This is a genomic window from Raoultella sp. T31 (assembly GCF_002806725.1).
Lineage (GTDB): Bacteria > Pseudomonadota > Gammaproteobacteria > Enterobacterales > Enterobacteriaceae > Klebsiella > Klebsiella electrica.
Genome location: NZ_PIBO01000008.1, coordinates 1 through 112,777 on the forward strand (window position 1 = coordinate 1; position 112,777 = coordinate 112,777).

Annotated in this window: 105 protein-coding genes, 1 other RNA gene, 5 pseudogenes, 1 CRISPR repeat array and 1 other annotated feature (1 of these 113 cut by a window edge); of the genes and pseudogenes, 70 read left to right on the forward strand and 41 right to left on the reverse strand. The window is 57.0% G+C overall.

Features of this window, described 5'->3' with window-relative positions; translation table 11 throughout:
• Nucleotides 1-53: 53 nt before the first annotated feature.
• The gene (locus CWM52_RS07655; protein ID WP_227521269.1) at nt 54-620 is read right to left on the reverse strand and encodes a recombinase family protein; all 567 of its coding nucleotides are present in this window, start codon (nt 618-620) and stop codon (nt 54-56) included.
• Between the two features lie 89 nt (nt 621-709).
• Here CWM52_RS07655 and tonB point away from each other — a divergent pair, with 89 nt between their 5' ends.
• On the forward strand, nt 710-1,444 hold the full coding sequence (tonB, locus tag CWM52_RS07660) for a TonB system transport protein TonB (RefSeq protein ID WP_100683552.1): 735 nt from the start codon (nt 710-712) through the stop codon (nt 1,442-1,444).
• A 21-nt stretch (nt 1,445-1,465) separates the two neighbouring features.
• Here tonB and CWM52_RS07665 read toward each other — a convergent pair whose 3' ends face one another.
• From CWM52_RS07665 to pfkB, 3 genes are all read right to left on the reverse strand, one after another.
• Nucleotides 1,466-2,338: a fructosamine kinase family protein gene (locus tag CWM52_RS07665; RefSeq protein ID WP_100683553.1), complete on the reverse strand. Its 873-nt coding sequence runs from the start codon at nt 2,336-2,338 to the stop codon at nt 1,466-1,468.
• Between the two features lie 105 nt (nt 2,339-2,443).
• Complete coding sequence (gene ghoS, locus CWM52_RS07670; RefSeq protein WP_100683554.1) at nt 2,444-2,728, reverse strand: type V toxin-antitoxin system endoribonuclease antitoxin GhoS; 285 nt, start codon at nt 2,726-2,728, stop codon at nt 2,444-2,446.
• 90 nt (nt 2,729-2,818) lie between these two features.
• Nucleotides 2,819-3,751: a 6-phosphofructokinase II gene (pfkB, locus tag CWM52_RS07675; protein ID WP_100683555.1), complete on the reverse strand. Its 933-nt coding sequence runs from the start codon at nt 3,749-3,751 to the stop codon at nt 2,819-2,821.
• 414 nt (nt 3,752-4,165) lie between these two features.
• Here pfkB and CWM52_RS07680 point away from each other — a divergent pair, with 414 nt between their 5' ends.
• The 11 genes from CWM52_RS07680 to btuC all read left to right on the forward strand — a co-directional run bounded on the left by CWM52_RS07680 (nt 4,166) and on the right by btuC (nt 14,394).
• Nucleotides 4,166-4,924: a DUF481 domain-containing protein gene (locus CWM52_RS07680; RefSeq protein WP_100683556.1), complete on the forward strand. Its 759-nt coding sequence runs from the start codon at nt 4,166-4,168 to the stop codon at nt 4,922-4,924.
• A gap of 270 nt (nt 4,925-5,194) precedes the next feature.
• Entirely contained in the window at nt 5,195-5,428 is a 234-nt protein-coding gene (locus tag CWM52_RS07685; protein ID WP_100683557.1) for a hypothetical protein, read from the forward strand.
• 454 nt (nt 5,429-5,882) lie between these two features.
• Complete coding sequence (gene thrS, locus CWM52_RS07690; protein ID WP_100683558.1) at nt 5,883-7,811, forward strand: threonine--tRNA ligase; 1,929 nt, start codon at nt 5,883-5,885, stop codon at nt 7,809-7,811.
• Nucleotides 7,812-7,814: 3 nt separating this feature from the next.
• Nucleotides 7,815-8,357 carry a translation initiation factor IF-3 gene (gene infC / locus CWM52_RS07695; protein WP_049267827.1) on the forward strand — a complete coding sequence of 181 codons (543 nt, stop codon included), beginning with the start codon at nt 7,815-7,817 and terminating at the stop codon, nt 8,355-8,357.
• Nucleotides 8,358-8,453: 96 nt separating this feature from the next.
• Nucleotides 8,454-8,651 carry a 50S ribosomal protein L35 gene (gene rpmI, locus CWM52_RS07700; protein ID WP_001124225.1) on the forward strand — a complete coding sequence of 66 codons (198 nt, stop codon included), beginning with the start codon at nt 8,454-8,456 and terminating at the stop codon, nt 8,649-8,651.
• 51 nt (nt 8,652-8,702) lie between these two features.
• Complete coding sequence (gene rplT / locus CWM52_RS07705) at nt 8,703-9,059, forward strand: 50S ribosomal protein L20 (RefSeq protein WP_004102963.1); 357 nt, start codon at nt 8,703-8,705, stop codon at nt 9,057-9,059.
• 118 nt (nt 9,060-9,177) lie between these two features.
• Nucleotides 9,178-9,303: a sequence feature (Phe leader region), on the forward strand.
• Complete coding sequence (pheM, locus tag CWM52_RS26270) at nt 9,183-9,227, forward strand: pheST operon leader peptide PheM (RefSeq protein WP_001386830.1); 45 nt, start codon at nt 9,183-9,185, stop codon at nt 9,225-9,227. It overlaps the preceding feature by 45 nt.
• A 174-nt stretch (nt 9,304-9,477) precedes the next feature.
• Entirely contained in the window at nt 9,478-10,461 is a 984-nt protein-coding gene (gene pheS, locus CWM52_RS07710; protein ID WP_004863355.1) for a phenylalanine--tRNA ligase subunit alpha, read from the forward strand.
• 15 nt (nt 10,462-10,476) lie between these two features.
• Complete coding sequence (gene pheT / locus CWM52_RS07715; protein ID WP_100683559.1) at nt 10,477-12,864, forward strand: phenylalanine--tRNA ligase subunit beta; 2,388 nt, start codon at nt 10,477-10,479, stop codon at nt 12,862-12,864.
• Between the two features lie 4 nt (nt 12,865-12,868).
• Nucleotides 12,869-13,168 (forward strand): integration host factor subunit alpha, encoded by a 300-nt coding sequence (gene ihfA / locus CWM52_RS07720; RefSeq protein WP_004102960.1) that lies wholly within the window; start codon nt 12,869-12,871, stop codon nt 13,166-13,168.
• 239 nt (nt 13,169-13,407) lie between these two features.
• Nucleotides 13,408-14,394: a vitamin B12 ABC transporter permease BtuC gene (btuC, locus tag CWM52_RS07725; protein WP_100683560.1), complete on the forward strand. Its 987-nt coding sequence runs from the start codon at nt 13,408-13,410 to the stop codon at nt 14,392-14,394.
• Nucleotides 14,395-14,442: 48 nt separating this feature from the next.
• Here the strand turns inward: btuC and CWM52_RS07730 are convergent, their stop codons facing one another.
• Nucleotides 14,443-15,243 (reverse strand): MetQ/NlpA family ABC transporter substrate-binding protein, encoded by an 801-nt coding sequence (locus CWM52_RS07730; protein ID WP_100683561.1) that lies wholly within the window; start codon nt 15,241-15,243, stop codon nt 14,443-14,445.
• Nucleotides 15,244-15,467: 224 nt separating this feature from the next.
• Here CWM52_RS07730 and CWM52_RS07735 point away from each other — a divergent pair, with 224 nt between their 5' ends.
• The 4 genes from CWM52_RS07735 (at nt 15,468) to selO (ending at nt 18,872) form a co-directional block, all read left to right on the forward strand.
• Nucleotides 15,468-16,019, forward strand: a complete 552-nt coding sequence (locus CWM52_RS07735; protein WP_100683562.1) for a glutathione peroxidase — start codon at nt 15,468-15,470, stop codon at nt 16,017-16,019.
• On the forward strand, nt 16,019-16,768 hold the full coding sequence (gene btuD / locus CWM52_RS07740) for a vitamin B12 ABC transporter ATP-binding protein BtuD (RefSeq protein ID WP_100683563.1): 750 nt from the start codon (nt 16,019-16,021) through the stop codon (nt 16,766-16,768). The genes CWM52_RS07735 and btuD overlap by 1 nt, the downstream gene beginning before the upstream one ends.
• An 81-nt stretch (nt 16,769-16,849) precedes the next feature.
• Nucleotides 16,850-17,314, forward strand: a complete 465-nt coding sequence (locus CWM52_RS07745) for an NlpC/P60 family protein (protein ID WP_100683564.1) — start codon at nt 16,850-16,852, stop codon at nt 17,312-17,314.
• A gap of 115 nt (nt 17,315-17,429) precedes the next feature.
• Complete coding sequence (gene selO / locus CWM52_RS07750; RefSeq protein WP_100683565.1) at nt 17,430-18,872, forward strand: protein adenylyltransferase SelO; 1,443 nt, start codon at nt 17,430-17,432, stop codon at nt 18,870-18,872.
• Nucleotides 18,873-18,915: 43 nt separating this feature from the next.
• Here selO and hemP read toward each other — a convergent pair whose 3' ends face one another.
• From hemP to CWM52_RS26275, 4 genes and pseudogenes are all read right to left on the reverse strand, one after another.
• Nucleotides 18,916-19,095 (reverse strand): hemin uptake protein HemP, encoded by a 180-nt coding sequence (gene hemP, locus CWM52_RS07755; protein ID WP_165785359.1) that lies wholly within the window; start codon nt 19,093-19,095, stop codon nt 18,916-18,918.
• 163 nt (nt 19,096-19,258) lie between these two features.
• The gene (aroH, locus tag CWM52_RS07760) at nt 19,259-20,305 is read right to left on the reverse strand and encodes a 3-deoxy-7-phosphoheptulonate synthase AroH (RefSeq protein ID WP_100683567.1); all 1,047 of its coding nucleotides are present in this window, start codon (nt 20,303-20,305) and stop codon (nt 19,259-19,261) included.
• 155 nt (nt 20,306-20,460) lie between these two features.
• Nucleotides 20,461-21,294 (reverse strand): pyruvate, water dikinase regulatory protein, encoded by an 834-nt coding sequence (locus tag CWM52_RS07765; protein WP_100683568.1) that lies wholly within the window; start codon nt 21,292-21,294, stop codon nt 20,461-20,463.
• A gap of 148 nt (nt 21,295-21,442) precedes the next feature.
• A pseudogene (locus CWM52_RS26275) lies at nt 21,443-21,559 on the reverse strand (hypothetical protein); the annotation flags it as partial.
• 76 nt (nt 21,560-21,635) lie between these two features.
• On the opposite strand from CWM52_RS26275, the gene ppsA reads away from it, so the two are divergent.
• Entirely contained in the window at nt 21,636-24,014 is a 2,379-nt protein-coding gene (gene ppsA / locus CWM52_RS07775; protein ID WP_100683570.1) for a phosphoenolpyruvate synthase, read from the forward strand.
• Nucleotides 24,015-24,144: 130 nt separating this feature from the next.
• Here the strand turns inward: ppsA and rprA are convergent.
• Together rprA and ydiK are read right to left on the reverse strand one after the other, a co-directional pair.
• An RNA gene (gene rprA, locus CWM52_RS07780) (antisense sRNA RprA) lies at nt 24,145-24,252 on the reverse strand.
• Between the two features lie 178 nt (nt 24,253-24,430).
• Nucleotides 24,431-25,555, reverse strand: coding sequence for an AI-2E family transporter YdiK (gene ydiK, locus CWM52_RS07785; protein WP_100683571.1), 1,125 nt, complete (start codon nt 25,553-25,555; stop codon nt 24,431-24,433).
• Between the two features lie 370 nt (nt 25,556-25,925).
• Here ydiK and CWM52_RS07790 point away from each other — a divergent pair, with 370 nt between their 5' ends.
• Entirely contained in the window at nt 25,926-28,982 is a 3,057-nt protein-coding gene (locus CWM52_RS07790; RefSeq protein WP_100683572.1) for an FAD-binding and (Fe-S)-binding domain-containing protein, read from the forward strand.
• Entirely contained in the window at nt 28,979-29,389 is a 411-nt protein-coding gene (gene menI / locus CWM52_RS07795; protein WP_100683573.1) for a 1,4-dihydroxy-2-naphthoyl-CoA hydrolase, read from the forward strand. The genes CWM52_RS07790 and menI overlap by 4 nt, the downstream gene beginning before the upstream one ends.
• Before the next feature lie 74 nt (nt 29,390-29,463).
• On the opposite strand, the gene CWM52_RS07800 is transcribed toward menI, so the two are convergent.
• Entirely contained in the window at nt 29,464-29,652 is a 189-nt protein-coding gene (locus CWM52_RS07800; RefSeq protein ID WP_004863298.1) for a YegP family protein, read from the reverse strand.
• 166 nt (nt 29,653-29,818) lie between these two features.
• Here CWM52_RS07800 and CWM52_RS07805 point away from each other — a divergent pair, with 166 nt between their 5' ends.
• Entirely contained in the window at nt 29,819-30,067 is a 249-nt protein-coding gene (locus CWM52_RS07805; protein WP_100683574.1) for a GlsB/YeaQ/YmgE family stress response membrane protein, read from the forward strand.
• 160 nt (nt 30,068-30,227) lie between these two features.
• Here the strand turns inward: CWM52_RS07805 and CWM52_RS07810 are convergent, their stop codons facing one another.
• Nucleotides 30,228-30,545: a hypothetical protein gene (locus CWM52_RS07810; RefSeq protein ID WP_100683575.1), complete on the reverse strand. Its 318-nt coding sequence runs from the start codon at nt 30,543-30,545 to the stop codon at nt 30,228-30,230.
• 769 nt (nt 30,546-31,314) lie between these two features.
• Between CWM52_RS07810 and sufA the strand changes: the two genes are divergently transcribed.
• From sufA to ldtE, 7 genes are all read left to right on the forward strand, one after another.
• Nucleotides 31,315-31,692, forward strand: coding sequence for a Fe-S cluster assembly scaffold SufA (gene sufA, locus CWM52_RS07815; RefSeq protein WP_100683576.1), 378 nt, complete (start codon nt 31,315-31,317; stop codon nt 31,690-31,692).
• Nucleotides 31,693-31,694: 2 nt separating this feature from the next.
• Nucleotides 31,695-33,182, forward strand: coding sequence for a Fe-S cluster assembly protein SufB (gene sufB, locus CWM52_RS07820; protein ID WP_015584111.1), 1,488 nt, complete (start codon nt 31,695-31,697; stop codon nt 33,180-33,182).
• A 31-nt stretch (nt 33,183-33,213) separates the two neighbouring features.
• On the forward strand, nt 33,214-33,960 hold the full coding sequence (sufC, locus tag CWM52_RS07825) for a Fe-S cluster assembly ATPase SufC (RefSeq protein WP_100683577.1): 747 nt from the start codon (nt 33,214-33,216) through the stop codon (nt 33,958-33,960).
• Nucleotides 33,935-35,209, forward strand: a complete 1,275-nt coding sequence (gene sufD / locus CWM52_RS07830; protein WP_100683578.1) for a Fe-S cluster assembly protein SufD — start codon at nt 33,935-33,937, stop codon at nt 35,207-35,209. The genes sufC and sufD overlap by 26 nt, the downstream gene beginning before the upstream one ends.
• Nucleotides 35,206-36,426, forward strand: a complete 1,221-nt coding sequence (sufS, locus tag CWM52_RS07835) for a cysteine desulfurase SufS (protein WP_100683579.1) — start codon at nt 35,206-35,208, stop codon at nt 36,424-36,426. Before sufD ends, sufS begins: the two co-directional genes overlap by 4 nt.
• An 11-nt stretch (nt 36,427-36,437) precedes the next feature.
• Nucleotides 36,438-36,854, forward strand: a complete 417-nt coding sequence (sufE, locus tag CWM52_RS07840; protein ID WP_100683580.1) for a cysteine desulfuration protein SufE — start codon at nt 36,438-36,440, stop codon at nt 36,852-36,854.
• 98 nt (nt 36,855-36,952) lie between these two features.
• Nucleotides 36,953-37,951 carry a L,D-transpeptidase LdtE gene (gene ldtE, locus CWM52_RS07845; protein WP_100683581.1) on the forward strand — a complete coding sequence of 333 codons (999 nt, stop codon included), beginning with the start codon at nt 36,953-36,955 and terminating at the stop codon, nt 37,949-37,951.
• Between the two features lie 72 nt (nt 37,952-38,023).
• On the opposite strand, the gene lpp is transcribed toward ldtE, so the two are convergent.
• Nucleotides 38,024-38,260, reverse strand: a complete 237-nt coding sequence (lpp, locus tag CWM52_RS07850) for a murein lipoprotein Lpp (RefSeq protein ID WP_010430241.1) — start codon at nt 38,258-38,260, stop codon at nt 38,024-38,026.
• 307 nt (nt 38,261-38,567) lie between these two features.
• Entirely contained in the window at nt 38,568-39,980 is a 1,413-nt protein-coding gene (gene pykF / locus CWM52_RS07855) for a pyruvate kinase PykF (RefSeq protein ID WP_100683582.1), read from the reverse strand.
• Between the two features lie 505 nt (nt 39,981-40,485).
• Here pykF and fumD point away from each other — a divergent pair.
• Nucleotides 40,486-40,701 carry a fumarate hydratase FumD gene (gene fumD, locus CWM52_RS07860; RefSeq protein WP_100683583.1) on the forward strand — a complete coding sequence of 72 codons (216 nt, stop codon included), beginning with the start codon at nt 40,486-40,488 and terminating at the stop codon, nt 40,699-40,701.
• 26 nt (nt 40,702-40,727) lie between these two features.
• Here fumD and CWM52_RS07865 read toward each other — a convergent pair whose 3' ends face one another.
• On the reverse strand, nt 40,728-41,366 hold the full coding sequence (locus CWM52_RS07865) for a TetR/AcrR family transcriptional regulator (RefSeq protein ID WP_100683584.1): 639 nt from the start codon (nt 41,364-41,366) through the stop codon (nt 40,728-40,730).
• A 125-nt stretch (nt 41,367-41,491) separates the two neighbouring features.
• On the opposite strand from CWM52_RS07865, the gene CWM52_RS07870 reads away from it, so the two are divergent.
• From CWM52_RS07870 to CWM52_RS07885, 4 genes are all read left to right on the forward strand, one after another.
• Nucleotides 41,492-43,345 (forward strand): bifunctional sugar phosphate isomerase/epimerase/4-hydroxyphenylpyruvate dioxygenase family protein, encoded by a 1,854-nt coding sequence (locus CWM52_RS07870; protein ID WP_100683693.1) that lies wholly within the window; start codon nt 41,492-41,494, stop codon nt 43,343-43,345.
• Nucleotides 43,346-43,427: 82 nt separating this feature from the next.
• A complete protein-coding gene (locus CWM52_RS07875) occupies nt 43,428-44,750 on the forward strand; it encodes an MFS transporter (RefSeq protein ID WP_100683585.1) in 1,323 nt (440 codons plus the stop codon).
• 11 nt (nt 44,751-44,761) lie between these two features.
• Nucleotides 44,762-45,598, forward strand: a complete 837-nt coding sequence (locus CWM52_RS07880; RefSeq protein ID WP_100683586.1) for a shikimate dehydrogenase family protein — start codon at nt 44,762-44,764, stop codon at nt 45,596-45,598.
• A gap of 59 nt (nt 45,599-45,657) precedes the next feature.
• Nucleotides 45,658-46,398: a substrate-binding domain-containing protein gene (locus CWM52_RS07885; RefSeq protein ID WP_100683587.1), complete on the forward strand. Its 741-nt coding sequence runs from the start codon at nt 45,658-45,660 to the stop codon at nt 46,396-46,398.
• Here the strand turns inward: CWM52_RS07885 and CWM52_RS07890 are convergent.
• From CWM52_RS07890 to CWM52_RS07905, 4 genes are all read right to left on the reverse strand, one after another.
• On the reverse strand, nt 46,382-47,131 hold the full coding sequence (locus tag CWM52_RS07890) for an ABC transporter ATP-binding protein (protein ID WP_100683588.1): 750 nt from the start codon (nt 47,129-47,131) through the stop codon (nt 46,382-46,384). The two genes, CWM52_RS07885 and CWM52_RS07890, sit on opposite strands and share 17 nt — an antisense overlap.
• Nucleotides 47,131-48,135, reverse strand: coding sequence for a FecCD family ABC transporter permease (locus tag CWM52_RS07895; RefSeq protein WP_100683589.1), 1,005 nt, complete (start codon nt 48,133-48,135; stop codon nt 47,131-47,133). Before CWM52_RS07895 ends, CWM52_RS07890 begins: the two co-directional genes overlap by 1 nt.
• Nucleotides 48,125-49,186, reverse strand: coding sequence for an ABC transporter substrate-binding protein (locus CWM52_RS07900; RefSeq protein WP_100683590.1), 1,062 nt, complete (start codon nt 49,184-49,186; stop codon nt 48,125-48,127). Before CWM52_RS07900 ends, CWM52_RS07895 begins: the two co-directional genes overlap by 11 nt.
• Nucleotides 49,187-49,284: 98 nt before the next feature.
• On the reverse strand, nt 49,285-50,091 hold the full coding sequence (locus CWM52_RS07905) for a DNA-binding transcriptional regulator (protein ID WP_100683591.1): 807 nt from the start codon (nt 50,089-50,091) through the stop codon (nt 49,285-49,287).
• Between the two features lie 188 nt (nt 50,092-50,279).
• Here CWM52_RS07905 and CWM52_RS07910 point away from each other — a divergent pair, with 188 nt between their 5' ends.
• The 8 genes from CWM52_RS07910 to CWM52_RS07945 all read left to right on the forward strand — a co-directional run bounded on the left by CWM52_RS07910 (nt 50,280) and on the right by CWM52_RS07945 (nt 58,747).
• Entirely contained in the window at nt 50,280-51,944 is a 1,665-nt protein-coding gene (locus CWM52_RS07910) for a bifunctional 3-(3-hydroxy-phenyl)propionate/3-hydroxycinnamic acid hydroxylase (RefSeq protein ID WP_100683592.1), read from the forward strand.
• 1 nt (nt 51,945) lies between these two features.
• Entirely contained in the window at nt 51,946-52,890 is a 945-nt protein-coding gene (gene mhpB / locus CWM52_RS07915) for a 2,3-dihydroxyphenylpropionate/2,3-dihydroxicinnamic acid 1,2-dioxygenase (RefSeq protein ID WP_100683593.1), read from the forward strand.
• A 17-nt stretch (nt 52,891-52,907) separates the two neighbouring features.
• A complete protein-coding gene (gene mhpC / locus CWM52_RS07920) occupies nt 52,908-53,774 on the forward strand; it encodes a 2-hydroxy-6-oxonona-2,4-dienedioate hydrolase (protein WP_100683594.1) in 867 nt (288 codons plus the stop codon).
• Nucleotides 53,775-53,783: 9 nt separating this feature from the next.
• Nucleotides 53,784-54,590, forward strand: a complete 807-nt coding sequence (gene mhpD / locus CWM52_RS07925) for a 2-keto-4-pentenoate hydratase (protein ID WP_100683595.1) — start codon at nt 53,784-53,786, stop codon at nt 54,588-54,590.
• Complete coding sequence (gene mhpF, locus CWM52_RS07930) at nt 54,583-55,533, forward strand: acetaldehyde dehydrogenase (protein ID WP_100683596.1); 951 nt, start codon at nt 54,583-54,585, stop codon at nt 55,531-55,533. Before mhpD ends, mhpF begins: the two co-directional genes overlap by 8 nt.
• Nucleotides 55,530-56,546: a 4-hydroxy-2-oxovalerate aldolase gene (gene mhpE / locus CWM52_RS07935; protein WP_100683597.1), complete on the forward strand. Its 1,017-nt coding sequence runs from the start codon at nt 55,530-55,532 to the stop codon at nt 56,544-56,546. Before mhpF ends, mhpE begins: the two co-directional genes overlap by 4 nt.
• A 78-nt stretch (nt 56,547-56,624) precedes the next feature.
• On the forward strand, nt 56,625-57,821 hold the full coding sequence (gene mhpT / locus CWM52_RS07940) for a 3-(3-hydroxy-phenyl)propionate transporter MhpT (RefSeq protein ID WP_100683598.1): 1,197 nt from the start codon (nt 56,625-56,627) through the stop codon (nt 57,819-57,821).
• Nucleotides 57,822-58,021: 200 nt separating this feature from the next.
• On the forward strand, nt 58,022-58,747 hold the full coding sequence (locus CWM52_RS07945) for a polyphenol oxidase family protein (RefSeq protein WP_100683599.1): 726 nt from the start codon (nt 58,022-58,024) through the stop codon (nt 58,745-58,747).
• Nucleotides 58,748-58,793: 46 nt separating this feature from the next.
• Here the strand turns inward: CWM52_RS07945 and CWM52_RS07950 are convergent, their stop codons facing one another.
• Entirely contained in the window at nt 58,794-60,815 is a 2,022-nt protein-coding gene (locus CWM52_RS07950) for a TonB-dependent siderophore receptor (protein WP_165785360.1), read from the reverse strand.
• Between the two features lie 567 nt (nt 60,816-61,382).
• Between CWM52_RS07950 and CWM52_RS07955 the strand changes: the two genes are divergently transcribed.
• The 8 genes and pseudogenes from CWM52_RS07955 to CWM52_RS07990 all read left to right on the forward strand — a co-directional run bounded on the left by CWM52_RS07955 (nt 61,383) and on the right by CWM52_RS07990 (nt 68,536).
• Complete coding sequence (locus CWM52_RS07955) at nt 61,383-62,204, forward strand: ABC transporter ATP-binding protein (protein WP_100683600.1); 822 nt, start codon at nt 61,383-61,385, stop codon at nt 62,202-62,204.
• Nucleotides 62,201-63,220 (forward strand): FecCD family ABC transporter permease, encoded by a 1,020-nt coding sequence (locus CWM52_RS07960; protein ID WP_100683601.1) that lies wholly within the window; start codon nt 62,201-62,203, stop codon nt 63,218-63,220. Before CWM52_RS07955 ends, CWM52_RS07960 begins: the two co-directional genes overlap by 4 nt.
• Entirely contained in the window at nt 63,217-64,275 is a 1,059-nt protein-coding gene (locus CWM52_RS07965; RefSeq protein WP_100683602.1) for a FecCD family ABC transporter permease, read from the forward strand. Before CWM52_RS07960 ends, CWM52_RS07965 begins: the two co-directional genes overlap by 4 nt.
• 9 nt (nt 64,276-64,284) lie before the next feature.
• The gene (locus CWM52_RS07970) at nt 64,285-65,238 is read left to right on the forward strand and encodes an iron-siderophore ABC transporter substrate-binding protein (protein ID WP_100683603.1); all 954 of its coding nucleotides are present in this window, start codon (nt 64,285-64,287) and stop codon (nt 65,236-65,238) included.
• Nucleotides 65,204-66,134: pseudogene (locus CWM52_RS07975) on the forward strand (MurR/RpiR family transcriptional regulator). Before CWM52_RS07970 ends, CWM52_RS07975 begins: the two are co-directional and overlap by 35 nt.
• A gap of 95 nt (nt 66,135-66,229) precedes the next feature.
• Nucleotides 66,230-66,997 carry a basic amino acid ABC transporter substrate-binding protein gene (locus CWM52_RS07980; protein ID WP_100683605.1) on the forward strand — a complete coding sequence of 256 codons (768 nt, stop codon included), beginning with the start codon at nt 66,230-66,232 and terminating at the stop codon, nt 66,995-66,997.
• Between the two features lie 65 nt (nt 66,998-67,062).
• The gene (locus tag CWM52_RS07985; RefSeq protein WP_100683606.1) at nt 67,063-67,827 is read left to right on the forward strand and encodes an amino acid ABC transporter permease; all 765 of its coding nucleotides are present in this window, start codon (nt 67,063-67,065) and stop codon (nt 67,825-67,827) included.
• The gene (locus CWM52_RS07990) at nt 67,814-68,536 is read left to right on the forward strand and encodes an amino acid ABC transporter ATP-binding protein (protein ID WP_100683695.1); all 723 of its coding nucleotides are present in this window, start codon (nt 67,814-67,816) and stop codon (nt 68,534-68,536) included. Before CWM52_RS07985 ends, CWM52_RS07990 begins: the two co-directional genes overlap by 14 nt.
• 74 nt (nt 68,537-68,610) lie before the next feature.
• On the opposite strand, the gene CWM52_RS07995 is transcribed toward CWM52_RS07990, so the two are convergent.
• A complete protein-coding gene (locus tag CWM52_RS07995) occupies nt 68,611-69,810 on the reverse strand; it encodes an MFS transporter (RefSeq protein ID WP_100683607.1) in 1,200 nt (399 codons plus the stop codon).
• A 287-nt stretch (nt 69,811-70,097) separates the two neighbouring features.
• Here CWM52_RS07995 and CWM52_RS08000 point away from each other — a divergent pair, with 287 nt between their 5' ends.
• The gene (locus tag CWM52_RS08000) at nt 70,098-71,255 is read left to right on the forward strand and encodes a M20 aminoacylase family protein (RefSeq protein WP_100683608.1); all 1,158 of its coding nucleotides are present in this window, start codon (nt 70,098-70,100) and stop codon (nt 71,253-71,255) included.
• Nucleotides 71,256-71,313: 58 nt separating this feature from the next.
• Here the strand turns inward: CWM52_RS08000 and fdhF are convergent, their stop codons facing one another.
• Nucleotides 71,314-73,464: a formate dehydrogenase subunit alpha gene (fdhF, locus tag CWM52_RS08005; protein ID WP_100683609.1), complete on the reverse strand. Its 2,151-nt coding sequence runs from the start codon at nt 73,462-73,464 to the stop codon at nt 71,314-71,316.
• A gap of 240 nt (nt 73,465-73,704) precedes the next feature.
• Nucleotides 73,705-74,787, reverse strand: a complete 1,083-nt coding sequence (locus CWM52_RS08010; protein ID WP_100683610.1) for a malate/lactate/ureidoglycolate dehydrogenase — start codon at nt 74,785-74,787, stop codon at nt 73,705-73,707.
• 214 nt (nt 74,788-75,001) lie between these two features.
• Between CWM52_RS08010 and CWM52_RS26280 the strand changes: the two genes are divergently transcribed.
• Nucleotides 75,002-75,127, forward strand: a complete 126-nt coding sequence (locus CWM52_RS26280) for a small membrane protein (protein WP_165785356.1) — start codon at nt 75,002-75,004, stop codon at nt 75,125-75,127.
• Between the two features lie 27 nt (nt 75,128-75,154).
• On the opposite strand, the gene CWM52_RS08020 is transcribed toward CWM52_RS26280, so the two are convergent.
• Nucleotides 75,155-76,114, reverse strand: a complete 960-nt coding sequence (locus CWM52_RS08020) for a helix-turn-helix domain-containing protein (protein WP_100683696.1) — start codon at nt 76,112-76,114, stop codon at nt 75,155-75,157.
• 558 nt (nt 76,115-76,672) lie between these two features.
• Between CWM52_RS08020 and CWM52_RS26090 the strand changes: the two genes are divergently transcribed.
• Complete coding sequence (locus tag CWM52_RS26090; RefSeq protein WP_133121732.1) at nt 76,673-76,864, forward strand: hypothetical protein; 192 nt, start codon at nt 76,673-76,675, stop codon at nt 76,862-76,864.
• 39 nt (nt 76,865-76,903) lie between these two features.
• Here CWM52_RS26090 and CWM52_RS08030 read toward each other — a convergent pair whose 3' ends face one another.
• Genes CWM52_RS08030 through CWM52_RS08045 form a run of 4 tightly spaced genes read right to left on the reverse strand, consistent with a single transcriptional unit; the run spans nt 76,904 to nt 80,898 of the window.
• Nucleotides 76,904-77,635, reverse strand: coding sequence for a class II aldolase and adducin N-terminal domain-containing protein (locus tag CWM52_RS08030; protein WP_100683612.1), 732 nt, complete (start codon nt 77,633-77,635; stop codon nt 76,904-76,906).
• Between the two features lie 4 nt (nt 77,636-77,639).
• Nucleotides 77,640-78,458, reverse strand: a complete 819-nt coding sequence (locus CWM52_RS08035) for an ABC transporter substrate-binding protein (RefSeq protein ID WP_100683613.1) — start codon at nt 78,456-78,458, stop codon at nt 77,640-77,642.
• 21 nt (nt 78,459-78,479) lie between these two features.
• Nucleotides 78,480-79,352, reverse strand: coding sequence for a phytanoyl-CoA dioxygenase family protein (locus tag CWM52_RS08040; protein WP_100683614.1), 873 nt, complete (start codon nt 79,350-79,352; stop codon nt 78,480-78,482).
• Nucleotides 79,353-79,377: 25 nt separating this feature from the next.
• Nucleotides 79,378-80,898 carry an amino acid ABC transporter permease/ATP-binding protein gene (locus CWM52_RS08045; protein ID WP_100683615.1) on the reverse strand — a complete coding sequence of 507 codons (1,521 nt, stop codon included), beginning with the start codon at nt 80,896-80,898 and terminating at the stop codon, nt 79,378-79,380.
• Nucleotides 80,899-81,398: 500 nt separating this feature from the next.
• On the opposite strand from CWM52_RS08045, the gene CWM52_RS08050 reads away from it, so the two are divergent.
• From CWM52_RS08050 to CWM52_RS08070, 5 genes are all read left to right on the forward strand, one after another.
• Complete coding sequence (locus CWM52_RS08050; RefSeq protein WP_100683616.1) at nt 81,399-82,313, forward strand: LysR family transcriptional regulator; 915 nt, start codon at nt 81,399-81,401, stop codon at nt 82,311-82,313.
• Between the two features lie 205 nt (nt 82,314-82,518).
• The gene (locus CWM52_RS08055; RefSeq protein WP_100683617.1) at nt 82,519-83,337 is read left to right on the forward strand and encodes a phytanoyl-CoA dioxygenase family protein; all 819 of its coding nucleotides are present in this window, start codon (nt 82,519-82,521) and stop codon (nt 83,335-83,337) included.
• A 399-nt stretch (nt 83,338-83,736) separates the two neighbouring features.
• Complete coding sequence (locus CWM52_RS08060; protein ID WP_100683618.1) at nt 83,737-84,825, forward strand: ABC transporter substrate-binding protein; 1,089 nt, start codon at nt 83,737-83,739, stop codon at nt 84,823-84,825.
• Nucleotides 84,826-84,932: 107 nt separating this feature from the next.
• The gene (locus CWM52_RS08065; protein WP_100683619.1) at nt 84,933-86,702 is read left to right on the forward strand and encodes an ABC transporter permease; all 1,770 of its coding nucleotides are present in this window, start codon (nt 84,933-84,935) and stop codon (nt 86,700-86,702) included.
• Nucleotides 86,695-87,765 (forward strand): ABC transporter ATP-binding protein, encoded by a 1,071-nt coding sequence (locus CWM52_RS08070; protein WP_100683620.1) that lies wholly within the window; start codon nt 86,695-86,697, stop codon nt 87,763-87,765. The genes CWM52_RS08065 and CWM52_RS08070 overlap by 8 nt, the downstream gene beginning before the upstream one ends.
• Nucleotides 87,766-87,895: 130 nt before the next feature.
• On the opposite strand, the gene CWM52_RS08075 is transcribed toward CWM52_RS08070, so the two are convergent.
• Genes CWM52_RS08075 through budA form a run of 3 tightly spaced genes read right to left on the reverse strand, consistent with a single transcriptional unit; the run spans nt 87,896 to nt 91,161 of the window.
• Entirely contained in the window at nt 87,896-88,666 is a 771-nt protein-coding gene (locus CWM52_RS08075; RefSeq protein ID WP_100683621.1) for a (S)-acetoin forming diacetyl reductase, read from the reverse strand.
• A 25-nt stretch (nt 88,667-88,691) separates the two neighbouring features.
• Nucleotides 88,692-90,371: an acetolactate synthase AlsS gene (gene alsS, locus CWM52_RS08080; protein ID WP_100683622.1), complete on the reverse strand. Its 1,680-nt coding sequence runs from the start codon at nt 90,369-90,371 to the stop codon at nt 88,692-88,694.
• A gap of 10 nt (nt 90,372-90,381) precedes the next feature.
• The gene (budA, locus tag CWM52_RS08085) at nt 90,382-91,161 is read right to left on the reverse strand and encodes an acetolactate decarboxylase (protein WP_100683623.1); all 780 of its coding nucleotides are present in this window, start codon (nt 91,159-91,161) and stop codon (nt 90,382-90,384) included.
• Between the two features lie 106 nt (nt 91,162-91,267).
• Here budA and CWM52_RS08090 point away from each other — a divergent pair, with 106 nt between their 5' ends.
• Complete coding sequence (locus CWM52_RS08090; protein WP_100683624.1) at nt 91,268-92,140, forward strand: LysR family transcriptional regulator; 873 nt, start codon at nt 91,268-91,270, stop codon at nt 92,138-92,140.
• Nucleotides 92,141-92,185: 45 nt separating this feature from the next.
• Here the strand turns inward: CWM52_RS08090 and cspF are convergent, their stop codons facing one another.
• A complete protein-coding gene (cspF, locus tag CWM52_RS08095) occupies nt 92,186-92,398 on the reverse strand; it encodes a cold shock-like protein CspF (protein ID WP_100683625.1) in 213 nt (70 codons plus the stop codon).
• 401 nt (nt 92,399-92,799) lie between these two features.
• On the opposite strand from cspF, the gene cspA reads away from it, so the two are divergent.
• The gene (gene cspA / locus CWM52_RS08100) at nt 92,800-93,015 is read left to right on the forward strand and encodes an RNA chaperone/antiterminator CspA (RefSeq protein ID WP_100683626.1); all 216 of its coding nucleotides are present in this window, start codon (nt 92,800-92,802) and stop codon (nt 93,013-93,015) included.
• A gap of 192 nt (nt 93,016-93,207) precedes the next feature.
• Here cspA and CWM52_RS26700 read toward each other — a convergent pair whose 3' ends face one another.
• Complete coding sequence (locus CWM52_RS26700) at nt 93,208-93,420, reverse strand: YnfU family zinc-binding protein (RefSeq protein ID WP_407081256.1); 213 nt, start codon at nt 93,418-93,420, stop codon at nt 93,208-93,210.
• Between the two features lie 2 nt (nt 93,421-93,422).
• Nucleotides 93,423-93,569 (reverse strand): hypothetical protein, encoded by a 147-nt coding sequence (locus tag CWM52_RS26285; protein WP_165785357.1) that lies wholly within the window; start codon nt 93,567-93,569, stop codon nt 93,423-93,425.
• Here CWM52_RS26285 and CWM52_RS08105 point away from each other — a divergent pair.
• Nucleotides 93,510-93,641: pseudogene (locus CWM52_RS08105) on the forward strand (LysR family transcriptional regulator); the annotation flags it as partial. The gene CWM52_RS26285 and the pseudogene CWM52_RS08105 overlap by 60 nt on opposite strands.
• A 47-nt stretch (nt 93,642-93,688) precedes the next feature.
• Here the strand turns inward: CWM52_RS08105 and CWM52_RS08110 are convergent.
• The 3 genes and pseudogenes from CWM52_RS08110 to CWM52_RS08120 form a co-directional block, all read right to left on the reverse strand.
• Nucleotides 93,689-93,829: a hypothetical protein gene (locus CWM52_RS08110; RefSeq protein ID WP_004862935.1), complete on the reverse strand. Its 141-nt coding sequence runs from the start codon at nt 93,827-93,829 to the stop codon at nt 93,689-93,691.
• Between the two features lie 189 nt (nt 93,830-94,018).
• Nucleotides 94,019-94,720 (reverse strand): annotated as a pseudogene (locus tag CWM52_RS08115) (oligopeptide/dipeptide ABC transporter ATP-binding protein); the annotation flags it as partial.
• Nucleotides 94,710-95,842 (reverse strand): annotated as a pseudogene (locus tag CWM52_RS08120) (SfnB family sulfur acquisition oxidoreductase); the annotation flags it as partial. The pseudogenes CWM52_RS08115 and CWM52_RS08120, both read right to left, overlap by 11 nt.
• Nucleotides 95,843-96,341: 499 nt before the next feature.
• On the opposite strand from CWM52_RS08120, the gene CWM52_RS08125 reads away from it, so the two are divergent.
• The 5 genes from CWM52_RS08125 (at nt 96,342) to CWM52_RS08145 (ending at nt 100,186) form a co-directional block, all read left to right on the forward strand.
• Complete coding sequence (locus tag CWM52_RS08125) at nt 96,342-96,662, forward strand: metalloregulator ArsR/SmtB family transcription factor (protein WP_100683628.1); 321 nt, start codon at nt 96,342-96,344, stop codon at nt 96,660-96,662.
• A 45-nt stretch (nt 96,663-96,707) separates the two neighbouring features.
• On the forward strand, nt 96,708-98,000 hold the full coding sequence (locus CWM52_RS08130; protein ID WP_100683629.1) for an arsenic transporter: 1,293 nt from the start codon (nt 96,708-96,710) through the stop codon (nt 97,998-98,000).
• A gap of 9 nt (nt 98,001-98,009) precedes the next feature.
• Complete coding sequence (gene arsC / locus CWM52_RS08135; protein WP_100683630.1) at nt 98,010-98,435, forward strand: glutaredoxin-dependent arsenate reductase; 426 nt, start codon at nt 98,010-98,012, stop codon at nt 98,433-98,435.
• 147 nt (nt 98,436-98,582) lie between these two features.
• On the forward strand, nt 98,583-99,353 hold the full coding sequence (locus tag CWM52_RS08140) for a DeoR/GlpR family DNA-binding transcription regulator (RefSeq protein ID WP_100683631.1): 771 nt from the start codon (nt 98,583-98,585) through the stop codon (nt 99,351-99,353).
• Nucleotides 99,354-99,550: 197 nt separating this feature from the next.
• Nucleotides 99,551-100,186: a carbonic anhydrase gene (locus tag CWM52_RS08145; protein WP_100683632.1), complete on the forward strand. Its 636-nt coding sequence runs from the start codon at nt 99,551-99,553 to the stop codon at nt 100,184-100,186.
• Nucleotides 100,187-100,268: 82 nt separating this feature from the next.
• Here CWM52_RS08145 and CWM52_RS08150 read toward each other — a convergent pair whose 3' ends face one another.
• Nucleotides 100,269-101,879 carry an FAD-NAD(P)-binding protein gene (locus tag CWM52_RS08150; RefSeq protein ID WP_100683633.1) on the reverse strand — a complete coding sequence of 537 codons (1,611 nt, stop codon included), beginning with the start codon at nt 101,877-101,879 and terminating at the stop codon, nt 100,269-100,271.
• A gap of 232 nt (nt 101,880-102,111) precedes the next feature.
• Nucleotides 102,112-102,717, reverse strand: a complete 606-nt coding sequence (locus tag CWM52_RS08155) for a glutathione S-transferase (protein WP_100683634.1) — start codon at nt 102,715-102,717, stop codon at nt 102,112-102,114.
• A gap of 243 nt (nt 102,718-102,960) precedes the next feature.
• On the opposite strand from CWM52_RS08155, the gene CWM52_RS08160 reads away from it, so the two are divergent.
• Complete coding sequence (locus tag CWM52_RS08160) at nt 102,961-103,866, forward strand: LysR substrate-binding domain-containing protein (protein ID WP_100683635.1); 906 nt, start codon at nt 102,961-102,963, stop codon at nt 103,864-103,866.
• A 480-nt stretch (nt 103,867-104,346) separates the two neighbouring features.
• Nucleotides 104,347-104,854: direct repeats of the CRISPR family, unit length 28 nt; unit sequence GTTCACTGCCGTACAGGCAGCTTAGAAA.
• A gap of 148 nt (nt 104,855-105,002) precedes the next feature.
• Here CWM52_RS08160 and CWM52_RS08170 read toward each other — a convergent pair.
• On the reverse strand, nt 105,003-105,569 hold the full coding sequence (locus CWM52_RS08170) for a DJ-1/PfpI family protein (RefSeq protein ID WP_015584190.1): 567 nt from the start codon (nt 105,567-105,569) through the stop codon (nt 105,003-105,005).
• A 579-nt stretch (nt 105,570-106,148) separates the two neighbouring features.
• Between CWM52_RS08170 and cas1f the strand changes: the two genes are divergently transcribed.
• The 5 genes from cas1f to csy3 form a co-directional block, all read left to right on the forward strand.
• Nucleotides 106,149-107,132 carry a type I-F CRISPR-associated endonuclease Cas1f gene (cas1f, locus tag CWM52_RS08175; RefSeq protein WP_100683637.1) on the forward strand — a complete coding sequence of 328 codons (984 nt, stop codon included), beginning with the start codon at nt 106,149-106,151 and terminating at the stop codon, nt 107,130-107,132.
• Complete coding sequence (cas3f, locus tag CWM52_RS08180; protein WP_100683638.1) at nt 107,129-110,356, forward strand: type I-F CRISPR-associated helicase Cas3f; 3,228 nt, start codon at nt 107,129-107,131, stop codon at nt 110,354-110,356. Before cas1f ends, cas3f begins: the two co-directional genes overlap by 4 nt.
• A 129-nt stretch (nt 110,357-110,485) precedes the next feature.
• Nucleotides 110,486-111,796 (forward strand): type I-F CRISPR-associated protein Csy1, encoded by a 1,311-nt coding sequence (csy1, locus tag CWM52_RS08185; RefSeq protein WP_100683639.1) that lies wholly within the window; start codon nt 110,486-110,488, stop codon nt 111,794-111,796.
• On the forward strand, nt 111,793-112,728 hold the full coding sequence (gene csy2, locus CWM52_RS08190) for a type I-F CRISPR-associated protein Csy2 (RefSeq protein WP_100683640.1): 936 nt from the start codon (nt 111,793-111,795) through the stop codon (nt 112,726-112,728). The genes csy1 and csy2 overlap by 4 nt, the downstream gene beginning before the upstream one ends.
• A gap of 10 nt (nt 112,729-112,738) precedes the next feature.
• Nucleotides 112,739-112,777: the 5' portion of a type I-F CRISPR-associated protein Csy3 gene (gene csy3 / locus CWM52_RS08195; protein WP_100683641.1), read on the forward strand. 960 nt of this gene lie beyond the right edge of the window; 39 of the gene's 999 nt are visible here — the first part of the coding sequence; it begins with the start codon at nt 112,739-112,741; its stop codon lies off the right edge, out of view.

A 112,777-nucleotide genomic window follows, 5' to 3' on the forward strand; every position in this document is an offset into this window, starting at 1 on the left:
GCCTGAGCGACCACCTTTAATCGGATGGCAATTACACAGAATTATTTACAGGGTCATGAGTGCTCGTTAAGTTTACGAGTATCAGGGTCTATCCAGCCAGGGACATTTTTAGTCAGTTGCTGTTTGCCTTCTAATGCAAGCTGTGCTCTATGCTCCCATGCAGCACTTACCTTGATTGATTTCTCTTTTGATTGCTGATGTGCGATGTGTGCGGCTATCTTCAATTGAATAGATGTATCAAGGTCATCAATATTGGTGCTGGTGTAGATTTTGCCTGATTCGAGACAAATCACATCGACACCTTTACCCGTAATGAGGTCTACAAGGTTTTCGGTATTACGTGCTTTCTGTCGGTTAAGACGGGTTTCTGATTCGACAAGTAAGACTGTTTGCCCTGACAGGTACTTACCATCCTGTATCTTTTGAAGCATTCGGCCAAAATCGCCTTTCAGATGGTGACCGTGATATGCCGATGCACCTTCATCAGAGAATTCATCGACAACTTTTGCATCAGGGTTATCTTTCAGCCATCTCTCAAACAGACCTTTCTGGCGGCGTATTGAGTCACCACGTTCTTGTGGCTTACTGCTGAAACGAAGGTATGTAATTACTTGACGCATAGTGATAGACTCGACGTAAATGATTATCAATTAGCAAAGAACCTTGAAAAACTATGGCTTATGCTACCTCGCCGAATAGCTCAAATACAATGACCCTTGATTTACCTCGCCGCTTCCCGTGGCCGACGCTGCTGTCCGTGGCTATCCACGGTGCCGTTGTGGCGGGGTTGCTTTATACCTCGGTACATCAGGTTATTGAACAGCCCTCTCCCTCGCAACCGATCGAAATTACGATGGTTGCACCGGCAGACCTTGAACCGCCACAGGCCGCACAACCGGTAGTGGAGCCCGTTGTTGAACCGGAGCCTGAGCCGGAGGTCGTGCCGGAACCCGAGCCGCCAAAAGAAGCGCCGGTCGTCATTCACAAGCCCGAAGCCAAACCTAAGCCGAAGCCGAAGCCTAAACCGAAGCCAGAGAAGAAGGTCGAACAGCCGAAACGTGATGTGAAACCGGCGGAAACGCGCGCAGCTTCACCGTTTGAAACGACCAATACGGCGCCGGCGCGTACGCAGCCGAACTCCGCGCCAGCCATGGCGAAGCCCACCCAGACCGCGCCGAGCGGCCCGCGAGCGCTGAGCCGCAACCAGCCGTCATACCCGACACGTGCACAGGCACTGCGCATCGAAGGTTCTGTTCGCGTCAAGTTTGATGTCACGCCGGATGGGCGCGTGGATAACATAGAAATTCTCTCCGCGCAGCCAGCTAATATGTTTGAACGGGATGTGAGAAACGCGCTGCGCAAATGGCGCTATGAAGTGGGCAAGCCGGGAACCGGCGTCACCATGACGATCAAATTCCGTCTGAAGGGCGTTGAGATAAGCTAACCGCGTTGTAATCAGGCCCCCTCAGGGGGCCTTTTCCGTTAAGACCGCATCCAGCGCTTTCTGCGCCGTCACCAGATGCTGGCCGCCGAACAAAATCGCCCGGTTTAACAACGTGTAGAGCTGATAAACCGGCTGACGTTCAAGAAAGTCAGCGGGCAGCGGCGATATCGACTGGTAGCCATCGTAGATCTGCGGCGGCTGTTCAGGGTGCAGCGGCAGCATCGCCAGATCGCACTCTCTGTCTCCCCAGTAACAGGCGGGATCGAAAATGTAGGGGCCGTTTGGTCCTAGCGCGCAGTTTCCCGACCACAAATCCCCATGCAGCAGTGACGGTTGAGGCTGGTGATTGCTCAGGCGCTGCTGCACATTATCGACGATGCTGTCGATGTCACCGAAGTTGAGCCCTTTTTCGGCAGCCAGCTCCAGCTGCCAGCCGATACGCTGTTCGGCAAAAAAAGTCGACCAGCGGCGTTGCCAGGCGTTCGGCTGCGGTGTAGTGGAAAGATCGTTATCAAAATCCAGCCCAAACTGCGGCTGATCGCTCCACTGATGCAGGTGCGCAATATGCTGACCGAGTAAGAAGGCGTTGTGCGCGTCCAGCGGGCGAGGGGGCAGATACTCCATGACCAGGAAACTGTAGTCGCGATCGCTGCCAACAGCATAAACCTGCGGAACGCTAACGGTTTTACTCCGCGACAGCAGCTCGAGCTGATCTGCTTCAGCGGTAAAGATAGGCAGCAGTTCTCGCTCATCACATTTAACAAAGTAGTCCCGTCCGCCGAAACGTAAGTGCCAGGCCGCATGAATTTCGCCGCCGGGCAGTTCGTTGCGGAGTTCGATTTCAGCGGTTTCGGTATGCCAGTCGCTTAACAACGTGCTGATAGCTTGCCACATGCTGTCTCTCCCCTTGTTTTCCACCATTTCATAAGGTTAGCCCATAACCCCGGTGTAAAATTCGAACTGACGCACAACTGGCGCGCTCCGCTGCGCGAATCGCACTTATTGAGCTTTCAACCACTCCGCAAATGTGGTGACGGTAACGTCGACGGGGTGGCCCAGCGCTGTTTCCGCCAGTCCGGCGCTAAGCGCTTTGACCTCGTCGGCGCTTTGCCCGGAAATCAGGCCAAAGGTATTCGTCCCCAGTTCATGGACCTTACCGTTTTCGTCATTCAGCACGAGAGTAAATCCTGCGCGGGTGAGATGATTACTTAGCTCGTTAATTTCGGTCAGCGTCTCTTCCTGAAAATTGACCGTGACGACGCGGGTAACAATTTCTGTGCTCATTTTTCACCCTGTTGTAATCCATGGAATTTTCAGCATAGACCATGATGATGATTTGGCGACTCCCTCTGCGTCAGCAGAGGGAAGGGGGAACTAGCGACCGCACAGATAAGTGTAGATTTTTTGTGTGTTTTCCAACGAGCACAGGCGGGTACCCTGATTAATGGTGGCGGCGCTACCGGCGGCGACGCCGAAGCGGACCATATCCTCCAGACTGGCATCTTCCGCCAGACGCAGGGTCATAGCGCCCACCATGCTGTCGCCGGCGCCAACGGTACTTTGGCTTTTCATCGGCGGCGGCACGACCTGTACACTGCCGCTGGCATCAACGCCCAGCGCACCCTGTGGGCCGAGTGAGACCACCACCCGACGGACTTTACCCGAACGAATCAGCTCCTGCGCTGCGTGTCGAACGTCATCCGGCTGGCTCAGATCGCGCCCTACCAGGGCACTCAGCTCTTTCTGATTAGGCTTGACGAGTTCAATATTGCCGACATCAAGAGCGGCGGCCAGCGCCTCGCCCGAACTATCAATGATGCAGCGAAGTCCGTGACGCTGCGCGCTTTTGACTAACTGAGTCAGGTTGTTAACGTCGATGCCTGGGGGCAGGCTGCCGCTCACGACCAGCAATGAGCCGGTTTCGATTGCCAGAACTTTTTCTTCGAGAAGGCGGAACTCTTCTTCCGTTAAGGCGGCGCCAGGCATGACGAAACGGTACTGTTCGCCGCTTGAGCCGACATGTACATGCAGATTTTGCCTCGTCCAGTCGTGCGCCTCGACAGGCACAACCGGAACCTGTTCTGCGGTGAGCAGCGCCGTAAGGTGTTCGCCAGTGGCGCCACCGGCCGGATAAATGGCGGTGGCTTTACCGCCGAGAAAGGTGATTGCCCGCGCGACGTTGATACCGCCACCGCCGGGTTCGAAAATCGGCGCGCTACAGCGGAGTTTGCCTTCAGGATACATTTGTGGCGTCAGCGTTGCGCTGTCGAGCGAGGGAGCCAGCGTTAGCGTATAGATTTTAGTCATCTAATTTCCTCCATGATACGGGTTAAGCTGTTCTGTTTTTAAGCATGGCACTTCTTCCCGGGAAGAGGAAGCGATTGCGGGTCGTGATTTGTAAAGCACTTTTTATTTTTATCTTTATGAAATAAAGATTGTTCCAGGAGCTGTCTTATTCAAAAAATGAAATAGTAATTGATTGCTATGTCAATCGTGCTTTTTTATAATTCTCTGCCTTTCATTGGACCTGCAAGATACAGAAATCATTCAAGAGGCGGCGAGGGAAGCCATCCTACGCAAGCACAGTTCAGGCTGCGTGGGGGGATGTCTTAGTGACTCGAGCAAAGAAGTCGCCTGAAGGATGACGCGCGTATAGCGATCCTTGCGAAAGTTTCCGGGACCAGCTGGGTCTCTCTTTTTGTTGTACGGACTCTAAATTAAATGAAGCTTTTGAAGACAGTACCCGCAGCGGCATTGCTGGCGGGGGGGCTCTTTGCGTCGGCGCACGCATTGGCCGATGATTCCGTTTTTACTGTTATGGATGACCCTTCCACTGCCAAAAAACCTTTCGAAGGTGCTGTTAACGCCGGCTATCTGGCGCAGTCCGGAAATACGAAAAGTTCTTCAGCGACCGCGGATTCCACGTTGACCTGGTACGGCGATACGACGGCATGGTCGCTGTGGGGTAATGCCAGCAACACGTCGTCTAACGATCAGCGCTCCTCCGAAAAATACGCGATTGGCGGTCGTAGTCGTTACAACCTGACCGACAGCAACTACTTGTTTGGCCAGGCCAGTTGGTTGACTGACCGCTATAATGGCTATCAACAACGCGACGTTTTAACCGCAGGTTATGGTCGCCAGATTCTGAACGGCCCGGTCCACAGCCTGCGCTTTGAATTTGGTCCTGGCGTGCGCTATGACGAGTATACCGATGGCGATAATGAAACCCAGCCGCTGGGCTACGCTTCCGGTACCTGGGCCTGGCAGATGACCGATAACGCTAAGTTCACTCAAGGGGTATCGGTGTTCGGTGCTCAGGACACGACGCTGAACTCAGAAAGTGCCCTGAACGTCGCTATCAATGCGCATTTTGCGCTGCGGGTCGCCTACAACCTGACCTGGAACTCCGAACCGCCATCATCGGCGCCGAATCATACCGACAGACGCACGACGCTATCTTTAGGGTATAAGATGTAATTTATTTCAGGCCGGGAAACCGGCCTGATTGTTTTAAAATTAACAACCAGCGACATTATTATTTTTGGTCTTTTGTTTCGTTTTTTATAAAAAGAAAATAACTCCATAATTTCCTCATCATTCATTTTTTCCTGACAACTCTGCAGATAATTTGACACAAATAGCTAAATATTACGTCGAACAAAAGTATGATCGGGATCTATACTGTTGACTAATGACAAAGATGCGCTCTTTGCCCGACAATCTTCAGTAAATAAGAGAATCATCATTATGAAAAATAGCAAAATCGCAACTGCGGCTGTGATGCTGTGCACCCTGTCATTTGGCGCGTTAGCCGCCGATCCGCTCCCGCAGCCAGGCAACACCGACCACACGCAGATCGGTATTGCCAAGGCCACCGACGTGGAAGCCGGGTCGAATATTGCTCCCGGTTCACAATCAACCGGTCACTCTATGGATGATGCATTTAATGTCCATACCCTTGTGGCCGGCGAGTGGTCCTGATTTTCTCGATAATATGGTGACCTTTCAGGGAATATAAAACCGGGTAGCGTTGTACCGGTTTATTTCCTGAATTGCGGGCAAAAGTGATTTCTCTTGTTTGCTCTTTTTACTCTGTGCGTATTGTGGTGCGAGCGGCATTCCTTTTATTGTCCGTCTTTTGTCCGCCGCGTTGTTCCCGTGGCTGAATATTCAGCAGATGATTTCCGTCCTCCCCTTGTTTTACCCATAACCGCCACCATTTATCCGGTTCTGACTTTTAACACGCACTAATGATGTGTAAACTAAGGGCCGGTGTTATCAACAGGCGGCTGCAGGTGGGAATGGTTCGGTAAACGAGCGTCCCCATATTTCGCAGAGTGAAGCGGGAACTGAGCTATAACTTGTTGATAATTATTATTATATTGTTTTGTATGTGCTCTTTCGTGTGGGGCACCACTGCAAATAAGGACATAAAATGCCTGTAATTACGCTTCCTGATGGCAGCCAACGCCATTTTGACCACGCCGTCAGCCCGCTGGATGTTGCTCTGGATATCGGTCCGGGCCTGGCGAAAGCTACGATCGCTGGACGGGTGAATGGTGAGCTGGTTGACGCCTGTGACCCCATCGAAAACGATGCCACCCTCTCTATCATCACTGCAAAAGATGAAGACGGTCTGGAGATCATTCGTCACTCCTGCGCGCATCTGCTTGGTCATGCGATTAAGCAACTGTGGCCAAACACTAAGATGGCTATCGGTCCGGTTATCGATAACGGCTTCTATTATGACGTTGACCTCGATCATACGCTGACCCAGGAAGATATCGACGCGCTCGAAAAACGTATGCACGAGCTCGCCGAGAAGAATTATGACGTCATCAAGAAGAAAGTCAGCTGGCACGAAGCGCGTGAAACCTTCGTGAAGCGCGGCGAGACCTATAAGGTTTCTATTCTTGATGAAAATATCGCCCATGATGACAAGCCAGGCTTGTATCATCATGAAGAGTACGTCGACATGTGCCGTGGACCGCACGTGCCGAACATGCGTTTTTGTCATCACTTTAAACTGATGAAAATCGCGGGCGCGTACTGGCGCGGCGACAGCAACAACAAGATGCTGCAGCGTATTTACGGTACCGCGTGGGCAGATAAAAAAGCGCTTAACGCGCATCTGTTGCGTCTGGAAGAAGCGTCCAAACGCGACCACCGCAAAATTGGCAAGCAGCTCGACCTGTATCATATGCAGGAAGAGGCGCCGGGCATGGTCTTCTGGCATAACGACGGCTGGACAATCTTCCGTGAGCTGGAAGTGTTCGTGCGCTCCAAGCTGAAAGAGTACCAGTACCAGGAAGTGAAAGGCCCGTTCATGATGGACCGCGTGCTGTGGGAAAAAACCGGGCACTGGGACAACTACAAAGATGCGATGTTCACCACCTCTTCTGAGAACCGTGAATACTGCATCAAGCCGATGAACTGTCCGGGTCACGTGCAGATCTTCAACCAGGGTCTGAAATCGTACCGCGATCTGCCGCTGCGTATGGCTGAATTCGGTAGCTGCCATCGTAACGAGCCTTCGGGCGCGCTGCATGGTCTGATGCGCGTACGTGGCTTTACTCAGGATGATGCGCACATCTTCTGTACAGAAGAGCAGGTCCGTGAGGAAGTGAACGCCTGTATTCGTATGGTCTACGATATGTACAGCACCTTTGGCTTCGAGAAAATCGTCGTCAAACTCTCAACGCGTCCGGAAAAACGTATCGGAAGCGACGAGACCTGGGATCGTGCTGAGGCGGATCTGGCGGTCGCGCTGGAAGAGAATAATATCCCGTTTGAATATCAACTGGGTGAAGGCGCGTTCTACGGTCCGAAAATTGAATTTACTCTGTATGACTGCCTCGATCGTGCATGGCAGTGCGGTACGGTACAGCTGGACTTCTCTCTGCCGCAGCGTTTAAGCGCCTCTTATGTGGGCGAAAACAACGAGCGTCAGGTACCGGTAATGATTCACCGCGCAATTCTGGGGTCCATGGAGCGCTTCATTGGCATCCTGACCGAAGAGTTTGCCGGCTTCTTCCCAACCTGGCTTGCGCCGGTGCAGGTCGTGGTGATGAATATTACCGATTCTCAGTCTGAATACGTTAACGAATTGACTCGTAAACTACAAAATGCGGGCATTCGGGTAAAAGCGGACTTGAGAAATGAGAAGATTGGCTTTAAAATCCGCGAGCACACTTTACGTCGTGTCCCGTATATGTTGGTCTGTGGCGACAAAGAAGTCGAAGCTGGCAAAGTGGCCGTGCGTACCCGTCGTGGTAAAGACCTCGGCAGCATGGACGTAAATGAAGTGATCGAAAAGCTGCAACAAGAGATTCGCAGCCGCAGTCTTCAACAACTGGAGGAATAAGGTATTAAAGGCGGAAAACGAGTTCAAACGGCGCGTCCGAATCGTATTAATGGCGAAATTCGCGCGCAAGAAGTTCGCTTAACAGGTCTGGAAGGCGAGCAGCTTGGTATTGTGAGTCTGAGAGAAGCTCTGGAAAAAGCTGAAGAAGCCGGAGTAGACTTAGTCGAAATCAGCCCTAACGCCGAGCCGCCGGTTTGTCGTATTATGGATTACGGCAAATTCCTCTATGAAAAGAGCAAGTCTTCTAAGGAACAGAAGAAAAAGCAAAAAGTTATCCAGGTTAAGGAAATCAAATTCCGTCCTGGCACCGATGATGGCGACTACCAGGTAAAACTCCGCAGCCTGGTTCGCTTTCTGGAAGAGGGTGATAAAGCTAAGATCACGCTGCGTTTCCGCGGTCGTGAGATGGCTCACCAGCAGATCGGTATGGAAGTGCTTAATCGCGTCCGTGACGATCTGAGTGAACTGGCAGTGGTCGAATCCTTCCCATCGAAGATCGAAGGCCGCCAGATGATCATGGTGCTCGCTCCTAAGAAGAAACAGTAAGGCCTTCAAGTAGCAACTCCTGTGGCGCCTTCAGGCTACACAGGCGTTGTTCGCCTATGTTTCGTTTATTAACAATGCGAAGTGGAAGTTATTAAAATGCCAAAAATTAAGACCGTACGCGGTGCTGCTAAGCGCTTCAAAAAAACCGGTAAAGGTGGTTTTAAGCACAAGCACGCTAACCTGCGTCACATTCTGACTAAAAAAGCTACCAAGCGTAAACGTCACCTGCGTCCGAAAGCCATGGTTTCCAAAGGCGATCTGGGCCTGGTAATCGCGTGCCTGCCGTACGCATAAGTCGTTAACCCTTTTAAACTTTTTAATTAGAATAGATACAGGAGAGCACATATGGCTCGCGTAAAACGTGGTGTAGTTGCCCGTGCACGTCACAAGAAAATTTTGAAACAAGCTAAAGGCTACTACGGTGCGCGTTCTCGCGTATACCGCGTTGCCTTCCAGGCTGTTATCAAAGCTGGTCAGTACGCTTATCGTGACCGTCGTCAGAAAAAGCGTCAGTTCCGTCAACTGTGGATTGCGCGTATCAACGCAGCAGCACGTCAGAACGGTATTTCTTACAGCAAATTCATCAACGGCCTGAAAAAAGCCTCTGTTGAAATCGACCGTAAGATCCTGGCTGACATCGCCGTATTCGACAAATTAGCGTTCACCGCGCTGGTCGAAAAAGCGAAAGCAGCTCTGGCATAAGCCAGTTGAAAGAGGGAGCTTGTCTCCCTCTTTTCATTTCAACACCATCAATACATTGACTTTTATTGCCGTAAGCTTTTCAATACAGGTCTTACGTTTCGTACCAGACAAGGTAATGCAAGCATGAATGCTGCTATTTTCCGCTTCTTTTTTTACTTTAGCACCTGAACTCAGGAGGCTAGCGCGTGAAAGAAGAAACGGAAAACAGCGCCAGAAAGCCTCCCACTGTGGAGGCTTTTTTCGTATATGAACGTGTTCATTCTATTTCAAGCTGCAGGTGTGCGGGCTGAGTGCGCATCCGGCGACGGCGATTTCTCTGCGCTAAGTGCCATGCGGCCCGGTGCCGCCTGTAACTCGAAATAGTCAGAATAAAATAATGACCATAACCGGTGTCTGCACCGACATAATGAGGAAAACCATGTCACATCTCGCAGAGCTGGTTGCCAGTGCGAAGGCAGCCATTAATGAGGCATCAGATGTTGCCGCGCTGGACAACGTCCGCGTGGAATACCTGGGGAAGAAAGGGCATCTGACCCTTCAGATGACGACCCTGCGTGAGCTGCCGCCAGAAGAGCGTCCGGCGGCTGGTGCGGTCATCAACGAAGCGAAAGAGCAGGTTCAGCAGGCGCTTAACGCGCGTAAAGCGGATCTGGAAGGCGCAGCGCTGAATGCGCGTCTGGCCGCAGAGACTATCGATGTCTCTCTGCCGGGTCGTCGTATTGAGAACGGCGGGCTGCATCCGGTGACGCGGACCATCGACCGTATCGAGCACTTCTTCGGTGAGCTTGGCTTCACCGTAGCGACCGGTCCGGAAATCGAAGATGACTACCACAACTTTGATGCGCTGAACATTCCGGGCCACCACCCGGCACGTGCCGATCACGATACCTTCTGGTTTGATGCGACGCGTCTGCTGCGTACCCAAACCTCTGGCGTGCAGATTCGTACGATGGAAAACCAGCAGCCGCCGATCCGCATTATTGCGCCGGGCCGCGTTTACCGTAATGACTACGACCAGACCCACACGCCGATGTTCCACCAGATGGAAGGTCTGATTGTTGATACCAATATCAACTTCACCAACCTGAAAGGGACGCTGCACGACTTCCTGAATAACTTCTTCGAAGAAGACCTGCAGATTCGTTTCCGCCCGTCCTACTTCCCGTTTACCGAACCGTCCGCGGAAGTTGACGTCATGGGTAAAAACGGCAAGTGGCTGGAGGTCCTCGGCTGCGGCATGGTGCACCCGAACGTGCTGCGCAATGTGGGCATTGATCCGGAAATCTACTCCGGTTTCGCCTTCGGCATGGGGATGGAGCGTCTGACGATGCTGCGCTACGGCGTGACCGATTTACGTGCGTTCTTCGAAAACGATTTGCGTTTCCTCAAACAGTTTAAATAAGGGCAGGACAGAACAATGAAATTCAGTGAACTGTGGTTACGCGAGTGGGTTAACCCGGCGATCGACAGCGAAGCGCTGTCCGATCAGATTACCATGGCTGGCCTCGAAGTGGACGGCGTTGAGCCGGTTGCCGGTAGCTTCAACGGCGTTGTGGTGGGCGAAGTGGTTGAGTGCGGCCAGCACCCGAATGCCGACAAACTGCGCGTCACCAAAGTCAACGTCGGCGGCGAACGTCTGCTGGACATCGTCTGCGGGGCGCCAAACTGCCGCCAGGGGCTGAAAGTTGCGGTTGCCACCATCGGCGCCGTGCTGCCGGGCGACTTCAAAATTAAAGCCGCGAAACTGCGCGGTGAACCTTCCGAAGGGATGCTGTGCTCGTTTTCTGAGCTGGGCGTTTCCGACGATCATAGCGGCATTATCGAACTGCCGGCAGATGCGCCGATCGGCACGGATATCCGTGAATACCTGCAGCTGGACGATAACACTATCGAAATCAGCGTCACGCCGAACCGTGCGGACTGCTTAGGTATCATCGGCGTCGCCCGCGACGTAGCCGTTCTGAATAAAGAACCGCTGAACGCGCCGGAGATGCCCCCTGTTGCCGCCACCATTACCGATACGCTGCCTATTAGCGTTGAAGCGCCTGAGGCCTGTCCTCGTTACCTGGGCCGCGTGGTGAAGGGTATCAATGTTAAAGCGCCAACCCCGCTGTGGATGAAAGAGAAACTGCGTCGCTGCGGTATTCGCTCTATCGATGCGGTGGTTGACGTCACCAACTATGTGCTGCTCGAACTGGGTCAGCCGTTGCATGCGTTCGATTGCGACCGCATCAACGGCGGCATCGTGGTCCGTATGGCGAAAGAGGGTGAGAAACTGGTTCTGCTGGATGGCACCGAAGCCAAACTGGATACCGATACCCTGGTCATTGCCGATCATCACAAAGCGCTCGCGATGGGCGGTATCTTTGGCGGTGAACACTCTGGCGTCAATGACGAAACGCAGAACGTGCTGCTGGAATGCGCATTCTTCAGCCCGCTGTCCATCACCGGCCGCGCGCGTCGCCACGGTCTGCACACCGACGCCTCTCATCGCTATGAGCGCGGCGTGGATCCCGCGCTGCAGTATAAAGCGATGGAACGTGCAACCCGCCTGCTGATCGATATCTGCGGCGGCGAAGCGGGTCCGGTTATCGATGTGAGCAACGAAGCTGCGCTGCCGAAGGCGGCGACCATTACCCTGCGTCGTAGCAAACTGGATCGTCTGATTGGCCATCATATTGATGATGCGCAGGTCAGCGATATTCTGACTCGTCTGGGCTGTGAGGTGACCGCTGGCGAAGGCGAATGGCAGGCCGTCGCGCCGAGCTGGCGCTTTGATATTGCCATCGAAGAAGACCTGGTCGAAGAGGTGGCTCGCGTTTACGGCTATAACAATATTCCGGACCGGCCGGTGCAGGCGGGGCTGATTATGGGCACCCACCGCGAAGCGAATCTGTCGCTGAAACGTGTAAAAACGCTGCTTAACGACAAAGGCTATCAGGAAGTGATCACCTACAGCTTCGTTGACCCGAAAGTGCAGCAGCTGGTTCATCCGGGTGAAGAAGCCCTGATTCTGCCAAGCCCAATCTCCAGCGAAATGTCGGCGATGCGTCTGTCGCTGCTGACCGGCCTGCTGGGTACGGTCGTGTACAACCAGAACCGTCAGCAAAGCCGCGTGCGTATTTTTGAAAGCGGTTTGCGCTTTGTTCCGGATACTCAGGCTCCACTGGGCATTCGTCAGGACGTGATGCTGGCTGGCGTTATCTGCGGCAACCGCTACGAAGAGCACTGGAATCTGGCAAAAGAGACCGTTGATTTCTATGATCTGAAAGGCGATCTGGAGTCCATTCTCGACCTGACCGGTAAATTAGCGGATATCGAATTCCGCGCGCAAGCGAACAAAGCCCTGCATCCGGGGCAGTCAGCGGCGATTTATCTGAAAGGTGAACGTATTGGTTTCATTGGGGTTGTTCATCCTGAACTGGAACGTAAACTGGATCTGAACGGTCGGACTTTAGCGTTCGAGCTGGAGTGGAACAAGCTTGCAGACCGCGTGGTGCCTCAGGCGCGCGAGATTTCTCGTTTCCCGGCGAACCGTCGTGATATCGCCGTTGTCGTTGCGGAAAACGTACCCGCAGCCGATGTTTTGACAGAGTGTAAGAAAGTTGGCGTAAATCAGATAGTTGGCGTAAACTTATTTGACGTGTACCGTGGTAAAGGGGTGGCGGAAGGCAGTAAGAGCCTTGCGATTAGCCTCATCCTGCAGGATACCAGCCGTACACTCGAAGAAGAGGAGATTGCCGCTACCGTTGCCAGATGTGTAGAGGCATTAAAAGAGCGATTCCAGGCATCATTGAGGGATTGAACCTATGGCGCTTACAAAAGCTGAAATGTCAGAATATCTGTTTGATAAGCTTGGGCTTAGCAAGCGGGATGCCAAAGAACTGGTAGAGTTGTTTTTCGAAGAGGTGCGTCGTGCTCTGGAAAACGGAGAACAGGTAAAACTCTCCGGGTTCGGCAACTTCGATTTGCGGGATAAAAACCAACGCCCGGGTCGTAACCCGAAAACGGGGGAAGATATTCCCATTACAGCCCGGCGTGTGGTGACCTTCAGACCCGGCCAGAAACTTAAAAGCCGTGTCGAAAACGCTTCGCCCAGAGACAAATAATCTGAACTAACTAAAAAGGCCGCTGATGCGGCCTTTTTCTTTTACATTGAAAATTAACTGCTTATGGCCATAACCTTCACTTCGACGAGGATGTCAGGGCACGCCATCCCCGCCTGGACGTCCGCGCGTGCCGGTCATCGGGTCAGTCAGTTATCTGTTACTCTGCGGGAGGTTTTGCTTTTCTCACCTCCGTCGCCACCGTAAAATCACCGCTATCTCTTTCTGGCATGACGGAAATTATGCTGACCTTTGCCCAAACTCAACAGCGCCGCAACCGGCGTTGGCTCATTGCACTCCTGCTGTTGCTTCTCGCCATGATAACCGTCAGTCTCTGCGCCGGAGAGCAGTGGATTGGCCCGCAGGAGTGGGTCAGCGCCAAAGGGCAGCTGTTTATCTGGCAGATTCGTCTGCCGCGTACCTTGGCCGTTCTGCTGGTAGGGGCCGCGCTGGCGCTCTCCGGGGCTATCATGCAGGCCTTATTCGAAAACCCGCTGGCGGAGCCGGGGCTGCTCGGCGTCTCCAACGGCGCTGGCGTGGGGTTAATTGCCGCGGTATTGCTGGGCAAAGGCCATCTGCCGGGCTGGGCGCTGGGGCCGTGCGCGATTCTCGGCGCGCTGGTGATTACCTTTATTCTGCTGCGTTTTGCTCGCCGGCATCTGTCAACCAGTCGTCTGCTGCTGGCGGGCGTCGCGCTCGGCATTATCTGTAGCGCGCTGATGACCTGGGCGGTCTATTTCTCCACCTCGTTCGATCTGCGCCAGCTTATGTACTGGATGATGGGCGGGTTTGGCGGCGTAGACTGGCAGCAGCTGTGGCTGATGCTGGCGCTGTTGCCGGTGCTTATCTGGGCGTGTCTGCAATCACAGCCGCTGAATCTCCTCGCGCTGGGTGAGGTGTCTGCCCGTCAGCTGGGACTGCCTCTCTGGCTATGGCGCAGGCTGCTGGTGGTGGCGACAGGCTGGTTGGTTGGCGTGAGCGTGGCGTTGGCGGGGGCAATCGGATTTATTGGGCTGGTGATACCGCATATTCTGCGCTTATGCGGCTTGAGCGATCATCGGGTACTGCTTCCGGCCTGTCTGCTTGCTGGCGCCAGTGCGCTGCTCGGCGCCGATATCATTGCCCGCCTGGCGCTGTCGGCGGCGGAATTACCGATCGGCGTGGTCACCGCGACGCTGGGCGCGCCGGTTTTCATCTGGCTACTGCTGAAATCTACCCATTCGCAATAAGCGGTAGACTGGCGCAGCCATTATCGCTGCGCCAGGGGAGAGCGGGGCTTACCAGCCTTTGATCGCATCGCCTTTGTACACTTCCATCGCTTTATCCGCGACTTCCTTAGTCTGGAAGGCCTCTTTCAGCTCCTGAATCTTTTTACTGTCTTTATTCTCTTCACGTGAAACGATGGCATTCACATACGGAGAGTCAGGTCCTTCCATAAATAAACCATCGCGAGCGGCGGAGAGACCCGCCTGCGCGGAGAAGTTGGTGTTAATAATCGACAGCGCGACGTTGGGATCGTCGAGGGTCCGGGTCAGCTGCGGCGTATCGACTTCAACAATTTTCAAATGTTTCGGGTTGTCGATAATATCCAGCGAGGTCGGCAAATAGCCCACTCCCTCTTTCAACTTGATTAAGCCCTGCGCCTGCAGCAGGAGCAGGCTGCGGCCTAAGGTCGTGGTTTCGTTAGAGATAGTTATCGTTGCGCCGTCCGGCAGCTCGTTGAGATGTTTAATTTTGCGCGAATAGGCGGCAATCGGGAAGACAAACGTTTTACCAACGATGGCAAACTTGTAGCCGCGTTCTTTCGACTGAGCCTCAAGGTAGGGCAGCGTCTGGAAGGCATTCGCGTCGACGTCTTTATTATTTAACGCTTCATTAGGCAGGACGTAATCATTAAAAGAGATGACCTCGACGTCGAGGTTATATTTATCCTTCGCGATCTGCTCAACCACTTTCCAGATAGCTTCATCCGGGCCGGTGTTAATCGCCACCTTAACTTTGTTGTTATCGTCAGGAGAACAGGCCGATAACAACACTACCGATGTGGCGATTAATACCGAACTTAACAACTTTTTCATCTATAAAACTCTCTCAAATGGGTCCATAACAAAAGGCTATTACATCCGTTTAACACTGTACACTGAATTGTCTGCTGACCATATTGAGAGGAATTCATGTTACCGGCCTTTATGGCGCGGTATTCCTGGCGGCCGATTCGACGTACAATGAACGCTCGTGAATCCGCTACAGTAGATAGGGATCACCTTAATCAGCAACCTGCTTTATGGACGGAGGGAAGGCTATGCAACACGATATTCTGAATACTGAAGTCACCACTATTGATGGTCAAAAAACGACGCTGGCTGATTATGCCGGTCGCGTTTTGCTGATTGTGAATGTGGCGTCAAAATGTGGTCTCACGCCGCAATATGAGCAGCTCGAAACATTGCAAAAAGATCTCGAAAACGACGGGTTTACCGTACTTGGCTTCCCGTGCAACCAGTTTCTGGGTCAGGAACCGGGGAGCGAAGAGGAGATCAAGACGTTTTGCAGTACCACCTATGGCGTGACTTTCCCGCTGTTCAGCAAGGTAGACGTCAACGGGGAACATCGTCATCCGCTGTACCAGAAACTGGTTGCGGTCGCGCCGCAGGCCGTGGCGCCGGAAGGCAGCGGTTTCTACGAGCGTATGGCAAGCAAAGGCCGGGCGCCAGCCAACGTCGGCGACATTTTGTGGAATTTCGAAAAATTCCTGCTGGGCAAAGATGGCCAGGTTATTCAGCGCTTCTCGCCGGATATGACCCCGGACGATCCGCAGCTGGTGGCCGCCATTAAAGGGGCGTTAGCGAAATAATGCCGTTTTTGATGCAACTGCGTAATGTCATAGAGGCGGGGCGTCTGGCGCCGTTTAGCGCGCAGGTCCGTCCCGGTGAAATGGTCCATCTGGTCGGGCCAAACGGCGCAGGCAAAAGCACGCTGCTGATGCGAATGGCAGGCCTGACCGCAGGTCCCGGAGAGGTTGTTTTCAACCAACGTAAACTGGAACAGTGGTCGGCTCAGGAGCTGGCGCGCCACCGGGCCTACCTGAGCCAGCACCAGATGCCGCCTTTCGCCATGCCGGTATGGCACTACCTGTCGTTGCATCTGCAGCAGGGCGGGCAAAGCGAACTGCTCGGCAGCATTGCCGGTAAGCTGGGCCTGAGCGATAAGCTCGGGCGCCAGGTGAATCATATCTCTGGCGGCGAGTGGCAGCGCGTGCGCCTGGCGGCGGTCATTCTGCAGGTTCATCCGCTGGCGAATCCGGCGGGGCAACTGCTGGTGCTGGATGAACCGATGAACAGCCTGGATGTGGCGCAGCAGGCGGCGCTCGATCGGGTGCTCGGCGAACTGTGCGAGTCGGGCGTGGCGGTGGTGATGAGCAGTCACGATCTTAACCATACCCTGCGACACGCACATCAATCCTGGCTTATCTGCCGGGGACAGGCCATTGCCTGCGGTGAGACATCGGCGGTGCTAACCGAAGAAAACTTAACCGCGGCCTACGCGATTCCTTTTCAACGCATCGCGGTCGCCGGTCATTTTATGCTCGTGGCGTCACAGTAGCACGAAGCAACCTTGCCAGTGCATTGATAAACCAGCTAAATTATCCTGACGAAATGATAAGGAACAGAGGAATCGTCTGAGATGCGTTTGTGGTTCATTTTACTGGCGGCGCTATTGCTGGCTGGCTGCAGCCACCACCGGGCGCCGCCGCCGAATCCGCGGCTTGCAGATTCCATTACCGTTATCGCCAACCTGAACGAACAGCTGCGCAACTGGCGGGGCGCGCCGTATCGCTATGGCGGTATGTCTCCGCGTGGGGTCGATTGTTCCGGGTTTGTCGTCATGACCTTCCGCGATAAGTTTGCCCTGCAATTGCCGCGTGAAACTCGCGATCAGGCAGAGATTGGCACTAAAATTGATAAAAGCGAGTTGTTACCGGGGGATCTGGTCTTTTTCAAAACCGGTTCCGGCGACAGCGGTCTGCATGTGGGCATCTACGATACCGACAATCAGTTTATCCATGCCTCGACCAGCCAGGGGGTGACGCGCTCCTCCCTGAATAACGTCTACTGGAACAAGAAATTCTGGCAGGCCCGCAGGATATAGCGACGGACGTCGTAGCGAAGGGGAAGCACTGGCTTCCCTTTTTTATGTCGATAACCCTGCGGTTCTCCCGTGTTAATACCGTGTTGAAGGCACTACACTGGAGAGAGGAGGAACCATGACCCTGTCTTTTACTACCCACTGGCGTGATGAACTGCCGGATTTCTATACCGCTTTAGCGCCCACCCCGCTGAAAAATGCCCGACTTGTCTGGCACAATGCGCCGCTGGCGCAAACCCTGGGTATTCCAGAGGCGCTGTTTCATCCGGCGCAGGGCGCCGGCGTTTGGGGCGGTGAAACGCTGCTGCCCGGCATGTCGCCACTGGCGCAGGTTTACAGCGGCCATCAGTTTGGCGCCTGGGCCGGCCAGCTTGGCGATGGCCGGGGGATTTTGCTGGCTGAACAGCAGCTGCCGGATGGCCGCCGCCTGGACTGGCACCTCAAGGGCGCCGGACTGACGCCCTATTCGCGAATGGGCGACGGGCGAGCGGTGCTGCGTTCGACGATCCGCGAAAGTCTAGCCTCGGAAGCCATGCATGCGCTGGGGATCCCGACGACGCGCGCGCTCGCCATGGTCGCCAGCGAAACCCCCGTGCAACGCGAAACGCTGGAAAGCGGCGCGATGTTGCTGCGCCTGGCCGAAAGCCACGTGCGCTTCGGCCATTTTGAACATTTTTATTATCGCCGTGAGCCGCAAAAGGTACAGCAGCTGGCCGACTACGTGATTCGTCACCACTGGCCAGCGCTGGTGGATGAAGCCGATAAATACGTGCTATGGTTCCGTGACGTTGTCACGCGGACGGCGACGCTGATCGCCAGCTGGCAGACGGTAGGCTTCGCCCATGGGGTGATGAACACCGATAATATGTCGATTCTTGGACTGACGATGGACTACGGCCCCTATGGCTTCCTGGACGACTTCAAACCCGATTTTATCTGCAACCATTCCGATTATCAGGGCCGCTACAGCTTTGAAAACCAGCCGGCGGTTGGCCTGTGGAATCTACAACGTCTCGCGCAGTCGCTGTCGCCGTTTATTGCGGTGGATGCGCTTAATGCCGCGCTGGATGACTACCAGCATGCCCTGCTGACGGTATACGGCCGCCGGATGCGCGATAAGCTGGGGCTGTTCACCCAGCAGAAAGGCGATAACGATCTGCTGGATGGGCTGTTTGCGCTGATGATACGGGAAGGCAGCGATTACACCCGGACGTTCCGCATGCTGAGCGTGAGTGAACAACACAGCGCGGCGTCGCCGCTGCGCGATGAGTTCATCGATCGCGCGGCCTTCGATAGCTGGTTCGCAAACTATCGCGCGCGCCTGCGCGATGAGGCTATCGATGATGCGCAGCGCCAGCAGCAGATGCAGAGCGTCAACCCGGCGCTGGTGTTACGCAACTGGCTGGCACAACGGGCTATCGAGCAGGCAGAACAAGGGGAGATGAGCGAACTGGCGCGCCTGCATGAAGCGTTAAGTCAGCCGTTTACAGACCGGGACGATGATTATGTTAACCGTCCGCCCGACTGGGGAAGGCGTCTGGAAGTCAGCTGTTCCAGCTGACCTTATCTTGCGGACTTTCTCCGTGCCCGCGGGCGGAGACCGTCTATTTAGTCAGAATCAGTTTCCCCGCATGGGTCTGGCGCAGCAAGTAGCGCTGGCCCCCATGTTCAATCACCACCCGGCCTTCAGCGCCGAGTAGGGTATGACTGTTGATCTTACGGTCCGCGGGCATGGGGTAAGGGGCATTGTCTTTTGTTTTTTCTGCTGTGGCAGTGTTATCCATACGCGTCATAGCACCAAAATAAAAATAAAAGAAACAATGATAATCATTATCAGTAATGTTAATTTTCACGGCAAGCGTTATTTGTCAAAACCCTGTTTTTTGGGAGTGTGCGTCAGATTGTGCGGGGAGAATCTCCCCCACCACGGCGTGGCGGGGGCGGGGACTACAGGCGGGTAGCGGTTGCTGCGGCCAGTTCGGCCAGCAAACGTTCGCTATCTTCCCAGCTCAGGCAAGGATCGGTGATGGACTGGCCGCGCGTCAGCGGTTGCCCGGCCACCACTTTCTGCGTGCCTTCCCGCAGGAAGCTTTCGGCCATGATGCCGGCAATCGATGTGGAACCGGCGCGAATCTGCTGGCAGATATCGGCGCACACCTCCAGCTGACGGCGGTGCTGCTTCTGGCAGTTGCCGTGGCTGAAATCAACCACCAGCTGTTCCGGCAGGTCAAATTCACGCAGCGCATCGCAAGCGGCGGCGATATCTTCAGCATGGTAATTCGGCCGTTTGCCGCCGCGCATGATGATATGCCCGTACGGGTTGCCGCTGGTCTGATAGATGGTCATCTGTCCCTGCTTATCCGGCGACAGGAACATATGGCTGGCGCGGGATGCGCGGATGGCGTCGACAGCGATACGGGTGTTGCCATCGGTACCGTTCTTGAAGCCGACCGGACAGGAGAGCGCGGAGGCCATTTCCCGGTGGATCTGGCTTTCGGTGGTGCGCGCGCCGATGGCGCCCCAGCTTATCAGGTCGGCAATAAACTGCCCGGTCACCATATCGAGAAATTCGGTGGCGGTGGGAACCCCCAGCTCGTTGACCTGCAGCAGCAGCCGACGCGCCAGCGCAAGACCGTGATTCACCCGATAGCTGCCGTTAAGGTCAGGATCGGAAATTAACCCTTTCCAGCCGACAACGGTGCGCGGCTTTTCAAAGTAGGTGCGCATGACGATTTCCAGCTGCGGCTGGTAGCGCTCGCGCATCCCCTGCAGGCGGCGCGCGTAGTCCATCGCCGCGTCGGTATCATGGATGGAACACGGTCCGATAATCACCAGTAAACGGCTATCTTCCCCGTTGAGGATCTTTTCAATCCGGCGGCGGGAGGCGGCGACGTGCGCCGCAACGTCGGCAGAGACGGGATGCCGCTGCGCCAGTTCCGCGGGCGTCACCAGGCTTTCAATGCGCGCGGTACGCAATTCATCTGTTCTGTTCATTGGAGTCTCAAAAAATCTGTTTCTTCCGCGGCGAAAATGCCGGGAAGTGATGCGCATCACGATAAACCAATCCCTGTTTATTGCAAGGACAGGTCATGATCCTGTATGGGCCACGGGCGATAGCATAAACAAATTTTCTCCAATGCACTAGTTCATTAGTACATTTTGCGACTCAGTCCCATGATGTCCATGATTTTAGTCGCCATTTCTTCCACTGAATAATTGGTGCTGTTCAGGCACGGAATTTTATTCTTGCGATACAGGGCCTCCACCTCGGTCACCTCCATGCGGCACTGGCGCATCGACGCATAGCGGCTGTTCTCACGACGTTCTTCGCGGATCGCCGCCAGCCGCTCCGGATTAATGGTTAAACCGAACAACTTATGTTGTAAGGGTTTGAGGGAGGCGGGGAGGATCAGGTTGTCCATATCGTCGGCGATAAACGGGTAGTTTGCCGCGCGGATACCGTACTGCATCGCCAGGTAAAGACTGGTCGGGGTTTTGCCGCAGCGCGAGACGCCCAGCAAAATGACCTGCGCCTGATCGAGATTACGTAGCGAGATGCCGTCGTCATGGGCGAGGGTGTAATCAATCGCCGCAATACGGGCATCGTATTTGTTGAGGTTACCTGGCGTCAGGCCATGGGTCCGGTGAGCGATTGGCGTCGGGTCGAGTCGTAGCTCCTGCTGAAGCGGCGCCACCAGCGCCTGTACGATATCCTGACAAAATCCTTCACTTTGCAAAATAATATCGCGAATTTCAGGGATAACGATGGAGTAGAAAACCAGCGGTCGCACGCCGGTCTGCTGATAGATGGCGTCAATTTGTTCCTTTACTGCCCGCGCGCGGCTGATATTTTCGACAAACGGCAGCGTAAGACTGCTGATAGCGACCGGGAATTGCGACATCACCGCATGCCCCAGTACTTCAGCCGTAATGGCGGTACCGTCAGAAATATAAAATACGTGGCGATCTACAGCACTTTCCATTTTGACCATCCGGTATAATGAGTTTAATTATCTGAAAGCAGAAATTAAATTTAAGCATATCCCTTTAGGCTTTGTCTCACTTTAAAAAATGAAATGGTATTTTTATTTTTAATGAAAAGGCCGGTTCAGTTTTCTGTTTTGCCGGAATTTTGTATCTTATTGCAGCAGATTTAAGCAGAATCATTGGGTTAGGTATATCGGGTAAAGTATCCTGAAAAACGAAAAATAATTTGCTTGAACGATTCACCGTTTTTTTAAGTCGCATAAATATGTCAGGATAAATCCCGTAGTTGATCGTGAGTTTTTTATCACTGGTATTAAATCACAAAAGGATTGTCTCGATGTCCAACAATGGCTCGTCACCGCTGGTGCTTTGGTATAACCAACTCGGCATGAATGATGTAGACAGAGTTGGGGGCAAAAATGCCTCCCTTGGTGAAATGATTACGAATCTGTCCGGTATGGGTGTTTCCGTACCGAACGGGTTTGCCACCACCGCTGATGCCTTCAATCAGTTCCTGGACCAAAGCGGTGTTAACCAGCGCATTTATGAACTGCTGGATGAAACCGACATTGACGACGTTTCCGCATTAGCGAAAGCGGGCGCCCAGATCCGTCAGTGGATCATTGATACGCCGTTCCAGAGCGAACTGGAAGACGCGATTCGTGATGCCTATCGACAGCTGTCCGCGGACAATGCCGAGGCCTCTTTTGCCGTGCGTTCGTCCGCGACGGCGGAAGACATGCCGGATGCCTCCTTCGCCGGGCAGCAAGAGACATTCCTCAACGTGCAGGGCTTTGATGCCGTGCTCGTCGCGGTGAAGCACGTGTTTGCTTCGCTGTTTAACGATCGCGCGATCTCCTATCGCGTGCATCAGGGTTATGACCATCGCGGCGTGGCGCTATCCGCCGGGGTACAAAGGATGGTGCGCTCCGACCTCGCCTCATCCGGCGTGATGTTCTCCATTGATACCGAGTCCGGCTTTGACCAGGTGGTATTTATTACCTCCGCCTGGGGCCTCGGCGAAATGGTGGTGCAGGGCGCGGTCAACCCGGATGAGTTCTATGTGCATAAACCGACGCTGGCGGCGGGTCGTCCGGCCATCGTGCGTCGTACCATGGGGTCGAAAAAAATTCGCATGGTTTATGCCTCGACCCAGGAGCACGGCAAGCAGGTGCGTATCGAAGACGTTCCGCAGGCGCAGCGCGATATTTTCTCGTTAACCAACGAGGAAGTGCAGGAGCTGGCGCAGCAGGCGGTGCAGATTGAGAAACACTACGGCCGTCCGATGGATATCGAATGGGCGAAAGATGGCCACACCGGTGAGCTGTTCATCGTCCAGGCGCGTCCGGAGACCGTCCGCTCGCGCGGTCAGGTGATGGAGCGCTACACCCTGCATACGCAAGGGCAGATTGTGGCGGAAGGCCGTGCTATCGGCCATCGCATCGGCGCCGGCCCGGTAAAAGTGATTCACGATATCAGTGAAATGAACCGTATCGAGCCCGGCGATGTGCTGGTGACCGACATGACCGACCCGGACTGGGAACCGATCATGAAGAAAGCCTCGGCAATTGTCACCAACCGCGGCGGCCGTACCTGTCACGCGGCGATTATTGCCCGCGAGCTGGGGATTCCGGCGGTCGTTGGCTGCGGTGACGCGACCGACCGCATCCAGGAAAACCAGAACGTGACCGTCTCCTGTGCCGAAGGCGATACCGGCTACGTCTACGCCGAGCTGCTCGATTTCAGCATTAAGAGTTCAAGCGTGGGGGAAATGCCGGACCTGCCGCTGAAAATCATGATGAACGTCGGTAACCCGGATCGCGCATTCGACTTCGCTTGTCTGCCGAACGAAGGCGTGGGGCTGGCGCGTCTGGAGTTCATCATCAACCGCATGATTGGCGTCCACCCGCGCGCGCTGCTTGAGTTTGACGATCAGGAACCCGCGCTGCAGAACGAAATCCGCGAGTTGATGAAAGGCTACGACTCGCCGAGAGAGTTCTACGTCGGTCGGCTGACCGAAGGGATTGCGACCCTTGGTGCGGCGTTCTATCCGAAGCGCGTGATCGTGCGTCTGTCCGACTTCAAATCTAACGAATACGCCAACCTGGTGGGCGGCGAGCGTTATGAGCCGGAAGAGGAAAACCCGATGCTGGGCTTCCGCGGGGCCGGTCGTTACGTCTCCGATAGCTTCCGCGATTGTTTCGCGCTGGAGTGCGATGCGGTGAAACGCGTGCGCAACGATATGGGGCTGAACAACGTCGAAATCATGGTGCCGTTTGTCCGCACCGTCGCCCAGGCGAAAGCGGTGGTTGAAGAGCTGGCGCGCCAGGGACTCAAGCGCGGCGAAAACGGTTTGAAAATCATTATGATGTGCGAAATCCCGTCGAATGCGCTGCTGGCCGAACAGTTCCTCGAGCACTTTGACGGTTTCTCCATCGGCTCGAACGACATGACCCAACTGGCGCTTGGCCTCGATCGCGACTCCGGCGTGGTCTCTGAGCTGTTTGACGAACGTAACGACGCGGTGAAAGCGCTGCTGTCGATGGCGATTCGCGCGGCGAAGAAGCAGGGTAAATACGTCGGCATTTGCGGCCAGGGCCCTTCTGACCACGAAGATTTTGCCGCATGGCTGATGGATGAGGGGATTGACAGCCTGTCTCTGAACCCGGATACCGTGGTGCAAACCTGGCTTGGTCTGGCTGAAATGAATAAGTAAGCCCTCGTTTTCAATCAGCCGATCCCCGTCAGCAATGGCGGGGATTTTTTATTTTCAGCGCCTGCCGTCCGCCAGTGACGGCCGTACCTGCAAACCGTAAAAATAGCGGTCTGCGGCTCACGGATTCGAAGTAAAAAAAAGCCCATCGTGGGAGATGGGCAAAGACTACACACAGCAATTCGTTGTTTCACTCAGGGGATTTCCATGCTTATAAATCAAGGTGTTGATCTATAACCGTGCCCTAATAGTAGACATAGCCTGTTTTTGCGTCGATCGGATTCATCCCAATAGTTAAACAGGTGTGAAGAATATGCCGATTGCATCTCATGAGAGAGGGGGATAACGGGGGGGGGGAGGAGTGAATTATTTTTATCAGTTTTTCTTATGATTAAGGCGGGTTTCCCCGCCTCGATTTTTTACTTTTGGTTGTTGATATTACTGACATTTAACGCTTCAAGTTCCGCCAGTACCTGATCGGGATCTTTCGGCGGCGGTGGAACCTCCTGCAACCAGGCATCAAACAGGCGCCAGGAGACGGCAAGCAGCACCGGACCGATAAACAAGCCAATCATCCCGAAGGCGATCAGCCCGCCGATAACGCCGGAGAGAATCAGAATCATCGGCAGGTCGGCGCCCATACGAATCAGCATCGGGCGAATAACGTTATCCATGGTGCCCACCACGCAGCTCCACACCAGCAACACCGTGCCCCAGGTGGTATCTCCGCTCCAGTAGAGCCAGATAATCGAAGGGATCAGGACAATCAATGGCCCCAGCTGTACCAGACAGGTGAAGATCATGACCACGGTCAGCAGCGCGGCGTAAGGGACGCCGCTAATCGCCAGACCAATCCCTCCGAGCACCGCCTGAACCAGCGCGGTCACCACCACGCCCAGCGCCACGGCGCGAATGGCCTGACCGGCCAGCAGCACCGCCGCATCGCCGCGTTTTGCCGCCAGACGCGTTGCGAAATAACGGAACCCATAGGCGACTTTCTCACCCTGCCAGTACAGCAGGGCGCTGAACAACAGCATCAGACCACAGTAGACCAGCAGTTTGCCGATATGCGCCGCCTGACCGACGAACCAGGTGGTGGTGGTGCCGATATAGGGACGAATTTTGGCCATGATGGCCGCGCCGCCCATATCCAGCAGACCGTGCCAGGCCGCGTACAGCTTGTCGCCAATCAGCGGAACGCTATTAAGCCACGCCAAATCCGGCAGCGTCACATTCCCGGCGGAGATGAGTTTTATCAGCGGAATGCTGTTATCGACCAGGCTATTTACCAGCAGCGCAATGGGGATGACGAACAGTAAAAACAGTAAGACGGTCATAACCAGCACGGCGAGGGTGCGCTTACCAAACAGCAAACGCTGCAGACGCAGCAGAACGGGCCAGGTGGCGATGACGACGGTGCCTGCCCAGGCGAAGGACAGAATAAAGGGTTGCACCACCCACAGACAGGAGATAATTATCAGGGATAAGAACAGCACCGACAGCAGAATTTGCGGTATATCCCGAGGTTGGCGAGCGTTAATCATAATGAAATTTTACCTTTCCAGTCGCGTCAGAATGCTGGCGCCGCGTAAATCCATATACTGATAATAATATCAATAATTTCACGGGCCTGATTTTGCACATAAATCTCGTGGGCGCATATGAAAAAAATGTGATAAAAAGTTGACTGCGCCACGCAATCGTTTAGTTATCCATACACCAAATCATCCGGACGCAGCGAGGCGGCGGCCGACTCCCGGCTTGCAGGCTATTTTTGCCCGGCGTGGTGAACGTGGTTTGTATTACCCGCCAGGGTCAGCTTCACGCAAGGATTCGGCAGCGAATGCGCCAACACGAGGCAGTCTGAAGGATGACATCTCTACAACACAACATAGTCAGGCAGGGTCAAGCGTTATGATCCCACAAATTTCTCAAGCACCAGGTGTCGTTCAACTGGTATTGAATTTTTTGCAGGTACTGGAGCAACAAGGATTTACCGGCGATACCGCCACCAGCTATGCCGACAGGCTAACAATGGCGACAGATAACAGCGTTTATCAGCTGTTGCCGGATGCGATTTTATTTCCCCGCTCGACGGCGGATGTCGTCCTGCTGGCGCGACTCGCCGCCGAAGAACGCTTCAAATCGCTGGTCTTTACCCCGCGCGGCGGCGGCACCGGGACCAACGGCCAGGCGCTGAATGCGGGGATCATCGTCGATATGTCCCGCCATATGAACCGCATACTCGAAATCAACCCGCAAGAGGGATGGGTTCGTGTCGAAGCCGGCGTGATTAAAGATCAGCTGAACCAGTATCTTAAACCGTACGGTTACTTTTTTGCCCCGGAGCTTTCCACCAGCAACCGCGCCACTCTGGGGGGGATGATCAACACCGATGCCTCCGGTCAGGGGTCATTGGTTTATGGCAAAACCTCAGACCATGTACTGGGCGTTCGTTCGGTGCTGATGGGCGGCGATATTCTCGATACCCAGGCGATGCCCGTTGCCCTGGCGGAGACGCTGAGCCGCGAACAGTCGGCGATTGGGCGGATTTACCGGACGGTCTTTCAGCGCTGCAAAGCGCAACGTCAGCTGATCATCGATAAATTTCCGAAACTTAACCGCTTCCTGACCGGATATGACCTGCGCCACGTCTTTAATGATGACATGAGCGAGTTCGATCTGACCCGAATCCTCACCGGTTCGGAAGGGACGCTGGCCTTTATCACCGAAGCGCGTCTCGATATTACCCGTCTGCCGAAAGTCCGCCGTCTGGTGAACATCAAATACGATTCGTTTGACTCCGCGCTGCGCAATGCGCCGTTTATGGTCGAGGCGAAAGCGCTGTCGGTGGAAACCGTCGATTCAAAAGTCCTTAACCTGGCGCGTGAAGATATCGTCTGGCATTCGGTCAGCGAGTTGATTACCGATGTCCCGCATAAAGAGATGCTGGGACTGAATATTGTCGAATTCGCCGGTGATGACGCCGCGCTTATCGATAACCAGGTGACTACGCTGTGTCAGCGTCTTGATGAGCTGATTGCCGCCAATGAAGCGGGCGTCATCGGCTGGCAGGTTTGTCACGAACTGGACGGCGTTGAGCGCATCTACGCGATGCGTAAAAAAGCGGTGGGGCTGCTGGGGAATGCCAAAGGCGCCGCCAAGCCGATTCCCTTTGCGGAAGATACCTGCGTACCGCCGGAACATCTTGCCGATTACATCGTCGAGTTCCGCGCGCTGCTCGACAGCCACGGTCTGAGCTACGGCATGTTTGGCCATGTGGACGCTGGTGTTCTGCACGTGCGTCCGGCGCTGGATATGTGCGATCCGCGGCAAGAAGTGCTGATGAAGCAGATCTCCGATGAGGTCGTGGCGCTGACCGCGAAATACGGCGGCCTGCTGTGGGGTGAACACGGCAAGGGCTTCCGCGCCGAGTACAGTCCGGCATTCTTTGGCGAAGAGCTTTACGGCGAGCTGCGAAAAGTCAAAGCGGCGTTCGATCCGCACAACCGTCTTAACCCGGGGAAAATCTGTCCGCCGGAAGGCGTAGATGCGCCGATGATGAAGGTGGATGCCGTGAAGCGCGGCACCTGGGATCGCCAGATCCCTATCGCGGTGCGCAGCGCATGGCGCGGCGCGATGGAGTGTAACGGCAACGGTCTGTGCTTTAACTTTGATGTTAAAAGCCCGATGTGTCCGTCGATGAAGGTCAGCAATCACCGTATCCACTCGCCGAAAGGGCGCGCAACGCTGGTGCGCGAATGGCTGCGCCTGCTGGCGGATCGTGGCATCGACCCCAATCAGCTGGAAAAAGATCTGCCGGAAAAACGCGCCAGCCTGCGGACGCTGGTGGCGCGGACCCGTAACAGCTGGCATGCGCGCAAGGGGGAATATGACTTCTCCCATGAGGTCAAAGAGGCGATGTCCGGCTGCCTGGCCTGTAAAGCGTGCTCTACCCAATGTCCGATTAAAATCGATGTCCCGGAATTTCGTTCGCGCTTCCTGCAGCTGTACCACAGTCGCTATTTGCGGCCGGTTCGCGATCATCTGGTGGCGACGGTGGAATCCTATGCGCCGCTGATGGCCCAGGCGCCGAAGACGTTCAACTTCTTTATTAATCAGCCGTGGATGCGCAAGCTGTCCGAGAAGCACATCGGGATGGTGGATCTGCCGCTGCTCTCGACGCCGTCGCTGAAGCAGAGAATGGTGGGACATCGCTCGGCAAACATGACGCTGGAGCAGCTGGAAACCCTCAGCGCTGAGCAGAAAGCCAAAATGGTGCTGGTGGTGCAGGATCCGTTCACCAGCTATTACGACGCGCAGGTGGTGGCCGATTTTGTCCGGCTGGTGGAAAAAGTCGGCTACCAGCCGGTATTACTGCCGTTCTCGCCAAACGGCAAGGCGCAGCATATCAAAGGATTCCTCTCGCGCTTTGCGCGCACGGCGCAGAAAACCGCAGATTTCCTCAACCGCGTGGCGCAACTGGGCATGCCGATGGTCGGGGTCGATCCGGCGCTGGTGCTGTGCTATCGCGATGAGTACAACCAGGTCCTGGGCGACAAACGCGGTGATTTCCGCGTGATGCTGGTGCATGAGTGGCTGCCGCAGGCGCTGCCGGAAGCTCGCGAGCAGGAGCAGGGCGGCGAAGCGTGGTATCTGTTTGGCCACTGTACCGAGGTCACGGCGCTCCCCGCAGCGCCGAAGCAGTGGGCAGAAATTTTTGCACGCTTCGGCGCGAAACTGGAGAACGTCAGCGTGGGCTGCTGTGGGATGGCCGGAACCTACGGCCATGAGGTAAAAAACCATGCCAACTCGCTGGATATCTACGCGCTTTCCTGGCAACAGGCGATCCAGCGTCTACCGCGTAACCGTTGCCTGGTGACCGGCTACTCCTGTCGCAGTCAGGTGAAGCGCATTGAAGGCAGCGGTGTCCGCCATCCGCTGCAGGCGCTGCTGGAGATTATTGGATGATTTGGAAACGTCAGACAACGCTGGAACAGCTTAACCGCATGGGCGAAGGCAATATGGTCGGGCTGCTGGATATTCATTTTGACAGCGTCACCGATGATACCATCGAAGCCACCATGCCGGTGGACGGCCGCACGCATCAGCCGTTTGGTCTGCTACATGGCGGAGCATCGGTGGTGCTGGCGGAAACGCTGGGCTCGGTTGCCGGCTATTTGTGCAGTGAAGGCGAGCAGAAGGTGGTAGGGCTGGAGGTCAATGCCAACCACATTCGCTCGGTGCGCAGTGGCCGGGTCAGGGGGGTCTGTAAAGCGCTGCATATCGGATCGCGCCACCAGGTGTGGCAGATTGAAATCTTCGATGAACAGCGGCGCTTATGCTGCTCCTCGCGCCTGACCACGGCGGTAGTCTGAGAGAGCCGTAGCGGGCTGAGGCGATTCTCGTACAAATATAAGGGGAGTATTATTCCCCTTATATTCAGCGGATTTTATTGTGTTTCATCTTTAATCGTTTCGCTGGGACCATTCTTCTGCACTGAAGCAATTCCTTTTTTCGCCGCCTCCTTCGAGGAATACATTTCACTGGTGGCGATGGTTTCATGATTATCCGCTTTTAGCAGGAAATACCATGGCTGGGAAACGCTTTTCTCAGATTTTTTAATCACGTAATAGCCCATTGTTAACCCCTTTACGCATTAGCACCGACACCATGATATGTAGACCATCGCGGCTTATATAGCAAGTCAGCGGCGCTAAAAATATAATTCATGAATTATTCACGTTACTTATGCTACTATTTTAAGTACGAAATACTTTTGAGTAACGAAGAGGACGGAGTTAACTATGGGTATCATTTCCTGGGTCATTTTTGGTCTTATTGCCGGTATTTTGGCTAAGTGGATTATGCCAGGCAAAGACGGCGGCGGCTTTATTGTCACTATTGTTCTTGGCATCATTGGTGCGGTAGTAGGTGGTTGGATCAGTACGTTTTTTGGCTACGGCAAGGTCGATGGCTTTAATTTCGGCAGCTTTGTCGTGGCGGTCATCGGTGCATTAGTCGTCCTGTTTATCTACAGAAAGATTAAGAGTTAATATCCCGTCATCATACCGCTATCCTCATCGCCATCGGCGGTGAGGATATAGGCATTGAGCGCCAAATCAGACGCAAAATAAAAGCTGCCACGCTCACTGGCAGCTTTTTTTATGTCGCAGATATTAACCGGTCAATGATACCGGGGGGCGCCGGGATAATTCAGGGCATATCGGGTACAGGAACGACTTCCACGCGCACTTCATAATGTTTAGCGCTCCCTGTCGGGATCAGCGCGGTCAGTTTATTAATCGTCTCGGCCGGGTTATCGGTGGCAACCGTTGCAGAGAATAATAGCGGTTTTCGCGGTGGCAATGGCGGTAGAGGCATCGGCATTGGGCCACGCCCTTGCGGCATTTCCATCATCGGCTGTCCGGGCGGATTATCGGGGGGAGCAGGGACGTCATTTTTATCTGCTGCAAATGCGCTGGCTGTGGCAATGGATACGGTGGCTAACAGAGCAATGATTGTTCCTTTCATCTTCGTTACCTCTCGCTGGAATATGGCTGAAATCTTAGAGGCAACGCCGTTGCTGAACAATGCCACTGCGGACGAATCCTCTAAAACTCCTCATTTCATCACGAATGTGAAGCTCCGATGTGGGAAGCAGGGGCTGTGGCTGACCTAGTTTAGCAATACGCTCATAACCAGCAGTACCACCATGCACATCGACATAATACTGATATCTATCATCCTGTACGGACAAACTCCATGTAAGCAGTGCCTCCGACACAGGGCCGAGAACTGTAGGAACTTTAAGCAGGAATTGTACATCAATTTACCAGTAGAGAAAAAAGCTTTATTCCTGGTTTTTGTCCGAATTTAAAATGATAACCGTTCCGATTTGCCGGATAACGAATAGCCATCCAGAAGGATACTTATAGATAATTCTAAAGAGGTAGCGTAAAGAGCGTCACGTCGTCGCACGGTACAAAGAACAAGCTATTGATTTGACAGTAAGTGCTGATCATGTTGAATGGACCGTTTTCGATTTCAAAAATAGGTATTTCCGATACACCTTTCTCATTGCCCGTCATGTCCGGGTAAAACGCTAAATAAGTTATTATTTATCAATATATTAAATTACAAAATAGTCACCTGATAACCTGCAGGCGAGGGTCTATGCTTATAAAAAGCGAAATAAAAGGGTTCGCAAGGGGAATACCCCTTCTCCGGCTGGGTTGAAGTGATAATTGTTATCATTAACATGGTCGTATGCCCTTATGGCGCTAACCAATGAGGTAGAGCGATGGAATTAGATACAGGAACCTTCAATCCCGATGAATTTAGCTGGCGTGGTCTGATGATGACCCCGGCGGCAGCGGCCCATATTCGCAGCCTGGTGAGTCAACAGCCCGACAAGCAGGGGCTACGTCTGGGGGTAAAAACCAGCGGCTGCGCCGGTTTTGGTTACGTGCTCGAGCTGATTGCCGAGCCGGCGGAAGACGACCTGCTGTTTGAGCGCGACGGGGCGAAACTGTGGGCGCCGCTGCAGGCCATGCCGTTTATCGACGGGACGGAGCTGGATTATGTTCGGGAAGGATTAAATGAAATCTTTAAGTTTCATAACCCGAAAGCGCAGCACGAATGCGGCTGCGGCGAAAGCTTTGGGGTTCAGGCGGAGTAACTATGTCTCGTAATACTGAAGCAACTGACGATGTCAAAACCTGGTCCGACGGGCCGCTCAATTATAAAGAAGGCTTTTTTACCCGCTTAAAGACCGATGAGCTGGCGAAAGGCATCAACGAAGAGGTGGTGCGCGCCATTTCCGCTCGCCGCAATGAGCCCGAGTGGATGCTCGAGTTTCGCCTGAAGGCGTATCACGCCTGGCTGGAGATGGAAGAGCCGCACTGGTTGAAAGCACACTATGAAAAGCTCAACTACCAGGATTACAGCTATTACTCGGCGCCGTCCTGCGGCAACTGCGACGACACCTGCGCTTCGGAGCCTGGCGCGGTGCAGCAAACCGGCCCCGGCGCCTATCTGACTCAGGAAGTCGAAGAGGCTTTTAACCTGCTGGGCGTGCCGGTACGCGAAGGGCGCGAAGTCGCGGTTGACGCGATTTTCGACTCCGTTTCGGTGGCGACAACCTACCGGGAAAAACTGGCGGAACAGGGGATTATCTTCTGTTCGTTTGGTGAGGCTATCCACGATCACCCGGAGCTGGTGAAACAATATCTCGGCACCGTGGTGCCGGGCAATGACAACTTTTTTGCCGCGCTGAACGCGGCGGTGGCCTCTGACGGCACCTTTATTTACGTGCCTAAAGGCGTACGTTGCCCGATGGAGCTGTCGACCTATTTCCGCATTAATGCCGAAAAAACCGGCCAGTTCGAACGCACCATTCTGGTGGCCGATGAAGGCAGCTACGTCAGCTACATCGAAGGGTGTTCCGCCCCGGTGCGCGACAGCTACCAGCTGCATGCGGCGGTGGTTGAGGTGATTATTCATAAAGACGCCGAGGTGAAATATTCCACGGTGCAGAACTGGTTCCCCGGGGATAACAACACCGGCGGGATTTTGAACTTTGTCACCAAACGCGCGCTGTGCGAAGGCGAAAACAGCAAGATGTCCTGGACGCAGTCAGAAACGGGGTCCGCCATTACCTGGAAGTATCCGAGCTGCATTCTGCGCGGCGATAACTCCATCGGCGAATTTTTCTCCGTGGCGCTGACCAGCGGACATCAGCAGGCCGACACCGGCACCAAGATGATCCACATCGGCAAAAACACCCGTTCGACGATTATCTCGAAAGGGATCTCCGCCGGCAAAAGCCAGAACAGCTACCGTGGGCTGGTCAAAATTATGCCGACCGCCACCAACGCGCGTAACTTCACCCAATGCGACTCGATGCTGATTGGGCCGGACTGCGGGGCGCATACTTTCCCGTACGTGGAGTGTCGCAACGACAGCGCGCAGCTGGAGCACGAAGCTACCACCTCGCGGATCGGCGAAGATCAGTTGTTCTACTGCCTGCAGCGCGGCATCAGCGAAGACAATGCCATCTCGATGATTGTCAACGGCTTCTGTAAAGATGTCTTCTCGGAGCTGCCGCTGGAGTTTGCCGTTGAAGCGCAAAAACTGCTGGCTATCAGTCTGGAACACAGCGTCGGCTAAGCGCCAGGCTTTACGAATTAAGGGAAATGCGATGTTAAGTATCAAAAATTTGCAGGTCGCCGTTGAAGACAAAGAGATCCTGCGCGGATTAAATCTGGACATTCGCCCTGGCGAAGTGCACGCCATTATGGGGCCGAACGGCTCCGGCAAAAGTACCCTATCGGCGACGCTGGCCGGGCGTGAAGACTATGAGGTCGTCGGCGGCAGCGTGGAGTTTAAAGGCAAAGATTTGCTCAGCCTCGCGCCGGAAGACCGCGCTGGCGAAGGCATTTTTATGGCTTTCCAGTACCCGGTAGAGATTCCCGGCGTCAGCAACCAGTTCTTCCTGCAAACTGCGCTCAACTCGGTGCGCGACTATCGCGGCCAGGAAGCGCTGGACCGTTTCGATTTCCAGGATCTGATGGAAGAGAAAATTAAGCTGCTGAAGATGCCGGAAGATTTACTGACCCGTTCGGTGAACGTGGGCTTCTCCGGCGGTGAAAAGAAGCGCAACGATATCCTGCAAATGGCCGTGCTGGAGCCGGACCTGTGCATTCTTGATGAATCGGATTCGGGGCTGGATATCGACGCCCTGAAGATAGTCTCTGACGGCGTCAACGCGCTGCGCGACGGCAAGCGCGCATTTATTATCGTCACCCACTATCAGCGTATTCTCGACTATATCAAGCCTGATTACGTCCACGTGCTCTATCAGGGGCGAATCGTCAAATCCGGCGATTTTACCCTGGTCAAACAACTGGAGGAGCAGGGCTATGGCTGGCTTACCGAACAGCAGTAACGCGCTGCAGCAGTGGCATCATCTGTTTGAGGCGCTGGGCGAGCGGCGAACGCCTGAAGCCCGCCGACATCTCCAGCAGGTCCTGCGCCTCGGTCTGCCGACGCGCAAACATGAGGACTGGAAATATACGCCGCTGGATACACTGAACAAAGGCACATTTGTCGCGCTGCAGCCGGGTACTTTAACGGCGACAGAGCGGGATCAGCGGGCGCTGTCGATGGACGCCTGGCGGCTGGTGTTCATCGACGGGCAGTTTAGCGAGACCTTGAGCGACAACCTGGCCGACAGCGGTTACGACGTTAGCGTGGCGGACGATCGCCAGGGGCTGCCTGACGCGGTGCAGCCGGAAGTGTTCCTGCATCTCACGGAGAGCCTTGCTCAGACGGTGACGCGAATCCGCGTAAAACGCCATAAGCGGCCCGCGAAGCCGCTGCTGCTGATGCATGTGACCCGTGGGGGCGCGGGCGATGACCTTAACACCGCGCACTATCGCCATCATCTTGAGCTGGAGAGCGGCGCCGAGGCGACGATTATCGAACACTATCTGAGCCTGGATGAACAGCGCCACTTTACCGGCGCGCGTCTGACGATGTCGGTGGCGGATAATGCCCATCTGCAGCATATCAAGCTGGCGTTTGAGAATGCGCAGAGCAACCACTTTGCCCACAACGATCTCTTGCTGGGCCGCGACGCGTCGGCCTTCAGCAGCAGCTTTCTGCTCGGCGGCGCGGTATTGCACCATCGCACCAGTACTCAGCTGCTGGGGGAGAACAGCACCCTGCGGATCAACTCCCTGGCGATGCCGGTCAACAATGAGGTCTGCGACAGCCGAACCTGGCTCGATCATCGCGTTGGCTACTGTAATAGCCGCCAGCTGCATAAGACCATTGTCAGCGATAAAGGGCGGGCGGTGTTTAACGGTCTGATTAATGTCGCCAGGCACGCGCTGAAAACCGACGGTCAGATGACCAACAATAATTTGCTGCTGGGGCGCCTGGCGGAAGTGGATACCCGGCCGCAGCTGGAAATTTATGCCGACGACGTCAAGTGCAGCCACGGCGCCACCATCGGGCGTATCGACAACGAACAGCTGTTCTATCTCCGTTCACGCGGTATTACTCACCAGGCGGCGCAGCATATGATCCTCTATGCTTTCGCCGCCGAGCTGACGGAAGCGATTGGCGATGAGGCGCTGAGGGCGCAGATTCTGGCGCGAATCGGCCAACGTTTACCGGGAGAAAAAGCATGACATTTTCTGTTGAACGGGTCCGCGCGGATTTTCCGTTGCTGAGCCGGGAGGTCAACGGTCAGCCGCTGGTCTATCTCGACAGCGCCGCCAGCGCGCAAAAACCAGAGGCGGTGATTCGCGCCGAGGCGGAGTTTTATCGCCACGGCTATGCCGCCGTCCATCGCGGTATCCATACGCTGAGCGCAGAGGCGACGGCGCGGATGGAACAGGTGCGCCAGCAGGCGGCGAGGTTCCTCAATGCCCGCTCGGCGGAAGAGCTGGTGTTCGTTCGGGGGACCACCGAAGGGATTAATCTGGTGGCCAACAGCTGGGGGAACGCCAACGTCGGCGCCGGCGATAACATCATCATCAGCGCCATGGAGCACCACGCGAATATCGTTCCCTGGCAGATGCTCTGCGCCCGGGTGGGCGCAGAGCTGCGGGTTATCCCGCTGACACCGGACGGCACTCTGCAACTGGATGCCATTCCGGCGCTGTTTGATGCGCGGACCCGCCTGCTGGCCATCACCCAGGTCTCCAATGTGCTGGGGACGGAGAACCCGCTGGCGGCCTTGATCCCGCTGGCCCGCCAGCATGGGGCAAAAGTGCTGGTGGACGGGGCGCAGGCGGTGATGCATCACGCGGTGGATGTGCAGGCGCTGGACTGCGACTTTTATGTTTTCTCCGGCCACAAGCTGTATGGCCCGACCGGGATTGGCATCCTGTATGTCAAAGAGGCGCTGCTGCAGGCGATGCCGCCGTGGGAAGGGGGCGGGTCAATGATTGCCTCCGTCAGCCTGAGCGAAGGGACAACGTGGGCGAAAGCGCCGTGGCGCTTCGAAGCGGGCACTCCCAATACCGGCGGGATTATCGGCCTTGGCGCCGCGCTGGAGTATGTCAGCGCGCTGGGACTGGCGCAGATTGGCGAATATGAGCAGACCCTCATGCGCTATGCCCTGCAGGCGCTGAAAGCGGTGCCGGACTTGACCCTGTATGGCCCTGAAGCGCGTCTGGGGGTGATTGCCTTTAATCTTGGCGCGCATCATGCCTACGATGTGGGCAGCTTCCTGGATAATTATGGCATTGCCATCCGCACCGGCCATCATTGCGCGATGCCGCTGATGGCGTTTTACAACGTACCGGCCATGTGTCGGGCCTCGTTGGCGATGTACAATACCACGGAAGAGGTGGATCGCCTGGTCGCAGGACTGCAGCGCATCCACACGCTACTGGGCTAAAGGACGCAATCATGGCGGCATTACCGGATAAAGACAAACTGCTGCGCAACTTTAGTCGTTGCGCGAACTGGGAAGAGAAGTACCTCTATATTATCGAACTCGGCCAGCGGCTGGCGCCGCTGAGCGCCGAAGAGCATACCGCGCAAAATATCATTCAGGGCTGCCAGAGCCAGGTGTGGATCGTGGTGGAACAAGGGGAAGGCGGGGGGCTATCGCTGCGCGGCGATAGCGATGCGGCGATCGTCAAAGGACTGATTGCCGTGGTCTTTATCCTCTACGACCAGATGACGGCCAAGGATATCATCGCCTTTGACGTGCGGCCGTGGTTTGAAAAAATGGCGCTGGCCCAGCATCTTACCCCTTCACGATCTCAGGGCCTGGAAGCCATGATTCGTGCAATTCGCGCGAAAGCTGAAAATCTTAGCTAGAATAAACAGGTAGATTTCATTCTGTTACGTCAGGCCGGAGGTGATGCCTGCCTGACTGCAGACCCTGGCGTTTTATCAGCGAAAGAAGGAATCTCAGTATGAAACGCGCATCTCTTATCACCGTAGCCCTTCTGACAGCCCTCAGCGTTTCACACGGCGCCTGGGCGGTAGATTACCCACTTCCCCCGGCTAACAGTCGGCTCATTGGCCAGAATCAATGGTGGACGGTACAGGAAGGGGATCGCAATCTGCAGGCGATTGCCCGCCATTTCGACACGGCGGCGATGCTGATTCTCGAAGCGAACGACACGCTTGCGCCGGTGTATCCGAAGCCCGGGACCCAGGTCTTGATTCCCTCGCAGATGCTGCTGCCGGATGTTCCCCGGGAAGGCATCGTCGTGAACCTGGCGGAGCTACGGCTGTACTACTTCCCGCCGGGGCAGAACCAGGTTCAGGTTTATCCGCTGGGGATTGGTCAGCAGGGTCTGGAGACGCCGGAGATGACCACGCGCATCGGGCAGAAGATCCCTAATCCGACCTGGACGCCAACGGCGGGCATCCGCGCACGTTCGCTGGAAAAAGGCATCAAGCTGCCGCCCGTGGTGCCGGCAGGGCCGAATAATCCGTTAGGACGCTATGCGCTGCGCCTGGCGTACGGCAACGGCGAGTATCTTATCCACGGTACCAGCGCGCCGGATAGCGTTGGCCTGCGGGTCAGTTCGGGCTGTATGCGCATGAACGCCGCGGACATCCAGGCACTGTTTAGTCAGGTGAAAACCGGGACGCCGGTGCGCGTTATCAACCAGCCGGTGAAATTTGCGATTGAGCCCGACGGTAAACGCTATGTCGAAGTTCATCGGCCTCTGACGCAGGATGAAGCGGGCGATACCCGTACGCTTGCGTACACGCTGCCAGCGGACTTCCATCAGTTTGCCGGAGATAAAATCGTAGACGATGCCCAACTGAAGAAAGCGCTGTCCCGACGCGCGGGCTATCCGGTGGTGGTCTCTGCGGGCAATGAGACGGCGAGCGGCGGAGCGCTATCGGCGATGTCGGTATCGAACGCGCCGGTGGACGAAGCGAAAAGGGTGCAGTAGCGCGAGACGGGAAGGGAAGAGAGGACAAAAAAAATGGCGCACATTGTGCGCCATTTTTATTAACAGGTACTATTACTTACGGTATTTAGTAGCCTGGTTGTCCAGACGCTGGTTAGCGCGTGCTGCGTCGTCTTTAGCAGCCTGGACGTCAGAACGGATTGCGTTCACGTCGTTGCTCAGCTGGTCAACTTTAGCGTTCAGAGTCTGAACGTCAGAAGACAGCTGATCGATTTTAGCATTGCTGGAGCAACCAGCCAGCAGAGTAGAACCCAGGATTACCGCGCCCAGTACCAGTTTAGTACGATTCATTATTAATACCCTCTAGATTGAGTTAATCTCCATGTAGCGTTACAAGTATTACACAAACTTTTTTGGGATGAGAATATTTTTTTTCGGTAATACGCTTATTTTTGATCGTTCGCTCAAAGAAACATCGAATTTGACGGAGTAGTTTAAAAATCTTTGTGAAAACAGCACGCTTCCATCGGATTCATCTTAGATAATCTCTCATTAAATAGTAAATTCCGATTTGCATTTTTATTAAGCGTCGCCAGGGATGAATAAAAAAAAAGCGCCTGCAAGAGGCGCCTTTAAAAACGAATTAACCTGTAAATTATTACAGCACGTGCACGGATGCGGTATTGGTGGTTCCGCTCGGGACCAGTGCGCCAGAGACCATAACAACCACGTCGCCTTTACGCGCCAGGCCGCTCTGCAGCGCCAGTTCTTTGCCGAGGATGTAGAAATCGTCGGTAGAGGAGAGCTGGTCAACCAGCTGCGGCACTACGCCTTTGGTCAGCACCAGCTGACGGGCGGTGGTTTCGTTGGTGGTCAGCGCCAGGATGGTGGCATCTGGGAAGTATTTACGCACGGCGCGTGCAGATTTACCGCCCTGGGTGGCGACAACAATCAGCGGAGCTTCCAGTTTTTCTGCGGTTTCTACCGCACCACGACACACGGCTTCGGTGATGCGCAGCTTACGGTTGTCGTTGTTGAACTCCAGGCGGCTGGTCATCACGCGATCGGTACGCTCGCAGATGGTCGCCATGATGGTGACGGCTTCCAGCGGGTATTTCCCTTTGGCCGATTCGCCGGACAGCATGACCGCATCGGTGCCGTCGAGGATGGCGTTGGCTACGTCGCCGGCTTCTGCGCGGGTCGGACGCGGGTTTTTGATCATCGAATCCAGCATCTGCGTTGCGGTGATAACCACTTTACGCGCGCGGATACATTTTTCGATGATCATTTTCTGGGCGAAGATAACTTCTTCAACCGGGATTTCCACGCCCATGTCGCCACGTGCAACCATGATGCCGTCAGAGGCTTCGAGGATTTCGTCGAAGTTGTTCAGGCCTTCCTGGTTTTCAATTTTGGAGATGATCTGGATGTTTTCGCCGCCGTGCGCTTTCAGGTGCTCGCGGATTTCGACCACGTCAGAACGCTTACGGATAAAGGAAGCAGCAACAAAATCAACACCTTGTTCGCAACCGAAGATCAGGTCCTGCTTGTCTTTTTCAGCCAGTGCCGGCAGGGCAATAGAAACGCCCGGCAGGTTAACGCCTTTGTTCTCGCCGAGGTCGCCGTTGTTCAGCACTTTACAGATGACGTTCTGACCTTCGATGGCCGTCACTTCCATGCCGATCAGACCATCGTCGACCAGAACGGTGTTGCCGACGGACAGGTCGGTAGTGAAACCTTCATAGGTCACGGCGACGATTTCGTTGTTGCCGACGACGGATTTATCGGTGGTGAAGGTGAATGTCTGACCGGCTTTCAGGGAGACGTCATTGCCGCCTTCCAGCTTAATGGTACGAATTTCCGGGCCTTTGGTATCCAGCAGGATAGCCGCTGTCTTACCGGTTTTGCTCAGCACGTTACGCAGGTTCTTGATGCGTTGACCGTGTTCAGCATAGTCACCGTGAGAGAAGTTCAGACGCATGACGTTCATGCCCGCGTCCAGCATTTTGGACAGCATCTCTTCGGATTCGGTTTTCGGACCGATGGTGCAAACAATTTTGGTCTTTTTCATGAAAGTTTTAGTCTTTAAGTTGTGAAGGATATGGAAATATCGCTCCGTAGGCGCACGGCCGTGGAGTCAAACCTGTATTGCGAAAGTTGTTCTGCCACGCTCTAAGAATAGGTGACAACAAAAGAGCGTGCAGAAGAAAGTGTGCTGGCGGTTCAGCCCATGAAAAGAGGCAGTATTTTATGCGTTTAGTCGTGCAGTCCAATGCGCTGAAACCATTCAAGAAAGAATCGGGGGGCATTATACGACGTCGGAACAAAAAAGGAAAATGAAAACGACGTTTCATTATTCCCCATGAAAATGTAACAAAACTCGAACTATTTCAAATCTTCTTCGCAACACATTTTTTCATCAGCCGACAACAATAAACGCCACTATTATGCGAATTTCATCGCGGTTAACGCCTGGAAACAACGCGCTGGTATAAAAAGAGCACGCTGGTTTGATTTATCACGAAAAAATATTAATAATGATTTGATTGATAATGATAATTTGTGAGCCGAAAAGAATGGGAAATAAAGCCAGAGACGCCGAATTGTACGAGGAAATGTGCCGGGTGGTGGGGAAAGTGGTGCTCGAAATGCGCGATCTCGGCCAGGAGCCAAAACATATCGTGATTGCCGGGGTGGTGCGTACCTCGCTGGCCAACCCGAAAATCGCCCGCTCTGAACTGACCAAAGAAGCCATGGAGAAGGTGATCCACGCCTTATCCGGGCACGACTAGCCTTACTGCGCGCGGCTTACGCAGGCTCAGGAAATCACAAACCGCACGACCGCTTTCACCGCTATATCGCAGTGGTGAGCGATCATCTCCTCATCGTCGATAGCCGGCAGCGGGTCGTCGAGGAAGAGACGAGTGAAGGTGTAAAAGTTCGACACCTGATAAAAGCTAAAGCTGCTGATCAGCCGATGGACATCGCGCGCCTGTAGACCCTCCTGAAAAATTCCCTGCTGTTGCCCGCGCTGCAGAATGTCCTCCAGAATCGACAGGGCGGTTCGATTCAGCGGTTTCAACTGTCCCGATGACTGCAACCACTTACCGCGCTGCATATTCTCCATACAAATAACCCGCATAAAATCCGCATGAGTGGCGTGATAACGCACGCTCCAGCGCACCAGCTGCACCAGCGCTTCAACCGGCGGAAGCTGCTCCAGCCCAAGCTGCTGTTCGGTCTCGCGGATACGCGCATAGACATGTTGCAGCACCGCCTGATACAGCAGCTCCTTCGTTTTGAAGTAGTACACCACCATGCGTTTGGTTGTCTGTGCCTCGGTGGCAATCTGTTCCATGCGTGCCCCGGACAGCCCGTGTTCGGCAAAGACGACGATGGCGGCGGTAAAAATCCGTTCCTTCAGGGACTGCGCTTCATCATGAGCCACGACAGACATAACCACTCCTTTTTTCTGAGAGACAAAAAATACACATAATGATCACAAATTAGCAACCTCGCGTGGCGCGAATGAACCAAATGATTCATATTCGGGGCTCACGTCTGCTGATGACCCGAGGACCTATGCTGCGATCCATTGCCACCGTTTCGATTTCCGGCACCTTACCCGAAAAACTCCATGCTATTGCAGCAGCGGGTTATCAAGGCGTCGAAATCTTTGAAAACGATCTGCTTTATTATACCGGCACGCCGGCGGATATTCGCAATCTGGCGGCCGATTTAGGGTTAAAAATCACGCTTTTTCAACCCTTTCGCGATTTTGAAGGCGCCAGCCGCAGCCAGTTTGCGGCGAATATGGCGCGGGCGAAGCGCAAATTCGCGCTGATGCATGAGCTCGGCTGCGACACATTGCTCCTGTGCAGCAATGTGCAGCCGGACTGTTCCGCCGATGTTGCGCAGCAGGTGGCGGATCTCGCCGCGCTGGCGGCACTGGCGGAGCAGGAAAAGATAGTCATTGGCTACGAAGCGCTGGCCTGGGGAACGCACGTCAACCGCTGGTATCAGGCCTGGGAACGGGTGAAAAGCGTCAACAGCCCGGCGTTGGGGATTGTCCTGGATAGCTTTCATATTCTGGCTCGCGGCGACAATTTGCAGCGGTTGCATGAAGTCCCGGTGGACAAAATCACCTTCCTGCAGCTGGCGGATGCGCCGTTGATGAAGATGGACGTCCTTGAATGGAGCCGCCATTTCCGCTGTTTCCCGGGACAGGGGCAGCTGCCGCTGGTGGATTTTGCCTGCGATCTGACCCGCTGCGGCTATCGCGGCCCGTGGTCGCTGGAAATTTTCAATGACGGCTTCCGCGCTTCGCCGAATGGCGCAACGGCGAAAGATGGCTACCGCTCGTTACAATGGCTGGAAGAGCAGACCCGCCAACAGCTGGACGACAGCGATGCGTCGCTGTTTCAGGCCGCGACGCTGCCGGATTATCTCGGACTGGAATTTATCGAATTTGCCGCCAGCCCCTCGCAAGCGCAGGCTCTCGGCCAGCGCCTGTCGCAACTGGGCTTCGGTCAGGAAGGCCGCCACCGCTCAAAACAGGTGACGCTGTGGCGCAACGGCGGCGCGCGAGCGATTGTCAACGCCCAGCCGCACAGCTGGGCCGACCATTTTCACCAGCGCCACGGCGTCTCGCTGTGCGCGATGGCGCTGCGCGTCAGTCGCAGCGCGGCGATTATTGAGCGCGCCCGCGCCTATGGCTACGCCACCTGGCAGGGCGATGCCGGGCCGAATGAAAGCCCCATTCCGGCGATTTGCGCCCCCGACGGCAGCCTGATCTATTTAATTGAAGCCGGTGATGATATCTACACCCGCGATTTTCATCTGCACGACGCGCCGACGTTACGCGATGACTACAGCGGCATCGATCATCTGGCGCTGGGGATGGAGGCGGAGAGCCGTGATAACTGGATTACCTTTTTCCGCACCGTCTTCGGTTTCACCCTCGAACATGAACAGACGCTGCCGGACCCGTATGGTCTGGTGCGCAGTCTGGCGGTTCACAGCCCGCAGAGCAATATTCGCCTGGCGCTGAATATCTCCCAGAGCCGCGCCACGCAGATTGCCCGCTCGGTGGCCTGCTATCAAGGGGCGGGCTTGCAGCACGCGGCGTTTGCCTGCCATCACCTGCCGGCGACCCTCGACGCCCTGCCGCAGGTCTCCCTTCAGGCGCTGCCGATTCCGGCTAATTACTATGATGACCTGCTGGCGCGCTATGGCGAGACGGTGGACGTCGCGACGCTGCAACGTCTGCATATTCTCTATGACCGCGATCCGCGCGGCGGGGAGTTCCTCCACCTCTATACCCGGCCGTTCTCGGCAGGGCGCTTTTTCTTCGAATTGACCGAAAGACGCGATGGCTATGCCCTGTACGGCGCGGCAAATGCCGCCGTTCGCCTGTCGGCAATGCAGTACAGCTAGTGATGTATCAAATGGTTCGTTGGGCACAACATCGTCAATACAATAACAACATTCATCTGCACCCTACGACAGGAAAACGATTATGAACGCGTACAGCCATAACCACACGGCAGCGGCGCAAGCCGCGACCGCCGTGCCGCGCTCCCGGAGGCGGATTGGGATCCTCGCGCTGCTGGCTATCGGCACGATGATTAACTACCTCGACCGGACGGTGCTGGGGATCGCGGCCCCCAGCTTAACTTCCGAACTGGGGATTGATCCGGCGGTGATGGGGATCGTCTTTTCCGCCTTCGCCTGGACCTACGCGCTGGCGCAAATTCCCGGCGGCCTGTTCCTCGACCGTTTCGGCAACAAAGTGACCTACTTCCTGTCGCTGACGCTGTGGTCGCTGTTTACCTTGTTTCACGGTATGGCGATAGGGCTGAAAACTCTGCTGCTGTGCCGCTTTGGGTTGGGGGTCAGCGAGGCGCCCTGTTTCCCGGTAAACAGCCGGGTGGTCAGCGCGTGGTTCCCGCAGCAGGAGAGGGCCAAGGCAACGGCAGTCTATACCGTTGGGGAGTATCTCGGGCTGGCCTGCTTCTCACCGCTGCTGTTCTGGATTATGGGCAGTTTCGGCTGGCGGGCGCTGTTTATCAGCGTCGGCGTTGTCGGCGTGCTGTTTGCGCTGGTGTGGTGGCGCTGCTACCGCGAACCGCACGAAGATAAGCACCTCAGCCAGCAGGAGCGGGAGCATATTGTCAACGGCGGCGGCCTGGCAGCGGCGAGCGACCAGCAGACGGCTTTCAGCTGGCCGCTGGTGCGGCAGCTGCTGGGGAGACGGCAGATTGTGGGCGCCAGCATCGGCCAGTTCGCCGGCAATACGGTACTGGTGTTTTTCCTGACCTGGTTCCCGACCTATCTGGCCACCGAGCGGCATATGCCGTGGCTGAAGATGGGATTCTTCGCCATTCTGCCGTTCCTTGCCGCTGCCGGAGGGGTGATGTTCGGCGGCTGGCTCTCCGACAAGCTGCTGAAGGCCACCGGCTCGGCCAACCTCGCGCGTAAGCTGCCGATCGTCGTCGGTCTGCTGATGGCCAGCGGCATTATTTCCGCCAACTGGCTGAGCAGCGATCTGGCGGTGATTCTGGTGATGTCATTCGCCTTCTTTGGTCAGGGAATGGTCGGCCTGGGCTGGACGTTGATCTCCGATATCGCGCCGAAAGGGCTGGGCGGCCTGACCGGCGGCCTGTTTAACTTCTGCGCTAACTTAGCCGGGATCCTCACGCCGCTGGTGATTGGCTTTATCGTCGCGGCCTTCGGCGACTTCTTCTATGCGCTGATCTATATCGGCGGCGCGGCGCTCCTCGGCGTCGTGGCGTATCTGTTTATTCTGGGCGATGTCAAACGCATCGAGCTATCGCAGTAAAGGAGCAGGGGATGATAATTAGTGGTAATACGCGGCTGATCGCGCATCTGGGCTATCCGACCGGCGGCTTTAAGGCGCCGATGATCTACAACCCGTGGTTCGACCGACAGCAGGTGGATGTCAAAGTGGTGCCTACGGGGGTGAAACCGGAGGCGCTGGCGACGGTGGTTCCGGCGCTGTTTACGCTGACCAATATTATCGGCGCGCTGGTCACGATGCCGCATAAGATTGCCACCTGCGGGCTGGTGCATCGCTTAAGCCCCACGGCAGTCATTGCCGGCGCCTGCAACGCTATCCGCCGCGAGGCCGATGGCACGCTGAGCGGCGATATGTTTGACGGCGACGGTTTTGTGCTCGGTATCCGACGTAAAGGTTTTCGGCCTGAGGGGGCGCGGGCGCTGGTGGTCGGTTGCGGCGGCGTGGGGTCGGCGATCGCCGCTTCGCTGGCAGCGGCGGGGGTACGCGCCCTGACGCTCTACGATAGCCATGCCGATGCGGCGCATGCGCTGGCGAGCCGTCTGCGGCAACACTATCCGCTGCTGGATATCAGCCTGATGCAGCGCGATCCGCAGGGGCACGATCTGGTGGTGAACGCCACGCCGCTGGGGATGAAGGCGGGGGACCCGCTGCCGCTGGACCCTCAACGGTTGACGCCCGGCACCTGGGTGGGGGAAGTGGTAATGACCCAGGCCTTTACGCCGCTGCTGCAGGCCGCCGAGGCGCGCGGTTGTCCGGTTCAGCGCGGCACCGACATGCTGTTTGAGATGATCCCGGCCTATCTGCGTTTCTTCAACCTGCCGGTAGCGACTCCGGAGCAGCTGCGCGAGCTGGCGGAAATTCGCTACTGAATCGCCAACGGTCCGGTTACTATAGCGCTCTGTTTCCGGGCGTTTAGCGAGCAATCACGATGACCAGCGCAGTCGTTCTGCTGGCGGCGGGGAGCCTGAAAGGGGCGTTTATCCCGCTGCTGGCGCGTTTCCATCAGCAAACCGGTATTCTGGTTGAGGCCCATTTCGGCCCCGCCGGTTTGCTGCGCGAACAAATTGAAGGCGGGGCGGCGTGTTCGGTATTCGCCTCTGCCAACCGTCAGCATCCCCAGGCGCTGCGCCAGGCCGGGAGGGCGGGGGAATGCCATCTGTTTGCCCGTAACCAACTGATGCTGACCGCCCGTCGCGCCGCCGCCGGTGATATGGCCGACTGGCTGACGCTCCTCACTAACCCGCAGCTGCGTCTGGCCACATCGACGCCGGGCTGCGACCCGTCCGGCGACTATACCTGGCAGCTGTTTGAGCGCATTGAAGCCCGCTTCCCCGGCGTCGGCAGTGCGATGATGGCCCGCGCTCAGCCGCTGGTCGGAGGACGACAGTCGCTCAGCGTCCCGCCGGGCGAGACGGCGGGAGCCTGGCTTATTCGCGAAGGATTAACCGACCTGTTTATCGGCTATGCCCATTACGCCCGTCAGATGGCGCTGGCCGACGATCTGCGGACGGTCACGATTCCGGCGCAGTGGAATATCCAGGCCGATTACCTGCTGACCACCCTCGACGAGAGCGCCGGGGCGCAGCGGCTGTGTCGCTTTATTCTCGGCGCCGAAGGTCAGCACGCTCTGCAGGCTGCGGGTTTTTTGCCGGCTAGCGCCGAATCGTAAACTGCGGCGCCAGCAGCGGCATGTCTGAACCGGGGTGCGCAATTTTACGCACCGCCAGGCCGTAGGCGCGTTGCAGATGCGCCTCGCTAAGCACTTCCCCGGAGCGTCCCGCCAGCCACTCGCCGTCCGGCAGCAACAGCAGGGTATGGCTGGCGACCTGCAGGGCATGGGTGGGATCGTGGGTGGTGAAGAGTACGGTGCGCGCCTGGCGATGGGCCAGATCGCTGATGAGCTGCAGTACCACCTGCTGGTTGGACAGGTCCAGCGCCGAGCAGGGTTCATCGAGCAGGATATTCTGGCTGGCGCCCACCAGCGCGCGGGCAATCAATACCAGCTGCTGCTGGCCGCCGGAGAGCGAACGAAACGCGCGGTCGGCGAGATCGGCAATGCTCAACTGGCGTAAAGCCTCCTCGACCCGACGCTCATCCTCCACGGTTGGCTGGGCAAACAGATTGACTTGCCGGGCGCGGCCCATCAACACCACCTCCCGCACCTGCCAGTTAAACGCCGGGCGGAACGACTGCGGCACAATCGCTATCCCGCCTTCACTGTGGACACTCCCGCCCAGCGGTGGCAGCACGCCGGTGAGGGTGTCGAGCAGGGTGCTTTTTCCGCGCCCGTTGGCACCGAGCACCGCCCAGATTTCACCGGGCAGGCACTGCAGGCTGAGCGGCAGGAAGAGCGGCTGACGGTGGCCGTAGCACAGTGCCGACAGGCGAAGCGACATCTTCATCAGACCGCTCCCCGACGACGCGTATGGATCAGCAGCCAGCTAAACAGCGGGGCGCCGAGCAACGCGGTAATGATCCCGATGGGGATCTCCGCCTGGGTTAGCGAGCGGGCCAGATCGTCTACCGCGATCATAAACCCGCCGCCGAGCCAGAAGGCGGTGGGCAGCAGACGGCGATGGTCGGCGCCGACCAGCAGTCGCGCCAGATGCGGGATAACCAGCCCCATCCAGGCGATGCTGCCGCTGACCGCCACCTGCGCGGCCACCAGCACCGCGCAGCATAGCAGCACGCCGCGACGTAGCGCGGTCACCGAGACGCCGAGCCCGCGCGCGTCTTTCTCCTCCAGCGCCAGCAGGTTAATCCGCCAGCGCAGCGCGATCAGGACCGCGGCGCTGAGCAGCACCGGCAGCGCCATGAGCGCCACTTTGTGCCAGTTGGCGGTGGCGAAGCTGCCCAGCAGCCAGAAGACGATATTCGGCAGCGTCTCTTCGCTGTCGGCCAGATATTGCATCAGGCTGACGAGAGCGGCGAAAAAACCGCTGAGAATGATCCCGGAAAGAATCAGCACCAGCGTGTTTTCCCGCCCCTGCAGCGCCGCAATCAGGTACACCAGCATTAAGGCCAGCAGGCCGAAACCGAAGGTGGAGGTCATCATCAGCACACTGTCCAGCCCCAGCAGGATGGCCAGCGTGCCGCCAAAGGCGGAGCCGGAGGTGACGCCAATGATATGGGGATCCACCAGCGGGTTCTGGAACACGCCCTGCAACGCGGCGCCGCACAGACCGAGCGCGCCGCCGGCCAGCAGCGCCATGGTAACGCGCGGCAGGCGCACCGACCAGACGATTTGTCCGGCCACGCCGTCAGCAGGCGACAGGTGTGCCAGCTGGCTGAACACCTCGCTCAGGCTCAGGTGATACTGGCCGACGCACAGCGAGGCGACGGCAATCCACAAGGTGGCCAGCGCCAGCGCGCCTTGCAACAGCGCCGGGTGACGATTACTGAGCATCCGGCGTCCACTTCACGCGATAAAATCGCTGGTAATACTCCTGCGCTTTACCATCAACATCCACGCCGTTATAGCGGGAAGGGTACAGCTTTTTGGCCATCCACAGCTCGCCGAGGGCCAACGCTTCCGGCATCGGGTAACCCCAGGCTTTGGCATACTCCGGCATCAGCCAGACGCGGTGGTTTTTTACCGCATCGATTCCTTGCCACTGCGGGTCGGACTCGATCTGTTTGACCACCTGCGGGTAGCGGTCCTGGACAAAGATCACCTGCGGATCCCACTGTAAAACCTGCTCCAGCGATACCTGGCGCGCGCCCTTGACCGAGGCCGCCGCAACGTTCAGCGCACCGGCATGTTTCATCATCAGGCCGGTGTATTTGCCGGAGCCGTAGGTGTTGAGGTCCGGGTTGGCCATATAGACGCGTATCCGCTGGTCATCGGGGATATCGGCAACCGGCGCGTTGGCCTCTTTACGCGCCGCAAACACGGCGCTAATCAGCGTTTCCGCCTGGTTTTTACGATCGACCACCTCGCCAATCAGGCGAATACCCTGCTTTAACCCCTGGTTATAGGCCTGCTCTTCATCGGCCATCGACGGGTTCATCTTGTTTTTTTCACCTGCGGCGTCCTGGCGTAACGAGATAGCCACCACCGGGATCCCGGCGTTCTGAATCTGCTGAATCATCGCCTGCGGCGCATAGTTGGCGACAAACACTACCTGCGGATGCAGCGCCAGCAGGCTTTCGATATTGACCTGGGTTAAATCTCCCGGCGTCGGCAGCTGTTCAATCCCCGGCATAAAGCGGGCGAAAGCCGGGCCGAGCTGCTTTTTCCAGCTGCTCATTACGCCGACAATCTCATCGGCGGCATCAAGCTGCACCAGCAGATTGAGGGTCTGATGCTGGAGCACGACGGCGCGGGTAACGTGGTCAGGAAGCGTCACCTCGCGGCCGAGCTGGTCGGTGACGGTACGGTCGGCAAAGGCATAACCGGCAAACAGGCAGGCGCTGACCAGCGTCAGCCCCGGTAAGCAACGGGGTCGTTTTGACATGAGAAGACTCGGACAGGTGAGAAGAATCGCTGTATATTAAAATATATATCGCTGGCAGAAGCAATGCTTACCGGCCTGTCTACCCATTCAGAACAACTTTACTCGTAAAAAACCTCTTCTTCGGTCATTCGCGACTCGATCTGCGCGGCCACTTTTTGCAACGGCGCCAGATATTTCTGCGCCGCTTGCTCAAGGCTCATCGCTTTCGCGATATAAACCAGGTTCAGGCAGCCAATGACCCGCTGCTGGCTGCGGATCGGCACGGCGATGGAGGCAATTTTCTCCTCCTGCCGCCAGCTGCGAAAGTTTTCGCCGTAGCCCTGGCGCCGCGTGCGCTCAAGAATTGCCGCCAGCTTTTCCGGCTCCCGCGCCAGTTGATACTCCTCTTCCGGACGCGTCGCGAGGAGCTCGATCATCGCCTGGCGCTCATGATCCGGGGCGAAGGCCAGCCAGGTGAGTCCCGAGGCGGTCAGCAGCAGCGGGAGCCGACGGCCGACCATCGCGCGATGAAACGACAGGCGGCTGAAGCGGTGCGTGGTTTCACGTACCACCATGGCGTCAACATCCAGGGTGGAGATATCCGTCGGCCACAGCACTTCGCGCAACAGCTCTCCCAGCAACGGGGTGGCGAGGGCAGAAATCCAATGTTCGTCACGAAATCCTTCACTCAGCTGACGGATTTTGAGGGTTAAACGGAAGCTGTCATCGGATCGACTGCGGTGAACGTAACCCTCCTCCTGCAGCGTCTCCAGCAGTCGTCTGACGGTGGTGCGATGCAGGCCGCTAAACTCAGCCAGCGTGCTTACCGTGGCCCCGCCATCGAATTTATTTAACAAATTAAGTAACAATAACCCCCGGCTCAATCCGCGGACCGTTTTGTAATCCGTTTGGCTGTTTTCGCGCATGCTTCCTCGACAAATATCCAGATAAACAACGATGTGCACCTGGTGCACATCCGGTGATGTTTTGATTGTAGCGCATCCTGCCGACCCTATACTGACCTCAATGTAAAAATATATTCACATCTAGTTAACAAAGCGGCCGGCATCAATTTGCGATGCCCGACACTTTGTCTGAGTCGTGAGGTTCTGCAATGACAACATCGAATCCGGATATTCAACCCGCTGTACAGCACACCGCCCAGGTCGCTATCGTCGGCGCGGGCCCGGTCGGCCTGATGATGGCCAACTACCTTGGTCAGATGGGCGTCAGCGTCGTGGTTGTTGAAAAGCTCGACGCGCTGATTGATTACCCGCGCGCCATCGGCATTGACGATGAATCACTGCGCGCGATGCAGGGTATCGGGCTGGTGGACCACGTTCTCCCGCATACCACGCCGTGGCACGCGATGCGTTTTCTGACGCCGAAAGGGCGCTGCTTCGCTGATATCCAGCCGATGACCGATGAGTTTGGCTGGCCGCGGCGCAACGCGTTTATTCAGCCGCAGGTTGACGGGGTACTGTACGAAGGCCTTAGCCGCTTTCCCCACGTGCGTTGCCTGTTTTCCCGTGAAGTCGAAGCCTTTAGCCAAAATGGGGACAATGTCACGTTGAATCTCAAAGGCAGCGACGGTGAACATGAAACCGTACGCGCTGACTGGCTGGTGGCCTGTGACGGCGGAGCCAGCCTGATTCGCCGCACGCTGAATATTCCCTTCGAAGGTAAAACCGCGCCGAATCAGTGGATTGTTATCGATATCGCTAACGACCCGCTCGCCACCCCGCACGTCTACCTGTGTTGCGACCCGGTGCGCCCGTATGTCTCCGCCGCGCTGCCGCACGGAGTGCGGCGCTTTGAATTTATGGTGATGCCCGGTGAAACCGAGGCCCAGCTTAGCGAACCGCACAATATGCGTCAGCTGTTGAGCAAGGTGTTGCCGGACCCGGATAACGTCGAGCTGATCCGTCAGCGCGTCTACACCCATAACGCGCGCATCGCCGAACGTTTTCGCGCAGAGCGCATCCTGCTGGCGGGCGACGCCGCGCACATTATGCCGGTCTGGCAGGGGCAAGGTTACAACAGTGGCATGCGTGATGCCTTCAACCTGGCGTGGAAACTGGCGCTGGTCGTGAACGGCAAAGCCGGAGAAGCGCTGCTGGATAGCTATCAGCAGGAGCGGCGCGATCATGCCAGGGCGATGATTGACCTGTCGGTGACCGCCGGTAACGTCCTGGCACCGGCGAAGCGCTGGCATGGCGCGGTACGCGACGGTATCTCATGGTTGCTCAACTATCTGCCGCCGGTTAAACGCTACTTCCTTGAAATGCGCTTTAAGCCAATGCCGCAGTATCGCGATGGCGCGCTGCTGGCGGAAGGCGAAGGCAAAACGTCCCCGGTAGGCAAAATGTTTATCCAGCCGAAGGTCACACTTGAGGGGGGGCAGGTCACACTGCTGGATGAGGTGATTGGCGCGAATTTCGCCATTATCGCCTGGGGATGCAACCCGCTGTGGGGGCTCAACGACGAGCAAATGACCCGCTGGAATGCCGTGGGGGTTCGGTTTATCCAGGTGGTGCCGGAGGTACAGATTCATTGCGACCAGGACAACGTGCCCGGCGTCATCCGCATCGGCGATACGCAAAATCGCCTGAAAAGCTGGTTTGCACAACATCAGACCGCCGTGGCGGTGGTGCGTCCGGACCGTTTTGTGGCCACGGTGGCTATTCCGCAAACCCTCGGTGCTAAGCTCGACGCGTTGGCGAGCAAGATGCAGCTGGCCTCCGCGCAGGCCGCAGCGCCGGTTGAACAGGTGGCTTGATATGAACGCTTATCTACATTGTCTCTCCCATACGCCGCTGGTGGGCTACGTCGACCCGCAACCGTCGGTGCTGGACGAAGTCAACGGGGTTATCGCCGAATCCCGGGCGCGGATTGCCGACTTCGATCCGCAGCTGGTGGTGCTGTTTGCCCCTGACCATTACAACGGCTTTTTCTATGACGTGATGCCGCCGTTCTGCTTAGGCATCGGCGCGACCGCGATCGGTGATTTCAACAGCGCCAGCGGCGTTCTGCCGGTGCCGACGGCGCTGGCGGAGGCCTGCGCCCATGCGGTGATGAAGGACGGAATCGATCTGGCGGTCTCGTACTGCATGCAGGTGGATCACGGCTTTGCGCAACCGCTGGAGTTCCTGCTCGGTGGGCTGGACAGGCTGCCGGTTCTGCCGGTGTTTATCAACGGCGTCGCCCCGCCGCTGCCGGGCTTTCAGCGCGCCCGCATGCTCGGCGAAGCCATTGGCCGCTTCCTGACCACCCTCAATAAACGGGTATTAATCCTTGGCTCCGGCGGGCTGTCGCATCAGCCGCCGGTACCGGAGCTGGCGAAGGCCGACGCCCATATGCGCGACCGGCTGCTCGGCAGCGGCAAGCAACTGCCGCCGGACGAGCGGGAACTGCGCCAGCAGCGGGTCATTCGCGCGGCGAAACAGTTTATCGAGGACCAGAACTCGCTCTATCCGCTCAATCCTGTCTGGGACAACCGTTTTATGAGCCTGCTGGCGCAGGGACGGCTGACGGAGCTGGATGCGGTCAGTAACGAAGAGCTGTCGGTAATGGCCGGTAAATCGACGCACGAAACGAAAACCTGGGTGGCGGCCTTTGCCGCGCTATCCGCTTTTGGCAACTGGCGTTGCGAAGGGCGCTACTACCGGCCAATACCGGAGTGGATTGCCGGATTCGGCTCGCTGAGCGCCATCACGCAGAATTGATTCATCAGGAGATAAACATGAGCTATCAACCGCAAACCGAAGCCGCCACCAGCCGTTTCCTCAACGTGGAAGAAGGCGGAGAAACGCTACGCATCCATTTTAATGATTGCGGCCAGGGGGAGGAAACCGTGGTCCTGTTGCACGGATCCGGCCCCGGCGCCACCGGCTGGGCCAACTTTAGCCGCAATATCGACCCGCTGGTCGAGGCGGGCTACCGGGTGATTCTGCTGGACTGCCCTGGCTGGGGGAAAAGCGACGCGATCGTCAATCGCGGCTCCCGTTCCGACCTGAATGCCCGGGTACTGAAAAGCATTATTGATCAGCTGGATATCAGCAAAGTGCATCTTCTGGGCAACTCGATGGGCGGACACAGCGCGGTGGCCTTCACCCTGAGCTGGCCGGAACGGGTGGGCAAACTGGTGCTGATGGGCGGCGGCACCGGCGGCATGAGCCTGTTCACGCCGATGCCAACCGAAGGCATCAAGCTGCTGAACGGCCTGTACCGCGAACCGACCATCGAAAACCTGAAGAAGATGATGAATATCTTTGTCTTCGACACCCGTGACCTGACCGAAGCCCTGTTCGAAGCGCGCCTCAACAATATGCTGTCGCGCCGCGATCATCTGGATAATTTCGTCAAAAGTCTGGAGGCCAACCCGCGACAGTTCCCGGATTTTAGCCCGCGTCTTGGCGAAATTCGCGCCCGGACCCTGATCGTCTGGGGACGCAATGACCGCTTTGTGCCGATGGATGCCGGTCTGCGCCTGCTCGCCGGAATTAACGGCGCTGAACTGCATATCTATCGTGACTGCGGCCACTGGGCGCAGTGGGAACATGCCGACAGTTTCAACCAGCTGGTGCTGGATTTTCTGGCGCGGAAATAAGGAGCCGTGATGACAACGCAATCTCTCGAACAACTGGCGCAACGGCTGCGTGACGCCGAAGCCCAGGGGCGGGCCATTGAACCGCTGCGCGCTCTCCTCGGCGCAGATAACGCGGAGGCGGCCTATGCCATTCAGCGCATTAACGTTCAGCACCATGTCGCCTGCGGACGGCGGGTTGTCGGACGTAAAGTCGGGCTCACGCACCCTAAAGTACAGCAGCAGCTGGGCGTCAACCAGCCGGACTTCGGCACCCTGTTCGCCGACATGTGCTACGGCGATAACGCCGGGGTGCCGTATGCCCGCGTGCTCCAGCCCAAAGTGGAGGCGGAAATCGCCCTGGTGCTGAAACAGGATTTGCCGCACGCCGACACCACCTTTGACGAGCTGTACGCCGCGATTGCGTGGGTGCTGCCGGCGCTGGAAGTGGTCGGCAGCCGCATCCGCGACTGGTCGATAGGCTTTGTCGATACCGTGGCCGATAACGCTTCCTGCGGTGTGTATGTCCTCGGCGGCCCGGCGCGGCGCCCGGAAGGGCTGGATTTGAAAAATTGCACCATGAGCATGACCCGTAATCAGGAAGCGGTATCCAGCGGGCGGGGGAGCGAGTGCCTCGGCCATCCGCTCAATGCGGCGGTGTGGCTGGCGCGCAAAATGGCCAGCCTCGGCGAGCCGCTGCGCGCGGGGGATATTGTGCTGACCGGGGCGCTAGGCCCAATGGTGGCGATTAACCCAGGCGATCGCTTTGAGGCCCATATCGACGGTTTAGGTTCAGTGGCGGCAACTTTTGTCGCCGAAGAGGAAGGCAGTCATGAGTAAACGTAAAGTCGCCATTATCGGATCCGGCAATATCGGCACCGATTTAATGATCAAAATTCTGCGCCACGGCCAGCACCTGGAGATGGCGGTGATGGTCGGTATCGACCCTGAATCCGACGGTCTGGCCCGCGCCCGGCGCATGGGCGTCGCCACCACGCACGAGGGGGTGGGCGGCCTGATGCAGATGGCGGAATTCGCCGATATCGATTTCGTTTTTGACGCCACCAGCGCCGGGGCGCATGTGAAAAACGACGCCGCGCTGCGGGAAGCCAGGCCGGGGATCCGCGTGATCGACCTGACCCCGGCGGCCATCGGCCCGTACTGCGTGCCGGTGGTCAATCTTGAGGCCAGCCTTGCCGAGGGCAACGTCAATATGGTGACCTGCGGCGGCCAGGCGACGATCCCGATGGTGGCGGCGGTGTCCCGGGTGGCAAAAGTGCACTATGCGGAAATCGTCGCCTCGATTGCCAGCAAATCCGCCGGGCCGGGAACGCGCGCTAACATCGATGAGTTCACCGAAACCACCTCGCAGGCGATTGAGAAAGTGGGCGGGGCGGCGAAAGGCAAAGCGATTATCGTGCTGAACCCGGCGGAGCCGCCGCTGATGATGCGCGATACCGTTTATGTCCTCAGCGAAGCGGCTTCGCAGCAGGAGATTGCCGCTTCCATCGCGCAGATGGCGGCCGCGGTGCAGGCCTACGTGCCGGGATATCGCCTGAAACAGCAGGTGCAGTTTGAGGTGATCCCGGAAGATAAGCCGGTGAACCTGCCGGGCGTTGGCCGCTTCTCCGGCCTGAAAACGGCGGTTTACCTCGAGGTTGAGGGGGCGGCGCACTACCTGCCTGCCTACGCGGGCAACCTCGATATTATGACCTCGGCGGCGCTGGCGACGGCGGAAAGAATGGCGCAATCAATGAATGACGCGGCGGGAGAAACAGCATGAACGGTAAAAAACTCTATATCTCGGACGTGACGCTGCGCGACGGTATGCACGCCATCCGTCATCAATATTCGCTGGATAACGTCCGCCAGATCGCGCAGGCGCTGGATAAGGCCGGCGTCGATTCGATTGAAGTGGCCCACGGCGACGGTCTGCAGGGATCAAGTTTTAACTACGGTTTTGGCGCGCACAGCGATATCGAATGGATCGAGGCGGCGGCAGAGTCCGTCACGCAAGCGAAAATAGCCACGCTGCTGTTGCCCGGCATCGGGACGCTGCACGATCTGAAAAACGCCTATCAGGCGGGGGCGCGAGTGGTGCGCGTTGCGACTCATTGCACCGAGGCGGATGTTTCCGCTCAGCATATCGCCTTTGCCCGCGAGCTGGGCATGGACACCGTTGGCTTCCTGATGATGAGCCATATGACCACCCCGGAACAGCTGGCGCAACAGGCGCTGAAGATGGAATCTTACGGCGCGACCTGCATTTACGTGGTCGATTCCGGCGGGGCGATGAATATGAACGATATTCGCGATCGTTTCCGCGCCCTCAAGGCGGTGCTGAAGCCGGAAACCGCCACCGGGATGCACGCGCACCATAATCTGAGCCTCGGCGTCGCCAACTCTATCGCCGCGGTGGAAGAGGGCTGCGATCGCATCGATGCCAGCCTTGCCGGAATGGGCGCCGGGGCGGGGAATGCGCCGCTGGAGGTCTTTATTGCGGCGGCGGACAAGCTGGGCTGGAACCACGGCACGGATCTGTATGCGCTGATGAACGCCGCCGATGAGCTGGTGCGGCCGCTGCAGGATCGCCCGGTGCGCGTCGATCGCGAAACGCTGGCGCTGGGCTATGCCGGGGTGTACTCCAGCTTTCTGCGTCACAGTGAAGTGGCGGCCGCGCGCTACGGTCTGAGCGCGGTCGATATTCTCGTCGAGCTGGGTAAACGACGGATGGTGGGCGGCCAGGAAGATATGATCGTCGACGTTGCGCTGGACCTGCTTAATCGTCATCAATAAATCAAAGAAACGCGCGGCTGGCAATGAATCAGCCGCCATTCATCTGCTCCGTTTGTCCGGATATCGCAGAGGTACCCTATGACCAAGACAACTACTGTAAACAATTCGCGCCTGATGTTAACTGTCGGGCTCTGTTTTATGGTGGCCCTGATGGAAGGGCTGGATCTGCAGGCTGCCGGCATTGCGGCTGTCGGCATGGCGCAGGCGTTCGCGCTGGATAAAATGCAGATGGGCTGGATATTCAGCGCCGGGATCCTTGGCCTGTTGCCCGGGGCGTTGGTGGGCGGCATTCTGGCGGATCGTTATGGGCGCAAACGTATTCTGCTTGGCTCGGTGCTGCTGTTCGGCTTGTTTTCCATCGCCACTGCCCTGGCATGGAATTACCCGACGCTGCTGCTGGCGCGCCTGTTAACCGGCGTCGGGCTGGGTGCGGCGCTGCCGAATCTGATTGCCTTAACCTCCGAGGCCGCGGGTCCCCGCTTTCGCGGGAGGGCGGTAAGCCTGATGTACTGCGGCGTGCCTATCGGCGCGGCGCTGGCAGCGGCGCTGGGATTTTTTGGTCTGGCCAGGGCCTGGCAAACGGTGTTTTGGGTCGGCGGTATCGTTCCGCTGTTGCTTGTACCATTCCTGATGCGCTGGTTGCCGGAATCGCAGGTTTTTCAACGCAGCACGCAAGGCGCGCCGCTGCGAATGCTCCTCGCGCCGGGCAACGCCACCGCCACTCTGCTGCTGTGGTTGTGTTATTTCTTCACGCTGCTGGTGGTTTACATGCTGATTAACTGGCTACCGATGCTGTTAGTCGGTCAGGGATTCAGCCCCAGTGAGGCGGCAGGAGTGATGTTTGTCCTGCAGTTTGGCGCTGCCTGCGGTACGCTGCTGCTGGGATCTCTGATGGATAAACTCAGCCCGCTATGGATGTCGCTGCTGATCTACAGCGGTATGCTGGCCTCGCTGCTGGCACTGGGAACCGCGACGTCGCTTACCACAATGCTCTTCTCCGGCTTTGTCGCCGGGCTGTTTGCTACCGGCGGGCAGAGCGTACTTTATGCGCTGGCCCCGCTATTTTATCGCACCGAAATCCGCGCCACGGGAGTGGGAACCGCCGTGGCGATTGGCCGCATCGGGGCGATGAGCGGCCCGCTGTTGGCTGGAAAAATGCTGGCGCTGGGTACCGGCACTGTTGGGGTGATGGCCGCCTCAGCGCCCGGGATTCTGCTGGCCGGCGTGGCGGTGTTCTGGCTGATGAATCGACAAAAGCGCGCCGCGCTGGCCTGAGGATTTTCGCGTCTTGTCCGGACTATCGGACTTGTAGCCCGGCTAAGCGAAGCGCGAGCCGGGGCAATTATGCACCGTCATTAAATGTTTGCCCCCCTGAGGAGAGTGGGGAGGGGGGAACCGGCGCGCTGTCCTCCGCCTTGCGCATACCTCCGCTTTGGCATACGTTAAATTATCATCCATTCATTCTTCCGGGTATCATGCCTTTTACATCTTGCTTACTGAGCGATATCCCCGGTATCCGCTACGCCTTTCTCGACGCTCATGAAACCGCCGCCTTTCCCTATAGCGAAATGGCGCCGGTTAAACTGGTTCACAGCAATATCGTGCATGAGTATCGGGCACCGCAGGCGGAGCGACCCCACGCCGATGCGATGTTTACCGCCGTCAGCGGGCAGAAGGTGGGGGTGGTGACAGCCGACTGCCTGCCGATGCTCATGGCCTCCCGCGACGAGCGCTTTGTCTGCAGTGTACACGCGGGCTGGCGCGGCGCGGCGAGCGGAATCATTGCTAATAGCCTCGATCTCTTTGCCCGGTATGGCATAGCGCCGGACGAGGTGGTGGTGGTGATCGGGCCGCATATTCAGACCTGCTGCTATGAAGTTTCGGCGGCATTTTATCAGACGCTGCTGACGATGCCCGTGGCCGGGCTGGTCAGACAGTACCGCGATCGGCTGTTTCTGCACCGCCGCGTTCCTGAGCCTGCGGCGGAAAAAGCGCGGGCGACGGGGGACGACACGATGTGGTTCGATCTGCGGGCCTTTGGCCAACTGCTGTTGCGCCGCGCCGGGGTGGTGGAAAGTCATATCGAATGGCTGGGCAGCTGTACCTACTGTACGCCGCAATCGCTTGGTTCTTACCGGCGGCGTACCCACTTCCCGGCAGAGAAGACGTTCCAGTATTCGTGGATTATGCGCGAGGCCTGATATTGCCCGGACAGGCCGCGACGGCTGTCCGGGCGTGGTGAGACAATCAGAAGTCCATTTTCAGCGTAAACTGCACTTCCCGCGGGTCGCCAATCTGGTTGCCCAGATTGTTGGTGGCGATGGATGAGGTGTAGTAGGTCTTATCAAACAGGTTCTTCAGGTTAACCTGCAGCGTCACCGGATATTGCAGCTTTATCTTATAGGCGGCGAAGAGATCGGCGACCGCGTAGCCCTGCAGATAATAGTCCGCGCCGTTGGTGCCGGAGCGTTTGCTCAACGCGCGTCCGCCGCCGCCGATGGTCAGCGTATTGCTGTCGTAGACGTTATGGATGTCGTAGCTCAGGAACAGTGAACCGGTGTGTTTCGGGACGTTGGGCAGCGGCTTACCGGCATAGTCAGGATCGTCGAGCACTTTCGCGTCGGTGTAGCCATAGCTGGCAATCACGCTCAGGTTATCGGTAATCGAACCGGCCAGATCCACCTCGACGCCGCGTGAACGCACTTTGCCGGCGGTTTTAGCGACGGTCTCATCGCCGATGATTTCGTTGTACAGCACGTTGCGTTTATCAATATCAAACAGCGCGATGTTGGCGGTGATGCCGCTTAACAGATCAAACTTAGCGCCCACTTCATAGGCGGTGGACTCTTCCGGCGGCAGATTGCCGATATAGCTGGCGATCGATGACTGCGGCATAAACGACTGCGCAACGTTACCGAACAGCGATACGGTTGGCGTCAGCTTATACACCAGACCAAATTTCGGTGTCCATTTCTGGTCGCTGCTGTCGGTGTTGACGTTGAAGGGCCGCCCTTTGCCAGCGTACTGGGTGTAGTACTGATAGCGTATCCCGGCGACGGCAATCCACTTGTCGGTCAGATAGAGCGCATCCTGAACGTAGGCGGCGTAGCTCTCCTGCTGAATACGCTGATCGCTATCGGAGGCCGACACGGCGTTGCAGGGGCCGATAGTGCCGTAGACCGGGTTGTAAATATTGAACCCTTTCACGTTCTTGCAGCGAATCATATCGGTGCGCAGCAGATCGTAATTCTCATAGGCGATGCCGGTGAGCACTTCGTTATAAAATCCGCCGACAACCACGTCGCCTTGCAGGTCTGCGCGGGTGGCGTGCATCTTCTGCGTCGAGCCGCGGGTGGCGTCAACGCGGCGGGTCAGATTGCCGGTGGCTGAATCGTAGGCTGTCACGCGGGCCTGGTTATCGTTGTAGTGATCCTGGCTGTAGCTGTAGTCAAAGCGGGCGGTCCAGGCATCGTTCAGACGATATTCGCTATTGAGCTGCGCCAGATCGGAATAGCCGTCGGTCGTGTTAAACGGCTCGTCAAAACGCGTTTTCCGATCGACGTCGACTGCGTGACCGGTGTTGAGATCGAAGATCGTGCCGCGATCGAACGGGGTACTGTAGTTGCGATGGGAGTACGATACGTTCACCGTCGCTCTGTCGCCTGACCAGGTCAGGGAAGGGGCGATAAAGCTGCTTTTCTCTTTACCAAAGTTGCGCCAGTAATCCTCGCGTTGGTATTCGCCGATGAGCCGGTAGGACAACCGCGTGCCTTCGATGGGGCCGGTGACGTCAAACTGGCCGCTGCCGCCGCCAAAACTGCTGGAGGTGGCGGAAACCGAGCCGCCGAAGGCGCTCTCCGGGCGTTTGCTGACCACGTTAACCAATCCGCCGGGGTCGAGAATGCCGTACAGCGTGGAGGCCGGGCCTTTCAGCACCTCCACGCGGTCGGTGGCGGCATTAAAGCTGCGCGGCAGGACGGTGCGCAGACCGTTGGTCATGATCGAGCCGTCGCGGTTGGCGCCAAAACCGCGGCGGGTAAAGGCATCCTGGGTGCCGCCGAGAGTGTTGGTCTGGACGACGTTGGCAACGTTATACAGCGCCTCGTCAAGTGAGGTGGCATGCTGATCTTCCAGCACTCTGTCGCTGACGGTGTTCACCACCTGCGGAATATCCAGTAGCGGCATTGATGTTAAGGTCGCCGTTGAGCTGGCAACCGGCTGATAGCCGTTGGTGTCATTTTGCCGATCGCGCCCGGCGACCACCGTCATGGTTTCGTCGCCAGCCTTTTTCTCTCTGCTGACGCTGTTTTCTGCGGCAATTAATCCCGGTGAGGTAAAAGAACCCAAAAATATCAGTGAAAAAAGAGCTCGCCCTTTCAGCGTGGTGAAAGGGATCGTTGATCGCGTCATTTATCTGTTTCTCGTGAACGAATCTGTCCTTTGCAGACAGAAAAAGCCAATTAAATCATTGCCCTTAAAAATATTATCTGCCTGTTATGCGCGATGATTTGCGTTCAGGCATGTAATTGAGAATCATTCAATCACGAGAGGATGTAGTAGTAAATGTTCTGTAAGATAAAAAATCAGCCGTTGCCAGATAGGCGTTTTTGGCGCTTTTTATTGCCGGTGTTTATTATATAATATTTTGTTTTATATATGAAAAATATATCTGTCTCTACACAGTTACCCTGGTAGTAAAGACATTTTATGTCCGCTAAAACAGGGTATTGACTACTACATGCATCCGCAGCATGATCAAAAGAGAATGAGATTTATTTTTGTTTGACTGCAGAGCGTGCTGGCTGATGCCACGCCGTTGCGGCGCAGGAGCGAGTTATGCCACAGCGGGTGATACCTGCAGAGCGGGGAATCGTGCTGGATTCCCTGTCGGCCGGATACGGCCAGACCCTGATTGTCGATGACATTCATCTGACGATCCCTCACGGTAAAATGACGGTACTGGCCGGGGCCAACGGCTCCGGTAAATCCACGCTGCTGTCGACGATTGCCCGCATGCTGAAACCGCTTGGCGGCAGCGTGCGCCTGGATGGGCAGATGATCCACGCCATGCCGACCCGGGCGGTTTCGCGTCAGCTGGGGATCCTGCCGCAGTCTCCGCTCACTCCCGAAGGATTAACCGTTTTTGAACTGGTTTCCCGCGGGCGCTATCCCTGGCAGGGGCTGATGCGCCAGTGGTCTGATGCCGACGAACGGGCGGTGGAAGAGGCCATGGCGTTAACCGGCACCGCCGAGTTTGCCCATCTGCCGGTAGACAGCCTCTCCGGCGGCCAGCGTCAGCGCTGCTGGATTGCGATGGCGCTGGCGCAGGAAACGCCGACGATCCTGCTGGACGAACCGACCACCTGGCTCGATTTATGCTATCAGGTCGATATCCTCGAACTGCTGCAAACCCTGACCCGCGAACATGGACGCACGGTGGTCACCGTGCTGCACGACCTGAACTTCGCGGTGAACTATGCCGACATCCTGGTGTTCCTCAAGAAAGGGCGTATTGCCGGGGTGGTGGACGAAAACGCCAGCTGTACCCCGGAGCTTATCAAAACCGTGTTTGATGTTGAGGTACAGATGTCGCTCAACCCGCAGACCGGTAAACCCTTCTTTATGCCCTTTCGCGCGCCCCAGGGGGAAGCCCAATGAGCGCCTGCGCGTTGCCGTTGCGCCGCCGTCGGGCGCGACCAAAACGGGCGATCGTGCTGCTGGCGCTGCTGCTGATTGTTGGTTCGGTGGTGCATCTGGGACTGGGCGCGCGCTGGATTGCGCCGGAGACGGTGCTCCAGGCGCTGTTGCACTATGACCCGCGTAATTTTGACCAGCGGATTATTGTCGAACTGCGTCTGGTTCGCCTCGCGGCGGCGCTGTTGACCGGCGCGACGCTGGGCGTCGCCGGTCTGCTGCTGCAGACGGTGATTCGTAACCCGTTGGGGGAGCCGCATATTCTGGGGCTGAATGCCGGTGCCTCGCTGGCGGTAGTCGCAACATCGGCGCTGGGTCTGAGCGCAATGACGCCGGGTCGCCCGCTGATTGCCGCCGGCGGCGCGGCGCTGCTGTTTGGCGGCGTCATGCTGCTGGCGACCGCCGGGCGCGGTGGGGCGACGCCGCTACGCATCACGCTCTGCGGCGTGGCGCTCTCGGCCTTTGCCTCGGCGGTGACCGCCGCGATCCTGATTCTGGATGAACAAACGCTGCTGGCGATGCGCACGTGGCTGGCGGGCGATCTGGCCGGGCTTAACTGGTCAGTTTTACGCGCGGCGGCGCTTCCGGCGCTGGCCGGGGGCCTGCTCGCGCTGCTTATCGCGCCTCGTCTCAACGTTCTGGCGCTGGGCGACAAGGTGGCGCTCGGGCTGGGGGTGAACCTTGTGCAGACCCGCCTGCTGGGGCTGGGCGCCATTGCGCTGCTGTGCGGCGCGGCAGTGGCGGTCGCCGGGCCGATAGGTTTTGTCGGGCTGGTGGTACCGCACGTCATCCGTCGTCTGGTCAGCGAAGATATTCGTCTGGCGCTGCCGCTGGCGGCGCCGGTCGGGGCGCTGGTGCTGCTGTTCGCGGATATCGCCGCCCGTACCCTGGTGGCGCCGCAGGAGCTGGCGACCGGGGCGATGACCGCGCTGGTTGGCGCGCCGGTATTTATCTTTATCGCCGCGAGGTTTTTTAAATGAAAAACGCGGTGCGCCGTGCCGGTTTCCGGCCCCTTCGCGCGGGGCGTTGCCATCTGCTCCTGCGCCCGGCGGCGCTGAACATCGCCGCGGCGCTGATTATCGCCATTCTGCTTCTGGCAAGCTTTGGCCTGACGCGCGGCAGCTTTCCGCTGCCTGCCGGTACCCTTGCGCGTGCGCTCTTCGCCCCGGAAAACGTTGGCGAACAGTCGCGCTTTATCCTGTTTGATATTCGCCTCCCACGGCTGCTGATGGCGCTGCTGTGCGGCGCCATGCTCGGCCTGGCGGGGGCGGCGATGCAGAGCATCACCCGTAACGGGCTGGCGGATCCGGGGTTGATTGGCGTTAAAGAGGGGGCCAGCGTCGTGGTGCTGGCGTTGATTCTGTTCTTTCCCGCCGTCGGCCTGGTCTGGCGGCCGCTGGCGGGGATTCTCGGCGGGGCGCTGGTGGCACTGCTGGTGCTGGTGCTGGCCCGCGATTGCTCGCGGCCGCGCTTCATTCTGATCGGTATTGGCGTCTCATGGACGCTGGCGGCGGCGGTGGGCATTTTTATGACTACCGCCGATGTGCGCGATGTGCAAACGGCGATGATCTGGCTTGCCGGCAGTCTGCATGCGGCAACCTGGACGCTGTTGACGGTGGCCTTTTTGTGGGCGTTGCCGGGAACATTGATTCTGTTTCTGACCGCCAGGGCGGCGGATGTGGCGCAGCTTGGCGACCGTACCGCGGTAGGGCTCGGTGTGCGCCTGCAGCAGTTGACCCTGCTGCGCTTTTTCGCGCCGGTGCTGCTGACCTCTGCCAGCGTCTCCTGCGTCGGCAGCCTTGGCTTTGTGGGGCTGATGGCGCCCCATATGGCGCGCTTTTTGCTGCGCGGCGGCCAGATGTCGCTACTGTGCGGCAGCGCGTTGATTGGCGCGCTGCTGGTGTTGTTTACCGATACCCTCGGCCGTGTGGCCTTCGCGCCGCTGCAAATTCCGGCCGGAATTGTTATTGCGCTGGTGGGGTGTCCGTTTTTTATCTTGCTGCTGTGGCGTCGTCGTGACGCCCTGTCATGTTGAAGGGTTGCTATGCGTTGGCTTATTTCTTTGCTGTTGTTAGCGGCGGGCGTGACCAGCGCCGCCGAGGGTCAAACACACACGTTTACCGATGATTTAGGGCGGGTGGTGACGGTGCCGCTGCATCCGCAGCGTATCGTCTCGATGCACGACCTGGATATCACGATTCCGCTGATTGAACTTGGCGTGCCGCCGGTGGCCAGCCACGGGCGCACCCGTCCCGACGGTAGCCACTATCTGCGCTCCAGCGCTCAGCTGACCGGGGTCGATTTTGATAACAGCGCGATCCAGTTTATCGGCACCGCGGATATCGACCTCGAAGCGGTGGCGGCGGCGAAGCCGGATCTGATTATTACCGAACCGAGCCGCCACGTCTCCGTGGAACAGCTGGAGAAGATTGCGCCGACGGTCAGCATTGACCATCTGCAGGGCAGCGCGCCGCGAATTTACAGCAAGCTGGCGCAGCTCACCGGCAGCGAAGCGCGGCTGGCGATTCTTGAGCGCCGCTATCAGGCGCAGATAGCCCAGCTTAAAGCGCTGGTGGATACCCGCAATATCACCGTGTCGGTGATTCAGGCCAACAATGGCAAAGTCACCGTTCACCACGCTTACCACGCGCTGGGACGGGTGCTGCGCGATGCCGGGTTCCGTTTTCCGCCGTTGATCGACAAGATCCCTGACGGACAGCGCATTGACGTCAGCGCCGAACAGCTGCCGGAGCTGGATGCGGATTTTGTTTTTGCCACCTGGCGATCGGATACCGGCGGTAAACCGCAGGAGGAGCTGCAGGCGATGGAAGGGGTGATGCCCGGCTGGTGCGACTTTATGCGCGCCTGCCGCAGCGGCCGCTATATCCTGCTGCCGCGCGAGGAGGTTATCTCCAACTCCTATGCCGCCCTGACCCTGATGGTGGCGCAGGTGCAGTCGCACATTGCCGGTCGTCCGCTGCCGGCGGAGCGGAAATGAAAACACCGGTGAAAAGAGAGAAAGGGCGGGTCGACCTGTTCGGCGAACGCTTTCGCGCCCGGGCGCACCAGCTGTCGCCGCGCCTGCTGGCGGTCGTCAGCTATATCAACGAAAACCGTGAAGTGGTGCTGGAGCGCACGGCGATGGAGATCGCCGCGGCGACTCAGACTTCGGATGCCACCGTGGTGCGGGCGATTCAGGCGCTGGGCTTTGCCGGGCTGCGCGAGCTGAAACAGACCATGGAGCGCTGGTTCGGCCCCGCCATCACCTCATCGGAGAAAATGTTGTCAACGGTGAATGCGCTCTCCTGCGATGTCAATTCGAGCATTGATTTTGTGCTGGAGGGCCATCAGCGCGCCTGCGAAGTGCTCTCTCGCCCCGCCAACCGCGCCGCCGTCGCCCAGGCGGTGGCGCTACTCAGCGAGGCGCGGCAGGTGGCGATTTTCGGCATCGGGGCGTCGGGGATTCTGGCGGAGTACACCGGCAGGCTGTTCAGCCGTATCGGCTTACCCTCCTGCGTGCTCAACCGCACCGGTTTCAGCCTTGCCGAGCAGCTAATCGGCCTGCAGCGCGGCGATGTGATGATGATGATGGGCCAGAAATCGCCGCATCGCGAAGGGATGACCGCGCTGCGCGAAGCCCGGCGGCTGGGGATCCCGACGATTTTGTTGACCCAGGCGCTGGACTCGCGTTTCAGTCAGGAGGCGCAGGTGGTGATCGACGTCCCGCGCGGCGGCGATAACGGCCGGGTACCGCTGCATGGCACGGTACTGGTGTGTCTCGAAATGCTGGTGCTGTCGGTGGCGACGACCACGCCGCAGCGGACCATGAAGTCGATGAAGCGCATTAACGAACTGCATAAAGCGATTGGTAAATCCGGCGGTAAACGCGGCTAAGTCCGCGATAATGCGCCCGCGGAAAGGTTTCCTGTTGCAAGTCGTCGTGATGGTGTGTATTTTTATGCAAAATTAATGCATAAAAAGAGGTTGTCATGATGGGGAAATGGATGAAGGCGTGCTGTCTGTTGGTGGCTCTGGCAGGCAGCGCTCAGGCGGCGCAGGAGACCTACGTTGTCGGTTCCGGCGGGACCTACCGCCCGTTTGAATATGAAAACAGCCAGAAACAGCTGGAAGGTTTTGATATTGATATCATCAAAGCAATCGCCAAAGCGGAAAACTTTAATATCAAGCTGGTGAATACCCCGTGGGAAGGGATCTTCGCCACCCTCGGTTCCGGCGACCGCGACATCATTATCTCCGGGATAACCATCACCGATAAGCGCAAGCAGATGGTTGATTTTTCCGCCCCTTACTTCCCGGCTGAGCAGTCCATCGTGGTGCCGGCCGATTCCAAAGTGACCTCTCTGGCAGCGCTGAAGAGTGAAAAGGTTGGGGTCGTCAACTCCAGCACCGGCGATATCGTGGTTTCTGATGTGCTGGGTAAAAACAGCACCTCGATTAAGCGTTTTGATAATACCCCGCTGATGCTGCAGGAGCTGTTTGAAGACGGCGTCAGCGCGGCGGTGGGCGATGTGGGCGTGGTGAAATACTATATCAAGCAGCATCCGGAGAAGCAGTTTAAGCTGGTGCCGGACGCCAGGTTTGAACGTCAGTATTTCGGTATCGCGGTAGCCAAAGGCAACAGCGAACTGCAGGCGAAAATCAACGCCGGCCTGAAGAAAATCGTCGCCGACGGTACCTACGGCAAAATCTATAAAACCTGGTTTGACGACAACGTCCCGACGCTGCCTGCGCAATAATTCATCTTTTGGTTTTCATGACGGCTATCGACGCGTGCGATAGCCGTATTTTTTAGGGAAGCACTATGACGGGATTCCGTTGGGAGATCATCGAGGAGTACGGTCCGCTGTTTATGGACGGCGCCTTGATGACCATTAAATGTACCATTATCTGCGTGATCCTCGGCACCCTGTGGGGGCTGACGCTGGGCCTTGGGCGTATGGCGAAGGCGGAACACGGGCCGTGGAAATATGTGCTGCGCTATCTGGTGCAGTTTCCGGTGCGCGTCTACGTCAGCGCGTTTCGCGGCACGCCACTGTTTGTGCAGATTATGGTGGTGCACTTCGCGCTGGTGCCGCTGTTTATCAACCCGCGCGACGGTCTGCTGGTCAGCCACGGGCTGATGAGCGCCGATTTTGCCCGCGAACTGCGCTCAAACTACGGCGCGTTTCTCTCCTGTATCGTCGCCATTACCCTGAATGCCGGGGCCTACGTCTCGGAAATCTTCCGCGCCGGTATTCAGTCGATTGATAAAGGGCAGATGGAAGCCTCCCGCGCGCTGGGGATGCCGTGGTGGAAAACCATGCGCCAGGTGATTTTGCCGCAGGCCTTTCGGCGGATCCTGCCGCCACTGGGCAACAATGCGATTGCCATCGTCAAGGACTCTTCGCTGGCTTCGGCTATCGGTCTTGCCGATCTGGCCTATGCCGCGCGTACCGTGTCCGGCGCCTATGCCACCTACTGGGAACCCTACCTGACCATCTCCCTGGTCTACTGGGTCATTACCTTCCTGCTGGCGCAGCTGGTTAACCGTCTGGAAAAGAGGTTTGGCAAAAGTGATTCACATTAATAATCTGCACAAACGTTTCGGCGACAGCCACGTACTGCGCGGCATCAGCTGCGATATTAAGCCGCAGGAAGTGGTCTGCATTATCGGGCCGTCGGGGTCCGGAAAAAGCACGTTCCTGCGCTGTATGAATGCGCTGGAAAGCGTCAGCGAAGGCATCGTCGAAGTCAACGGCTTCGCCGTCCACGACCGCAGCACCGATCTGAACAAGATGCGGGAAAGCGTTGGCATGGTCTTTCAGCGTTTTAATCTGTTCCCCCATATGACGGTGCTGGAAAATCTGATCATGGCACCAGTCAACCTGCACGGCGTGAGCCGTTCGCAGGCGGTGCATCTGGCGGAAGAGCTGCTGGCGAAGGTGGGGTTAAGCGATAAGCGTGACGCCTGGCCCTCCAGCCTCTCCGGCGGTCAGCAGCAGCGGGTGGCCATTGCCCGCGCGCTGGCGATGAAGCCTTCGATTATGCTGTTTGATGAGCCGACCTCTGCGCTGGACCCCGAGCTGGTAGGCGACGTGCTGGAAGTGATGAAAAACCTTGCCAGCGAAGGGATGACGATGGTTATCGTCACGCACGAGATGGGCTTTGCCCGCGAAGTGGCTGATCGGGTTATCTTTATCGATCAGGGCATTATTCAGGAAGAGGGGAAGCCTGAGCAGATCTTTAGCGCTCCGCTCAATCCGCGCACCGCGGCCTTCTTAAGCAAAGTATTATAAGAGCGCACCACATGCGCCATCAGCGGAGCTTCGCTGATGGCGTTCGCCGTTAGCCGCCCGGCTAAGGCTGCTTCTCAGGCGGTTTCCGTCTGCACATCGGCGTCGCGGTCCTGACGTTCATTCGCCAGCAGCGCTGTCTCCGTTTTCCCCAGGCACTGAATCAGCAGGAACAATACTCCGCAGGCCAGCAGGGTGACCAGCAGGCCATCATAGCCGGATACGCTGATCAGCAGGCTGCTGACAACCGGTCCGGCAACGCTGCCCGCCGACCAGAAAAATCCCAGCAGGGCGTTGATCATAATAAGCTTCTGCCCGCTGAAGGTTTTACCGGCGCGCACCAGTGAGAGCGTGTACAGCGCCCCTGCCGCCGCGCCGAGAATCAGACAGCCGATTATGAGCTGGCGATACGATGCCAGCAGGAAAGGCAGCGCCAGCAGGGAGAGGCAAAACACCACCGCGCAGCTCAGATGCACGCGGCGGAGGCCAAATTTGTCGGCCACCCAGCCCAGCGGGGCCTGGAAGAAGGCATCGCCGGTTAACACAATGGTCACCAGCAGGACCGCCGTCGCTTCGTTCAGCCCTTTATCCATCCCGTAGAGCGGCAGCAGCGCCAGAATGCTGGCGTCAAAGAAGGCGAAGCAGAAAACCCCGGACGCCAGGACCGGTAAAAAAGCCCCCAGACTGCGCCAGCTGGCGCGCTCAGCGAGGCTTTCGCGGCTTCCGCCCGGCAGATGGCGCAGCATCAGCAGACAGGCGGCGGTCAGGCCGATGACGGCCAGTAAGACCCAGGTTTGATAATCGGCGCCGGCAGAGATCAGCAGCGGCCCGGCCAACTGGCAGCCGGTGAATGCCGAGGCGTAAATACCGGTCAGGGTGGCGCGGTTTTTACCCGCCGCGCCGCCGGTTATCCAGCTTTCGCCAAGCACGATAATCACCCCGGAGGCGATACCGGTCAGAAAGCGCGGCAGCAGCAGTTGCAGGAGATCGACGGTCAGACAGGAGGCGACGGTGGCCAGCGCCAGCAGGATCAGGTTGGCCGTGAGCAAGCTGCCCATCTCAAAACGACGACACAACGCGGGCGAGAGGAACGACGAGAGCATCATGCCCGCCGGAGGCAGTGCGGCCAGCAGGCCGACATAGACCGTGTCGGTCTGTTGCTGCGCAAGTTCAAGGCTGATTAAAGGCACCGTATAACCGGTGATAAATCCCACTAATGATGCGGCCATAATCATCGCCAGCGTGGGGGCAAGGCGATGGTGCTCTGGGTTAAACATTTTATTCCCGATAACGGAAGTCAACAGGTGGATAATCCGGCAAAGTGCCGACGACCCTGCATATTAATTAATCGGCTGCGCGCTGTCACCGTTGAAATGACGACTAATATTGATTCGCGGCATCGGGCGCCCGCTAAAACGCGCCGTTCGGGCCGCCGTAGTGTTGTCAGCGCGCTGGCGAAAGGATATAACGAAGAGGGCATTCCGCCGGCGGCGGGCGCATGCATAAAATGTATCCCGATTTCATACTCGTTCAGCGTTGATGCTGTGCAGGAAAGGAGTAACACATGGCAGTATCGCCTTCATCGATCGCCGAGGCCATCCGCTGGCGTCGTGATTTTCATGCCTGTCCGGAGCTGGGCTATCAGGAGCAGAAAACCTCGCGGCGCGTCGCTGAATTATTGACATCCTTTGGCCTGCAGGTGCATTGCGGGCTGGCAGGGACCGGCGTGGTGGCCACCCTCGAGAACGGCCCCGGACCGGTTATCGGCCTGCGCGCCGATATGGACGCGCTGCCGATGACCGAGCTGGGCGATGTCAGCTATAAGTCGCGCAATCCGGGCGTGATGCACGCCTGCGGCCACGATGGCCACACCGCCATGCTGCTGGCCGCCGCCGCGCATCTGACCCACACCCGGCGCTTTCGCGGGACGGTGCATTTTGTCTTCCAGCCGGCCGAAGAGAACCTCGGCGGCGCGCGTAAAATGGTCGAGGAGGGGCTATTTTCGCGCTTCCCGATGGACGGTATCTACGCGCTGCATAACTGGCCCGGACTGCCGCTGGGACACGTGGCGGTTAACGAGGGGGCGATGATGGCCTCGCTGGACGCCTTTGAAATCACCCTGACCGGCAAAAGCTGCCACGCGGCCATGCCGGAAAGCGGCGCCGACCCGATTGTCGCCGCCGCGCAGTTGATTATGGCCCTGCAGACGATCCCCTCGCGCCGTCTGTCGCCGCAGGAGTCGGCGGTGGTCAGCATTACCCAGATTAGCGGCGGTGAAGCGATTAACGTTTTACCGGACAAAGTGGTGCTGCGCGGCACCTTCCGCTGCCTGAGCAACCCGGTGCGCGAACGGGTGAAAGGGCTGATTGAGCACTATGTCAGTACGCAGCCGCCGGTTTCCGATGTGCAAGGGGCTATTTTCTGGTATCCCGGCTATCCGGTGACCAAAAACCATCGTGCGCAGGCGCGAAACGTGCGCGAGGCGGCGGTGGCGGTACTGGGAGAGGCGGTGGTGAGCGGGCAGATCGCGCCGTCGATGGCGTCGGAGGATTTTGCCTGCATGCTGGAGGCCTGCCCTGGCGCCTATTTCTGGATCGGTACCGATGGCGAAACGCCGTCGAAACCGCTGCATAATGCCCGCTATGATTTTAACGACGATCTGATTGAGCACGGTGTCGCGCTGTGGACGGCGCTGGTGGAAAAACTGCTGCCGGTCGGCTGACGCCAGCGCCAGCAGCCAGCAATATGAAAGGGGAGAGGCGCCGCCTCTCCCCCGGCATTCAGGCGTTCACCGCCGCCTTCAGACGCGCTTTCATGTCACTGTAGGTGCGCCAGGCAAACTGCTCTGCCCAGAGCTGATCCTTGATGGCTTCTATCTTCACCGCGCAATATTTGGTTTCCGGCGTTTTCGAGACCGGGTCGAGGTTGTCCTGGGTCAGTTCATTGCAGGCGCCAACCCACCACTGGTAGGTCATATACACGGCGCCGTGGTTGATCCGGTCGCTGACATCCGCGCGGGTAATCACTTTGCCGCGACGCGAGCTTACCCATACCAGCTGCCGATCGGCGATCCCCAACCGATCGGCGTCGGCACGGCTTATCTGCACGCGGCCGGGCTCATCGGCAAGGGATTGCAATGCCGCGCAGTTGCCGGTCATCGAGCGACATGAGTAGTGACCCACTTCGCGCACGGTGCAGAGCACCAGCGGATAGTCGGCATCCGGCGTTTCAGCCGGCGCGCGCCACGGGGCGGCAAACAGCTGGCCTTTCCCCGTCGGGGTATCAAATTTATTGTCCTTATATAGCCACGGTGTGCCCGGATGATCCAGCGTCGGACACGGCCACTGCACGTGGTTCATATCGCCCATTTTTTCATAGGTGACGCCGTAGAACAGCGGGCACAGTTCGCGCATTTCGTCCCAGATTTGCTGGTTGTTGTCGTAATGCATCGGATAGCCCATTTCGCTGGCCAGCAGGCTGATGATTTCCCAGTCGCGTTTGACGTTGCCTGACGCGGGAATCGCTTTTTCGAAGCGCTGAAAACCGCGATCGGCGCAGGTGAAGACGCCGCCGTGTTCGCCCCATGAGGTGGCCGGTAGCAGCACGTCGGCGATTTCGGCGGTTTTGGTCATGAAGATATCCTGCACCACGACAAAATCCAGCGCCTCAATGCCCTTACGCACCAGCCCCAGATCGGCTTCGGTCTGCAGCGGGTCTTCCCCCATGATGTAGTAGGCTTTGATCTCCCCGCTCAGCGCTTTATGCGGAACTTCGGTAATACGGGTGCCGACTTTGTCATCCATAATGGCCGGATCAATGCCCCAGGCCGCGGCAAATTTGGCGCGCACGTTGGCATCGGTCACCTCCTGATAGCCGGGGAACAGATTCGGCAGCACCCCCATGTCGCAGGCTCCCTGGACGTTGTTCTGTCCGCGCACCGGGCCGACGCCGACATGTTCCCGGCCAAGGTTACCGGTCAGCAGCGCCAGGCTGGCCAGCCCTTTCACCACATCGACCGCCTGACCGAACTGCGTGACGCCCATACCCCACATAATCGTGGCCGACGGCGCGGCGGCAAACATTCTCACCGCCTGACGCACCTCTTGCGCCGGAACGCCGGTGACCGCTTCCACCGCTTCAGGCGAATAGGCTTTCACCGTCTCACGGTAGGCTTCCAGCCCTTCGGTAAAGCGTTCGACGTAATCATGGTTATAGAGATCTTCTTCCAGCAGAACGTGGCCGAAGGCGTTGACCAGCGCCATATTGCTGCCGTTGTTGAGCTGCAGGTGGCGATCGGCAATGCGGGCGGTTTCAATTCGCCGCGGGTCGCAGACGATGATTTTCGCGCCATTTTCACGCGCGTTAATCACCCGACGGGCGACGATAGGGTGGGAATCGGCGCAGTTGTAGCCAAAGACCAGCAGACATTTTGAGTGTTCAATATCGCTGATGGAGTTGCTCATCGCACCGTTACCCAGCGCCACCTGCAGACCCGCCACCGATGGACCGTGACATACGCGGGCGCAGCAGTCGACGTTATTGGTGTTTAGCACCGCCCGGGCGAATTTCTGCATCACATAGTTGGTTTCATTCCCGGTACCGCGCGATGAGCCGGTGGTCATAATCGCACGCGGACCGTACTGCTCTTTGATCTCCCGGAGTTTTTTGGCCGTATAGCGAATCGCCTCGTCCCAGCTGACCGGGGTGAGTTTTCCCCCTTTCTGGTAGCGAATCATCGGCTGCTTCAGCCGCGGAGTGAGCAGCTGAGTATCATTAAGAAAATCCCATCCGTAATACCCTTTGAGGCACAGCTGATTCTGATTGGTCACCCCATCGGCGGCTTCCGCACGGATAATTTTATCGTTTTCGACAACCAGCTTGAGTTTGCAACCCGCCCCGCAATAAGGGCAAACGCTTGTGATTTTTTTCATCAGTAACAGACCTGTTAACAGTGAATGAAGATCAATGGTCAGGCCGGGCCCGGCCCGCCATCGTCATGGAAACCTTTCGCCGCGATGCAAGCGGAAGACAGGAGCGGTATGCAGAAATTATGCCAAAATTAAGTTATTGATATAAATGGAGAATATTTTTCGGGATAGCGGTGTCGTCGTGATGTCGTCACTAATGACGATGACGTTACAGAACGCCCGGATAGGGCGTCCTGTTATGGGTTAGCGCATTTCAGGCTGGAACGGAGCCAGTTTTTGCGGGGAGAGTCCGGCTGCCAGCGCCGCTTCGCAGATGGCCTGCCAGCTGCTGGCATCCAGCGGAATGCCCCGCGCCAGACGCTCCTGACGATTGGCCTCTTCCCACTCGCCCGGTACCAGAATCGGCGTCTGCGCGTCGTGAGGCGACTGCTTACACCAGTCGATGAAGGCTTCTGTTTCGCGCTGCATGTCCGGCGCGTCGAAGGCTTTCGGGTCGAGAATAATGGTGGTCATGCAGTTGAAGATGGCATCAACGCAGGTCTGCAGGCTCTGCTGGTGGGTGGTCTGGCCGCCGGAAACGGCGCCGCCGAGGATTTCGCACAGCGTGGCGAGGGCGTAGCCTTTATGTTGGGCAAAGGTGAGCAGGGCACCTAATGGCGAGGTCTGCATGACCGCTGGGTCGGTGGTCGGTTCGCCTCGGGCGTCAATCAGTGAACCGGGCGGGACGGCTTCGCCTTTATGCCAGGCGACACGGGTTTTGCCAAAGGCAATGGCGCTGGTGGCGTAGTCGAGCAGCAGCGGAGGCTGGCCTTCTCGCGGGAAGATAACGCACAGCGGATTGGTGCCGAAACGACTGTCTTTGCCGCGAAACGGAGCCACCATCGGATCGCCCACCACACTGACGAAGTGGATCGAGATGAAACCTGCCGCCGCGCACTGCTCGGCCCAGTAACCAATGCGTCCGATGTGATGCGCGTTGCGCAGCGCGATCGCCGCCATGCCGTGTTGCCGGGCTTTCTCAATCCCTTTCTGCATTGCTTCATGGGCAACCACCTGACCAAAGCCGGCGTTGCCATCGAGTGTCGCCACCGCACCGGCGTCCTTCATCACGCTGGCATGGCGATTGAGCTGCAAATGACCCTGAGCATGAGAACGCAGATAGGTCGGGATCATCCCCACGCCGTGTGAGTCGTGGCCAGCGAGATTAGCGGCCACCAGATGGTCGGCGACAAGGGAGGCTTCGGTGGGAGAACTGCCAAGCTCAATGAACAGCGTGTTGACGAACTGATGCAGATCCGTCGCCTGAAAACGATATCCGGTTTGCACTGATACGCTCCTGTGACTTATTCGAGGGTGTTGTTTTATTAAGTTTGCGCTTTCATGCTGCGCTTATGGGCGAAGAAGATCAATATGTTGGCGCGCGAAGCGCGCGGAAGAGAAATGAGGGGCAGGGAACAGGCTTGAGGCCCGGCGTGCTGTTCGCGGCCCTGATAATCATTATGATAAAAACCAGCTAAAAAATGATAAAGAGAAGACCAAAATGAACATCAGTGCTCTGTTTTTTATTATCGTCGCGATTTCGCTGCTGGGATTATCGATCTATTGTTTATGGAGTTATATAAAAGAACGCAAAGCGATGCGCTTTAAATCTTTCCGCCATCGCTAATATCCGTCGACGGCCTGGGTATTCACTTTAGTTGTCATGGTTGTCGCGCCAGGCTTTCGGCGTGGAGTGGTATTTCTCGCGAAAACTCTTGCTGAACAGCGGGTGGCTGACAAAACCGCAGCGCCAGGAGACCTGTTCAACCCGCAGACGGGGATCGGTTTCCAGCAGCTGTCGGGCTGCCTCGAGGCGTATCTCTTTCATCACCGCCATCACCGAAGTCCCTTGTTGTTGAAACGCGCGATCGAGGCTGGATCGTGAGCAGCACAGCATCCGGCAAAGCAGATCAGGAGTCAGGTCATGTCGGTGATAATTAAGCGTAATAAAGGATTTCGCGCTGTTGACCAGATGCGCGAGTTTTCCTGACGAGCGCAGCCCCTTCTCCTGAGCCACATCGGCCAGAACCTGCAGCGCGATATGGTGTAGGCCATCGACGATAACCGCGGTTTCCTGTGCGGATAAATTTGCCGATTGCGCGTCCAGCAGCAGCATATGCGATTTCAAAAATAACGCTAAAGGGTGATTATCCAGCGTGATGACCGGGTTGGTCAGTTGACCGCTAAATAACGTGTTGATTTTCGCGCTATGCGGAATGATATACAGCTGTTTGACATCATCACATTGATAATTGTAATAATCATTGCGCTGATGAACGATGAGCTGTCCGGGATTAATCCGGGCGACGGCTGATTTTTTTCTGCCGCCGATCAGCTGATGCCCCTGTACCAGCAGAGAAATATAGATTGAAGATTCAGCCACCCGGTGCGGGTCGAATATTGTCTCGTTTTTAGAACCCATTGCACTACAATAATCGCCGGAAATAGCCGATATGGTTTTATGGTGGGCAATAATCTCTGCCGGACGGCGGTTATTTACCACCTCAATGCCATAGCAGCTGAGGTTCTGCGAGATTTGCTGATAGCGCTCTTCCGGCGCAATATCCGCCGCGCTTAATATATGGGGAACGTACAGCGTCGTAGGTCTGGGCATGGTTGTTTCGTATCCCGGCCAGCTGGTCATTTTATCCACTCATTATAAGAATAATCTTAAGAAACGCCAGCGGCGAGTCGGGTTTTTTACGTTTCTTCAGAGCGTTAGTGCGAGATCTCATCGCTGCTGATGTCGCGACGATCGGACCGTGAAAAACGCTGTTCGCTATCCATAGCGACTTATTTTACGGTCCGCTAAATATAAAATAAAACCCCTTCATCGCAGGGGAGATATTTTATTAGCGCCTGTGGCCGTTATTTAAAAAGAGCCGATTCAGTTTTCCTGTCAGCGGCGCAGGGGCTTTGAATAAACGGCAATATTATGAAAAACGCAGTGGACAGCCGGATAAAAGCGATTGCAAGCTATAGCGCAGGCATCCAACGAACGAAGGGAATAACCGCGTATGCGCAAGAGTAAAATTATTGTTTTATCTTTGATGGTTATTTGTGTTTTATGGTTTGCAATTTTTGCTGTTTATTTTTTTTACGGCTCAAAGACAATTTTGCCGAACCGCGAAACGAGGAAACCGAAGCCGCGGTTCTCCAGGCTGCCGGGTTTGTGAAAAATGGACCAGCCGATGCGCAAATCGTGAGAACGCGATACCAGACGCGAATCGTCACTCGGCGGTTGAATCTGGATAGCGGCCAGCTTTTACCGGCCGGCAGAGCCGCTGCTGGCGAAACACGGCATCAGGGATGGCGAAAACCCGCAGAACGCCAGGCGGTATTCACCCGACTGGCGCAGCAATAAGCGTCTCTCCCGGGCGTGCGCCCGGGAGTCTGCGTCTTTTTAGTCCAGCAGCGAAGGATCGGCATCAATCATCATCTGCTTCATTTCGGCGAAGTGCTGGCGGGAAAAATCGGCGATTTTCTCCCAGTCCTCGGCCGTTTTCTCTGCCACCTCAGCGGACAACACCTTCAGCGGCTGGCCGGTCGACCAGACGGTGACCAGAATCTGGCAGGCCCGCTCCAGCGTCCAGATATCGTCAAACGCTTCGCCGATGGTCGCGGCGGTGACCAGCACGCCGTGGTTGCCCATCAGCAGGCGGCGTTTATCCGCCAGCAGCCCGGCCAGCCTCGCACCTTCGGCGGCGGTATCCGCCATCCCGCCGTACAGCGTATCCACCGCCACGCGATTAAAATAGCGCGCGCTATTCTGATCGATAGGCAGGATCTGCGGATTCGCCAGGCAGGCGATGCTGGTGGTATAGACCGGGTGCAGGTGCAGTACCGCCCGCGCCTGCGGCAGCCGCCGATGAATCTGACCGTGGATAGCCCACGCGGTGGCGTCCACGTCCGGGCGCTGTGCGGTCGCTTCGTCATCGGCATCCAGCAGCAGCAGGTCGCTGGCGCGGATCCGCGAGAAGTGTTTCCACTTCGGATTCAGCAGAAACTTCTTGCCGTCCGGCGACAGGGCCGCGCTAAAGTGGTTGGCGACCGCCTCGTGCATGCCGAGATGCGCGATGATACGAAACGTCGCCGCCAGATCGATCCGCGTTTGTTCTTCGCAAGAGTAAGCCATGGCATTACTCCGCTTTTGGCATCAGGGTTTTCAGGTCCTCTTCCGTCGGCGGCTGGAAGTGATATTTTTTCAGCAGCGCTGCGTATTCCGGCGTGGCGCTGAATTTTTTCAGCCCCTGCTCAAGGGCGCTCTTCACTTCGCTGTTGCCTTTTTTGACGCCAAAGCCGTTCAGCACCGGGTAAATTAAGGTATCGGAAGAGATAACGATCCGCTCGCCCAGCTTCTCAACGACGCCGCGCGCCACCGCCGCATCGGTAATCTGCGCCTCCACCGCCCGCGACAGCAGCGCCTGGGTGGTTTGCGGGTCGGTGCTGTACTCGCTCAGCTTAATGGGCGGCAGGCCTTTCTTGACGCAATAGTCCGCCGACAGTTTTTGCAACTGCGCCAGCCAGGAGGTGGCGCCCATCGAGCCGATTTTGTGCCCGCAAAACTCTTCCGGAGTCTTCGGCTGATAGCTGGCGCCTTTAAGCGCGAGGATCGATTCGCCGCTTTTCAGGTACGGCACCATGTCAATCACCTTCAGGCGTTCGGCGGTGATATACATCGAGGAGTTGGTTATATCGAACCGCCCGCCCTGCAGGCCGGGGATCAGATTAGGAAAGCGGGTATCCGTATTCACCGCCTCGCGGCCGATGGTTTTCGCCAGACCGGCGAGAAACTCAATGTCAAAACCGGCCGGTTTGTTGTTTTCCATATATTCATAAGGATAAAACGTCATATCCGAACCGGCGGTGATTTTCCCCGGCTGCAGGAATGCCGCAAAAGTGCTGAACGAGGTCAGCGCGCCAGCGGTACAAAGAAGCAGAGCATTAAATCTTTTCATAAAAACCTCCAGGGGATGACATTACATGCTGGCAAGATCGTGGCCGGCCTGCTGAACGAAGAATGAGGCGCCGCGCGGTTTCTGCGGCAAACGTAACTGATTGGCGGTGCTGCGCACCAGGCCGCTCTCGACGCCAGCCACCAGTTGGCCCGCGTGCCGGCTTGGCAACGGGTTTTCGCCAAAGGGCAGGGCGTCCTCGGCGGCATAGACGCTGATAAACAGCGTCCGCGGCAGCCCGGTTTCATTGGGGCTCGAGGCATGAAGCAGGCGGGTATGCATAAAGCACACCGAGCCTGAAGGGCCAAAGCAGGCGGCGGGCTGCTGGCACTGTGCGGACACCACCTCGTCGTCAACCGCGCCGGTAAAGCGTCCGTCCTGCCAGTGGGACCACAGCGGCCCTTTATGGCTCCCCGGCACCACGTTCAGCGGGCCGTTTTCCGGCGTGACGTCGCTGACCATCAGCAGGGCGGTGATGATGTCGTCATTGCTGTGCGGTGTGAACAGAAAATCCTGGTGCCATTTTACCTGCGTCGCGGTGAACGGCAGTTTGGAGTTGATTTTGCTGTGATGAAAACGGGTGCCGCTGCCGCCGATAAGCTGGGCGGCGATGGCCGCCATGCGCGATTGCAGAGCGGCATGTTCGAAGGCGGCGGAAATCTCCGTCGGCGAACTGACCCGGCGCAGAGAAGGGTGATCGGCGCGGTGATCCCCTTCAAGGTCGAAGCGCGGGCGACCGTCCAGCGTCTCGCCCCATACCTCGCTATGGCGGCGGCTCTCTTCTACCCAACCGTCAAAATCCTGCTGCAAGGCGGCGATGTCGTCAGGCGACAGCACCCCTTCGACCACCAGAAAACCTTGTTGATGAAACTGCTCGATTTGCCACTGCGCGATCATAATTTTTCCTTTCACAAACGGAGAGTTAAGCCAGGGAGACATCCTTCAGGAAGGCGTCAACGCGCGGGTGGTTGCCGTCGCGCATCGCCTGCGGCGTGTCGTCGCACACCACGCGTCCTTTTTCCATAAACACAATCCGGTCAGAGACTTTGAAGGCAAAGTTCATTTCGTGGGTCACGATGACCATCGTGATGCCTTCGTGGGCCAGCGACTCGATAACCTGGAGCACTTCATTGACCTTTTCCGGGTCAAGCGCCGAGGTGGGTTCATCAAACAGCATGATTTGCGGTCGCATCATCAGGGCCCGGGCAATGGCCACGCGCTGCTGCTGGCCGCCGGAAAGCTGGTGCGGGTATTTCCACGCGTGCTCCAGCATGCCGACCTTATGCAGCAATTCGCAGGCCTGCTGCTTCAGTTCGGCTTCCGGGGCCAGCCGATGGTAGCGCGGCGCCAGCAGCAGGTTGCCGAGAACCGTCAGATGGGGGAACAGGTTAAAACTCTGGAAAACCATGCCGATGTTGAGGCGGTACTGCGCGTTTTCCATAAAGCGCGGTTTCTGCGCCCCCTGGCGATCGAGGTGAATAAACGGCTGGCCGTTGATGCGAATCTCGCCGTTGTCGATCTGCTCAAGTCCGTTGAGCAGGCGAATCAGCGTGGTTTTCCCGGAACCGGAAGGGCCAATCACCGAGACCACCTCGCCTGGCAGAATTTGCAGGCTGACGGCCCCAAGCACTTCCACGTTGTTATAGGCTTTGTGCAGTTTTGACGCCTGCAGCGCCGGGGGCGGGTTGTCGACCACGCTGCGCACGATTGCCGGGCGCGTTTGCGTCGCCAGCCGCAGCATCTCGCTGTCGATGGGGCGGGTGACTTTCCGCCGGGTGACATCGAGGTAGCTCTCCAGGCGTTTGAGCAGGAAGTCGAAGACGGTGACGATCAGCACGTAGTAGAAGGCGACGGCGGCCATGGTCTCCATCACCAGGAAGTTCTGCGAGTAAAGACGCTGACCGACCATCAAAATCTCGGTCAGGGAGATAACCGACACCAGCGAGCTGAGCTTGACGATGGCAATGTATTCGTTGGCCAGCGCGGGCAGGGCGACGCGCAGCGCCTGGGGAATAATCACCCGCCATTGAGTACCGGCATAGCGCAGTCCCAGCGCCCGGGCGGCTTCGCTCTGGCCTTTCGCTATCGAGAGCAGGCCGCCGCGGTGGATTTCGGCGACGTAGGCCGCTTCACTGAGTACCATCGCCAGCAGGCCGGCCCAGAACGGGTCGTTGAGCAAGGGCGCTGAGGACGGCACCGCCTGGGGCAGGTTATAGACGAATATCAGCAGCACCAGCAGCGGCAGGCTGCGGAACAGCCAGATATAGAAGCGCGCCGGAAGATGAAAAAGTTTGCGCGGCGACTGCTTGGCCAGGGCGAGAACAAATCCCAGCACAATACTGCAACCCCAGGTCAGCAGACTTAATTTAATCACGGTCCAGGTGGCCTGCCAAAAATCTGCATCGCTGAGCAGACTTAACATGTAGTTCCAGTTAAACGTCATGGGTTATTTCACTCGCCATAATTAACGGAAATGAATGCGATACCGATGATCAAAAATGGGGCATCGCCAGGCTTTATCTTGCAATAACACTATGCTGGCAGTTTTCGTTGCGAGGCAATTAGTAAATTTTTGGTCTTTAAGTTTAAAAAAACTATACAGGTGGATTAATTTCAATAAATTTAAAGCAATGAGTGCGAAACAAGAACTAAACATTAAAAAAACAATTACGCGCTGGGGATAACGGAACGGGCGATTAAATCCAGAATTGTGCCATGTTGGGGCGCGCAAAGAATTAATTTGGTGCAACGTGATGCGGTCTGGTGCAATTAAACGGATGCGGCGGCAGCGTCAGCATTTTGACTCCGTCAGGATGCTAAATAAATCATTTGCCCGGCGAAGAAAGCGTGGCGCTGAGGGGGAAATGGCACGATGCTTGCAGGCTGCATATCAGAAAACTATACCGTTTTCGCTCGCGACAATATTTCGTAAAGGGTGGGGCCATGACGCGATTCACGCTCAAACAACTTAAATACTTCGTCACCGTTGTAGAGACCGAGAGTATCGCTGAAGCCTCCCGGCAGCTTCATATTGCTCAGCCGTCGATCTCGATTGCGATTAAAAACCTTGAAAGCACATTTGAGCAGCAGCTGTTTATTCGCCATCACGCCCAGGGCGTCTCGCTGACCTCCTGCGGCAGGCGTTTTTATGACAAGGCCAAAGAGCTGCTACGGCTCTCCTATGAGTTTGAACAAAACTCCCGCGCCGATAAAGAGCTGGTTTCCGGGACGATTTCCGTCGGCTGCTTCGAATCCGTGGCGCCGCTGTACATGCCAAAGCTGGTCGCCGGGTTTAAAAAAATGTATCCCGATATCACCCTGCAGCTGTATGACGGTGAGCAGCATGAGTTAATGCACGGTCTGCATCGCGGACGTTTCGATCTGGCGCTGGTCTATGATCTGGAATTAGGCCATTCAATCAATAAAGAGATGCTGAATGCGCCGCATAAACCCTATGCGCTGCTGCCGGCCAGCCATCCGTTAGCGCAGAAAAATAGTGTGACTTTGCAGGAGCTCAGTCATGAACCGATGATTTTGCTCGATGCGGTGCCCAGCAAGAATTATTTTATCACCATATTTAAAGAGAAGGGCTATCACCCTGAAGTCGCCTACAGTTCACCCTCCATCGAAATGGTGCGTTGTATGGTGGGACAGGGACTGGGGTTTTCGGTATTAGTCACCCGGCCATTGTGCGATATGACCTATGACGGCGAGAGGCTGGTGCAGTTAGATATTGAAGATGAGATGCCCGCGTCGACATTAATTATGGCGCATCTTGCCAATAATGAACCGACCCGGCCCACACAACTGTTTATGGACTATTGCCGTAGTATTGAATTAACTCCCGCGCATTGTTGAATAAATAAGCCTGTGACTGCCGCAGGCTTATTTCTCCTGCTCCTGCATTAAGGCTCGTCATTTTCTATTCAGCGACTCGTTTTATAATAATTTACCCGCGACAGGTAATTAAATAACCTGTGTAGGTTCGATCCTCGGTGGCTAAATAGCGGGCCTGTCTGGGTCACTTTCAGCCGCATCATCTCTCCATACAGGAAGATTAGCTATGCAAAATCAGCGTGTCCCGAATATCGATTCGCAGACCATCGACAGCTATCAGACGGATGGCGTCGTGTTGCTAAAGGGGGTGTTTACGCCATGGATTGAAAGCCTGGCGGCCGGCGTCGCGGAGCTGATGGCCAGCCCCAGCGAGTATGGCCATGCCCGTACGGTTGTGCCGAAAGATGGCTCCGCCCCGTTTTTCCAGGATTATTGCAACTGGTCGCGCATCCCCGACTTTGCGCGCTTTGTCCTGCATTCGCCAGCGGCGGAAATCGCCGCTGCGCTGATGCGATCGCAGACGGCCACATTTTTCCATGAACATACGCTGGTGAAACCGCCCGGCGGCAGCACGGTGACGCCGTGGCACCACGATCAGCCCTATTATTGTGTCGACGGGCAGCAAAACGTCAGCTTCTGGATCCCGCTGGACCCGGTGGCGGAAGCAATCTCGCTGCGCTGCATCCGCGGTTCCCATCGCTGGGGCGACGAGTACAGCCCGACCCGTTTTAACGGCTCAAAGCTCTACGCGCACGACCGTTTTAAAGAGCTGCCGGATATTGATGCCCGTCAGGATGATTACGATATTGTCAACTGGGCGCTGGAACCGGGAGATGCGGTCGCCTTTCATTTCCGGACGCTGCACGGCGCGCGGGGCAATGCGACCGCGCGTGCGCGGCGGGTCTTCTCCGCTCGCTGGGTCGGGGATGACGCCACCTTCGCCGATCGCGGCGGCGTGACCTCGCCGCCGTTCCCGGAGCTGACGCTGAAAGATGGCGAGGCGCTAGTCTCGCCGCTGTTTCCCCGGGTCTGGCCGCGAGAATAATGCAGACGAATTACCGCTTCGTCTGCATACGGACCTGAATTTGCCCGACTATCTTTTCCTCTGTCAGACCGTCACTATTATTTCCTGCCGCGTCATTAAACGGCGGAAAATTGCCCTCCGGCAGGCCCATGCAGGCCTGCCGCCATTCAATTTGGGCGAAGGGCGGCCCCCGTTTTATCAACATCTCATCTGACGCTTAAGGCTGTCTTAATATTTCGTCTCCCGGCGCGGGAAAATATTGTTCGCCTTATTCTTTTTTGACCGCGATGGCCGCCAGTTTATTTAAATTAAGCCAGCGTCACAAAAGCCGGAAAAAAACACCGCCCGTCATTGCAACGTCCTGATGTCTCGCTATATGTTAAATTTGTGTTTAATAAATGATAATTAAGGGTTGGATTTATGTATAGTAAAATTGGTGGTTTAGTGGTTTCACTGACGACAGTCTTCTCCTGTTCCGTTCTGGCAGAATTACCCCAGGGTTACCCGGCTGATTATCAAAAAGTGGTGGATGCCGGGGTAAAAGAGGGCAAAGTCGTCATCTATTCGACGACGGACACCAAAGCCGCGGGCCCGTTAATTAAAGGGTTTGAGGCGCAGTACCCTGGGATCAACGTTGAATATAACGACATGAACAGTACCGAACTCTATAACCGCTATATCAGCGAGCAGGCGGCGGGCGGCGGGAGCGGCGATGTGGTCTGGAGTTCATCGATGGATACGGCGCTAAAACTGGCGACGGATTATGCCGAACAGTACGCCTCTCCTGAGTTGAGCAAACTACCGAAATGGGCGGTCTGGCAGCAAAAAGCCTATGGCACCACCTACGAACCGGTGGTTTTTATCTATAACAAACGCTTAATCCCGCAGGGGGATGTCCCGGATTCGCACACCGCGCTGGCCAAACTGGTCACCGCGCAGGCGGATAAATTCAAAGGCAAAGTGACCACCTACGATATTGAGAAATCGGGGCTGGGCTTCATGCTGGCGGTACAGGACAGCAAAGCCGACGCCAACTATTTCGCCAATCTGGCCGGGATGGCGAAAGGCGGTCTGACCGTGCAGTCCTCAACCGGCACCATGATGGAGAGGGTCTCCTCGGGTGAAAATCTGTTGGGCTATAACATTCTTGGCTCCTACGCCGAGGCGCGGGCGAAAACCGATCCGTCATTGGGAATTTCATATCCCAAAGATTATGTGCTGGTGTTGTCGCGGGTCTCGTTTATTTCTCAGGAATCCGCGCATCCGAACGCCGCCAGACTGTGGTTCGATTATCTGCTGTCGGAGAAAGGACAGAGCATTCTGGCCAACCAGGCGGATATTCCCTCTATTCGTAACGATATCGAAGGCAAAAATGATATCGACGGCATGACCAAAATGTTGGGTAACGCGTTGAAACCGATTCCGGTCGATGAAACGTTGCTGGAATATCTGCAACCGAAGAAACGGCTGGAATTTATCAAACAATGGCGTACCGCTGCCGCAAAATAATAGCCGCCAGGCGGCGTATCATCGGATGCGCCGTCTTTTCGCGCCGGGTATTCCCGGTGTTAACACCCGTCTGGTTTGTACTCCGCGCCTGACCAAAGGGATACGCTATGAATGTAATACGCAGAAAATGGCAGGGGCTACCGCGCGGTATCGTGGTAGTGATAACGGCATTAGTAATTTATATCCCGCTGTTATTTATCGTGGTGCAGAGTTTTCTTTCCGCCCCGTTTTTTGCCCGCAGTAAAGAATTCAGTCTGGGGGCCTTTGAATTTATTTTTACCGACCCCGACTTTTATCTTGCGCTGAAGTCCGGTTTTATTCTGGCGGTGGGGCTGGTACTGATTGCGATACCGCTGGGCGGGATCCTCGCGTTCTTAATGGTGCGTACTGATTTGCCCGGACGGCGGTTTATTGAACCGCTGATTCTGGTGCCGATTTTTGTTTCCCCCATGGTACTGGCGTTTGGCTATGTGGTTGCCGCCGGGCCGGTCGGTTTTTTCTCGCAATGGGCAGAGCAACTGTTGGGGTTTGTGCCGTGGAATATCTACTCGATGTTCAGCATTGTGGTGATTGCCGGGCTGACCCACGTTCCGCATGCCTATCTCTATATCTCGTCCGCGCTGCGTAGCGTCGGTTCGGATGTCGAAGAGGCGGCGCGGACGGTGGGGGCCTCTCCGCTGCAGGTGATGACCTCGGTCAGCCTGCCGATGGTACGTCCGTCGATTCTCTATGCCTGCGTGCTGCTGTTTTTCCTCGGCCTTGAAGTGTTTGGCCTGATGCTGGTGCTGGGGGACCCGGAAGGCAACATGGTGCTGGCCACCTACCTGTATAAGCTCACCAATAAGCTCGGGACGCCCTCCTATCATCTGATGGCGGCGGTGGCGGTGGTGCTTATCTGTATCACTATCCCGCTGGTCATGTTGCAGCGGCGCCTGATGCGCACGGCCAATCGGTTTGTGACCATGAAAGGCAAAGCTTCGCAGGCACGTGCGCTGCCGCTCGGCAAGTGGCGCTGGGTCGCTGGCGGGGTGGTGGTCTTCTGGCTGACCGTGACCATTGGCGTGCCGCTGATTGGCGTCGCCATGCGGGCGTTTATTTCCAACTGGGGGGTAGGGGTTTCTCTGTGGGATGAACTGTCGCTGGCGACCTTCCGTAATATCTGGCAGCAGCCGAACCTGCTGCGGGCCATCGTCAACTCCATGGCCATCGGTATTTTCGGCGGCGCGCTGGCGGTTCTCTGCTATCTGTTTGTCGGCATTGCGATGCATCGCAAAGCGGATAATGTCACGCGCTTTCTCGACTACAGCGTGCTGGTTCCGCGCGCGGTGCCGGGCCTGCTGGCCGGACTGGCGTTCCTGTGGGTGTTTCTGTTCCTGCCGATGTGGCTGGATCAGTCGCTGAAAAACGGCTGGCTCTCGGCGCTGCCGGTGGCCGACTGGCTGCGCGAACATCTGATTGTCCAGCTGCGGGCGTTGCGTAATACCATTTTCAGCGTCTGGCTGGCCTACACCGTGGTGTGGATGGCCTACGGGCTGCGCTTGATCTCCTCAACCCTGCTCCAGGTGGCGCCGGAGCTGGAGGAGGCCGCCCGCAGCAACGGCGCCTCGCAGGGCCAGGTCACTCGCCACGTTACGGTGCCGCTGTCGCGCTATGGCCTGATTGGCTCCTGGCTGCTGATGTTTTTGATCTTTGAGCGTGAGTATTCCACCGGCGTCTATCTGCTTTCGCCGGGAACGGAAACCATTGGTTCGATGCTGGTCTCGCTGTGGGCCGCGGGAGCCATCGATATTGTCGCCGCGCTTTCGTTTATCAATATCCTGCTGGTGGTGGTCGGACTGGGTATCGCCCTGCGCTTTGGAGTGAAATTACATGATTGAATTATCAGTAGAAAATCTGCATCTGACCTATGGCGACAACCCGGTGCTGAAAGGGGTGTCGATGACGCTGAAGCGGGGAGAGGTGGTGTCGCTACTGGGGCCATCGGGCAGCGGGAAAACCACCTTGCTGCGCGCGGTGGCCGGGCTGGAGAAACCCACCGGCGGGCGGATAGCCATCGGCAAACATACGGTCTATGACGGCAATCCGCGCAGCGAAATTCCGGCCGAGGCGCGCAATCTTGGGCTGGTGTTTCAGTCCTACGCCTTGTGGCCGCACAAAACGGTATTCGAGAATGTCGCCTACCCGCTCAGGCTGCGTAAGGTCGCCGCGGGCGAAATGAAACAGCGGGTGCAGGCGGTGCTCGATCAGCTGGGGCTGGGGCATCTGGGCAACCGGCACCCGCATCAGCTATCGGGGGGGCAGCAGCAGCGCGTGGCGATTGGCCGGGCGCTGGTCTACAACCCGCCGGTTATTCTGCTTGATGAACCGCTGTCGAACCTTGACGCGAAATTACGCGAAGAGGCGCGGGTGTTTCTGCGCGAGCTGATTATCAAACTGGGGCTGTCGGCGCTGATGGTTACGCACGATCAGAACGAAGCGATGGCGATTTCCGACCGTATCCTGCTGCTCAACAATGGCGTGATTGAACAGCAGGGGACGCCGCAGGAGATGTATGGCAATCCGGCAACCCTGTTTGCCGCCGAGTTCATGGGCAGCAATAACCGCCTGCACGGCAAGATTACCGCCGTAATGGACGGACGGGCGCGGATTGAAGGAGCCAGTTGGGCGCTGTGGGGGATGGCGGGCGGTCGGGTCAGCGTCGGGGAGGAGGCGACGGCGGTGATCCGCGTCGAGCGTCTGCGCCTTGGGGCGACGCCCCAGGATAATATGCTGGAGCTACCGCTGCTAACCAGTATGTATCTTGGCGACCGCTGGGAGTACCTGTTCCGTACCCGGGGGGACGATTTTGCCATTCGCGCCTATGGCTCATCGCTGCGCGACACGGAGCATTGTCACCTGACCTTCCCGGCCAACGACCTGTGGATTTTCCCGCGCGCGTAAGGCGGCAGGTTCTGAGCAGACGGTGAACCGTCGGCGCTGTCTGCTCACTTTATCGCCCGCGCGGCGGGAAAAGCGCATAAAAAAGCCCCTGCATCGCGGCAGGGGCAAACCATGTCAGAGCATCATGGTATTAGTTAAAAACCATCCCGCCGTCGATAAGCAGCGACTGGCCGGTCATATAGTCGGAGTCCGGGCTCGCCAGATACGATACGCAGGCCGCTACATCTTCAGGCTCGGACAGTCGTCCCAGGGTGATGCGTTTGGCGAACTCGGCGGTACCGTAGCCCAGCGGTTTGCCCGCCGCTTCCGAGATCTGACGATCGATCTCCGCCCACATCGGAGTTTTGACGATCCCCGGGCAGAAGCCGTTAACGGTGATCCCCAGCGGCGCCAGGTCGCGGGCGGCGGTCTGGGTCAGGCCGCGCACGGCGAATTTACTCGAGCTGTAGACCGCCAGTTCCGGATTGCCGACGTGTCCGGCCTGAGAACAGGCGTTGATGATTTTCCCGCCGTGGCCCTCTTTTTTAAAGGCGTCGACGGCCGCCTGAATGCCCCAGATGACGCCTTTGACGTTGATGTTATAGACCTTATCGATGGTCTCCTCGTCGATCTCTTCAATCGGCGTTGAAGGGGCGATGCCGGCGTTGTTGACGATAACGTCGAAACCACCCAGCGTTTTACGCGCCTGTTCGACGGCGGCAAAAACCTGTTCGCGGCGGGAGACATCGACCTTCACCGCCAGCGCCCGGCCGCCGTGCTGGTTGATTTCGGCGGCCACGGCTTGCGCCGCGGTATCGTTGTAATCGGCAATAGCCACGGCAAATCCGTCTTTCACCAGGCGCAGCGCGATAGCTTTACCGATGCCCTGAGCGGCGCCGGTGACAAGGGCGACTTTTTGCATGTTGCTTTCCTTTTTGTGTAGTGACTCAAAGTATTTGGCTGAGATGGAGTTGTCCCATCAGCAGAGGGTTATCGCGATAGTCGACCGGAATGGCGACCACCGCCGGGCCATCGACGTCCATGGCGGCACGCAGCGTCGGTTCCAGCGCGTCGGCGCTCTCCACCGAAAAGCCTTTGGCCCCGAAGGATTCGGCGTAGGCTTTGAAATCAACCGGGCCGAACTCCACGCCGGAGAGGCGCTGATATTTTTTCTGTTCCTGAATCGCCACCATGTTGTAACCGTTGTCGACCCAGATGATGTGCAGGATATTGGCCCGCAGCCGGACGGCGGTCTCCAGCTCCATGCTGGATTGCAGGAAGCCGCCATCGCCGGAGACCGAGACCACTTTGCGCTGCGGATTGACCAGCCACGCGCCGATTGCCCACGGCAGCGCGACGCCCATCGTCTGCTGACCGTTGGAAATCATCACCTGGCGGGCGCGGAAGCTGTACAGGTAGCGGGCGATCCAGATATGGAAGCTGCCCATGTCAACGGTGAGGGTGACATCGCTGTTGACGATATCCTGCATCGCCCGCACGATGCGCAGCGGATGGAGGGCGAATTGATTAAGCTGCGCACCGCGGCGGTCGAGCAGCTCGCGCTGATGCTGGCGATCGGTGAGGATCTCCGCCGCCTGCGGGGTTAACACCAGCTTATGGCTGATGCGCCCGGTCAGTTTGTTCAGCGTCGCGGCGATATCGCCTACCAGCTCGATATCCGGGGTGTAGTTACGTTCTTCATAAGCGGGCAGCACGTCGATATGCACCAGCGTCGCATTGCCGAGGTTCCACATCGCTGGTTCATATTCGACCGGGCTGTAGCCGATGCAGATGATCAGGTCGGCGAGGTGGAGCAGGCGGTCGCCGGCCTGGTTGTTAAACAGTCCGACCCGCCCGGCGAAGCGCGCGAAATGCTGCTGATTGACCGCCCCGGCGGCCTGGTAGGTACTGGTGACCGGAATATGACTCTGTTCCAGCAGCTGGTGCAGGGCACGGCTGTTTTCCGGCTGGCTGGCCATCAGCCCGAGCAGGAACACCGGGTTTTTGGCGGCGGCGATCATCTGCGCGACCTTCTCGATGGCCTCGTCCGGGGCCGAGCCCATTTGCGGAGCGTTGCCGGCCGGAAGAATCGCGCCGTGGGTGGGTTGATCGACAACATCCTGCGGCAGGCTGATAAAGGCGCTGCCCGGGCGTCCTTGTTCAGCGGCGCGGAAGGCGTTGGAGACCACTTCCGCCAGTGCGTCGGAGGCGGTCACCTCAACGGCGTATTTGGTCACCGGGCTGAACATCGCCACGGTATCCATGCTTTGATGGACCAGCTTGGCCTTGTCCGCGCGCTTAACCGCACCGCCCAGCGCCACCACCGGATCGCCTTCGCTGTTCGCGGTGGCCATGCCGGTAATCAGATTCGAACAGCCCGGGCCGGAGGTGACCAGCGCGACGCCCGCTTTACCGGTCAGGCGACCGACGGCCGCGGCCATAAACGCGGCGTTAGCTTCATGGCGTACGGGAATAATCCGGATGCTGGAGTCGAGCAGCGAATCGAAGACTTTATCTATTTTAGCGCCGGGGATACCGAAGACCTGGCGTACACCCTGGGCCTCAAGTTGACTGACTACCATATCCGCGCCGTGCGCCCACTGGCGTTCGTGACGTTGATTGTCCATATGAAGCTCCTTAGTTTTCTACCGCGCGGATGGCGGCGTCGAGATTGTCAGGATGCAAATCGGCCTGGAGAAAAGCGCTGTCGGCCGGGAGGTCAATCAGCAGCTTGTGGATCTCGCCGAAGGTCAGCACGCCGCTATCGAGCTGGTAATCCAGCAGATGGCCGCCGCCCTGGCGATCGTCGGTGATGAAATGCTCGTGATAGCCGGCGACGTTAATCCCCTGCATATGCTGCGGGGTGCGAAAACCGACCAGTATCCCTTTGCGCTGGTTGAAGCGGAATACCGGCTGGTCGTCGAGAACATCGGTCATCGCCCGGTAGGGCGGGGTCTGACGGGGCACGGTCCGGGTATGGGCGTGGCGAAAATGGCCGTCGATATGCAGGGCGCAGAACAGATTGTCGGAGGGGATCTGCTGGTCGATTATCTCGTGTAACTGCTGGCGGTTAACCGGATGGTCGAAGCTGACGCGGTACTGCGGCCGAAACCAGGTCATCACCGCGAACGGCGTTTTTTGCTCCGGGCGGGCTTTGCGCGCGCTGCCGTCGGCACGCAGCTGATAGACTTCGCTGCTGAAGGCGATCAGCTCGCCGTCAAGTTCATTAAAGGTTCCGAGACCGAAGTCGCCGTGGGTGAGCAGGTCAGCGATGGTGGTATTGCCCTCATAGACGCCGCTCAGGAGCGCGCTCATCAAAGAGGTCTGATAGATAACGCTATCAGGATGGCGGGCAGAAAAACCGCGTATGGTTTCGCACAGGCTCTGCTGGCAGGTGCATGCAGAAGGATGGGTCATCAGATACTTCCTCGTTCAACACAGATAAGAAAGATTAAATAATTGTTGACCCGATTCAGCTCTCAGTTCCAATATAGAAAACATGCTGGTTTGAGACGTTTTTGATATGGAACTTCGTTATCTACGCTATTTTGTCGCCGTGGCCGAGGCGCGGAATTTTACCCGCGCCGCCCGGGAACTCGGTATTTCTCAACCGCCATTAAGTCAGCAGATTCAGCGGCTTGAGCGAGAAATCGGCACACCGCTGCTGCGTCGTCTGACGCGGGGAATCGAGCTGACGGAAGCGGGGGAATCGTTTTATGAAGATGCCTGCCAGATCCTGGCTCTTAGCGACGCGGCGCTGGAAAAGACCAAAGGCATCGCCCGCGGGATGAACGGAAGCCTGGCGTTAGGCATCACCAGTTCTAATGCTTTTCATCCGCAAATTTTCGCGCTGCTGCGCCAGTTTCAGCTGCGCTATCCGGCGGTCAGCCTGCGCCAGGTCGAGGGCAATATGGCGGCGCTGATGAGCGCGCTGGGGGACGGGGAGTTGGATATTGCCTTTGTGCGCCTGCCGTGCGAAAGCAGCAAAGCGTTTAACCTGCGGATTATCGATGTGGAGCCGATGGTTATCGCCCTTCACCGCGACCACCCGCTTGCCGGTGAGGCCATGCTGGCGCTGGTACAGTTGCGGGAGACCGCGCCGATTCTGTTTCCGCGCGAGGTGGCTCCGGGGCTGTATGAGCAGGTATTTAATAGCTGTTTGCGCGCCGGTATCGATATGCGCCAGGCGAGGCAATCTTCGCAACTCTCCTCCTCCTTAAGCATGGTCGCCGCCGGATTCGGTTTTGCGCTGGTGCCGCAGTCGATGTCCTGTATTCAACACCCTGACGTCATCTATCACCCGCTGGCGGGGACGCCAGTGACGACGGATATTGCGATTGCCTGGCGGCGATTCGAACGTTCGCGGACGGTAAAACGTTTCCTGGAGATGTTTTAGCTGCCCCGGTCTGCTCTCGGGGCCGTCATCCGCGGGCGGGCGCGGCTATGCAAGGTAGACGTTAGCCGCCGTCGGACCGCGCAGGCCGTTGACCCGGCGAAATTCAACGCGAATACCTGGGATAATGTTTTCTGATTCACCTGGGGATAAGGCGGAAATATGGACCTGAACGTCTTTACGACCATCGGAGGGAATAATAAGGCCTTTGCCGGTTTTATTATCAAACGCTTTGACAATGCCTGTCATTTTTTGCAACAAATAAAATCCTTGTAAAAATAAGTACCGTCGCACTATACCTTAATCGGACAATAAAGCTATCGATTTTATTTTTTATCAGAGCACTCTTACCGCCGAAAAAATAAACCTTGCTAATAAATATACCCTGTGCATTAATAGTCTGGTCGGTTTGTCAGACAGAAAAAAGTTCACCAAAGCAGTTCACCAAAGCAGTTCACCAAAGCAGTTCACCAAAGCAGTTCACCAAAGCAGTTCACCAAAGCAGTTCACCAAAGCAGTTCACCAAAGCAGTTCACTAAAGCAGTCCTCATTTCCAGGCGTTATCGCTGATATCTCTTTCCTTGAGTCCCTTCATTAAGTGTTAAGTTGATTGCGTGCGCAAACCCGTTTGGCGATTAAGGACGCATACAAAGGAATATTGAATGTCGAATAAAATGACTGGTTTAGTCAAATGGTTTAACGCAGATAAAGGCTTCGGCTTCATTACGCCGGCCGACGGCGGCAAGGATATTTTCGTCCACTTTTCTGCGATTCAAAACGAAGATTTCCGCGCCCTGTTTGAAGGGCAGAAGGTCGAGTTTGTGGTCGGCAGTGGCGCGAAAGGCCCGGCGGCGACAAACGTTTCCATCGTAGGATAAGTATGCTGAACGTGGGTGACCGGCGCTAGCGAAGATGGCAGCAGCCTGAGTAGACCGCTTCACCCAAATAACAGGCAGCATAAATTTAAAACCCGCCAGCGTGCGGGTTTTCTGTTTGCCAGAAAATAATGGCCGATGGCGTCATTCATTCAGTGCGATAAGAATAATTTAACCGCGTCTGGCATCAGGCGATTAAGCCGCATTTTTTGCTGTGGTCTGGAAAAGTTTGTGGCAATAGGGGCAAATGAGCCGGGAGCCTTTTTGTACTCGGCTGAAGCTATGTTCGGAATCCTGGGAGCAATGAGGGCAGGTACATTTTACAAGATAATTACGGCGGTTTTTGCTATCTTTCCGGTCTGACATAGGATTTCCTGGCTGATTTAATGGCCTGAAACCATACAGCATTATTAAATAAATAGCCCGCACTCATTGTCTTTTGTCGAAAATAAACCGGCGGCAGGGAGATATTTCGCTGGAGAAAATGCGGTGCGCCGGGCGCCGTATGCCTGCCGCTGGATAACCCGCCGATTGAGAAGTGTATCGGGGTTATCCATGCCGGTCATCTGCAGTTGTCGAAGGCGGCGCAGGCGTTGCTGGGGACACTGAAAGGGGCGCTTGCGACTTGAATGACGGGCGAGAATAAAAAAACCGGCGTGGTTAGCCGGTTCAGGAATCAGATTTTGCAGGCGTCGCCGCAATCATCATCGGCAACGATCGCTTCGGCTTTTTTGTCAGCATCTTCAAGGCGTTCGGCATTGCGTTCTTGCGCCTCTTCCAGACCGCTGAAGACCAGATTGTCGAGATCAATTTCCATGAGTTACCCACTTTCGTTCAGTTTTGACGGTGGTCAGTATAGGGCAAAACCACGGCAGGATGAACCCTCGCCGCCCCGTTACCGCACAGAGCGATAATGCCGACGCCGGGCGGCCCGACGGCGACAGCCTGGGGCGGTCCTGCTTTGTCGCGATGCAGGACAACGACCTCAGGCGCAGGGCCTCGCGGTTTAGCCGGAGGCGACCACCTCATGGCAGGCCACATAGTGACCGTCGGCTATCTCACGCAGGGCGGGGATGTCGCGGCGACAGCGGTCGTTGGCCTGGGGACAGCGGGAGGAAAAGCGGCAGCCGGGCGGTGGATTCGACGGATCGGGAAGCTCGCCTTGTACGACCGCGACGGGTTCTGCGTGCGGGTCGAGCGTCGGTACCGCGGCCAGCAGCGTCTGGGTGTAGGGGTGGCGCGGCTGGGCAAACAGCGCATCGCGGCTGGCGGTCTCCACCAGCTGTCCGAGATACATCACCGCCACGTCATCGCACAGATGTTCCACTACGCCAAGGTCATGGGAGATAAACAGAAAGGTGACGCCGAAATCGTCGCGCAAATCGGAAAACAGATTGATGATCTGCGCCTGAATAGAGACATCCAGCGCCGAGATCGGCTCGTCGGCAATGATAAAGTCCGGATTGAGAATCAGCGCGCGGGCGATACCGATCCGCTGACGCTGACCGCCTGAGAACTCATGGGGAAAGCGGTTGTAGTGCTGGGGCGCGAGGCCGCAGATCTGCATCACCGCAATCACCTTGTCATACAGCTCCGCCCGGCTGCACAGCTTATGCTGCAACATGGCTTCGCCGATCGCCTCGCCGATGCGGATCCGCGGGTTAAGCGAACTGTAGGGGGCCTGAAACACCAGCTGGATGAACGCGCGCATTGCGCCAGTGGCGATCGAAGTGGTAACGGTTGCTGGTCGCCCGGGTGCCGCTGAGTTCAAACAGGCGGCTGGCGGCGTCAAGGGCGACTTCGGTGGTGAACACTTTGGCCCGGGCCACGGCGATGGAGGCCTGCGCCACATGCTCCTCGCTGAGATCATGTTTGAAGCGGTCGAGGACCTTGCCCGCCTGCTCCAGCAGCGCCTCGGAGGCGGCCAGTCGGCTATCGATCTGCCCGATATGGTAGATGGTGAGCGGATCGTCGCTGGCCCGTTCGACGCCGGCATCAATCCACGGGCGGGCGAACTGGCGCACGAACGCGACCGTATCATTGAGAGCCGCGCGGGCGATCCCGGCATCAATCGCAGCGGTGGTGAGCTGGGCGAAGGGGCCGGCGAGCGTCGGCACGGCATAAGATTTCCACGTCGGGAAAAGATGGAACGGCGCGACCGCCAGGTTCTCCGCCAGGACCGTACCGCTGGCGGTATTGCGCTGACCCAGGCAGTCCCAGTCATCGAGCACCGTCAGACCGGCGCTGTCACGCGGCACGAAGGCCAGTTGCGCGCGATCGTCGGCGTCCAGCGCCAGAATGCCGATCCAGTGGGCGTAGAGCGATCCGGTGCAATAGCCCTTGCGCCCGTTGATGTACAGACCATCACCGCGACTTTCCAGGCGGGTGCGGATATCGAGCACCGTTTTGCCGCCGGTCTCGGAGAGCGCGTTGGCGAAACGATGCCCCTGCAGCACCAGGCCAAAAAAGAAGGCCTGCTGCTCTGGGCTGCCCTGCAGGCGAATATCCTCAAGCAGGCAGTAGTGGTTTTGCGGGATTTGCCCGAGCGACGGATCGGCGGCGGAGATGATGGCAATCACCTGGGCGAGGGTCGCGGCGGAAACCTCGGCACCGCCCCATTGGCGCGGCACCGTAATGCCCCACAGACCGCTGTTGGAGAAGGTATCGATAATCTCTGGCGCGACCGTGCCGCTGCGGTCGCGTTCTGCGGCTCCCGGTTGCAGCAGCAGGGCTATCTCGTGGGCAATGGCGATGGCTTCTTCATCGCTGCGGATGACATAGGCATCCGGCGAATGCGGGTATAGCTGACAGGCGTTTGGCGTTCTGACATACGGATTTCTCGTGTTAACTCAATGGTTATATGCAAAAAATAGATAAATAAATAACCTATAATTCCAGCGTGTTATATGTGAATAGCAAAGCCTGTGCCAGCTCGCGACGACTTTTTAGATGGTTAAAATCAATGGATTAGGTTTTTATCTGCGCCGGTGGGCTGCTGCAAATGCAGCGACGGTGGCAGCAGGCTGTTGCATTTCCGCCAGCCTGCGGCGGGAAAATTGAATATTGCCGTCCATGACATTCCGTTAGCGGTGGCGCGAGGCCTGGTTTGGCGAGGCGGATAACATCCATATTAACGGCTGTCGCTCCGACACGCGGGCGGAACGGCATGAATTTGCTCTGCCGGGAGCTTGTTGGCACGTTCAAAATCAAAACATGCATGCTGGCGGGCAGGGAAATCAGCCGTGGAGAGCGCTTTTTTTGCACGCGGTTATTTCCAGATTGACATATATGAATTAGCATATGTGTTAATGTCACGTAAGGAACCGAAAATGCCGCATCCGCTAGAAGTCTTTAAAGTCTTGTCCGACGCCACGCGCCTGACGGTCGTGATGTTGCTCAGAGAGCGAGGTGAGCTGTGCGTCTGCGATATTTGCGCGCTGACAGCGGAGTCTCAGCCCAAAATATCCCGTCACATGGCGATTCTTCGCCAGAGCGGGCTGGTTATTGACCGTCGGGAAGGGAAATGGGTGCACTACCGCTTGTCGCCGCATATGCCGGCCTGGGCGGCAGAGATCGTCGACAGCGCATGGCGATGCCTGCGGGATGAGGTGCGCGCCTGGCTGGCTGACGCGGCGCCGTCTTCCTGCTGATGACCGCTTAATATATCTGTTATTACATATTTGATGGGGTGGAGCATGCTGCTCGCAGGGACCATTTTCTTATTCACACTGCTGCTGGTTATCTGGCAGCCGAAGGGACTCGGCATCGGCTGGAGCGCGAGCCTCGGGGCGGTGCTGGCGCTGGCGTCCGGCGTTATTCAACTGAGCGATATTCCGCTGGTGTGGAATATTGTCTGGAACGCCACGGCGGCGTTTATTGCGGTGATCGTTATCAGCCTGCTGCTGGACGAGTCGGGTTTTTTCTCCTGGGCGGCCCTGCACGTCGCCCGCTGGGGGAACGGGCGCGGGCGGATGCTGTTTAGCTGGATAATTGTGCTGGGCGCCGTCGTGGCCGCGCTGTTTGCTAACGATGGCGCGGCGCTGATTCTGACCCCCATCGTCATCGCGATGCTGTCGGCGCTGGGGTTCAGCCCGCGCGCGACGCTGGCCTTTGTGATGGCCGCCGGGTTTATTGCCGATACCGCCAGCCTGCCGCTGGTGGTGTCGAATCTGGTCAATATTGTTTCGGCCGACTTTTTCCATCTGGGCTTCAGCACCTATGCGGCGGTTATGGTGCCGGTCGATATCGCGGCGATCCTCGCGACCCTGGCGATGCTGCATCTGGTCTTTCGCCGCGATATTCCGCCGGTCTACGATCTGGCGCTGTTGCCTGAACCGGCCAGCGCGATTAAAGACCGTCCGACGTTCCTGACCGGCTGGGTGGTGCTGGTGGCGCTGCTGGCCGGCTTTTTCGTCCTCGAACCGCGGGGGATCCCGGTCAGTGCGATTGCCGCCACCGGAGCCGCGGTGCTGCTGGCGGTAGCGAAAACGGGACGGGTCATTAATACGGGCAACGTGCTGCGCGGCGCGCCGTGGCAAATCGTCGTCTTTTCGCTGGGGATGTATCTGGTTGTCTACGGTCTGCGCAATGCCGGGTTAACCGCGGCGCTCTCCGCGGTGCTGAATGTGTTGGCGGAAAACGGGCTGTGGGTGGCGACGTTCGGTACCGGGGTGCTGACGGCGTTCCTCTCGTCGCTGATGAATAATATGCCGACGGTACTGGTCGGGGCGCTGTCCATTGATGGCAGCGCGGCAACCGGGGTGATCAAAGAGGCGATGATCTACGCCAACGTCATTGGCTGCGATCTAGGGCCTAAAATCACGCCCATCGGCAGCCTTGCGACGCTGCTCTGGCTGCATGTTCTGGCGCAAAAGAACAGGGCTATCTCCTGGGGCTACTATTTCCGTACCGGGATCGTTATGACCCTGCCGGTACTGCTGGTGACGCTGGCCGCACTGGCCTGGCGTCTCTCTTTTTCTCTGTCGTGAGAACCTGATATGAGCAATACCCTCATTTATCACAACCCGGATTGCGGCACGTCGCGCAATACGCTGGCCATGATCCGCAACAGCGGTATTGAGCCGACGATTATCTACTATCTCGACACGCCGCCGTCGCGGGAAGAGTTAGTGGCACTGATTGCGGCGATGGGGATAACGGTGCGCGCGCTGCTGCGCAAAAACGTCGAACCCTACGCGCAGCTGGGGCTTGATGATGACACCCTTAGCGATGAACAACTGATCGCGTGTATGTTGCAGCAGCCGATCCTGATTAACCGGCCCATCGTGGTCACCCCGTTGGGCACACGCCTTTGTCGTCCGTCGGAAGTGGTGCTGGAGATCCTTACCCAGCCGCAGAAACAGCCATTTCGCAAGGAGGATGGGGAATGGGTCGTGGCGCCTTCAGACCAGCGGTTGCCATAAGGTACCCGGCCCGGCAAATCCCGCTTCAGCCTGAGTGAAAAAGCGCCTGGCGTGCAGTCCTGACGAGTCCCGCTATAGGTTGACAGAGCCGGGTGGATGCATGATCATGCTCTTTGATGCTCGATTAAGATGAATTAAGGAGTTGGTTTGCTCGATTATGCGGCTTTCCCCCAACAACGACAAGCGCTGATTTGTCAGATCCTGCAGGAAAATGGTCGGGTGGTTTGTAGCGAGCTGGCCAGCCGCTTAAACGTCTCTGAGCATACCATTCGCCGGGATCTGCATGAACTTAGCAAAGACGGGTTCTGTAAAAAGGTGTACGGCGGCGCGGTAATGAACCTGCCGGAAGCCGGGGATTACAGTGAGCGGAAAGACAAAAATGCGGCAACAAAGCTCAGAATCGCGCAGAAATGCGCAAGACTGGTGAAGCCCGGCGGCTGCATTTTTATCGATACCGGTACCACCAATCTGGCGATGGCGGAGGTGCTGCCTGCCGAGCTGGCGTTAACGGTGGTGACCAATTCGCCGGAAATCGCCGCAGAGCTGCTCAAAAAGCCGCTGTATGACGTGGTGATGCTTGGCGGGCAGGTTCAGCGAGCGTCGGGCGGCTGCGTGGGGACCTCGGCGGTGGCTCAGTTGCAGGGGGTGCTGTTTGATCAGGGGTTTATCGGCGGCTGCGCGATGGCGCCGGAATCCGGCCTGACCGGGTTTGACTATGCCGATTGCGAATTTAAAAAAGCGGTGATTAAACAGTGCAGTGAAATTATCGTCGGGCTGACCTCGGATAAAATTCCGGCGGTGGCCCGTTTCGTGGTCGCGCAAAGCAGCGATATCGATGTGCTGGTGGTGGAGGAGAACATCAGTCGTGAGTATCGCGACACGTTTCGCGAGCACGATATCCGTATTTATACCGTCTGACCCGTTGCCCGCGCGATGGCTAACCCCCGTAGACTTAGCCGCTGCCGGGTATTGCTCGCCCGCCTGCCGGTAAACGATCGGCGCTGCAACCGACAGATTGCATTTGAATAACGATTCCTATTCTTTGCCGCGATGCTACACTGACAAACTGTGATCTTTGTCATACCATAATTCATACCGAGAAAAGAGACACTGCTATGCAACATATCATTGAGGGTTTCCTCAACTTCCAGAAAGAGATCTTCCCGCAGCGTAAAGAGCTGTTCCGTAGCCTGGCCTCCAGCCAGAATCCCAAAGCGCTGTTTATCTCCTGTTCTGATAGCCGCCTGGTGCCAGAACTGGTCACCCAGCAGGAACCTGGACAACTCTTTGTCATTCGTAACGCGGGGAATATCGTGCCCTCATTCGGGCCAGAGCCAGGCGGCGTTTCTGCGACTATCGAATATGCCGTAGTGGCGCTGGGCGTCACCGATATTGTTATTTGCGGTCACTCCAACTGCGGCGCGATGAGTGCGGTCGCGACCTGTCAGTGCCTGGATCCGATGCCGGCGGTGGCGCACTGGCTGCGCTATGCCGATGCGGCAAAAGCGGTGGTCGAAAAAGGCACCTGGAACAGTGAAATCGATAAAGTGAATGCGATGGTACGGGAAAACGTTATCGCACAGCTGAACAATATCAAAACTCACCCGTCGGTTGCCGTCGGTCTGCGTGATAAGGCGCTGCGCCTGCACGGCTGGGTTTATGATATTGAAAGCGGAGCCATCGGCGCGCTGGACAAGAACACCAAAACCTTCGTCTCGCTGTCCGAGAACCCGGCCGTCTACTTCGAGTAATTGCTCTCTTCAGGGCAGGGAAGCCCTGTGTAGCGGTGCTTTGGTTACTGCCCGTCGCCCCCTTGAGCTGAACCCGACAACGTTACAGCTCTGTCAGCGGCAAACGCCTGCGGCGGCGAAACGCCGGCCGGGAAATGGCGCCTGCTATGGCTTCAGCCATTCCGGCGCAGGCGGTAATACCTTGCACAAACGGCTGGTCATGCATTAACCACGGTAGCGCTGCAAACGCCACGCGACCGCGGACCTCCGCAGGTTCTTGTAACGTGTAGTCATCCCCCACATCCGGGATATCGTCGCCGGTCGCCTGGAGCTGTTCCCGTAACGTCGGGAAGGGCAGATCGTTGGTTTTTAGCGCTTTTTGTCCGCGCGCATCGATAAAAACATCATAGGTATCGCCGGTTTCCCGCGTGGTTATCCGCGTTTTGTCCTCTTCAATCGTCATCTGGTAATCCTCGCCGAGGGCGACAATGCGGATGACCCCGGCTTCGCGCAGCGCCAGCAGGCGGCGGATCGATTCCGACGGAATAGCGGCGTAATTATCGATGAACACCCTCGCGAGCCCGGCGCGAAAGCGCTGGCTATCCCGTGCATCCAGATGCGGGACAATCTCCTGCACGGCCTCATGCAGCCGGAGGAGGCTATACCGCCATGCCACGGTGTATTTCTCGCGCTTGTTGCGTTCGACTTCCATAAGGTTGGCCTGCGCCCAGTGAAACGGGTCGTGTTTGCGCCGTTCAGCAAACCACGCGTCGCTGAAGCTGTCGGCGTCCAGCGTCGGGAGGGCGATGCGGGCACTCCATTGCGGATCGGCGCGGGCAATCTCCTGCGCCATCAGCCGGAAGACGCGGTCAAGCAACCCCTTCGCACCGGCGGCAATCGCCTTGTCCAGCGCGTCAGGGGTCACCACCGCCAGCGGTTCGTAGGGAATCGGGCAGTAAAAATCCGCCTCCGGCAAAATACCGGCGCGCGACATCAGGACGATATTCAGCGCTTCGCTGGCCGGATTGAGCCTGAACTGCAGCGGTCGTTCGGCGGATTCGACAAACTCGCCGTGCTGCATCACCACGGCCATCGCGGCGTCAATTCCGCTCAACGAGGTGCCCATGATACCGACTCTGCAGGCCGGGATCTGCGCATCCATCAGGCCGGACCACGGACTGGGGAAGAAGGTCCGGGTGGACTCCTCCTCAGCGGGCCAGACGTGGCCTGTGGCGATGACCGCGAGATCGAAATGCTCCGCCACCGGCTCACCTTGCGCCCATAACCTGACGCCTTCTGCCGTGGCCTGCAGGTCGGTGACCTCACAGGATTCATGCACCGTCAGCGGGAAGCCCTGTTGTCTGGCCCTGGCGGTCAGGCCGATAAACTGGTCGCGAAAATACTCGCCGAGCAGGACCCGCGGAAGAAACTGGCGTACATGCAGCGAGTCATGGCTGACGCCATAGCGGGCCAGGTGCTCCTCGCTTTGCTGCTTCAGCCAGTCGATATAGCGACAGAGGATCGGCGGGATTTCAATACTGGCGATATTGGCCAGCATCATGCGCGAGTTTTCTTCGTCGCTGTATGGCATGCCGACGCCAGCCTGACGCGCCTGCTCATAGACCGTCACCGCCAGCGGCTGCTGATGTTTTAACAGGGAAAACAGCGTGTAAATCCCGGTGGGACCGGCGCCGATAATCGCAATTTTCTTCATGCATAATCACCCGTGATAAACGTTCTTCCATTGCAGTTTCCCGTCTGTCGGACGGTGAAGCGGGAAAAGCGATCTCCGCCTTCGGTACGGCGGAGGGCATCGGGTTTAAGTGTGGTCGAAAACTCCGGCACTAGCCAGCCGGGCGTCATTTGCTCTGCTGTTGCATCTGGCTTGCCCCCCGGGCAATAAAAAAGGGGGCGCTGCCCCCGATGAGGGTTCCGCTTGATATCGCTCACGGCAACGGAAACTGTTGAAAGGCCGGATGGGCTTCGGCGATGTCGCGATGGGCGCAAATATCCTGGAAATCATGCGCCTTAACCACGTCGGGGATCATTGCCTGAATAAAGGTCCATACCACGGCGCTGGTGACCGAGACCTGATCGAGCCGGGCGTTGGGCGCGCGATTTTCCAGCGCGGCGTTCCATTCCCGGCAGGCCGCCAGCAACTGCCAGGTGATGCGTTCGATCCACGGTTGATGCTGTTTCTCTGGCGGCCGTAAGCGATGCTCGTAAACATGCTGTACGGCTTTTTCGCTGGCAGCCAGAATTAATCCCAGCGTCTGAAGATCTTCGGCCAGTGCAGGGGCGGCGACGGGGAGCAATTTACGCGGCATCTCCGCCTGGGATTCGAAGTAATTGAGGATCAGCGTCGAGTCCATCAGCCGTATGGCGTTATCCAGAATCAGCGTAGGCGCTTTAACCACCGGGTTGATTTTTGAGAACGGCTCAACGGCACTAAATACCGACAGCGGCAGATGTTCAAATTCGACGCCGTACAGCGCCAGAGATACCGCCACGCGTCTCACGTAAGGAGAGTCCATCATGCCAATGAGTTTCATCATGATTCCTGTTTTCCTGTCTCTGAAAGGAGAATTCCGGGCTAATCAAGGTGCCAGGGAGGGCTATCACGGCGCGCGTCGCCCCTGGCAGCAGAGAGACATTACGCTAAATGGCCGATGACGAATATTACGCATTTCTTACCTGAGATGTCAGAATCACTGACCGGTATTGTCGCCTGCGGTGTAAACCGCAGGGTTATGGTAACGTTGACCTCCTGGAGCGGGAACACAAGGAGCTGCTTGATGTCGGATTACCCACCGATCGCCAGTTTACGCAGTTTTGAGGCCGTGGCCCGGCTTGGTAGCGTGACGCTGGCGGCGAAAGAGCTGCATGTCACCCATTCTGCGATCAGTCAGCAAATTAAAGTGCTGGAAGAGATGCTCGGCGTGAGATTGTTTATTCGTCACGGACGCGGGGTGCAGATTAATGAAGAGGGGCGACTGTATGCGATGCATGTTCGCGAGGCGCTGAATCATATCGCCGATGCGACTCGCCTGGTCCACGTTAAGCCGCGGACGACAACGTTAACCCTGGCCGCGGTGCCTTCTTTTGCCAGCCACTGGCTATTGCCGCGCCTGGGTAGCTTTCGCGCCAGATATCCCCACATTACCTTGCGACTGCTTGCCAGCCTGACGGTTGCCAATCTACAGCAGGAGGCGGTGGATATCGCCATTCGCATGGGGAAAGGCGACTGGGAAGGGCTGGAAAGCCGCTATATGTTCGCCGATGAGCTGATTGTGGTGGCCGCGCCGCAGTATAACGGCGGCTTGCTGCCCGCGACGCCGCAGGAGGTGGCGGCCAGCCAGATTATCTTTTCGATGGAGTCGTGGAAAGCCTGGTGCCTGAAGGCCGGGCTGGAGCGAGAGATCGTTGCCAGCGGACTCTGTATTAATGATTCGAATCTGGTTCTGGAGGCCGTTAGACTCGGCAATGGCATCGCGCTGGAGCGGCGCTCGCTGGTGCAGGGCGCTATCGACCGCGGAGAGCTGGTCCAGGTCACCGCCTGCTCTGCGCCTTATCCCTGGCCGTACTGGCTGGTCACCCCGCAGCAAAGTGAAAAGAAGGCGGAAGCGGCGGTATTCATCGCCTGGCTTAATGAAGAACTTGCGGCCTGGCGTCAGCGGGGAGATTTGCCAGTGCCGCTCTAGCAGTGCCCCGGCCATGCAACGGGCGCGCTTAACGGTCGGCGGACTGGGCAAACTCCCGCGCCAGCGCCGGAAATGCGGCCAGCCCGGCGGAGGGGTGGCGTCTGCCGGGTGTCCCTGGTGATTCCAGCGCCCGCCGTGCTGGTTGGCTCCGCTTCCCGTCCAGGTTTCGCTGGCGTAACGGCCGGTCACCAGACGATAGAAAATCATGCAAAGACCCCGCCTTCCAGGCGGCTAACACGTCTCAATAACGACATTTGTCATGTTTCATTTTAGTCATTTGGCGGGTTGTTGAGGGTTTAATCGCGGGCACGGTTGCCAGAGAGGCAGGATTATGCAGTTGACTACGGAGACCTTTTTATTTGTTATTTTTGTAAGTTATTGATTTTTATTGAGAGTAATGGCAGCTTAGAAAAAAGGGTGAGATGAGTAAATTTGAAGTTTTTTATATATAAAACAAAGAAGTGAGTTGATATTATTTCAGTTCACTGCCGTACAGGCAGCTTAGAAACGAATACGGATAAAGTCTTCTCGACGGTAATGGTTCACTGCCGTACAGGCAGCTTAGAAAAATGTGAAATCTGAATACGGAGATGGATTCGTGTTCACTGCCGTACAGGCAGCTTAGAAAGTGAGCGTAGCTTCAACGTAGTCGTTTGCTGGGTTCACTGCCGTACAGGCAGCTTAGAAATATCCAGATTTCCTCGCCAATCTTCAGCTTGTGTTCACTGCCGTACAGGCAGCTTAGAAATCTCTGAAGAAGGCCGAATCCATAACCATGACGTTCACTGCCGTACAGGCAGCTTAGAAATTGAGGTTAACGGTTTTTGGCGAGATGCGGACGTTCACTGCCGTACAGGCAGCTTAGAAATGCAGGCACTGTTACCGGTGGGATGGGCGAAGGTTCACTGCCGTACAGGCAGCTTAGAAAGTCCAGACCAGCCAACTGCTATGCATTACAGAGTGCACTGCCGTACAGGCAGCCTGGGACGTATTAACTCGCTGATTATCAGAATAAATTGTGCCATTCATTTCTGGACGACAAACTGGAAAATCAGGCACGGCCGAAAATGATGATTCGAGAGGACCGACCGCTGGACGGTCCGCCATTTTCGCTTTATCAGCCCGCCATTCAGCTTTTACTGCTGCAACACCTCAGCAAATTTCGCCAGCCATTGCGGATGCGCGGGCCACGCAGGTGCGGTGACGAGGTTGCCGTCGACATGCGCCTGATCGATACCTATTTCAGCATAATGCCCGCCGCTGAGCCGCACTTCCGGCGCGCAGGCCGGGTAAGCGCTACAGGTCCGGCCTTTCAGTATTCCTGCGGCGGCCAGCAGTTGCGGGCCGTGGCAGACGGCGGCAATGGGTTTGTGCGCGGCGTCGAAGGCCTGTACCAGTTTGAGCACCTCATCGTTCAGGCGCAGATATTCCGGCGCTCGTCCACCGGGGATCAGCAGGGCGTCATAGTCCTGTTCTTTTACTGCCGCAAAATCAGCGTTGAGGACAAAGCGGTGTCCGGGCTTCTCGCTATAGGTCTGGGCCCCGTCAAAATCATGGATCGCCGTCATGATATAGTCGCCTTTGCTCTTATCCGGGCAAACCGCGTCAACCTGGTGGCCAATCATCTGCAATGCCTGGAACGGTACCATGGTTTCGTAATCTTCAGCGTAATCGCCGACCAGCATCAGAATTTTTTTGCTCATCATGAGTGTTCCTCAGGGAATAAAGATGACTAAGGTATAGTCCAGCGGCGAAGGGAATGCGAACAGCAAGTGGCGTTGTGAGCGCTGATTCTGCGATGTTGTCATCTGTGACCAGAAACGACTTTTGTAGAACATAAAGTGGTTGCGCTACCTGCGGTCAGGAAGTGCGTAAAGAGGTATCGAGAAATCCTGCCGGTTCAGCGATCATCGCTGGCGCGAAATTGTATCCGCTCCACCTGCAGCAGGAGAGCAGAATGATGTAGCTTTAGCAAATGGCTCCTTCTTCTGCTCCTGGAATACAGGCAGTAAGATTTAATGGCTACGTCAGAAATTGCAATATTATGCCGCTACTGTAGCTGTTCTCTGGCAAATTGACTGCCTGACAATGATATAAACGGTTTTATATCTATTTCAGAGAATTTTTAAAGTAAATATAGAAAACCCTCAAAGAACGTGATTAATATTAATGCAGGGAATATTACTCTTCAAAGAGTTGATTGTTTGATGAAAGTCACATTTGCATACAGAGGTTTTCATCAATAGACAGATGACATTACTATTTTGCGCAAAGGGTTTGCCATGCCTGAAAACACGATCACCCCCTCTGATCTAAAAACTATTCTTCATTCTAAACGCGCTAATATTTATTACCTCGAAAAATGTCGTGTACAGGTGAACGGCGGTCGGGTGGAGTATGTCACCCAGGAGGGCAAAGAATCTTTCTACTGGAACATCCCCATTGCTAATACGACTGCGGTGATGTTGGGTATGGGGACCTCTGTTACGCAAATGGCGATGCGGGAGTTTGCCCGCGCCGGGGTGCTAGTTGGGTTTTGCGGAACGGATGGCACGCCGCTTTATTCGGCTAACGAAGTGGATATTGATGTCTCATGGCTCTGCCCGCAAAGCGAATATCGTCCAACAGGGTATTTGCAAAACTGGGTGTCATTCTGGTTTGACGAAGCAAAGCGGCTGCAGGCGGCAAAAACATTTCAGTTTATTCGGTTACAGCAAATTGAAAAACAGTGGTCAGGGCTGCGGATGCAGCGCGAAACCTCGTTTCAGTCAGATATGGACGTATTGCAGGCCATTCTTGAGCGCGCGCGGCAGGGGATGGAAAGCGCCAATGACCATACCTCATTGATGCTTCAGGAAGCGCAGCTAACAAAATCGCTCTACAAACTGGCAAGCCAGACGGTCGGTTACGGTAGCTTTACCCGTGCCAAACGGGGCGGCGGTGTTGATACGGCAAACCGGTTTCTCGATCAGGGCAACTATCTGGCCTACGGGCTGGCCGCTGTCGCGGCCTGGGTTACCGGTATTCCCCACGGTCTGGCTGTGATGCATGGCAAAACCCGCCGTGGCGGTCTGGTCTTTGATATTGCTGATTTAATAAAAGACGCCCTGGTGTTGCCGCAGGCATTTATCGCCGCGATGGAAGGGGAAGACAATCAAATGTTTCGTCAGCGCTGTATCAACGTTTTCCAGCAGGCCGATGCGCTGGACGTGATGATCGCCACGCTACAGGAGACCTCCCTGTCACTCGCTAAGGCGGCCCCATGAATATCCTGATCATCTCCCGCTGTACGAAAAAGGCGCGTGAAGAAAGCTGTCGGATCATCGACCAGTTTGCTGAGCGAACGGGAGATGCCGCCTGGCAGACGGCGATCACCCTTGATGGCGTCAACACGCTCAGAAAACTTCTGCGTAAAACTGCCCGACGCAATACGGCTGTTGCCTGTCACTGGCTTAAAAAAAACGGGCAAACAGAGCTACTGTGGATTGTCGGTAATATTCGTCGTTTTAACGCGCAGGGCCGCGCGCCCACCAACCGTACCACGCTCGATGTGCTAAAGAGCGGCGCGGAACATCGCTGGAACAGTGCCGAGAGTATTGCGTTACTGGCCGCTATCGCCGGGCTGTTTCACGATTTTGGTAAGGCCGGGATGTGCTTCCAGCAGACGCTGCGCGGAGAAAGTCAGCATGTCTGTCAACCGTACCGCCATGAGTGGATCTCTGTTCGCCTGTTTCAGGCGTTCGTCGGCGAACGGACCGATGAACAGTGGCTGGGTCGGCTTGGGCAGCTCAACGCCTCTGACGAAAAGGAGATGCTAAAAGCAGTGAAGATGGATTCGCCGACCTGGACGTGTAGCCCGCTCAGCACCTTACCTCCTCTGGCGAAAGTGGTCGGATGGCTAATGTTGTCGCACCATCGGCTGCCGCAGTCACTCTCAGTGCAACCCCAGTTAATGTATTGCGAGGGCTGGATCGAGCGGCAACTGAACGCCGACTGGAACTCGCTTAATCACACATCTACTGGCAAGCATCAATGGAAAGATCGCGACTTTAAAAACGTCTGGAAATTCCCCCACGGTACGCCGCTGAAAAGTAAAACATGGCGCGAGAAAGCCCGGCAGATTGGCAAGCGCATCAGGAATCTGCCGGGATTATTGCACTATGGCTCTCTGGATAATCTCTTCACTCTGCACCTTGCGCGTCTGTCACTGATGCTGGCCGATCACGTTTACTCTTCTCAGCCCGCGTATGCGGGATGGCAGGATGAAGCTATTCAGACCTGGGCAAACAGCGACCGTCAGACCCGACAGCTCAAACAAAAACTCGACGAGCACAATATTGGCGTCGCGCATCATGCGTTACTGCTGGGGCGTTCTCTTCCCACTTTACGGCGCACATTGCCAGCCATTGCCCGGCATAAAACGTTCCGGGAAAGGGCGAAAGATGCACGCTTTCTCTGGCAAAACAAGGCCTGGGACGTGGCCTTGTCCCTGCGCGACAAAAGTGTCGAGCAGGGCTTTTTCGGTATCAATATGGCGTCTACCGGGTGCGGTAAAACCTTTGCCAATGCGCGCATTATGTATGCGCTGTCCGATGAGCAGGAAGGGTGTCGCTTCAGCGTGGCGCTGGGACTACGTACGCTGACGTTGCAGACCGGGCAGGCTTTGCAGTCGCGCCTGGGGCTGGATGACGATACGCTGGCCGTGGTGATCGGTTCTGCCGCGGTGCGAGAACTTTACCAGGGGAACGACGGGGAAGATATCAACAGCGCAAGCGACGAGGCGTTTTTCGCCTGCCACCATTATGTTCATTATGAAGGCGCCACGGGTAGCGGCATCGCCCGGCAGTGGCTTGCGCAAGAACCGGCGCTCAATCGGCTGGTTAGCGCGCCGGTGCTGGTGACCACCATCGACCATCTGATGCCTGCAACAGAAGGCGTGCGCGGCGGCAGGCAGATCCCCGCTATGCTACGTCTGCTGACCAGCGATCTGGTGCTTGATGAGCCAGATGATTTCGATATTGATGATTTGCACGCGCTGTGTCGTCTGGTGAACTGGGCGGGAATGCTGGGCTCACGTGTGCTTCTCTCATCCGCGACATTGCCCCCCGCATTGACGGAAGCCCTGTTTGAAGCCTACCGGGAAGGGCGCAAAGCCTGGCAGGCAGCGTGTGGCGTATCTGGCAGGCCGGTAAACATCTGCTGCGCCTGGTTTGATGAGTATGGCGCCCAGTCTCACGATGTGGCAGACGAAGCCCTGTTTCGTCAGGCGCACGGCAAATTTGTAACTCAGCGCGTTAAACGTTTGCCGGAAAAACCCTGCCTTCGTCTGGGGAAACTGGCGATCGTGGCGCTGCATTCAGCTGGCAATTCAGGCATTGTTTCGGCGGTTGCGAACACGCTGCACCAGCAAATGCGGATACTTCATCAGCACCACAACACGCATAAAAATGGTAAAACCGTTTCGTTTGGCCTCGTCCGGCTTGCCAATATCAATCCGCTGGTCGCGATAGCCCAAACGCTAATGGAAATACCCTCGCCAGAAAATTACCGCATTCATTATTGCGTTTATCACAGCCAGCACCCGCTTGCGGTCCGCGCGTTGATTGAAAAACGTCTGGATGGTGCGTTTACCCGCCATGATCCGCAGGCGATTTGGCAGTTACCCGAAGTGCAACAGGCGCTCGCTATGCCGGAGCAAAACCACCTTTTTGTGGTGCTCGGCACCTCTGTTTTAGAAGTCGGCCGGGATTTTGATGCCGATTGGGGGATCGCTGAACCAAGCTCCATGCGTTCGCTTATTCAGTTTGCCGGGCGTATTCAGCGCCACCGTCAGCACGTTCCTGTGCGCGAGAACCTGGTGATTCTGGAACGCAACGTGCGAGCCCTTCAGGGTAAAACGGTGGCCTATTGCCGGCCGGGGTTTGAAACCGAAAAGCATCTGCTTCCTCACCACGATATGCATGATCTGCTCAGTGAAGAGGGCTACCGGACGATCGATGCTGTGCCACGCATTGCTGAGGGCATACCTGGAAACAGACTTGCGGCGCTGGAGCATACCCGGTTGCGCGCCGCGTTGCTCGATGGGGGCGATAAACAGGAGGCGATTGCCGCATCCTGGTGGCGGCTACCGCTGACGTGGAGTGGTGAACTTCAGCGCCGCACGCCGTTTCGCCGGTCTTCACCGCAGGCCTCTTTCTTTCTGAGTATGGAAGAGGACGATGACGAGCCCGAGTTTTGCCTGATGCAGGAAAACGGAGGGTTAAAACCAGCCGGACGGTTTCGCTGGCAGGCCTTGACACTCGCCGATGGTGTACAGCCGTGGTTCGGCGTGGATTATGCGCAGGTGCTGCTTGCGTTGGCCGAGTCGAAGCAGATGGAGCTTGCTGCTGTGTCGCGACGCTTTGGGGAGATAACGCTAAGGGTGGCTAAAGAAGAGGAGACAGAAGAGTGGCTATATCACCCGGTGCTGGGTGTGTTTCGCCCCCTCTGAAAGAGGGCGCGAACTGCTTGTGCAGCAGTTTACAGGATTGAGTCCAATCCTAAGTGTCATATTTCTAAGCTACCCAATTCATTTATAACAATCGTAAAGCCATAAAGTAATCAGCTAAAGGAGAGGGGGATGGATGAAGGGGCTTTGATAGCGGCGCTTCGAAATTATATTGCTGGACGACGGCAAGCAAAGCTGGAAGCATTCGATAAAGCGGCCGCAAAGCGCAGTGATGCAGATAGCGCGACGCTTGCGGCAGAACGCCGGGAACTGGAGCTTCGCTATGAACCGAAAGCATGGCTGACGGATGCAGCAAAGCGAGCCGGGCAGATTAACCTCGTGACCCATGCGGCGAAATTTACCCACGGGGATTCAAAAAGTAGCAGTATCTTCAGCGAGGCCGTGGCGCAGGAAGGTTATCTGAGCAGCGCGACGATGTCAGGTCTGGAACCGGATGCGGTTGGCAACGCCGCGGCGCTGGATGTGGCGAAACTGCTGCAAATGCGTATTGAAAACGGTGATTCTCTTCTTGCCTCTCTGAAGCGCGGCGATCGCAGCCCTCTGGCTGCTTTTACCGACGATGCCGCTGAACTGGCTGAGTGGGTTTCAGGGTTTTCCCGCGCATTTACGCCGGGAGAACCGGCTTCCCACAAACTGGCGAAGCAGGGCTATTTCCCTGTGGGGGACGATTATCATCTTTTAAGCCCGCTCTTTGCCACCTCACTTGCCCATGCTGTGCACCAGAGAATGATCGCCTTAAGATTTGGCGATGACGTTAAGGCTATCTGGAAAGCACGTCGTGAGAAAACCTGGCACCCCACACCGCTCACGTTATTCCCGGATTCAGCGGAAATGCATTTTGGCGGCACTAAGCCGCAGAATATTTCGTATCTCAATAGCGTCCGTGGCGGGCGTACCTGGCTGCTTTCCTGCCAGCCGCCGCAGTGGAAAAGGGCGGAAAAAAAACCAACGAATTTACGCTCGGTGTTCACTTTTGGCGGCCAGTTTGATCGACGCGCCAACGGCAAACTGCAGTTGCTGGTGTCATTGCTGACAAGAACCGGTGATTACACCAGTTTTCGTATTCGTGAAGCACGCGATGAATATATCGACGCGCTGATCGATCTGCTGTTTGATGTGGTGTCTGACCTCCAGCGTGAGACGTGGCAAAACTGGACGCTCGACTGCCCTGAACTGAAGGCGCACCAGCAGCTCTGGCTCGATCCGTGGCGGATAAAAACCGACGAAGCGTTTCGTCTGGAGCGAGATAAAGATGACTGGCAGGCAAAGGTGGCAGAAGATTTCGCCCTCTGGCTGAACGCGCGTCTGCGTAAGGCGTTGCCTGACGTTGGCGCGGTGGAAAAACATGAGTGGGAAACCCGCGAACGTTTACGCACCAACCTGCGTGAGATGGAAAAAATCATTCAGGAGGCGCTGAAATGAGTTCGCTAATCCTTCTTCGCCGTATAAAAGTGGAAAATGCCAATGCGGTGGCTGGCCTGACGTACGGTTTTCCCGCTATCACTCATTTCCTGGGCTTTGCGCATGCGTTGTCGCGCAGGCTGACGCAAACCCAGGGGCTGCGAATCGACGGGTGCGCAGTGGTCAGCCACGAGCATCAGATCCACGCCCATACATCGGGCCGCGATTTTCAATTTGCCCTTACCCGCAACCCTCTCACGCGTGAAGCCAAAACCGCCTCTTTTAACGAAGAGGGGCGTATGCATCTGACGGTATCGCTTCTTCTCGAATGCCACGGTGAAATCCCAAATGGTGAATACGGCCAGCGTGAGCTTGCAGATTATCTGGCGCAGGTGTGTCCGACGTTCAGGCTGGCAGGCGGGATAATCGTCTCCATTGAAGGCATTTCCGTCATGCCGATGCCGGCAACCGGGCGCGAAATGTATCGTCTGCAGTGGCAGCTGATGCCGGGTTTTGCGTTGCGCGATCGCAGCAGCTGGCTTTGCGAACATCACCAGATGCTTCTGGAAAACGATCCTGCCGCGACGTTACTTGATGCATGGCTCGACTTTGCCGCGCTGAAAATACAGGCCGAAACCCCGGAAGATAAAGGCATTCAGGAAGGCGATCCTGCGGCGTGGCAGTATGTTCCCAAACCTAAGCCCGGCTTTCTGGTTCCCCTCATGACCGGGTACCAGCGGATCTCCGAACTCTATGCCCCTGGGGTAGTGGTTAATGCTCGCGATGCGCAGACGCCGTTTGCGTTCACGGAAGCGGTTTACGCGATTGGCGAATGGTGCGGGCTGCACCGGATCCAATCACTGGATGATATTTTCTGGCGTTACCACTCGACAGAAACAGGCTACTACTGTCAGGGCGCGGGCGCGCCATTGGCACCAGAACATCTCAAATAAGGACTGACATATGGCAAAGGCTCCGACTGCCGTTAAAACGGCTTCTGTA

What these genes read in the sequence shown, in the direction of transcription:
- CWM52_RS07655 (WP_227521269.1), bottom strand. Translation starts at nt 620, where the DNA reads ATGCGTCAAGTAATTACATACCTTCGTTTCAGCAGTAAGCCACAAGAA.
- tonB (WP_100683552.1), top strand. Translation starts at nt 710, where the DNA reads ATGACCCTTGATTTACCTCGCCGCTTCCCGTGGCCGACGCTGCTGTCC.
- CWM52_RS07665 (WP_100683553.1), bottom strand. Translation starts at nt 2,338, where the DNA reads ATGTGGCAAGCTATCAGCACGTTGTTAAGCGACTGGCATACCGAAACC.
- ghoS (WP_100683554.1), bottom strand. Translation starts at nt 2,728, where the DNA reads ATGAGCACAGAAATTGTTACCCGCGTCGTCACGGTCAATTTTCAGGAA.
- pfkB (WP_100683555.1), bottom strand. Translation starts at nt 3,751, where the DNA reads ATGACTAAAATCTATACGCTAACGCTGGCTCCCTCGCTCGACAGCGCA.
- CWM52_RS07680 (WP_100683556.1), top strand. Translation starts at nt 4,166, where the DNA reads ATGAAGCTTTTGAAGACAGTACCCGCAGCGGCATTGCTGGCGGGGGGG.
- CWM52_RS07685 (WP_100683557.1), top strand. Translation starts at nt 5,195, where the DNA reads ATGAAAAATAGCAAAATCGCAACTGCGGCTGTGATGCTGTGCACCCTG.
- thrS (WP_100683558.1), top strand. Translation starts at nt 5,883, where the DNA reads ATGCCTGTAATTACGCTTCCTGATGGCAGCCAACGCCATTTTGACCAC.
- rpmI (WP_001124225.1), top strand. Translation starts at nt 8,454, where the DNA reads ATGCCAAAAATTAAGACCGTACGCGGTGCTGCTAAGCGCTTCAAAAAA.
- rplT (WP_004102963.1), top strand. Translation starts at nt 8,703, where the DNA reads ATGGCTCGCGTAAAACGTGGTGTAGTTGCCCGTGCACGTCACAAGAAA.
- pheS (WP_004863355.1), top strand. Translation starts at nt 9,478, where the DNA reads ATGTCACATCTCGCAGAGCTGGTTGCCAGTGCGAAGGCAGCCATTAAT.
- pheT (WP_100683559.1), top strand. Translation starts at nt 10,477, where the DNA reads ATGAAATTCAGTGAACTGTGGTTACGCGAGTGGGTTAACCCGGCGATC.
- ihfA (WP_004102960.1), top strand. Translation starts at nt 12,869, where the DNA reads ATGGCGCTTACAAAAGCTGAAATGTCAGAATATCTGTTTGATAAGCTT.
- btuC (WP_100683560.1), top strand. Translation starts at nt 13,408, where the DNA reads ATGCTGACCTTTGCCCAAACTCAACAGCGCCGCAACCGGCGTTGGCTC.
- CWM52_RS07730 (WP_100683561.1), bottom strand. Translation starts at nt 15,243, where the DNA reads ATGAAAAAGTTGTTAAGTTCGGTATTAATCGCCACATCGGTAGTGTTG.
- CWM52_RS07735 (WP_100683562.1), top strand. Translation starts at nt 15,468, where the DNA reads ATGCAACACGATATTCTGAATACTGAAGTCACCACTATTGATGGTCAA.
- btuD (WP_100683563.1), top strand. Translation starts at nt 16,019, where the DNA reads ATGCCGTTTTTGATGCAACTGCGTAATGTCATAGAGGCGGGGCGTCTG.
- CWM52_RS07745 (WP_100683564.1), top strand. Translation starts at nt 16,850, where the DNA reads ATGCGTTTGTGGTTCATTTTACTGGCGGCGCTATTGCTGGCTGGCTGC.
- selO (WP_100683565.1), top strand. Translation starts at nt 17,430, where the DNA reads ATGACCCTGTCTTTTACTACCCACTGGCGTGATGAACTGCCGGATTTC.
- hemP (WP_165785359.1), bottom strand. Translation starts at nt 19,095, where the DNA reads ATGGATAACACTGCCACAGCAGAAAAAACAAAAGACAATGCCCCTTAC.
- aroH (WP_100683567.1), bottom strand. Translation starts at nt 20,305, where the DNA reads ATGAACAGAACAGATGAATTGCGTACCGCGCGCATTGAAAGCCTGGTG.
- CWM52_RS07765 (WP_100683568.1), bottom strand. Translation starts at nt 21,294, where the DNA reads ATGGAAAGTGCTGTAGATCGCCACGTATTTTATATTTCTGACGGTACC.
- ppsA (WP_100683570.1), top strand. Translation starts at nt 21,636, where the DNA reads ATGTCCAACAATGGCTCGTCACCGCTGGTGCTTTGGTATAACCAACTC.
- ydiK (WP_100683571.1), bottom strand. Translation starts at nt 25,555, where the DNA reads ATGATTAACGCTCGCCAACCTCGGGATATACCGCAAATTCTGCTGTCG.
- CWM52_RS07790 (WP_100683572.1), top strand. Translation starts at nt 25,926, where the DNA reads ATGATCCCACAAATTTCTCAAGCACCAGGTGTCGTTCAACTGGTATTG.
- menI (WP_100683573.1), top strand. Translation starts at nt 28,979, where the DNA reads ATGATTTGGAAACGTCAGACAACGCTGGAACAGCTTAACCGCATGGGC.
- CWM52_RS07800 (WP_004863298.1), bottom strand. Translation starts at nt 29,652, where the DNA reads ATGGGCTATTACGTGATTAAAAAATCTGAGAAAAGCGTTTCCCAGCCA.
- CWM52_RS07805 (WP_100683574.1), top strand. Translation starts at nt 29,819, where the DNA reads ATGGGTATCATTTCCTGGGTCATTTTTGGTCTTATTGCCGGTATTTTG.
- CWM52_RS07810 (WP_100683575.1), bottom strand. Translation starts at nt 30,545, where the DNA reads ATGAAAGGAACAATCATTGCTCTGTTAGCCACCGTATCCATTGCCACA.
- sufA (WP_100683576.1), top strand. Translation starts at nt 31,315, where the DNA reads ATGGAATTAGATACAGGAACCTTCAATCCCGATGAATTTAGCTGGCGT.
- sufB (WP_015584111.1), top strand. Translation starts at nt 31,695, where the DNA reads ATGTCTCGTAATACTGAAGCAACTGACGATGTCAAAACCTGGTCCGAC.
- sufC (WP_100683577.1), top strand. Translation starts at nt 33,214, where the DNA reads ATGTTAAGTATCAAAAATTTGCAGGTCGCCGTTGAAGACAAAGAGATC.
- sufD (WP_100683578.1), top strand. Translation starts at nt 33,935, where the DNA reads ATGGCTGGCTTACCGAACAGCAGTAACGCGCTGCAGCAGTGGCATCAT.
- sufS (WP_100683579.1), top strand. Translation starts at nt 35,206, where the DNA reads ATGACATTTTCTGTTGAACGGGTCCGCGCGGATTTTCCGTTGCTGAGC.
- sufE (WP_100683580.1), top strand. Translation starts at nt 36,438, where the DNA reads ATGGCGGCATTACCGGATAAAGACAAACTGCTGCGCAACTTTAGTCGT.
- ldtE (WP_100683581.1), top strand. Translation starts at nt 36,953, where the DNA reads ATGAAACGCGCATCTCTTATCACCGTAGCCCTTCTGACAGCCCTCAGC.
- lpp (WP_010430241.1), bottom strand. Translation starts at nt 38,260, where the DNA reads ATGAATCGTACTAAACTGGTACTGGGCGCGGTAATCCTGGGTTCTACT.
- pykF (WP_100683582.1), bottom strand. Translation starts at nt 39,980, where the DNA reads ATGAAAAAGACCAAAATTGTTTGCACCATCGGTCCGAAAACCGAATCC.
- fumD (WP_100683583.1), top strand. Translation starts at nt 40,486, where the DNA reads ATGGGAAATAAAGCCAGAGACGCCGAATTGTACGAGGAAATGTGCCGG.
- CWM52_RS07865 (WP_100683584.1), bottom strand. Translation starts at nt 41,366, where the DNA reads ATGTCTGTCGTGGCTCATGATGAAGCGCAGTCCCTGAAGGAACGGATT.
- CWM52_RS07870 (WP_100683693.1), top strand. Translation starts at nt 41,492, where the DNA reads ATGCTGCGATCCATTGCCACCGTTTCGATTTCCGGCACCTTACCCGAA.
- CWM52_RS07875 (WP_100683585.1), top strand. Translation starts at nt 43,428, where the DNA reads ATGAACGCGTACAGCCATAACCACACGGCAGCGGCGCAAGCCGCGACC.
- CWM52_RS07880 (WP_100683586.1), top strand. Translation starts at nt 44,762, where the DNA reads ATGATAATTAGTGGTAATACGCGGCTGATCGCGCATCTGGGCTATCCG.
- CWM52_RS07885 (WP_100683587.1), top strand. Translation starts at nt 45,658, where the DNA reads ATGACCAGCGCAGTCGTTCTGCTGGCGGCGGGGAGCCTGAAAGGGGCG.
- CWM52_RS07890 (WP_100683588.1), bottom strand. Translation starts at nt 47,131, where the DNA reads ATGAAGATGTCGCTTCGCCTGTCGGCACTGTGCTACGGCCACCGTCAG.
- CWM52_RS07895 (WP_100683589.1), bottom strand. Translation starts at nt 48,135, where the DNA reads ATGCTCAGTAATCGTCACCCGGCGCTGTTGCAAGGCGCGCTGGCGCTG.
- CWM52_RS07900 (WP_100683590.1), bottom strand. Translation starts at nt 49,186, where the DNA reads ATGTCAAAACGACCCCGTTGCTTACCGGGGCTGACGCTGGTCAGCGCC.
- CWM52_RS07905 (WP_100683591.1), bottom strand. Translation starts at nt 50,091, where the DNA reads ATGCGCGAAAACAGCCAAACGGATTACAAAACGGTCCGCGGATTGAGC.
- CWM52_RS07910 (WP_100683592.1), top strand. Translation starts at nt 50,280, where the DNA reads ATGACAACATCGAATCCGGATATTCAACCCGCTGTACAGCACACCGCC.
- mhpB (WP_100683593.1), top strand. Translation starts at nt 51,946, where the DNA reads ATGAACGCTTATCTACATTGTCTCTCCCATACGCCGCTGGTGGGCTAC.
- mhpC (WP_100683594.1), top strand. Translation starts at nt 52,908, where the DNA reads ATGAGCTATCAACCGCAAACCGAAGCCGCCACCAGCCGTTTCCTCAAC.
- mhpD (WP_100683595.1), top strand. Translation starts at nt 53,784, where the DNA reads ATGACAACGCAATCTCTCGAACAACTGGCGCAACGGCTGCGTGACGCC.
- mhpF (WP_100683596.1), top strand. Translation starts at nt 54,583, where the DNA reads ATGAGTAAACGTAAAGTCGCCATTATCGGATCCGGCAATATCGGCACC.
- mhpE (WP_100683597.1), top strand. Translation starts at nt 55,530, where the DNA reads ATGAACGGTAAAAAACTCTATATCTCGGACGTGACGCTGCGCGACGGT.
- mhpT (WP_100683598.1), top strand. Translation starts at nt 56,625, where the DNA reads ATGACCAAGACAACTACTGTAAACAATTCGCGCCTGATGTTAACTGTC.
- CWM52_RS07945 (WP_100683599.1), top strand. Translation starts at nt 58,022, where the DNA reads ATGCCTTTTACATCTTGCTTACTGAGCGATATCCCCGGTATCCGCTAC.
- CWM52_RS07950 (WP_165785360.1), bottom strand. Translation starts at nt 60,815, where the DNA reads ATGACGGTGGTCGCCGGGCGCGATCGGCAAAATGACACCAACGGCTAT.
- CWM52_RS07955 (WP_100683600.1), top strand. Translation starts at nt 61,383, where the DNA reads ATGCCACAGCGGGTGATACCTGCAGAGCGGGGAATCGTGCTGGATTCC.
- CWM52_RS07960 (WP_100683601.1), top strand. Translation starts at nt 62,201, where the DNA reads ATGAGCGCCTGCGCGTTGCCGTTGCGCCGCCGTCGGGCGCGACCAAAA.
- CWM52_RS07965 (WP_100683602.1), top strand. Translation starts at nt 63,217, where the DNA reads ATGAAAAACGCGGTGCGCCGTGCCGGTTTCCGGCCCCTTCGCGCGGGG.
- CWM52_RS07970 (WP_100683603.1), top strand. Translation starts at nt 64,285, where the DNA reads ATGCGTTGGCTTATTTCTTTGCTGTTGTTAGCGGCGGGCGTGACCAGC.
- CWM52_RS07980 (WP_100683605.1), top strand. Translation starts at nt 66,230, where the DNA reads ATGATGGGGAAATGGATGAAGGCGTGCTGTCTGTTGGTGGCTCTGGCA.
- CWM52_RS07985 (WP_100683606.1), top strand. Translation starts at nt 67,063, where the DNA reads ATGACGGGATTCCGTTGGGAGATCATCGAGGAGTACGGTCCGCTGTTT.
- CWM52_RS07995 (WP_100683607.1), bottom strand. Translation starts at nt 69,810, where the DNA reads ATGTTTAACCCAGAGCACCATCGCCTTGCCCCCACGCTGGCGATGATT.
- CWM52_RS08000 (WP_100683608.1), top strand. Translation starts at nt 70,098, where the DNA reads ATGGCAGTATCGCCTTCATCGATCGCCGAGGCCATCCGCTGGCGTCGT.
- fdhF (WP_100683609.1), bottom strand. Translation starts at nt 73,464, where the DNA reads ATGAAAAAAATCACAAGCGTTTGCCCTTATTGCGGGGCGGGTTGCAAA.
- CWM52_RS26280 (WP_165785356.1), top strand. Translation starts at nt 75,002, where the DNA reads ATGAACATCAGTGCTCTGTTTTTTATTATCGTCGCGATTTCGCTGCTG.
- CWM52_RS08020 (WP_100683696.1), bottom strand. Translation starts at nt 76,114, where the DNA reads ATGCCCAGACCTACGACGCTGTACGTTCCCCATATATTAAGCGCGGCG.
- CWM52_RS08030 (WP_100683612.1), bottom strand. Translation starts at nt 77,635, where the DNA reads ATGGCTTACTCTTGCGAAGAACAAACGCGGATCGATCTGGCGGCGACG.
- CWM52_RS08035 (WP_100683613.1), bottom strand. Translation starts at nt 78,458, where the DNA reads ATGAAAAGATTTAATGCTCTGCTTCTTTGTACCGCTGGCGCGCTGACC.
- CWM52_RS08040 (WP_100683614.1), bottom strand. Translation starts at nt 79,352, where the DNA reads ATGATCGCGCAGTGGCAAATCGAGCAGTTTCATCAACAAGGTTTTCTG.
- CWM52_RS08045 (WP_100683615.1), bottom strand. Translation starts at nt 80,898, where the DNA reads ATGACGTTTAACTGGAACTACATGTTAAGTCTGCTCAGCGATGCAGAT.
- CWM52_RS08050 (WP_100683616.1), top strand. Translation starts at nt 81,399, where the DNA reads ATGACGCGATTCACGCTCAAACAACTTAAATACTTCGTCACCGTTGTA.
- CWM52_RS08055 (WP_100683617.1), top strand. Translation starts at nt 82,519, where the DNA reads ATGCAAAATCAGCGTGTCCCGAATATCGATTCGCAGACCATCGACAGC.
- CWM52_RS08060 (WP_100683618.1), top strand. Translation starts at nt 83,737, where the DNA reads ATGTATAGTAAAATTGGTGGTTTAGTGGTTTCACTGACGACAGTCTTC.
- CWM52_RS08065 (WP_100683619.1), top strand. Translation starts at nt 84,933, where the DNA reads ATGAATGTAATACGCAGAAAATGGCAGGGGCTACCGCGCGGTATCGTG.
- CWM52_RS08070 (WP_100683620.1), top strand. Translation starts at nt 86,695, where the DNA reads ATGATTGAATTATCAGTAGAAAATCTGCATCTGACCTATGGCGACAAC.
- CWM52_RS08075 (WP_100683621.1), bottom strand. Translation starts at nt 88,666, where the DNA reads ATGCAAAAAGTCGCCCTTGTCACCGGCGCCGCTCAGGGCATCGGTAAA.
- alsS (WP_100683622.1), bottom strand. Translation starts at nt 90,371, where the DNA reads ATGGACAATCAACGTCACGAACGCCAGTGGGCGCACGGCGCGGATATG.
- budA (WP_100683623.1), bottom strand. Translation starts at nt 91,161, where the DNA reads ATGACCCATCCTTCTGCATGCACCTGCCAGCAGAGCCTGTGCGAAACC.
- CWM52_RS08090 (WP_100683624.1), top strand. Translation starts at nt 91,268, where the DNA reads ATGGAACTTCGTTATCTACGCTATTTTGTCGCCGTGGCCGAGGCGCGG.
- cspA (WP_100683626.1), top strand. Translation starts at nt 92,800, where the DNA reads ATGTCGAATAAAATGACTGGTTTAGTCAAATGGTTTAACGCAGATAAA.
- CWM52_RS26700 (WP_407081256.1), bottom strand. Translation starts at nt 93,420, where the DNA reads ATGCTGTATGGTTTCAGGCCATTAAATCAGCCAGGAAATCCTATGTCA.
- CWM52_RS26285 (WP_165785357.1), bottom strand. Translation starts at nt 93,569, where the DNA reads ATGGATAACCCCGATACACTTCTCAATCGGCGGGTTATCCAGCGGCAG.
- CWM52_RS08110 (WP_004862935.1), bottom strand. Translation starts at nt 93,829, where the DNA reads ATGGAAATTGATCTCGACAATCTGGTCTTCAGCGGTCTGGAAGAGGCG.
- CWM52_RS08125 (WP_100683628.1), top strand. Translation starts at nt 96,342, where the DNA reads ATGCCGCATCCGCTAGAAGTCTTTAAAGTCTTGTCCGACGCCACGCGC.
- CWM52_RS08130 (WP_100683629.1), top strand. Translation starts at nt 96,708, where the DNA reads ATGCTGCTCGCAGGGACCATTTTCTTATTCACACTGCTGCTGGTTATC.
- arsC (WP_100683630.1), top strand. Translation starts at nt 98,010, where the DNA reads ATGAGCAATACCCTCATTTATCACAACCCGGATTGCGGCACGTCGCGC.
- CWM52_RS08145 (WP_100683632.1), top strand. Translation starts at nt 99,551, where the DNA reads ATGCAACATATCATTGAGGGTTTCCTCAACTTCCAGAAAGAGATCTTC.
- CWM52_RS08150 (WP_100683633.1), bottom strand. Translation starts at nt 101,879, where the DNA reads ATGAAGAAAATTGCGATTATCGGCGCCGGTCCCACCGGGATTTACACG.
- CWM52_RS08155 (WP_100683634.1), bottom strand. Translation starts at nt 102,717, where the DNA reads ATGAAACTCATTGGCATGATGGACTCTCCTTACGTGAGACGCGTGGCG.
- CWM52_RS08160 (WP_100683635.1), top strand. Translation starts at nt 102,961, where the DNA reads ATGTCGGATTACCCACCGATCGCCAGTTTACGCAGTTTTGAGGCCGTG.
- CWM52_RS08170 (WP_015584190.1), bottom strand. Translation starts at nt 105,569, where the DNA reads ATGAGCAAAAAAATTCTGATGCTGGTCGGCGATTACGCTGAAGATTAC.
- cas1f (WP_100683637.1), top strand. Translation starts at nt 106,149, where the DNA reads ATGCCTGAAAACACGATCACCCCCTCTGATCTAAAAACTATTCTTCAT.
- cas3f (WP_100683638.1), top strand. Translation starts at nt 107,129, where the DNA reads ATGAATATCCTGATCATCTCCCGCTGTACGAAAAAGGCGCGTGAAGAA.
- csy1 (WP_100683639.1), top strand. Translation starts at nt 110,486, where the DNA reads ATGGATGAAGGGGCTTTGATAGCGGCGCTTCGAAATTATATTGCTGGA.
- csy2 (WP_100683640.1), top strand. Translation starts at nt 111,793, where the DNA reads ATGAGTTCGCTAATCCTTCTTCGCCGTATAAAAGTGGAAAATGCCAAT.